The organism is Arthrobacter sp. efr-133-TYG-120 (genome assembly GCF_030209785.1).
GTDB lineage: Bacteria > Actinomycetota > Actinomycetes > Actinomycetales > Micrococcaceae > Arthrobacter.
Genome location: NZ_JARVRI010000010.1, coordinates 1 through 112,850, shown reverse-complemented (window position 1 = coordinate 112,850; position 112,850 = coordinate 1). Strand labels below are relative to the sequence as shown.

At 63.5% G+C, this 112,850-nt stretch carries 112 protein-coding genes (1 of these 112 running past the window's edge); 46 read left to right on the top strand and 66 right to left on the bottom strand.

Features of this window, described 5'->3' with window-relative positions; genetic code table 11:
• Positions 1-807 carry the 5' end (the start) of an ABC transporter permease subunit gene (locus tag QRN51_RS06240; protein WP_284989088.1) on the bottom strand. Its footprint begins 1,311 nt before the window's first position, so the window shows 807 of its 2,118 coding nt (coding positions 1-807); its start codon is at positions 805-807; its stop codon lies off the left edge, out of view.
• Between the two features lie 8 nt (positions 808-815).
• Positions 816-1,859, bottom strand: coding sequence for a sugar ABC transporter substrate-binding protein (locus tag QRN51_RS06235; protein WP_284989087.1), 1,044 nt, complete (start codon positions 1,857-1,859; stop codon positions 816-818).
• A gap of 16 nt (positions 1,860-1,875) precedes the next feature.
• Here QRN51_RS06235 and QRN51_RS06230 point away from each other — a divergent pair, with 16 nt between their 5' ends.
• Together QRN51_RS06230 and QRN51_RS06225 are read left to right on the top strand one after the other, a co-directional pair.
• A complete protein-coding gene (locus QRN51_RS06230) occupies positions 1,876-2,163 on the top strand; it encodes a hypothetical protein (RefSeq protein ID WP_284989086.1) in 288 nt (95 codons plus the stop codon).
• A gap of 290 nt (positions 2,164-2,453) precedes the next feature.
• Positions 2,454-2,816 carry an SPW repeat protein gene (locus QRN51_RS06225; protein WP_059389950.1) on the top strand — a complete coding sequence of 121 codons (363 nt, stop codon included), beginning with the start codon at positions 2,454-2,456 and terminating at the stop codon, positions 2,814-2,816.
• Positions 2,817-2,939: 123 nt separating this feature from the next.
• Here QRN51_RS06225 and QRN51_RS06220 read toward each other — a convergent pair whose 3' ends face one another.
• The 3 genes from QRN51_RS06220 to QRN51_RS06210 form a co-directional block, all read right to left on the bottom strand.
• The gene (locus QRN51_RS06220) at positions 2,940-3,938 is read right to left on the bottom strand and encodes a zinc-dependent alcohol dehydrogenase family protein (RefSeq protein WP_284989085.1); all 999 of its coding nucleotides are present in this window, start codon (positions 3,936-3,938) and stop codon (positions 2,940-2,942) included.
• Between the two features lie 18 nt (positions 3,939-3,956).
• Positions 3,957-5,825: a glycoside hydrolase family 15 protein gene (locus QRN51_RS06215; protein WP_284989084.1), complete on the bottom strand. Its 1,869-nt coding sequence runs from the start codon at positions 5,823-5,825 to the stop codon at positions 3,957-3,959.
• A gap of 114 nt (positions 5,826-5,939) precedes the next feature.
• Positions 5,940-6,995, bottom strand: a complete 1,056-nt coding sequence (locus QRN51_RS06210) for a zinc-dependent alcohol dehydrogenase family protein (RefSeq protein ID WP_284989083.1) — start codon at positions 6,993-6,995, stop codon at positions 5,940-5,942.
• 141 nt (positions 6,996-7,136) lie between these two features.
• On the opposite strand from QRN51_RS06210, the gene QRN51_RS06205 reads away from it, so the two are divergent.
• From QRN51_RS06205 to araA, 4 genes are all read left to right on the top strand, one after another.
• On the top strand, positions 7,137-8,147 hold the full coding sequence (locus tag QRN51_RS06205; RefSeq protein ID WP_284989082.1) for a LacI family DNA-binding transcriptional regulator: 1,011 nt from the start codon (positions 7,137-7,139) through the stop codon (positions 8,145-8,147).
• 103 nt (positions 8,148-8,250) lie between these two features.
• Positions 8,251-9,975 (top strand): ribulokinase, encoded by a 1,725-nt coding sequence (gene araB, locus QRN51_RS06200; RefSeq protein ID WP_284989081.1) that lies wholly within the window; start codon positions 8,251-8,253, stop codon positions 9,973-9,975.
• Positions 9,972-10,664, top strand: coding sequence for an L-ribulose-5-phosphate 4-epimerase (locus QRN51_RS06195; RefSeq protein WP_284989080.1), 693 nt, complete (start codon positions 9,972-9,974; stop codon positions 10,662-10,664). Before araB ends, QRN51_RS06195 begins: the two co-directional genes overlap by 4 nt.
• Positions 10,665-10,698: 34 nt before the next feature.
• The gene (gene araA, locus QRN51_RS06190) at positions 10,699-12,219 is read left to right on the top strand and encodes an L-arabinose isomerase (RefSeq protein WP_284989079.1); all 1,521 of its coding nucleotides are present in this window, start codon (positions 10,699-10,701) and stop codon (positions 12,217-12,219) included.
• Between the two features lie 75 nt (positions 12,220-12,294).
• Here the strand turns inward: araA and QRN51_RS06185 are convergent, their stop codons facing one another.
• From QRN51_RS06185 to QRN51_RS06160, 6 genes are all read right to left on the bottom strand, one after another.
• On the bottom strand, positions 12,295-12,489 hold the full coding sequence (locus QRN51_RS06185) for a hypothetical protein (RefSeq protein WP_148667707.1): 195 nt from the start codon (positions 12,487-12,489) through the stop codon (positions 12,295-12,297).
• A gap of 121 nt (positions 12,490-12,610) precedes the next feature.
• Positions 12,611-14,122, bottom strand: coding sequence for an arabinosylfuranosidase ArfA (gene arfA / locus QRN51_RS06180; RefSeq protein ID WP_059389955.1), 1,512 nt, complete (start codon positions 14,120-14,122; stop codon positions 12,611-12,613).
• 50 nt (positions 14,123-14,172) lie between these two features.
• Positions 14,173-15,072: a carbohydrate ABC transporter permease gene (locus QRN51_RS06175; RefSeq protein WP_284989078.1), complete on the bottom strand. Its 900-nt coding sequence runs from the start codon at positions 15,070-15,072 to the stop codon at positions 14,173-14,175.
• Positions 15,069-16,055 (bottom strand): carbohydrate ABC transporter permease, encoded by a 987-nt coding sequence (locus tag QRN51_RS06170; protein WP_284989077.1) that lies wholly within the window; start codon positions 16,053-16,055, stop codon positions 15,069-15,071. The genes QRN51_RS06175 and QRN51_RS06170 overlap by 4 nt, the downstream gene beginning before the upstream one ends.
• A 76-nt stretch (positions 16,056-16,131) precedes the next feature.
• Entirely contained in the window at positions 16,132-17,484 is a 1,353-nt protein-coding gene (locus tag QRN51_RS06165; RefSeq protein ID WP_284989076.1) for an ABC transporter substrate-binding protein, read from the bottom strand.
• Positions 17,485-17,707: 223 nt separating this feature from the next.
• Positions 17,708-18,718: a LacI family DNA-binding transcriptional regulator gene (locus tag QRN51_RS06160; RefSeq protein WP_059389958.1), complete on the bottom strand. Its 1,011-nt coding sequence runs from the start codon at positions 18,716-18,718 to the stop codon at positions 17,708-17,710.
• A 132-nt stretch (positions 18,719-18,850) separates the two neighbouring features.
• On the opposite strand from QRN51_RS06160, the gene QRN51_RS06155 reads away from it, so the two are divergent.
• Positions 18,851-19,228: a low affinity iron permease family protein gene (locus QRN51_RS06155; protein ID WP_059389959.1), complete on the top strand. Its 378-nt coding sequence runs from the start codon at positions 18,851-18,853 to the stop codon at positions 19,226-19,228.
• A 31-nt stretch (positions 19,229-19,259) separates the two neighbouring features.
• On the opposite strand, the gene QRN51_RS06150 is transcribed toward QRN51_RS06155, so the two are convergent.
• The gene (locus QRN51_RS06150) at positions 19,260-19,484 is read right to left on the bottom strand and encodes a hypothetical protein (protein WP_148667708.1); all 225 of its coding nucleotides are present in this window, start codon (positions 19,482-19,484) and stop codon (positions 19,260-19,262) included.
• Positions 19,485-19,618: 134 nt separating this feature from the next.
• Here QRN51_RS06150 and QRN51_RS06145 point away from each other — a divergent pair, with 134 nt between their 5' ends.
• Entirely contained in the window at positions 19,619-20,800 is a 1,182-nt protein-coding gene (locus tag QRN51_RS06145) for a low temperature requirement protein A (protein WP_284989075.1), read from the top strand.
• A 53-nt stretch (positions 20,801-20,853) separates the two neighbouring features.
• Here QRN51_RS06145 and QRN51_RS06140 read toward each other — a convergent pair whose 3' ends face one another.
• From QRN51_RS06140 to QRN51_RS06125, 4 genes are read right to left on the bottom strand one after another with little or no spacing between them, the layout of a single operon-like run.
• Entirely contained in the window at positions 20,854-22,263 is a 1,410-nt protein-coding gene (locus QRN51_RS06140) for an aldehyde dehydrogenase family protein (protein ID WP_284989074.1), read from the bottom strand.
• Between the two features lie 53 nt (positions 22,264-22,316).
• Positions 22,317-22,844, bottom strand: coding sequence for a hypothetical protein (locus QRN51_RS06135; protein WP_284989073.1), 528 nt, complete (start codon positions 22,842-22,844; stop codon positions 22,317-22,319).
• 27 nt (positions 22,845-22,871) lie between these two features.
• Positions 22,872-24,386 (bottom strand): APC family permease, encoded by a 1,515-nt coding sequence (locus QRN51_RS06130; protein ID WP_284989072.1) that lies wholly within the window; start codon positions 24,384-24,386, stop codon positions 22,872-22,874.
• Positions 24,383-26,314, bottom strand: a complete 1,932-nt coding sequence (locus QRN51_RS06125; RefSeq protein ID WP_284989245.1) for a primary-amine oxidase — start codon at positions 26,312-26,314, stop codon at positions 24,383-24,385. The genes QRN51_RS06130 and QRN51_RS06125 overlap by 4 nt, the downstream gene beginning before the upstream one ends.
• Positions 26,315-26,447: 133 nt before the next feature.
• Between QRN51_RS06125 and QRN51_RS06120 the strand changes: the two genes are divergently transcribed.
• A complete protein-coding gene (locus QRN51_RS06120) occupies positions 26,448-27,083 on the top strand; it encodes a TetR/AcrR family transcriptional regulator (RefSeq protein WP_059389965.1) in 636 nt (211 codons plus the stop codon).
• Here QRN51_RS06120 and QRN51_RS06115 read toward each other — a convergent pair.
• Positions 27,080-28,096, bottom strand: coding sequence for a LacI family DNA-binding transcriptional regulator (locus QRN51_RS06115; RefSeq protein ID WP_284989071.1), 1,017 nt, complete (start codon positions 28,094-28,096; stop codon positions 27,080-27,082). The two genes, QRN51_RS06120 and QRN51_RS06115, sit on opposite strands and share 4 nt — an antisense overlap.
• A gap of 210 nt (positions 28,097-28,306) precedes the next feature.
• Between QRN51_RS06115 and rhaI the strand changes: the two genes are divergently transcribed.
• The 4 genes from rhaI to QRN51_RS06095 all read left to right on the top strand — a co-directional run bounded on the left by rhaI (position 28,307) and on the right by QRN51_RS06095 (position 33,477).
• A complete protein-coding gene (rhaI, locus tag QRN51_RS06110; protein ID WP_284989070.1) occupies positions 28,307-29,473 on the top strand; it encodes an L-rhamnose isomerase in 1,167 nt (388 codons plus the stop codon).
• 8 nt (positions 29,474-29,481) lie between these two features.
• Positions 29,482-31,527: a bifunctional aldolase/short-chain dehydrogenase gene (locus QRN51_RS06105; protein WP_284989069.1), complete on the top strand. Its 2,046-nt coding sequence runs from the start codon at positions 29,482-29,484 to the stop codon at positions 31,525-31,527.
• Entirely contained in the window at positions 31,524-32,993 is a 1,470-nt protein-coding gene (locus QRN51_RS06100) for a rhamnulokinase (RefSeq protein WP_284989068.1), read from the top strand. The genes QRN51_RS06105 and QRN51_RS06100 overlap by 4 nt, the downstream gene beginning before the upstream one ends.
• Positions 32,994-33,081: 88 nt before the next feature.
• On the top strand, positions 33,082-33,477 hold the full coding sequence (locus tag QRN51_RS06095; protein WP_284989066.1) for a hypothetical protein: 396 nt from the start codon (positions 33,082-33,084) through the stop codon (positions 33,475-33,477).
• Between the two features lie 24 nt (positions 33,478-33,501).
• Here the strand turns inward: QRN51_RS06095 and QRN51_RS06090 are convergent, their stop codons facing one another.
• On the bottom strand, positions 33,502-33,729 hold the full coding sequence (locus QRN51_RS06090; RefSeq protein WP_253257550.1) for a hypothetical protein: 228 nt from the start codon (positions 33,727-33,729) through the stop codon (positions 33,502-33,504).
• A 123-nt stretch (positions 33,730-33,852) separates the two neighbouring features.
• Between QRN51_RS06090 and QRN51_RS06085 the strand changes: the two genes are divergently transcribed.
• Positions 33,853-35,337: an MFS transporter gene (locus tag QRN51_RS06085; protein ID WP_284989064.1), complete on the top strand. Its 1,485-nt coding sequence runs from the start codon at positions 33,853-33,855 to the stop codon at positions 35,335-35,337.
• Positions 35,338-35,356: 19 nt separating this feature from the next.
• Here the strand turns inward: QRN51_RS06085 and QRN51_RS06080 are convergent, their stop codons facing one another.
• The 3 genes from QRN51_RS06080 to QRN51_RS06070 form a co-directional block, all read right to left on the bottom strand.
• Positions 35,357-35,809 (bottom strand): Hsp20/alpha crystallin family protein, encoded by a 453-nt coding sequence (locus tag QRN51_RS06080; RefSeq protein ID WP_059389970.1) that lies wholly within the window; start codon positions 35,807-35,809, stop codon positions 35,357-35,359.
• Between the two features lie 391 nt (positions 35,810-36,200).
• Positions 36,201-36,884 (bottom strand): hypothetical protein, encoded by a 684-nt coding sequence (locus tag QRN51_RS06075; protein ID WP_059389971.1) that lies wholly within the window; start codon positions 36,882-36,884, stop codon positions 36,201-36,203.
• Between the two features lie 46 nt (positions 36,885-36,930).
• Complete coding sequence (locus QRN51_RS06070) at positions 36,931-37,782, bottom strand: alpha/beta hydrolase (protein WP_284989061.1); 852 nt, start codon at positions 37,780-37,782, stop codon at positions 36,931-36,933.
• Between the two features lie 175 nt (positions 37,783-37,957).
• Between QRN51_RS06070 and QRN51_RS06065 the strand changes: the two genes are divergently transcribed.
• The 5 genes from QRN51_RS06065 to QRN51_RS06045 all read left to right on the top strand — a co-directional run bounded on the left by QRN51_RS06065 (position 37,958) and on the right by QRN51_RS06045 (position 40,570).
• Positions 37,958-38,350 (top strand): nuclear transport factor 2 family protein, encoded by a 393-nt coding sequence (locus QRN51_RS06065; protein WP_284989059.1) that lies wholly within the window; start codon positions 37,958-37,960, stop codon positions 38,348-38,350.
• A 102-nt stretch (positions 38,351-38,452) separates the two neighbouring features.
• Positions 38,453-38,743: a hypothetical protein gene (locus QRN51_RS06060; RefSeq protein WP_059389972.1), complete on the top strand. Its 291-nt coding sequence runs from the start codon at positions 38,453-38,455 to the stop codon at positions 38,741-38,743.
• A gap of 75 nt (positions 38,744-38,818) precedes the next feature.
• Complete coding sequence (locus QRN51_RS06055; protein WP_059389973.1) at positions 38,819-39,166, top strand: VOC family protein; 348 nt, start codon at positions 38,819-38,821, stop codon at positions 39,164-39,166.
• A 53-nt stretch (positions 39,167-39,219) separates the two neighbouring features.
• A complete protein-coding gene (locus QRN51_RS06050) occupies positions 39,220-40,227 on the top strand; it encodes an isopenicillin N synthase family dioxygenase (RefSeq protein WP_284989056.1) in 1,008 nt (335 codons plus the stop codon).
• 31 nt (positions 40,228-40,258) lie between these two features.
• Positions 40,259-40,570, top strand: a complete 312-nt coding sequence (locus QRN51_RS06045) for a hypothetical protein (RefSeq protein ID WP_284989055.1) — start codon at positions 40,259-40,261, stop codon at positions 40,568-40,570.
• Between the two features lie 2 nt (positions 40,571-40,572).
• On the opposite strand, the gene fdxA is transcribed toward QRN51_RS06045, so the two are convergent.
• The 8 genes from fdxA to QRN51_RS06005 all read right to left on the bottom strand — a co-directional run bounded on the left by fdxA (position 40,573) and on the right by QRN51_RS06005 (position 48,494).
• Positions 40,573-40,890, bottom strand: coding sequence for a ferredoxin (fdxA, locus tag QRN51_RS06040; protein ID WP_059389976.1), 318 nt, complete (start codon positions 40,888-40,890; stop codon positions 40,573-40,575).
• 6 nt (positions 40,891-40,896) lie between these two features.
• The gene (locus QRN51_RS06035; RefSeq protein WP_284989054.1) at positions 40,897-42,372 is read right to left on the bottom strand and encodes an aldehyde dehydrogenase family protein; all 1,476 of its coding nucleotides are present in this window, start codon (positions 42,370-42,372) and stop codon (positions 40,897-40,899) included.
• A gap of 62 nt (positions 42,373-42,434) precedes the next feature.
• Complete coding sequence (locus tag QRN51_RS06030) at positions 42,435-43,220, bottom strand: SDR family oxidoreductase (RefSeq protein WP_284989052.1); 786 nt, start codon at positions 43,218-43,220, stop codon at positions 42,435-42,437.
• The gene (locus QRN51_RS06025; protein ID WP_284989051.1) at positions 43,220-44,152 is read right to left on the bottom strand and encodes a dihydrodipicolinate synthase family protein; all 933 of its coding nucleotides are present in this window, start codon (positions 44,150-44,152) and stop codon (positions 43,220-43,222) included. The genes QRN51_RS06030 and QRN51_RS06025 overlap by 1 nt, the downstream gene beginning before the upstream one ends.
• A 57-nt stretch (positions 44,153-44,209) precedes the next feature.
• Positions 44,210-45,010, bottom strand: coding sequence for an enoyl-CoA hydratase-related protein (locus QRN51_RS06020; protein ID WP_502870850.1), 801 nt, complete (start codon positions 45,008-45,010; stop codon positions 44,210-44,212).
• 8 nt (positions 45,011-45,018) lie between these two features.
• Positions 45,019-46,278 (bottom strand): CaiB/BaiF CoA transferase family protein, encoded by a 1,260-nt coding sequence (locus tag QRN51_RS06015; RefSeq protein ID WP_284989049.1) that lies wholly within the window; start codon positions 46,276-46,278, stop codon positions 45,019-45,021.
• The gene (locus tag QRN51_RS06010; protein ID WP_284989047.1) at positions 46,275-47,657 is read right to left on the bottom strand and encodes an FAD-dependent oxidoreductase; all 1,383 of its coding nucleotides are present in this window, start codon (positions 47,655-47,657) and stop codon (positions 46,275-46,277) included. The genes QRN51_RS06015 and QRN51_RS06010 overlap by 4 nt, the downstream gene beginning before the upstream one ends.
• 228 nt (positions 47,658-47,885) lie before the next feature.
• Positions 47,886-48,494 (bottom strand): helix-turn-helix domain-containing protein, encoded by a 609-nt coding sequence (locus QRN51_RS06005; protein ID WP_059389980.1) that lies wholly within the window; start codon positions 48,492-48,494, stop codon positions 47,886-47,888.
• Between the two features lie 551 nt (positions 48,495-49,045).
• On the opposite strand from QRN51_RS06005, the gene QRN51_RS06000 reads away from it, so the two are divergent.
• Positions 49,046-50,350, top strand: coding sequence for an MFS transporter (locus tag QRN51_RS06000; protein WP_284989045.1), 1,305 nt, complete (start codon positions 49,046-49,048; stop codon positions 50,348-50,350).
• Positions 50,351-50,354: 4 nt separating this feature from the next.
• Positions 50,355-50,807, top strand: a complete 453-nt coding sequence (locus QRN51_RS05995) for a cytidine/deoxycytidylate deaminase family protein (protein WP_059389982.1) — start codon at positions 50,355-50,357, stop codon at positions 50,805-50,807.
• A 116-nt stretch (positions 50,808-50,923) separates the two neighbouring features.
• Here the strand turns inward: QRN51_RS05995 and QRN51_RS05990 are convergent, their stop codons facing one another.
• The 4 genes from QRN51_RS05990 to QRN51_RS05975 all read right to left on the bottom strand — a co-directional run bounded on the left by QRN51_RS05990 (position 50,924) and on the right by QRN51_RS05975 (position 54,001).
• Complete coding sequence (locus tag QRN51_RS05990) at positions 50,924-51,271, bottom strand: RNA polymerase-binding protein RbpA (RefSeq protein WP_059389983.1); 348 nt, start codon at positions 51,269-51,271, stop codon at positions 50,924-50,926.
• 244 nt (positions 51,272-51,515) lie between these two features.
• Positions 51,516-52,457, bottom strand: coding sequence for an SPFH domain-containing protein (locus QRN51_RS05985; RefSeq protein ID WP_059389984.1), 942 nt, complete (start codon positions 52,455-52,457; stop codon positions 51,516-51,518).
• 118 nt (positions 52,458-52,575) lie between these two features.
• Entirely contained in the window at positions 52,576-53,037 is a 462-nt protein-coding gene (locus QRN51_RS05980) for an NfeD family protein (protein WP_059389985.1), read from the bottom strand.
• A gap of 121 nt (positions 53,038-53,158) precedes the next feature.
• A complete protein-coding gene (locus tag QRN51_RS05975) occupies positions 53,159-54,001 on the bottom strand; it encodes a methyltransferase domain-containing protein (protein ID WP_059389986.1) in 843 nt (280 codons plus the stop codon).
• Positions 54,002-54,069: 68 nt separating this feature from the next.
• On the opposite strand from QRN51_RS05975, the gene QRN51_RS05970 reads away from it, so the two are divergent.
• A complete protein-coding gene (locus tag QRN51_RS05970) occupies positions 54,070-56,097 on the top strand; it encodes a S9 family peptidase (RefSeq protein WP_284989041.1) in 2,028 nt (675 codons plus the stop codon).
• Here the strand turns inward: QRN51_RS05970 and QRN51_RS05965 are convergent.
• The 4 genes from QRN51_RS05965 to QRN51_RS05950 are packed head-to-tail and all read right to left on the bottom strand — an operon-like array spanning position 56,087 to position 59,793.
• On the bottom strand, positions 56,087-56,764 hold the full coding sequence (locus QRN51_RS05965; RefSeq protein WP_284989040.1) for a peptide deformylase: 678 nt from the start codon (positions 56,762-56,764) through the stop codon (positions 56,087-56,089). The two genes, QRN51_RS05970 and QRN51_RS05965, sit on opposite strands and share 11 nt — an antisense overlap.
• Before the next feature lie 15 nt (positions 56,765-56,779).
• On the bottom strand, positions 56,780-57,925 hold the full coding sequence (locus QRN51_RS05960; RefSeq protein ID WP_332602208.1) for an FAD-dependent oxidoreductase: 1,146 nt from the start codon (positions 57,923-57,925) through the stop codon (positions 56,780-56,782).
• Complete coding sequence (locus QRN51_RS05955) at positions 57,915-58,643, bottom strand: class I SAM-dependent methyltransferase (RefSeq protein WP_284989039.1); 729 nt, start codon at positions 58,641-58,643, stop codon at positions 57,915-57,917. Before QRN51_RS05955 ends, QRN51_RS05960 begins: the two co-directional genes overlap by 11 nt.
• A gap of 13 nt (positions 58,644-58,656) precedes the next feature.
• The gene (locus QRN51_RS05950) at positions 58,657-59,793 is read right to left on the bottom strand and encodes a type III polyketide synthase (protein ID WP_284989038.1); all 1,137 of its coding nucleotides are present in this window, start codon (positions 59,791-59,793) and stop codon (positions 58,657-58,659) included.
• 734 nt (positions 59,794-60,527) lie between these two features.
• Between QRN51_RS05950 and QRN51_RS05945 the strand changes: the two genes are divergently transcribed.
• On the top strand, positions 60,528-60,788 hold the full coding sequence (locus QRN51_RS05945) for an META domain-containing protein (RefSeq protein ID WP_059389990.1): 261 nt from the start codon (positions 60,528-60,530) through the stop codon (positions 60,786-60,788).
• Here the strand turns inward: QRN51_RS05945 and QRN51_RS05940 are convergent.
• Entirely contained in the window at positions 60,677-60,973 is a 297-nt protein-coding gene (locus QRN51_RS05940; protein ID WP_284989243.1) for a dihydrofolate reductase family protein, read from the bottom strand. The genes QRN51_RS05945 and QRN51_RS05940 overlap by 112 nt on opposite strands.
• On the opposite strand from QRN51_RS05940, the gene QRN51_RS05935 reads away from it, so the two are divergent.
• The 5 genes from QRN51_RS05935 (at position 60,914) to QRN51_RS05915 (ending at position 64,800) form a co-directional block, all read left to right on the top strand.
• Entirely contained in the window at positions 60,914-61,165 is a 252-nt protein-coding gene (locus QRN51_RS05935; protein ID WP_284989249.1) for a hypothetical protein, read from the top strand. The two genes, QRN51_RS05940 and QRN51_RS05935, sit on opposite strands and share 60 nt — an antisense overlap.
• Before the next feature lie 177 nt (positions 61,166-61,342).
• Positions 61,343-62,209: a PhzF family phenazine biosynthesis protein gene (locus QRN51_RS05930; protein WP_284989037.1), complete on the top strand. Its 867-nt coding sequence runs from the start codon at positions 61,343-61,345 to the stop codon at positions 62,207-62,209.
• Between the two features lie 76 nt (positions 62,210-62,285).
• Positions 62,286-62,753 (top strand): MarR family winged helix-turn-helix transcriptional regulator, encoded by a 468-nt coding sequence (locus tag QRN51_RS05925; protein ID WP_284989035.1) that lies wholly within the window; start codon positions 62,286-62,288, stop codon positions 62,751-62,753.
• Positions 62,754-62,758: 5 nt separating this feature from the next.
• On the top strand, positions 62,759-63,325 hold the full coding sequence (locus QRN51_RS05920; protein ID WP_059389994.1) for a cysteine hydrolase family protein: 567 nt from the start codon (positions 62,759-62,761) through the stop codon (positions 63,323-63,325).
• Positions 63,322-64,800, top strand: a complete 1,479-nt coding sequence (locus QRN51_RS05915) for an MFS transporter (RefSeq protein WP_284989032.1) — start codon at positions 63,322-63,324, stop codon at positions 64,798-64,800. Before QRN51_RS05920 ends, QRN51_RS05915 begins: the two co-directional genes overlap by 4 nt.
• 96 nt (positions 64,801-64,896) lie before the next feature.
• Here QRN51_RS05915 and QRN51_RS05910 read toward each other — a convergent pair whose 3' ends face one another.
• Entirely contained in the window at positions 64,897-65,529 is a 633-nt protein-coding gene (locus QRN51_RS05910) for a LysE family translocator (protein ID WP_284989031.1), read from the bottom strand.
• Between the two features lie 117 nt (positions 65,530-65,646).
• Between QRN51_RS05910 and QRN51_RS05905 the strand changes: the two genes are divergently transcribed.
• Positions 65,647-67,173: an LCP family protein gene (locus QRN51_RS05905; RefSeq protein WP_370872076.1), complete on the top strand. Its 1,527-nt coding sequence runs from the start codon at positions 65,647-65,649 to the stop codon at positions 67,171-67,173.
• A 64-nt stretch (positions 67,174-67,237) separates the two neighbouring features.
• Here the strand turns inward: QRN51_RS05905 and QRN51_RS05900 are convergent, their stop codons facing one another.
• Both QRN51_RS05900 and QRN51_RS05895 read right to left on the bottom strand, forming a co-directional pair.
• Positions 67,238-67,657: a VOC family protein gene (locus tag QRN51_RS05900; protein WP_284989030.1), complete on the bottom strand. Its 420-nt coding sequence runs from the start codon at positions 67,655-67,657 to the stop codon at positions 67,238-67,240.
• 133 nt (positions 67,658-67,790) lie between these two features.
• Positions 67,791-68,165, bottom strand: a complete 375-nt coding sequence (locus QRN51_RS05895) for a VOC family protein (RefSeq protein WP_284989029.1) — start codon at positions 68,163-68,165, stop codon at positions 67,791-67,793.
• Positions 68,166-68,349: 184 nt separating this feature from the next.
• Between QRN51_RS05895 and QRN51_RS05890 the strand changes: the two genes are divergently transcribed.
• Both QRN51_RS05890 and QRN51_RS05885 read left to right on the top strand, forming a co-directional pair.
• Positions 68,350-68,748 (top strand): DUF3054 domain-containing protein, encoded by a 399-nt coding sequence (locus QRN51_RS05890; RefSeq protein ID WP_284989028.1) that lies wholly within the window; start codon positions 68,350-68,352, stop codon positions 68,746-68,748.
• Between the two features lie 61 nt (positions 68,749-68,809).
• Entirely contained in the window at positions 68,810-69,091 is a 282-nt protein-coding gene (locus QRN51_RS05885; protein WP_078108932.1) for an Lrp/AsnC family transcriptional regulator, read from the top strand.
• Between the two features lie 23 nt (positions 69,092-69,114).
• On the opposite strand, the gene trpD is transcribed toward QRN51_RS05885, so the two are convergent.
• Entirely contained in the window at positions 69,115-70,173 is a 1,059-nt protein-coding gene (gene trpD / locus QRN51_RS05880) for an anthranilate phosphoribosyltransferase (RefSeq protein WP_284989027.1), read from the bottom strand.
• Between the two features lie 148 nt (positions 70,174-70,321).
• Here trpD and ctaE point away from each other — a divergent pair, with 148 nt between their 5' ends.
• The 4 genes from ctaE (at position 70,322) to qcrB (ending at position 74,657) form a co-directional block, all read left to right on the top strand.
• A complete protein-coding gene (ctaE, locus tag QRN51_RS05875; RefSeq protein ID WP_084784675.1) occupies positions 70,322-70,960 on the top strand; it encodes an aa3-type cytochrome oxidase subunit III in 639 nt (212 codons plus the stop codon).
• 88 nt (positions 70,961-71,048) lie between these two features.
• Entirely contained in the window at positions 71,049-71,837 is a 789-nt protein-coding gene (qcrC, locus tag QRN51_RS05870; protein WP_059389999.1) for a cytochrome bc1 complex diheme cytochrome c subunit, read from the top strand.
• Positions 71,838-71,935: 98 nt separating this feature from the next.
• Positions 71,936-73,006: a cytochrome bc1 complex Rieske iron-sulfur subunit gene (gene qcrA / locus QRN51_RS05865; RefSeq protein ID WP_284989026.1), complete on the top strand. Its 1,071-nt coding sequence runs from the start codon at positions 71,936-71,938 to the stop codon at positions 73,004-73,006.
• Positions 72,984-74,657 carry a cytochrome bc1 complex cytochrome b subunit gene (gene qcrB, locus QRN51_RS05860; RefSeq protein WP_059390000.1) on the top strand — a complete coding sequence of 558 codons (1,674 nt, stop codon included), beginning with the start codon at positions 72,984-72,986 and terminating at the stop codon, positions 74,655-74,657. The genes qcrA and qcrB overlap by 23 nt, the downstream gene beginning before the upstream one ends.
• Positions 74,658-74,747: 90 nt before the next feature.
• Here the strand turns inward: qcrB and QRN51_RS05855 are convergent, their stop codons facing one another.
• On the bottom strand, positions 74,748-75,539 hold the full coding sequence (locus QRN51_RS05855; protein ID WP_059390001.1) for a GntR family transcriptional regulator: 792 nt from the start codon (positions 75,537-75,539) through the stop codon (positions 74,748-74,750).
• Between the two features lie 164 nt (positions 75,540-75,703).
• Here QRN51_RS05855 and QRN51_RS05850 point away from each other — a divergent pair, with 164 nt between their 5' ends.
• Positions 75,704-75,997, top strand: a complete 294-nt coding sequence (locus tag QRN51_RS05850) for an HPr family phosphocarrier protein (RefSeq protein ID WP_284989025.1) — start codon at positions 75,704-75,706, stop codon at positions 75,995-75,997.
• Between the two features lie 99 nt (positions 75,998-76,096).
• Here QRN51_RS05850 and QRN51_RS05845 read toward each other — a convergent pair whose 3' ends face one another.
• From QRN51_RS05845 to QRN51_RS05825, 5 genes are all read right to left on the bottom strand, one after another.
• Positions 76,097-76,498 carry a cytochrome c oxidase subunit 4 gene (locus tag QRN51_RS05845; protein WP_284989024.1) on the bottom strand — a complete coding sequence of 134 codons (402 nt, stop codon included), beginning with the start codon at positions 76,496-76,498 and terminating at the stop codon, positions 76,097-76,099.
• Complete coding sequence (ctaD, locus tag QRN51_RS05840) at positions 76,495-78,213, bottom strand: aa3-type cytochrome oxidase subunit I (RefSeq protein ID WP_059390002.1); 1,719 nt, start codon at positions 78,211-78,213, stop codon at positions 76,495-76,497. Before ctaD ends, QRN51_RS05845 begins: the two co-directional genes overlap by 4 nt.
• A 10-nt stretch (positions 78,214-78,223) precedes the next feature.
• The gene (gene ctaC / locus QRN51_RS05835) at positions 78,224-79,096 is read right to left on the bottom strand and encodes an aa3-type cytochrome oxidase subunit II (protein ID WP_059390003.1); all 873 of its coding nucleotides are present in this window, start codon (positions 79,094-79,096) and stop codon (positions 78,224-78,226) included.
• 182 nt (positions 79,097-79,278) lie between these two features.
• Positions 79,279-79,665: a HesB/IscA family protein gene (locus QRN51_RS05830; protein ID WP_059390004.1), complete on the bottom strand. Its 387-nt coding sequence runs from the start codon at positions 79,663-79,665 to the stop codon at positions 79,279-79,281.
• A 168-nt stretch (positions 79,666-79,833) separates the two neighbouring features.
• The gene (locus QRN51_RS05825) at positions 79,834-81,261 is read right to left on the bottom strand and encodes a dipeptidase (RefSeq protein WP_284989023.1); all 1,428 of its coding nucleotides are present in this window, start codon (positions 81,259-81,261) and stop codon (positions 79,834-79,836) included.
• A 121-nt stretch (positions 81,262-81,382) separates the two neighbouring features.
• On the opposite strand from QRN51_RS05825, the gene QRN51_RS05820 reads away from it, so the two are divergent.
• Entirely contained in the window at positions 81,383-81,976 is a 594-nt protein-coding gene (locus tag QRN51_RS05820) for a DUF3043 domain-containing protein (RefSeq protein ID WP_059390007.1), read from the top strand.
• A gap of 142 nt (positions 81,977-82,118) precedes the next feature.
• Here the strand turns inward: QRN51_RS05820 and QRN51_RS05815 are convergent, their stop codons facing one another.
• Positions 82,119-83,186: a quinone-dependent dihydroorotate dehydrogenase gene (locus QRN51_RS05815; RefSeq protein ID WP_284989021.1), complete on the bottom strand. Its 1,068-nt coding sequence runs from the start codon at positions 83,184-83,186 to the stop codon at positions 82,119-82,121.
• Between the two features lie 68 nt (positions 83,187-83,254).
• Between QRN51_RS05815 and QRN51_RS05810 the strand changes: the two genes are divergently transcribed.
• The 3 genes from QRN51_RS05810 to QRN51_RS05800 are packed head-to-tail and all read left to right on the top strand — an operon-like array spanning position 83,255 to position 87,063.
• Positions 83,255-84,937: an FAD-binding dehydrogenase gene (locus QRN51_RS05810; protein WP_284989020.1), complete on the top strand. Its 1,683-nt coding sequence runs from the start codon at positions 83,255-83,257 to the stop codon at positions 84,935-84,937.
• Between the two features lie 9 nt (positions 84,938-84,946).
• Entirely contained in the window at positions 84,947-85,993 is a 1,047-nt protein-coding gene (locus QRN51_RS05805) for an alpha/beta hydrolase (RefSeq protein ID WP_284989018.1), read from the top strand.
• Positions 85,990-87,063 carry an alpha/beta hydrolase gene (locus QRN51_RS05800; RefSeq protein ID WP_284989017.1) on the top strand — a complete coding sequence of 358 codons (1,074 nt, stop codon included), beginning with the start codon at positions 85,990-85,992 and terminating at the stop codon, positions 87,061-87,063. The genes QRN51_RS05805 and QRN51_RS05800 overlap by 4 nt, the downstream gene beginning before the upstream one ends.
• Before the next feature lie 58 nt (positions 87,064-87,121).
• On the opposite strand, the gene QRN51_RS05795 is transcribed toward QRN51_RS05800, so the two are convergent.
• The 3 genes from QRN51_RS05795 to leuA all read right to left on the bottom strand — a co-directional run bounded on the left by QRN51_RS05795 (position 87,122) and on the right by leuA (position 90,521).
• The gene (locus QRN51_RS05795; protein ID WP_284989015.1) at positions 87,122-87,940 is read right to left on the bottom strand and encodes an isoprenyl transferase; all 819 of its coding nucleotides are present in this window, start codon (positions 87,938-87,940) and stop codon (positions 87,122-87,124) included.
• 2 nt (positions 87,941-87,942) lie between these two features.
• A complete protein-coding gene (gene recO, locus QRN51_RS05790; RefSeq protein ID WP_284989013.1) occupies positions 87,943-88,698 on the bottom strand; it encodes a DNA repair protein RecO in 756 nt (251 codons plus the stop codon).
• A gap of 83 nt (positions 88,699-88,781) precedes the next feature.
• Positions 88,782-90,521 (bottom strand): 2-isopropylmalate synthase, encoded by a 1,740-nt coding sequence (gene leuA / locus QRN51_RS05785; RefSeq protein ID WP_284989012.1) that lies wholly within the window; start codon positions 90,519-90,521, stop codon positions 88,782-88,784.
• Positions 90,522-90,772: 251 nt separating this feature from the next.
• Between leuA and QRN51_RS05780 the strand changes: the two genes are divergently transcribed.
• Positions 90,773-92,725 carry a M13 family metallopeptidase gene (locus QRN51_RS05780; RefSeq protein WP_284989010.1) on the top strand — a complete coding sequence of 651 codons (1,953 nt, stop codon included), beginning with the start codon at positions 90,773-90,775 and terminating at the stop codon, positions 92,723-92,725.
• A 10-nt stretch (positions 92,726-92,735) separates the two neighbouring features.
• Here QRN51_RS05780 and QRN51_RS05775 read toward each other — a convergent pair whose 3' ends face one another.
• From QRN51_RS05775 to QRN51_RS05755, 5 genes are all read right to left on the bottom strand, one after another.
• Entirely contained in the window at positions 92,736-94,313 is a 1,578-nt protein-coding gene (locus QRN51_RS05775; RefSeq protein ID WP_284989009.1) for an LCP family protein, read from the bottom strand.
• A 74-nt stretch (positions 94,314-94,387) separates the two neighbouring features.
• On the bottom strand, positions 94,388-95,350 hold the full coding sequence (gene era, locus QRN51_RS05770) for a GTPase Era (protein ID WP_059390009.1): 963 nt from the start codon (positions 95,348-95,350) through the stop codon (positions 94,388-94,390).
• Positions 95,334-96,665, bottom strand: a complete 1,332-nt coding sequence (locus QRN51_RS05765) for a hemolysin family protein (protein ID WP_284989006.1) — start codon at positions 96,663-96,665, stop codon at positions 95,334-95,336. The genes era and QRN51_RS05765 overlap by 17 nt, the downstream gene beginning before the upstream one ends.
• Positions 96,662-97,135, bottom strand: a complete 474-nt coding sequence (gene ybeY, locus QRN51_RS05760; protein ID WP_284989005.1) for an rRNA maturation RNase YbeY — start codon at positions 97,133-97,135, stop codon at positions 96,662-96,664. Before ybeY ends, QRN51_RS05765 begins: the two co-directional genes overlap by 4 nt.
• Positions 97,132-98,220, bottom strand: coding sequence for a PhoH family protein (locus tag QRN51_RS05755; RefSeq protein ID WP_059390011.1), 1,089 nt, complete (start codon positions 98,218-98,220; stop codon positions 97,132-97,134). The genes ybeY and QRN51_RS05755 overlap by 4 nt, the downstream gene beginning before the upstream one ends.
• Before the next feature lie 422 nt (positions 98,221-98,642).
• Here QRN51_RS05755 and QRN51_RS05750 point away from each other — a divergent pair, with 422 nt between their 5' ends.
• Positions 98,643-99,530, top strand: a complete 888-nt coding sequence (locus tag QRN51_RS05750) for a GerMN domain-containing protein (RefSeq protein ID WP_059390012.1) — start codon at positions 98,643-98,645, stop codon at positions 99,528-99,530.
• A gap of 31 nt (positions 99,531-99,561) precedes the next feature.
• On the opposite strand, the gene QRN51_RS05745 is transcribed toward QRN51_RS05750, so the two are convergent.
• The 3 genes from QRN51_RS05745 to hrcA all read right to left on the bottom strand — a co-directional run bounded on the left by QRN51_RS05745 (position 99,562) and on the right by hrcA (position 102,552).
• Positions 99,562-100,338: a 16S rRNA (uracil(1498)-N(3))-methyltransferase gene (locus QRN51_RS05745; protein ID WP_284989003.1), complete on the bottom strand. Its 777-nt coding sequence runs from the start codon at positions 100,336-100,338 to the stop codon at positions 99,562-99,564.
• 2 nt (positions 100,339-100,340) lie between these two features.
• On the bottom strand, positions 100,341-101,471 hold the full coding sequence (dnaJ, locus tag QRN51_RS05740; protein ID WP_059390014.1) for a molecular chaperone DnaJ: 1,131 nt from the start codon (positions 101,469-101,471) through the stop codon (positions 100,341-100,343).
• Positions 101,472-101,538: 67 nt separating this feature from the next.
• Entirely contained in the window at positions 101,539-102,552 is a 1,014-nt protein-coding gene (gene hrcA, locus QRN51_RS05735; protein ID WP_284989002.1) for a heat-inducible transcriptional repressor HrcA, read from the bottom strand.
• 180 nt (positions 102,553-102,732) lie between these two features.
• On the opposite strand from hrcA, the gene QRN51_RS05730 reads away from it, so the two are divergent.
• Positions 102,733-103,590: a DUF3097 family protein gene (locus QRN51_RS05730; protein WP_284989001.1), complete on the top strand. Its 858-nt coding sequence runs from the start codon at positions 102,733-102,735 to the stop codon at positions 103,588-103,590.
• 103 nt (positions 103,591-103,693) lie between these two features.
• The gene (locus QRN51_RS05725) at positions 103,694-104,107 is read left to right on the top strand and encodes a DUF4870 domain-containing protein (RefSeq protein ID WP_059390016.1); all 414 of its coding nucleotides are present in this window, start codon (positions 103,694-103,696) and stop codon (positions 104,105-104,107) included.
• A gap of 57 nt (positions 104,108-104,164) precedes the next feature.
• Here QRN51_RS05725 and hemW read toward each other — a convergent pair whose 3' ends face one another.
• Together hemW and lepA are read right to left on the bottom strand one after the other, a co-directional pair.
• A complete protein-coding gene (gene hemW / locus QRN51_RS05720) occupies positions 104,165-105,394 on the bottom strand; it encodes a radical SAM family heme chaperone HemW (protein WP_284989000.1) in 1,230 nt (409 codons plus the stop codon).
• A gap of 63 nt (positions 105,395-105,457) precedes the next feature.
• Positions 105,458-107,311, bottom strand: coding sequence for a translation elongation factor 4 (lepA, locus tag QRN51_RS05715; protein ID WP_284988999.1), 1,854 nt, complete (start codon positions 107,309-107,311; stop codon positions 105,458-105,460).
• Positions 107,312-107,528: 217 nt separating this feature from the next.
• Here lepA and QRN51_RS05710 point away from each other — a divergent pair, with 217 nt between their 5' ends.
• Both QRN51_RS05710 and rpsT read left to right on the top strand, forming a co-directional pair.
• On the top strand, positions 107,529-108,098 hold the full coding sequence (locus QRN51_RS05710) for a type II toxin-antitoxin system PemK/MazF family toxin (protein WP_284988998.1): 570 nt from the start codon (positions 107,529-107,531) through the stop codon (positions 108,096-108,098).
• A 171-nt stretch (positions 108,099-108,269) separates the two neighbouring features.
• Positions 108,270-108,530 (top strand): 30S ribosomal protein S20, encoded by a 261-nt coding sequence (gene rpsT / locus QRN51_RS05705; RefSeq protein WP_028267110.1) that lies wholly within the window; start codon positions 108,270-108,272, stop codon positions 108,528-108,530.
• Between the two features lie 193 nt (positions 108,531-108,723).
• Here the strand turns inward: rpsT and holA are convergent, their stop codons facing one another.
• The 4 genes from holA to QRN51_RS05685 form a co-directional block, all read right to left on the bottom strand.
• Positions 108,724-109,740, bottom strand: coding sequence for a DNA polymerase III subunit delta (gene holA / locus QRN51_RS05700; RefSeq protein WP_284988997.1), 1,017 nt, complete (start codon positions 109,738-109,740; stop codon positions 108,724-108,726).
• Between the two features lie 47 nt (positions 109,741-109,787).
• A complete protein-coding gene (locus QRN51_RS05695) occupies positions 109,788-111,197 on the bottom strand; it encodes a ComEC/Rec2 family competence protein (protein WP_284988995.1) in 1,410 nt (469 codons plus the stop codon).
• Between the two features lie 235 nt (positions 111,198-111,432).
• A complete protein-coding gene (locus tag QRN51_RS05690) occupies positions 111,433-111,912 on the bottom strand; it encodes a helix-hairpin-helix domain-containing protein (RefSeq protein WP_275937076.1) in 480 nt (159 codons plus the stop codon).
• 566 nt (positions 111,913-112,478) lie between these two features.
• Positions 112,479-112,850 (bottom strand): HNH endonuclease signature motif containing protein (locus QRN51_RS05685; RefSeq protein ID WP_284988993.1); only part of this gene is annotated, 372 nt, incomplete at its 5' end.

The window sequence follows — 112,850 nt, the reverse complement described above, 5'->3', positions numbered from 1 at the left end:
GCGGTTCGACGGCGGTGGAGGCGCGAGTTCCGGCCTTGCCCGATCGGAGAACCCCGTGGTCATCAGGTCAACCACGATCTGCCGGTCCATTTCCGTGACAGGCCGGATAGCCACCAGCTGCCCGAGCCTGAGCACGGCGATGCGGTCCGCGACTTCGAACACGTCGTTCATATTGTGTGAGACGACGATGACGGCCACTCCACGGTCGGCGAGCTGGCGGATCAGGTGAAGGACCACCTCCGTCTGGGCGACGCCGAGGGCAGCGGTGGGCTCGTCCATGATGACGAGCTTCGAGTTCCACAGCACCGATTTCGCGATCGCCACCGACTGGCGTTGCCCTCCGGACAGCGACGCGACGGGTTGCCGGATCGACCGCACTGTTGTCACGGCCAGGCTCGTCAGTGTCTCCCGGGCCGCGATCTCCATGCTCTCCTCGTCGAGGAGGAAATGTCGCAGGCGTTCGCGGCCGAGGAACAGGTTCTGCACGATGTCGAGGTTGTCGCAGAGTGCCAGGTCCTGGTACACGGTCTCGATGCCGAGCGCCGCGGCTTCGTGCGGCGAGTTCAACCGTACGGGCTGGTTTTCCCAAAACAGCTGCCCGTCGTCGGGGGTGTGAATGCCGGCAACGCATTTGATCAAGACCGATTTGCCCGCGCCGTTGTCGCCGGCAAGCGCAGTCACCTTGCCGATCGGCACCTCAAGGGTGATGTCGACCAGTGCCTGCACCGGCCCGAAGTTCTTGTCGATGCCCTCCAGCCGAAGCAAGGGCCCGACGTCGGCGGGGTCCGGGGCTGCCAACTCACTCATCGTTCGGACTACTGGATACCTGCCGCGGTGCACGCGTCCTTCACTTGCGAGATGCACAGCGAAGAACTCGTTACGGCGCCGTCTTTGACGACAGTGTCCGCCATGTTCTTCGTGGTCACCCACAGCGGGGTCAGCAGGACCGATGCGACATCGGACTTCGCGGTGTCGTCCGTGGTCTTGCCGTTGACGAGGGTTGACGGAACGGTGACGCCCGCCCGAAGGTAGAGCGCTGCCGCGGCCGCAGCCTGGGCCTCAAAGTAGATCGGCTTGTACACCGTTCCGCACTGGTAGCCCTTCAGGATGTTCTGGAGGCCGGACAAGGACGCATCCTGTCCCGTCGTCGGGAAGGTCTTGGCGGGAATCTGCTTGCTCTGCAGGTAGGCGATCACCGCGTTGGCATTGTCGTCGTTCGGCGTGACAACCGCGTTGATGTTCGGGTGGGCAGTGTATTGCTGGGCGAACGTCGTCTGAGCCACTGACGGTGTCCACGTGCCCGCCGGCTCTCCTACGTTGACGTACTCGCCATTGTCGAAGTGCGGCTTGAGTACGCCGTTGTAACCTTCGGCGAACAGCTTCGCGTTGTTGTCGGTCGGGTCGCCATCCATGACCAGGATGTTTGGCTTGGTGACTTTCCAGTCAGCGATGCACGTGATTTCGCCTTGGCCGATGAGCTGACCAACCTTGACGTTGTCGAAGCTGACATAGGTGCGATCTTTTGTCCCGCCTTTGACGAGCCGGTCATAGTCGATCACTTTGACGCCGCGCGCACTGGCGGCCGCCTCGATGGCCGCGCCCGAACCGGAGTCCAGGGCGTCCACAAGCAGCACCGATGCGCCGGCCGTGATATCAGCCTCGGCTTGGGTCTGCATCGTGCTTGCGCTGCCCTGCGCGTTGTCGATTTTGAACTTGGAGGAATCGAGTCCCGCGGCTTCGAATGCCTTCTTCAGGAACGGGGCGTCGAAAGTCACGTATCGCGCCGAGGTTGTGGTGTCCGGCAGCAGTACGCCCACCATGCCCTTGCCTTGTGAAGCGAGCGACGTGAGCTGTTTCATTGCCGAGAAATCGGCCGTGAACGCATCCGCAGATATCTGCGGTACAGCTCCTCCGGAACTTGCGGTGCTCGACGACGACGAAGATGTGCCCGTGCTCGAACACGCGGCGAGTGCCGTGATAGCGATGGTTGCAATGAAGGCGGTTCCGGCGCCTCGTGCCGGGACCTTCATGTTTAGCATTTCTTTCCTTCTGTTGGTTGCGACTGCAGGCGACCTGGCGGGGTCGGGCCGGAACCTGGGCGTTGGCGGCGGACGCAAGTCCACGCCGGAGGCCACGGCGGTTCGCACCAACGGACGTCGCTGAGTCAGCACCGGGCTGACTGCGACTTTACGACCAGCGACTCGATATCACGGGGTCCTCTCCGGACGGACGTGCCGGGCGACGCCGGGCACGTCCGTCGATGTTGCTCTATGACTACGTTCTAGACCGGAAGTCCCCTCTTAGCAAGGCTTCGCGCGCGGCAGGATTCGACGACGGCGGTCCAATACCGCACGCGTCTGTCGGGAAGTAGCTGCGCGCGGATTTTGTTACACCAATACCGGAGCACTTGCTTGGTGCCCCGGAATGCAGTCCACATCACAGAGGTGGGTTCAATGAAGAAATGGACGCGATGGCAGGATTGGGTCACGGTTGTCGCCGGTCTCTATGCTGCTTTATCGGTCATCTGGACCACGGCCGCCGGCTCGTCGGCTGCCTTGATGGTCGTATTCGGCGCTTTGCTGATCGTTAGCGGTGTGATCAATCTGGCCATGCCCGGAACGCCGGTCATGGAGTGGGTGCAGGCGGCCTTTGGTGCCTTGCTGTTCCTTTCGCCGTGGCTAGGCTCGTACTCCATGCAAGCCGGAGTCGCTTGGACATCGTGGATCGCTGGCCTGGTGGCGCTCGTCGTCACCGCGATGGCGATCAAGCCCAGCACCGAGGAACATCGGCATCACATGGTCAGCCCTTCGCACTGAAGTCTTCAACGCGATGTGCTGAAACGCTGAACAGCGGAATACCGACCGGCGGGCCGTTATCGGACCCGCCGATCGCCGTTTATGATCCCGTCTGCTTGTCTGCGATGCGGGGACATCCGCTGTTCAGACTGTCAGGACGGCAGCTCCGGTAACACGGCTAGCGGCCAAATCCCGGAGCGCCTGGTCGGCCTGAGCCAACGGATACGCCGTCGTGGTGGGAGCCAGCGGGATTTCCGCGGCCAGGGACCAGAATTCTTCGCCGTCTGCCCGGGTGTTGGCAGTGACGCTGCGGAGCTGCCGCTCATAGAAGAGGTCGGCGGAATAGTTCAAGGGCGGTATGTCGCTGAGGTGGATGCCGGCAATGGCGAGGGTCCCGCCCCGGCCCAATGCCTTGAGGGCGACAGGGACGAGGTCCCCGGCAGGGGCAAACAGTATCGCCGAGTCGAGTGGGTCTGGCGGGGATTCGTACGCGTCGCCCACAAACACCGCACCCAGCTTCCGCGCCAGTTCACGGGCAGACTCCGAACGCGTCATCACGTACACCTGCGCCCCTTGGTGGCGCGCCATCTGCGCCGTGAGATGGGCGGATCCTCCGAAACCATAGATGCCCAGTCGGCCGCCCTCCGGAACAGCGGCCCGTTTGAGCGCCCGGTACCCGATGATGCCGGAGCACAACAGAGGGGCTGCCTGTTCGTCCGAAAACCGGGGCGGGATGGCATAGGCAAAATCCTCGGACACCGTGAGTTGTTCGGCATAGCCACCGTCCCTGTCCCAACCCGTGAAGACGGGGGAGAGGCAAAGGTTCTCGTCACCGCGGCGGCAAAACCCGCAGCTCCCGCAGGTTCCACCCAGCCAGGCCACTCCGACCCGGTCACCGCGCCGGAACCTCACGCACCCTTCGCCCGCCTCGCTGACTATTCCTACCGCTTCGTGGCCGGGGACTACATTCGGCATCCGAGGGGTGAGGTCGCCCTCTGCCAGATGCAGATCCGTGCGGCAGACACCACAGGTCCGGACTCTGACCAGAAGCTCATGCACTCCTGGTTGAGGATCGGGGCGTTCGCCCCAGACAAGCGGCCCGGATTCAATCGGAGCTGGTTCCCGGACCCACCACGCACGCATCGGCTTCGCCCCTCGCCGCTAGCCCTGATTCCGCGTGGTAGCGCCAGCCTTTGCGGCCCGCCGCTCCGCTTTCAGCAGGCGCAGGCCGCTGGCCAGCACGCCCACATGGCTGAACGCCTGCGGGAAGTTGCCGAGGAACTCTCCGGTGTCCGGGTGGATCTGCTCCGGTAGCAGCCCCAGTGAATTCGCACGGCTGCAGAGGGACTCATAGAGTTCATGGGCTTCATCCACGCGCCCTTGTCCTGCCAGGTTGTCCACCAGCCAGAAGCTGCAGAGGAGGAACGCCCCTTCGTTTCCGGGCAGACCGTCGGGAGAAACCGATGGCAGGTAGCGGAACAAAAGTCCGTTGCCGGCGTCGAGCTCCGCCGCGATCGCTTTCGTCGTGGAAACCATCCGGGGATCGTCGAAATCAATGACGTTGCGGACGGGAAGGGTCAAGAGCGACGCGTCGAGACCGCCGTTGCCACCTAGGTTCTCGGTAAAGGTGCGCCGCCGGGGATCCCATGATTGTGTCAGGGCAGCCTGCCGGATTTGACGGGCAGTGGCCTCCCACCGGCGTTTGGGATAGGGAAGCCCGTCCCTGCGCGCGATCTGGATGGCGCGGTCGATCGCGACGTAACATAACGCCGCCGAGTAGGTGAAGGGCCTGCTCTTGTCCCGGATTTCCCAAGGCCCCGAGTCGGGAACCCTCCAGCTCCTGATGGCCATTTCCACAATGGGTACCAATGCGGCCCAGAGCCGCTCATCCACTCGCTTGCCGCTGCCCGACCACTGGTAGGCGATATCGACGATTTCACCGTACACATCGTGCTGGAGTTGGTGGCGGGCGCCGTTTCCCCACCGGACCGGGGCCGAGCCGCGGTATCCGCGCAAGTGCGGGTCCTCGACCTCATCGGGCGGCTGGGAACCGTCCAGGGCGTACATGACGTGCGGGGCACCGTCCCGCTCGACGTTGGTCAGGACCCAGGCAAGGAAGACGTCCGCATCACTGGGATCGCCAATGCGCCTGAACACATAGTTGGAGAACGAGGCGTCGCGCACCCATGTGTACCGGTAATCCCAATTCCGGGACGTTCCCGGCCACTCCGGCAACGAAGAGGTAGCGGCGGCCAAGATGGCCCCCGTCTCGGCGTGGTCCAGCATCTTCAGCGTCAGGGCCGAACGCTTCATCAACTCCGCCTGGGAGCCTTCGCAATCCAGGTTTGATGCCCACCGGCGCCACGCATACACGGTCTGGTCAATGAGCTTCTTGCTCTCCGGATGCTGACGGAGCCGGAACCGCCCGGACCAGTGCAGGACCATGGTCAGGGTCTCTCCCGCGCGAAGCGTCAACTCGGCGGACAGGCCACGGCCGTCGGGGATGAGTTCAACGGAAGACCATAGGTAGACCTCGTGGACTCCGTCCTGCCGCCAATCAAACCTCCAGCCGGTAGCCAGGGTGTCAAAAGTGACACCGGTCTTCGGTATCAGGCTGATGCGCAGCGGGACGTCGCCGCCCACGGCTCGAGCGTGCCGCAGGAGTTCGGAACGGCCGGCCGGCACCGGCTCCGACAAGTCGGCACCCGCACGCAACGTCAGCCCGTCCGTCACCTGCAGCACGCCACGATCGGACACAAGGGACGTGACCAGCACGCAGGAATCCTCGGTGTAGCGCTGGGAGGATGCCAGGGTGCGAACAGGAGCTATTTCAAAACGGCCGCCTGATTCCGCGTCGAGGATCCCGGCAAGGAACGGTGGACTGTCGAATTCCGGCAAGCAAAGCCAGGTAATGGCGCCGTCCCGTCCCACCAAAGCGCAGGTGGACCCGTCTCCAATGAGTCCGTGATCCTCGATGGGCAAATACCCGTCCTGGTTAACCACCGGGCGCGCAGGGGCACCAGTGATCATTTTGTTCGCTCCTTTGGGTTCAGGCGAGGCTTCCTATATGGATTCTCTCGCCGTTCCCGCGTGCACGCCACAGTCCACCTATCCCGCAAGAAGCTGCGGGTTCCGCCCATGGCCTCAGGGAGTGAGCAGGACCTTGATGGAGCGCCGTTCGTCCATGGCGCGGTAGGCCTCGGGCGCTTCCTCGAGCGGCATCACGGTGTCGAAGACCCTGCCCGGGTTGATCTTTCCGTCAAGCACGTCGGCGAGCAGTTCCGGGATGTAGGTGCGGGCCGGGGCCATGCCGCCGGCAATCGAAATGTTCGTGTCGAACAAGTAGCGCAAGGGGGCCTCAGCTCCGCCTGTCGGGACACCGACAAAGCCGAGGGCGCCGCCCGGGCGGACACTGTGCAGTGCCTGTTCCATGGACTCCTTGGTCCCGACGCACTCCAACACGGAGTCGGCCAAAACGCCTCCCAGCAATTCGCGGACCTTGGCTACGCCATCTTCGCCACGTTCAGCGACGATGTCTGTTGCGCCGAATTCAAGGGCAATAGCCTGGCGGTCGGCATGCCGCGACATCGCGATGATTCGTTCTGCTCCGAGCCGCTTTGCTGCGAGCACGCCGCAGAGCCCGACTGCGCCGTCGCCGACGACGACGACGGTCCTGCCGGGGCCGACCTTCGCCGCGAGGGCGGCGTGGTGGCCGGTGGCCATCACATCCGAGAGCGTCAGCAAGCTCGCGCGGAGGGCGTCGTCGGGTTCCGTGATGCCGGGAACCTTGACGAGCGTGGACTCGGCGAGCGGCACGCGCACGGCCTGGCCTTGGCCGCCGTCGATCGCGTGACCGCTGTCATCCTTGCCGCCCCAACCTGCCAAATGATCGCAGGCAACTGTGACGCCGTTCAAGCATTGCGGGCAGGCCCCGCAGCTGACCACGAACGGAGCGATCACGAAATCGCCGGGCGCCAGGGCGGTGACGTCGTCGCCAATGCTTTCCACCGTGCCGATGAATTCATGTCCGATGGCCGAAGGCTGGTGGGTGGGCTTTACGCCGCGGTAGGGCCAAAGGTCCGATCCGCAGACGCAGGAGGCAGTGACTTTGACGACGACGTCGGTGGGCAGCTGGACCGTCGGGTAGTTACGGTCTTCAACGCGGATGTCGCCGGGACCGTGGATGATGGTGGCGCGCATGGGGCTCCTCAAATGGTGGTTGTTGGGCTTGAATCGAGTCTATCCCCGGCATGCCCGTGGTCTTGTACTGGCCGGTAGCTCAGCGTGGACTCGCTGCGGTCCTGTTCGTCGCTTGGCCTCCAGGTCACGCAGAATAGCTCCATGACAAAAAGCAGCGGGCGCTTACCACGGCTTGAAGACGTAGCGGAATTGGCGGGAGTCTCGCACCAGACCGTTTCACGGGTGATCAATGATCACCCCAACGTCAGCAAGGGCACCCGGGAGCGTGTCGAGGCCGCCATCGCCGAGCTGGGATACCGGCGCAATACTGCTGCGCGGAGCCTGGTCACCCGCCGTTCCCAGACCATCGGGGTCCTGGCCAGCGAGCTGGCGCAGTACGGCCCGGCGAACACCCTGCTGGGCGTCGAGCAGGCTGCGAGGGATGCCGGCTATTTCGTCAGCATCGCAGCCTTGAGGGCGGTCAACCGGGAGGCGATCCTTGATGCGGTCCGGCATTTCCTGGACCAGTCCGTGGACGGAATCGTGGTGATCGTTCCCCATTCGGACACCCTGCTGGCGTTGGCGGAAGTGAAGGCCGGGGTTCCCGTAGTGGCCGTGGGGTCGCTGGGCGACGCGTCGGTCGGCGGAGCCATGGTGGACCAGAAGCGCGGCGCGGAATTGGCCGTGAGGCATCTGGTGGAGCAGGGGCACCGCCGGATCGGGCACGTGGCCGGCCCGCAGGACTGGATCGACGGCGTCGCCCGGGCCGAAGGGTGGAGCGAGGCCTTGCAGGCGGCTGGCCTTCAGGACGATTTGCTGGTGGTGGGGGACTGGAGCGCCGGCAGCGGTTATGACATTGGCAGGAAGCTTGCCGGCGAAAGGACCGCCACGGCGCTTTTTGTGGGAAATGACCAGATGGCCCTGGGCCTGCTGCGTGCGTTCAACGAAGCCGGTGTCCGGGTGCCCGAGGATGTTTCGGTGGTGGGTTTCGACGACCAGCCCGAATCAGGCTATTTCACGCCGCCTTTGACCACGGTACGCCAGGACTTCGAAGAGCTCGGGCGGCGCTGCATGGACCTCATGCTGAGCGGTATCGAGGGCGGGGAAAGCGTCGGCGCCACGGTGGTGGAGCCAGAGTTGGTGGTGCGCCAAAGTACGTCGGCTCCCGCCTGATCGTATTCATGTTCATGTGGGAAGGACGGCTTGACGTGAATTTTGTTAGCGCTCACAATGGAACCAATCCGCAAGGCTGCGGGCTGGCTTATTGGAGGACTTCATGGACGTCACAGCGGACGGCAACGAACATTACGTCATCGGCGTGGACTACGGCACGCTTTCCGGCAGGGCCGTGGTGGTGCGGGTCAGGGATGGCAAGGAACTGGGAAGCGGAGTGTTTGAGTACCCCCACGCGGTCATCACGGAGGCCTTGCCGGCCGATCTGGCGGGCGAGCCTGCTGGCCCGGCTGTCCGCCTTCCCGGCGAATGGGCGCTGCAGGTGCCGCAAGACTACCGCGACGTGTTGCGCCACGCGGTTCCCGCAGCGGTGCGCGACGCCGGGATCGATCCGGCCGCCGTCGTCGGGATTGCCACGGACTTCACGGCGTGCACGATGGTGCCGGTGAAGGCTGACGGCACTCCACTGAACGAGCTGACCGCCTTCGCCCGCAGGCCGCATGCGTATGTGAAGTTGTGGCGCCACCATGCGGCCCAGGAGCAGGCGGACCGCATCAATGCACTCGCCGCCGAGCGGGGCGAGGCCTGGCTGCCGCGCTACGGCGGGCTCATTTCCTCGGAATGGGAGTTCGCCAAGGGACTCCAGCTCCTGGAGGAGGACCCGGGCGCGTATGCGGCGATGGACCACTGGGTGGAAGCCGCCGACTGGATCGTCTGGCAACTGTGCGGGAACTACGTGCGGAATGCCTGCACCGCTGGGTACAAGGGCATCTACCAGGACGGCGCCTACCCGTCCGGGGAATTCCTGGCCTCCCTGAACCCGGGCTTCAAGGACTTCGTCGACACCAAACTGGCCCACACCATTGGCCGCCTGGGTGACGCCGCGGGTTACCTGACTGCCGAAGCCGCCGGCTGGACCGGCCTCCCGGCCGGGATCGCCGTCGCGGTCGGGAATGTTGACGCCCACGTCACCGCGCCCGCCGCGCGGGCCGTGGAACCGGGACAGCTCGTCGCGATCATGGGCACCTCCACGTGCCACGTCATGAACGGCTCCGAGCTTCGTGAGGTGCCGGGCATGTGCGGAGTGGTCGACGGCGGGATCGTGGACGGGCTCTGGGGTTACGAGGCCGGCCAGTCCGGGGTGGGCGACATCTTCGGCTGGTTCACCAAGTACGGCGTGCCGCCCGAATATCATGCAGCTGCCGAAGCCGCGGGCCTGGGCATCCACGAATACCTCACCGAACTCGCCTCCACCCAGGAGATCGGTGAACACGGACTCATATCCCTGGACTGGCACTCGGGGAACCGGTCCGTCCTGGTGGACCACGAACTCTCCGGAGTGATCGTGGGCCAGACCTTGGCAACCCGCCCGGAAGACATCTACCGGGCGCTGCTGGAGGCCACGGCCTTCGGCACCCGCACCATTGTGGATGCCTTCCGGGACGCGGGGGTGCCGGTGAAGGAATTCATCGTGGCTGGAGGGCTGCTGAAAAACACGCTATTGATGCAGATCTACGCCGATATCACGGGGCTGCCCCTCTCCACGATCGGCTCCACCCAGGGTCCCGCGCTGGGTTCGGCGATCCACGCCGCCGTCGCTGCGGGGGAGTACCAGGACATCCGGGAAGCTGCGGCTGCCATGGGATCCGAGCCCGGCGCCGTCTACACCCCGATCCCGGAAAATGTCGCCGCCTACGAGGAATTGTTCCGCGAATACCGGACCCTGCATGACTACTTCGGCCGCGGAGCGAACGAGGTCATGCACCGGCTCAAGAAGATCCAGCGGAACGCGAGCAAAACGCTCCTCACCGCGGGGGTCTCCGCATGAGCGCCCTGCTGGACACCATTGCCACGATCCGCCGCGAGGTCTGCGCGCTGCACGCCGAACTGACCCGGTACGAGCTGGTGGTCTGGACCGCGGGCAATGTCTCCGCCCGCGTCCCGGGGCATGACTTGATGGTCATCAAGCCGTCCGGGGTCTCCTACGATGCGCTGACGCCCGAACTCATGGTGGTCACGGACCTCCACGGGGTTCCCGTGGCCGGCGATGGCGACGGGGCGTGGGGCAATCCGGACCTTTCGCCGTCGTCGGACACCGCAGCGCACGCCTACGTCTACCGGAACATGCCCGACGTCGGCGGGGTCGTCCACACGCACTCCACCTACGCGACGGCGTGGGCTGCGCGCGGGGAGCCTATCCCGTGCGTACTGACCATGATGGGCGACGAATTCGGCGGCACCATCCCGGTGGGCCCGTTCGCGCTGATCGGGGACGACTCGATCGGCCGCGGGATCGTGGACACGCTGCGGGCGTCCCATTCACCGGCTGTCCTGATGCAGAACCACGGACCGTTCACTATCGGCAAGGACGCCCGCTCCGCCGTCAAGGCTGCCGTGATGTGCGAGGAAGTGGCCCGCACGGTCCACATTTCCCGGCAGCTCGGTGAACCGCTGCCCATCGACGCCGGCCAGATCGAGTCCCTCTACAGCCGCTACCAGAACGTCTACGGCCGCTGACGCGCGCCACCCACGAACCTCCAAGGAGAAACGCATGCCCATCGCCCACAACACGTCCCTCGAACACTACGAAGTGTGGTTCCTCACCGGCAGCCAGCACCTTTACGGCGAGGACGTCCTCAAGCAGGTCGCCGCGCAGTCCCAGGAGATCGCCGCAGCACTGAACGCGTCCTCCGATGTTCCGGTCAAGCTGGTCTGGAAGCCCGTGCTGACGGACGCGGACGCGATCCGCCGCACCGCTCTGGAAGCGAACTCGGACGACGCCGTGATCGGCGTGACCGCGTGGATGCACACGTTCAGCCCGGCCAAGATGTGGATCCAGGGACTGGACCTGCTCCGCAAGCCGCTCCTGCACCTGCACACCCAGGCGAACGTGGCCCTGCCTTGGGCGGACATCGACTTCGACTTCATGAACCTGAACCAGGCAGCCCACGGCGACCGCGAATTCGGGTACATCCAGTCCCGCCTCGGCGTGCCGCGGAAGACCGTCGTCGGGCACGTCTCCAACCCCGAGGTCACGCGCCAGGTGGGCGCGTGGCAACGCGCCTCCGCCGGCTGGGCCGCGGTGCGCACCCTCAAGCTGACCCGCTTCGGGGACAACATGCGCAACGTTGCCGTCACAGAAGGGGACAAGACCGAAGCCGAGCTGCGCTTCGGCGTCTCGGTCAACACGTGGTCCGTCAACGAACTCGCCGACGCCGTGCACGGCGCGCCGGAGTACGACGTCGACGCCCTCGTCGCGGAGTACGAGCGCCTCTACGAGGTGGCGCCGGAGCTGCGTGCCGGCGGTGCCCGGCACGAGTCGCTGCGCTACAGCGCCCGGATCGAACTGGGTCTGCGGTCCTTCCTGGAGGCGAACGGCTCCGCCGCATTCACGACGTCGTTCGAGGACCTGGGCGCGTTGCGCCAGCTTCCCGGCATGGCCGTGCAGCGGCTCATGGCCGACGGCTACGGCTTCGGTGCCGAGGGCGACTGGAAGACCGCGATCCTGGTCCGGGCTGCGAAGGTCATGGGCGCCGGACTGCCCGGTGGCGCCTCGCTCATGGAGGACTACACCTATCACCTGACGCCGGGGGAGGAGAAGATCCTCGGCGCGCACATGCTCGAGGTCTGCCCCTCCCTGACCGCAGCCAAGCCGCGCGTGGAGATCCACCCGCTGGGCATCGGCGGCAAGGAAGATCCCGTCCGCATGGTCTTCGACACCGATGCGGGGCCCGGCGTCGTGGTCGCGCTCTCGGACATGCGCGACCGGTTCCGCCTCGTCGCGAACGCCGTCGACGTCGTCGACCTCGAGGAACCGCTCCCCAACCTCCCGGTCGCGCGTGCACTGTGGGAGCCGAAGCCCGACTTCGCCACCTCCGCCGCCGCGTGGCTCACCGCAGGCGCCGCGCACCACACCGTGCTCTCCACCCAGGTGGGCATGGACGTGTTCGAGGACTTCGCCGAAATCGCCCGCACCGAACTGCTCACCATCGACGACGGCACCACCATCAAACAGTTCAAGAAGGAACTCGCGTGGAACGCCGCCTACTACAAACTCGCCGGCGGGCTGTGAACGGCGAGGGCTTTTAACAAGAAGAAGCCCGGGCTAACGGCGCGTTGCCGTTAACCCGGGTTTTTCCGTATCTCTTTATTCGTGGAACTTCTCACGCGCCTCGCGCTGTTGGCGTTCGAGCTTGGCTTCCGCTTCGGTCCTCCGCTGGCCGACGATGCGCATCTGGTGGGTGGTCGGGTGTTCGTATTCCTCCACGAAAGCGCCCTTTTCCCTCGGAAGGTAATGGCCGGGAGCCGGGGACGCGAGCTTTTGGTCTTCGTTTTCGCTCATGTCAAAATCGTCCCACCGGGCGGCGGCGGGCAAAAGGGGTTCGGCCCATAGTGCCGCAAGTGGAAGCGACATCCCGGTCTTCGGACCGGGAAGTCGCTTGCCTTCTCACGAATTCACAAAGTCAGCCGAGGTTCAGGGCCGTCCAGGAGACGGGTGGCAGGGTGATTTCGACGACGCCGTCACGTACTACGGCACTCTTATTCGGGTGCAGCCCGACGCGGTTCGGATCGTTGAGCGTGTTCTTGGCGTATACATCCGCGTCCGAGAGCGTCTGCGCATCCAGGACGATCGCGCTGTCAAGAGCCGTGAGGTCGATGGTGACCGTTGCCTCTTCAGTCCGTGATCGGTTGACCAGGAAGACCGACGTCGCAGCGGCGTCCGCGTCGTAGGTCGCGACCGCGTCGATGAGCGGGACGGCACCGTAAGCGTCAGTGCTGTACTTGTCCGCATCCAGCCTCACGTCCAGGGCGACGCCCTTGGCCAGTTTGGAGGTCAACGCGAACGGGAAGAACGTGGTCTGTTTCCACGCGGGACCGCCGGGTTCGGTCATGATGGGAGCGATCACGTTGACGAGCTGCGCCAGGGAGGCGGACGTGACACGGTCGGCGTGCTTAAGCAGTGAGATCAGGAGGTTGCCGAAGACGACGGCGTCGGCTACTGAGTACGTGTCCTCAAGCAGTCGCGGCGCCTTGGGCCAGTTGTCCAGCCCTTCGATTTTGTCCACGTTATGGAACCGTTCGAGGTACCACACATTCCATTCGTCGAAGGAAATGTTGATGGTTTTGGCGCTCCCGTTGACAGCTTTGACGTGGTCCGCCGTCGCCACAACGGATTCAATGAAGTGGTCCATGTCGGTGGCGGAAGCAAGGAACGAGTCCAGGTCACCGTTCTTTTCTTCGTAGTAGGCGTGGCAGGAGATGTAATCAACGTCCTCGTAGGCGTGGGTGAGTACCACGCGCTCCCATTCTCCGAAGGTGGGCATATGGGCGCTCGATGAGCCGCAGACCACAAGTTCAACGGAAGGATCAAGCTGGCGCATTGCCTTCGCGGTCTGCGATGCGATTTTGCCGTAGTCGTCGGCAGAGCGATGGCCCAACTGCCACGGGCCATCCATCTCATTGCCGAGGCACCACATTTTGACGCCAAAGGGCTCCACCCGGCCATGAGCGGCCCGGCGGTCCGACAACTCCGTCCCGGAGCGGATGTTGGAGTACTCCAACAAGTCCAAAGCTTCCAGCGTGCCCCGGGTGCCGAGGTTGACGGCCAGCATGAGTTCGCTGCCCACCTTCTCAAGCCAGGTGCTGAACTCGTGCATGCCGATCTCGTTGGTTTCGGTGGAGTGCCACGCGAGGTCGAGGCGGTGGGGGCGCTGTTCCTTGGGCCCAACGCTGTCCTCCCAGCGGAACCCGGAGACGAAGTTGCCGCCCGGATAGCGGATGGTGGAAACACCGAGTTCTTTGACGAGCTCGATCACGTCAGTGCGGAAACCGTCGGCGTCGGCGCTGGGGTGACCGGGTTCGTAGATGCCGTCGTAGACACAGCGTCCAAGGTGTTCAACAAACGAACCGAAGAGGCGGGGATTGACTGCGCCCACTGCGAATTGTGGGTCGATCGTAAGGCGTGCGGAAACCATGGTCTGCTTTCGGTGAGAAGGAGCGGGAAATGAAGAGGTGCTTCAAGGGGCTATTTGAGGCTGCCGAGTGACAGGCCGCCCTGCCAGTACTTCTGCAGGGTGAGGAATGCCACCACGAGGGGAATGATGGAAATGAACGAACCGACGACGATCAGGCTCCAGAGCGAGTGGCCGCCCCCGTTGTTGGACGAAGCCAGCTGCTCCCAGAGCCCTATGCCCACGGTGAGCGGATAGAGCCTCTCCGTGGACAACATGGCCAAGGGCAGGAAGTAGTTGTTCCAGGTCCCAACGACGGAAAGCAGCAGGACGGTCACCAGCGCCGGCCGAAGCAAGGGCAACGAGACTTGGAAGAAGGTGCGGAGTTCACCGGCTCCGTCCACCCTGGCCGCGTCGAGCAGCTCGTCTGGAACCGCTTCTGCCGTGTAAACCCGCATCAGGTAGACGCCGAAGGGGCTAAGCAGCGACGGCAGGATGACCGCCCACACGGTATCGGTCATCCTGAGGTTGGACATCAGGATGAATGTCGGGATGACCAGCGCCGTCATGGGGACCATCACGGCACCGAGCAACAGTGCGAACGTAAGGTTCCGGCCCCGGAACTTGTACTTGGCAAACCCATAACCGGCCAGGACCGAGATTGCGGTCGCTCCCAGACCGCCGCTGACAGCGTAGAGAAGGGAATTGCCCATCCACTGTACGTACTCCCCGCCGTTGTAGGCGAAAAGCTCCTGAATGTTCGCGATCAGGTTGAAATTCTTGTCGAACCACATAGCGCCGGACGAGCCGGCGAAAAGTCCTTGGGCGTCTTTCGTGCTGGCGACGAAAAGCCACCAAATGGGAGCCAGGAAATATAGGACCAGGACACCCAGAAAGGCATGAGCCACCACGTTGCGCCGCCGGGGCCGCGACAGCCGGGTTGCGGCCGGGAGATGTGTTGTCAGCGCACTCATGAGAGGTTGCTCCCTTTCTTGCGGGTGGCGAACATGAAGATGTACACCGCGATGAAGACGACGATGCCGAGGGAGAAGGATATGGCCGAGGCGTAGTTGAACTGGGCGTATCCAAAGGCCAAATTGAACGCGTAGATGTTCGGGGTGAAATCCGGGGTGATGCTGCCGTTGGCTACCGGCCCGAGGATTTGCGGCTCGGAGAAGAACTGCAGCGTCCCGATCAGCGCGAAGATGAGAATGAGCACAAGTGCCGAAGAAACCAGGGGGATCTTGATGCGGAACGCAACCTGCCTTTCGGAGGCCCCATCAATCTTGGCGGCCTCGTAGAGGGTCGGATCGATTCCCTGTAATGCCGCGTAGATGATGATCATGTAATAGCCGGCCCATTGCCACGTCACAACATTGAGAAGGCCGTAGAAGACGTTGTCCTGGCTGAGCAGGAAGGGCGCGGAGGCGTGGAACAGGGAGAAAAACTGCTCGAGGGGGCCGAATGTCGGACTGTAAAGAAAGCCCCACATCAGGGCACCAATGACGGCCGGCACTGCGTACGGCAGGAAGATCATGAGCCGGGAGAACCTTGCGAGCCGGGTGGTGAGGTGGTCGAGCACGAGGGCGGCTGCCAGGGAGACGGCCATCTGGACCGGGATGAGGACCAGGGAGAAGCGGACCACGAACCACACACCCTTGAGGAACTGTGGATCCGAGAAGGCGCGGAGATAGTTCTCCAAACCGCTGAACCGCGTCCCTGTCGCCAGGCCCTTGGTGAACAGGCTGAGGTAGAGGGCGTAGGCAAGCGGAGCAAGAAGGAACGCCACGAAAACTATTCCGAACGGTGCGATGAAGAGCCATCCGGTCCTGGCCCGCCGCGCATTCATCTTGTCGCTGCGGGAGCGGGTCCTGCGTTCGGGCGGGAGCGCGGAATTCACTTTGTCCGGGGTGGAAGTGTGTGGCAACGACGTCACCGTTGACCCGTGAACTGCCATGAGCTGTCCTGCAACTTTCTCTTGATCGATTCCGCCCCGTTCCGCCCACCCGGGGCCGGCGGAACGGGAGGAGCTGTCAGTTGACTGTGAACCCTTGGCTCTTCGCGTAGTTCACCATGATGCCCTGCAGCTCGGTGGCTGCTTCGTCCCCGCTGACTTTGCCGGCATTGATCTTGACCGTCTCTGCCTGCAGTTGCGCGTAGTAGTAGACGCTGAACGGGCTGTAACTGAATCCCTTGTAGGCATTTTCGGCCGGTATGTAGATGTCCTTGTTCGCGGTCTGTCCGCCAAAGAAGTCGACGGCGTTGTTGGTGAACGCGTCCGACTTCAACACATTCTGGTTGAGCGGGAAGATCGTTTGGGTCTTCCAGCCGTCCGTCAGCGAGGCGTCGTCGGCGTAGAGGCCCTTGGCGACTTCGGCGGCGAGCTTCTGGTCACCGGCCTGTGAGGTGACGGCAAAGGTGGATCCTCCCCAGTTCACGGAGACTGGGTTGCTTGCATCCCATTGGGGGAGGGGGGCCGCAGCGAATGTTCCCTTCTCGTTGCCCTTACCCACTCCGGACCCGGTGAGGTAGCCGGGAGCCCATGCGGCCGAGATGTACGTAGCGTACTTGCCGCCGATCATTCCTGAAATGTAGTCGGTGGTGAACTGGTCCTGGGTGGCGACCAGGCCCTTCTTCACGAGTCCCGCCCAGTAGTTCAGCACGTCCTTGGCCGGCTGGCTGTCGAGGTGGATGGAGATGTTCTTCTGGTCCGCCAGGTCATAGGTGAAGGGAACGGCGCCCTTTTGGGCCATGAGGGCGGTCAGGGCGGCGGGGACATTGCTGCCAAGGTCTCCGAAAGCAGGCCCGCCGGCGTCCTTGACCTTCTGCGCGGCCGTTTCGTACTCGGCCCACGTCGTCGGCGGCTTGATGCCGTACTTGTCCAGGATGTCCTTACGGTAGATCATGGCCATCGGCCCGCCGTCGACCGGGATGGCGTAGACCGAATCGCCCTGCGAGACGTCCTTCCAGGAACCCGCGCTGAAGTTCTTCTTGACGTCTGCGGCGCCATACTTGCTCAGGTCCACAAGCGCGTTCTGCAATTCAAAACCCGTCAGCTGGTCAGCCTCGAGCATGATCACGTCAGGGGCTCCCTTGCCGGCCTGGATGGCTGTTTGGAACTTCGCGTACTCCGGGCCACCCTGGCCGGCCACGGTCCAGCAGACCTGGACATCGGTGTGGGAGTTGTTGAAGTTGTCGACGACCTTGGCCATGTTGGGGTACCACGCCCACACGGAGACCTTCGGAGCATCGGAATGGACAATCTTGTTCGTGCAATTGCTGGTATTGGAGCCCGCACTGGCGGCATCCGCGCCACCACTGCACCCTGCCAATGTGGCGGCAAGGGCAGCGGTTGACACTGCTGCGGCGATTGCTTTCTTGTTCACGTAGTTTCCCTTCGGTCGTGCATGGACGTCGTCGTCGGAGGTGGAGCAACGAGGGCAGGCCGTCTTCCAGCCAATGGATGGTGGTGGGACTTGGACGGACTCGGCGGATGGGGGACAAGAGACATTTCCGAGCTTTTACATCGATGTAAGTAATCGTTGTAAATCCATGATGATGTGACTGGACTTACATGTCAAGAAGAAATCGGACGGCGTCTTCGGCAGGCTAGATCGCCGTGGATTCCCGGCTGATGACCTTGAACCCGGCTTCAAACTCGCGGGCAGGCGTCGCTTCGGCCGCGCCGTCGATCCGTTCCAGGAGCATCGCGACGGCGGTCTCGGCGATCTCCCGACGGCCCGGATCTATGGTTGACAACGTCGGGAGTGAATACCGGGTTTCGTCGATGTCGTCAAAGCCGATGATCGCCACATCCTCAGGGATTCTCAGTCCAGCATCCTGCATGACACGCATCGCCCCTAGGGCGATGGAGTCGTTGAAGGCCACGACGCCGTCGAACTCCAGCCCGGACTCCAGGACGTGCCGCATTGCCTGGGCGCCGTCGGAACGGTGCCACGACTGGACGTCGATTGCCAGTTCGTCCCGGTAATCCAGCCCCGCCTTCTGCAAGGCGCGGCGGTAACCTTCCAAGCGAAGCCCGGCTGAACCGATGACTTCATTTCGGTGGGCACCAAAAGCGAGTAGTTTCGTTCGTCCGCGTTGGAGGAGGTGGTCGGTAGCTGCCTGCGAAGCCTCGATGTTTTGCATGGTCACGTGGTCCGTGGGGCCGTGAAAGATCCGCTCACCCAGGAGGACCATGGGAGTCGGAATCTCGATGAGGCCTGCGTCTTCCTGGCTCAGGCCGAGCACGCTGTACAGGACGCCATCGACCATTCGCATCCGGGGGCCATGCAGGATCTCCAGCTCGCGCGTCCGGGAGCCTCCGCTTTGCTCGATGATCACCACTTTCCCGCGTTTTGAGGCGGCCGTCATGACGGCATCGGCGAGCTCGGCAAAATAGGCATTCTTCAGATCCGGGATGATGAGGCTGATGACATCCGTGCGTCCGGACCGCAAGCCCCGGGCCGAGAGATTCGGCTGATAGCCGAGTTTCTCGATGGCCAGCAAAACCCGCTCGCGGGTCTCGGCTTTGATGTTTGGATGGTCATTGATGACGTTCGATACGGTTTTGATAGACACATCGGCCGCCTGGGCCACATCCCGCATGGTAATTGCCACTTTTCCTTCTTCCGCGCACGTCAGCGACCGTCCTTAGCTGAAGATTACAACGTTGGAAAGCGTTTGGGCCGAAACGGCACCGAGCTGCAGGATGGGTAGGTGCCAACCCGGTAGTGGGTGGATGATGGCTGGATGAGCGAAGACAGCGGTTCCCGTCCGGATTTTTTCACCCGGTTCACCACCAAGGTGGCCAAAGTTCTCGGCCACGCCTGGGTGTTCAGCGCGGCAGTAATCATCCTCATTGTTTGGGCGTTTACGGGACCACTCCTGGGATTTTCGGATACCTGGCAGTTGGTCATCAATACCGGCACGACCATCGTGACTTTCTTGATGGTCTTCATCATCCAAAACACCCAGAATAGAGACAGCGCCGCCCTCCACGTGAAGCTCGACGCCGTGATGCGTGAACTCCGGATCACCAACTCGAAGCTTTATCAAGCTGAAGACGAAGGCGAGAAGGAGCTCGAGGAGCAGCGCCGACGCATCGAGCAGGAGGCCGAGTCCGATTAACCGGATCGGGGTCGTGGAGTGCTGGCGGTTCCTACATGAGCCACTGGACCGAGACGTTCATCGCGAGCAGGGCATTCGTCAGCGGCGCAAGTATCGACTCGTCGGCCTCCATGCGGTGCAGCGTCTCGAGGAATTCATCCACCTGGATGTTCGTGAACCCGCCGTCCCGGAGTTGCTGGACGGCAAGCTCGGTATTCTGCTTCCGGGTGTTGCTGAATCGAGGGGTTACCTCTGGCTGTACCGGTTCCGAATCCATTGACTTTGCTTGCCCCCGCAACCTATCCCTGTCGGTATGACGCTCGCGCACAGCGTATTCCTGCATTACGAATGCTACTATCTCGCGGGCCGAACTGGAGCAACGGCAAGTCCGGCAACCAATAGCATGGGTCAATGATGGATAAGTCGTCGGTTCCTGGCGCGTTGAAACACGAGGTGGCCCGTGACCCTCGCCGCGTCCACTGGATGGAATTGTTCTTCGACCTCGTCTTTGTGGCTTTCGTCGGGCAGCTTGCGCGCGGGATCCACGGCGACCCCGGATGGGCTGAGTTCGGCACCTTCGTCCTGCTTTTCTTTCCGGCGTGGTGGGCTTGGGTGAACATTGTCTCCGTAGTCAACCTCCTGCCAGGTTTGTCATCCCGGGCTCTGGGCGTCGCGATGCTCGCGGCGATGGCGGCGGCGAGCATCATGGCCGCCGCCGCGCCCGGTGCCTTTGGCGAACGTGCTTGGGCCTTTTCGCTGGCCAATGCCGCCATTCGCGTGGTTCTGCTGATCTTGTGGCTGTACCAGCACCGTGAAAATTCGGCCGAATTTCCGTGGCGGATCTGGATCTACAACGGCGGCACGGCCGTCCTCTGGCTCATCTCCGCCTCCTTGCCTCTCCACATTGCCGTCGTTCTGTGGGCCACCGCGATCGTTGTCGAGATTGGCATGATGGCTCTTAGCGCCCGACTTTGGCCTGACCGCGGCATCGCTGGCATCAACATCGAGCACGCATCCGAGCGGCTTGGCTTGTTCGTCATCATTGTGCTCGGCGAGTCCATCTTCACGATCGTCACCGAGGTGTCTGACGATTGGGGCCCGGGCGCAGGCCTGCTCGGTGCGCTCGGATTCCTCGTGGTTGCCCTGCTCGGCTGGGCATTCTTCCAATACGGCACGGGGACAGTCACGGCAGGGCTCGAGCGGCTGCAGGCCCGGTCCGATTTCGCCGGGATCCTTCAGACCACGTTGTTCATGCCGTTTCTTCTGGTTTTGGGGGTAACTGCAATCGCCGGGGCCATTGCGACGGCCATTCCAGCCCCCTATGAGCACTTGCCCTTCGGTTCCGGGATTTCTCTCGGGGGAGGTCTGGCCCTCTTCTATGGTTGCAATGCGATCGTGTCGCTTCGCTACGGTCAGCCTCCGCGCGCGGTGCTGCCGTGGGCGGTGCCGACCGTGGTGATCGCCGTGTTGCTCATACCGGTGAGCGCTGTGGTTCCCGCCGCCGTCGCGTTGGCCCTCGCAGTGCTTGTCCTGCTCCTTGTCACCGTCTACGTCGAGATTCAGAGGCGACGGCGGCACGCCCCAACTAGCTGACAGTTGTTGTCGTTCTAGGGCCTCAAAACGACAACAACTGCTAGTCAGTTGGGTCAGCCGTTGATCACCTGGGGGACCCCGAGGGCTTTGAGGCCTTCGACGCCGAATTCCAGGCCATAGCCGGATTGCTTGGCGCCGCCGAAGGGGACCCGCGGGTCGACGTTGCCATGTTTGTTGATCCATACGGTTCCGGCCTCAAGGCGGGCGGCAACGTCACGGGCAGCGTCCAGGTCGGAGGACCAGACGGAGGCGCCGAGTCCGACGTCGAGCGCGTTCGCCATGGCGACGGCCTCGTCCACGGTGCCGTAGCGGATGATGGGCAGGGCCGGGCCGAACTGTTCCTCGGCGACGAGGGGGTTGCTGTTGTCGATGTCGGCTACGAGGGTGGTGGGGTAGAAGTTGCCGGGCTGGCCGTCGTCGGGGTTGCCGCCGAGCAGGATGCGGGCGCCGGAATCGCGGGCGGCATCCACGAGCTCCGCGACGATGTCGTACTGCTGCCGGTTCTGCAGCGGTCCCAGCACGTTCGCCTCGTCTAAGCCAACCCCCATGGGCATCGCGGCGGCAATGGCAGCAAGCTCGGTGCACACTGCTTCATAGAGGGAGTCGTGGACGTAGAGGCGCTTGAGTGCGGCGCAGGTCTGGCCGGTGTTGATGAAGGCACCCCAGAAGAGTCCTTCGGCGATGGCTTTGGGGTCTGCATCGGGCAGGACGATGCCGGCGTCGTTGCCGCCGAGTTCGAGGGTGAGGCGCTTTACCGTGTCCGCGCTGGAGCGGATGATGGCTTTGCCGGTGGCGGTGGATCCGGTGAACATGACCTTGCCGATCGCCGGGTGTTCGGCGAGCCGGGCGCCGACGTCCCGGCCGCCGGAGACCACCGTGAGGAGGCCTTCGGGGAGTTCTTCGTTGATCACGGCGGCCAGGGCCAGCACGGACAGGGGTGTGTATTCGGAGGGTTTGACGACGACGGCGTTGCCCATCCGGAGGGCGGGGGCGATCTGCCAGATGGTGATCATCATGGGCCAGTTCCAGGGGCCGATCGCGCCGACGACGCCGATGGGCCGGTAGTGGAGTTCGGCGCGGGTTTCGCCGTCGTCGACGACGGTTTCCACCTCGAGCGGGGTGGCGGCGGTGGCGCGGAGCCAGGCCGCGCAGGCGCCGACTTCGAAGCGGGCGTTGGGGCCGTTGAGCGGTTTGCCTTGCTCGCGGGAGAGCAGGCGGGCAAGTTCCTCGGCGGAGCGTTCGACGGCGTCTGCCGCCCTGAGGAGCGCGGCGGAGCGGACGTCGTGGCCCAGAGCGGCCCACGCTGGTTGGGCCGCCTGGGCGGCGGCGACCGCGCGTTCGAGGTCGTCGACCGTGTGAACCGGGGCCTCGCCGACAACGGTGCCCGTGGCGGGGTCGATAATGGTCCGGCTTTCGCCGGTGGTCGGGGTGATTGAAGCGAGGAGGGCGTCGTAGCTTTCCAAGGGTTTACTCCACTCTGAGTTGGTAATGGTTTCTATGGACAAGGCACTTGCGGTCAGACGGCCATCAGGATCATGGCGCCCAAGGCGCCCGCCGAAGAGATCGCCTCAAGCGATGCAGACGCGTGACGACGGTGTCCGCGGCCATTTGGTCGAAGGGTTCGGGCGGCCAGGGCGATTGAGTAGGCGATGACCGCTGCCGCGAGGGCAACTGCCAGGGCCGGATTCGCTCCACCGAGTCCTGAATGCGCATGTGCTTGGTGTACAGAACTTGACGGGACAGTGGGAAGGGTTGTGACGAAAATGGCGAACATGGCCACCATGGACAAGGAGCGGTGTATTTCCATGCCGCCCCGGCGATCCTTGGGCAAGAGCACCAGCGGAAGAGGGGACGTGAGGAGCAGGAGAAGGCCCCACACGACGCCCGGCACAATGCCTGGCCCGACGGTTGTGTCCGCCATCGCAATGAGCATGAGTGCCATCGGCCCCCACTGGCTAAGGTTCCTGACCAATCCTTCACGCATCGGGCTCCAGATTCCGAGGGCACAGCAAGCGAGCATGACGATCGAAAGGGTTGTGTGCATGTTGTTCACAAGTCGTCAGTCCCGGCGCTACACGTCGTCTTCGTCGCCGAGATGGACGGCCGCCGGCCCCTCCTCGCCGTGACCGATCCGCCGATACACGGCCGGGTTGCTCCGGCGGAGGCGGAACGCCCAGGCGATCCCCACCAGCCCGGGCACGATGATCGTGGCAGGCAGGACGAGCGTCAGCGCATTGGTCTCGTTTTGGCCGAGCAGTACGTTGAAGTTGACCACGATCAGCACGAAGATCGCCGCAAGGAGCACGAACCCCAGGGCAGGGGCGATCAGGCGGGTCCAGATTCCAGCGTCATGCCTGTTCTTGCGGAAGAACCCAATGACCGCCAGCGAGACAACGGTCATCAAGAGGACAAGTCCCATGGCGCCGTCGTTCGTCAGCCACGTGAACATGGTCAGGACAGGGTAGAGGTCGCCCAGCGATGATCCGGTCCCCGCGATGGCGAAAGCCACCGTGACCACGACGGCGATCACCGTCTGGGCGATCGACCCGGCGTAGGGGGCGCCGCTGTGCCGCCGTACTGCGCCCAGCTTGCGCGGCAGGACTTGTTCCCGGCCCAGGGAGAAGAAATAGCGGGCTGCGGCATTGTGGAAGCTGACGAGAGCTGCGAAGAGGCTGGTGACGAAGAGCAGGCGGGCCAGGTCAGCGAGAAGTACGCCGGCATGGTCACTGAGGAAACCGAACATCAGGTCCGGTCCTTGTTTCGCGGAAGCGTCCACCACTGCGGACGGTCCGGTTCCGACCGCCATGGCCCACGAGGAAACGGCGTAGAACAAGGCGATGATGGCCACCGCGGTATACGTAGCCCGGGCTACGGTGTGCTTGGGGTCCTTGCTTTCCTCGCCGTAGATCGCGGCCGATTCGAATCCCATGAACGCCGCGATGCCGAAGGAGAGGACCGCCCCGACGCCCGGCACAAAAAGGCTCTGCGTGCTGAGCGGCGCTCCGCTGACTCCCTCGGGGGCCACGGCAAAGGAGACGACGTCGTAGACAATCACCACGAGGAACTCCAGGCCGACGAGCACCCCGAGGACCTTCGCTGACAGGTCCACGCGGTTCACGCCGAGGAATGCAACGACGGCGATGCAGACAAGCACCGGAATCCACCACGGGACGGTGATGCCGAAGCGTTCGTTGATCAGGCTTGAGACGGTGAAGCCGAAGAGGCCGTAGATGCCGACTTGCATCAAGTTGTAGGCCATCAGGGCCACCATGGAAACCCCGACGCCGACCGGCCGGGAGATGCCCTGCGCCACGTAGGAATAGAAGGCGCCGGCGTTGACGACGTACCGGCTCATGGCCGCGTAGCCGACGGCGAACACGGCGAGGGTTCCGCCGAGCAGCAGGAAGGACAGCGGCACGCCAGTGACTCCGGTGACGGCAAACGTCGTCGTCACGCCGCCGGCGAGGACAGTGAGCGGAGCCGAGGCGGCGATGATCATGAAGGTCACCGCAGGGACGCCGAGACGACGTCGATGATGATGAGGTTGGCCCACCTCAGTGGTCTCTTTCCCGGTTGTTAAACTCATTTCTGGGCCTCCATGTGGCAGTGGCCGCCTGAGGCGGGTTTCGACGGCGGAACGTCGAGTACGGGGCTCCGGTCGAAGAAACCTTCGGGGCGGAGTTTGAATCCCACCGTGTCGACGGGCATGATCGGCCAGTCCTCGGGGCGGGGGAAGTGGGTCAGCCCGAAGGTGTGCCATACGACGATGTCTTGTCCGTCGATGTCCCTATCGCGGGCGATGTAGGCCGGCAGTCCGGCTCCTCCGGAGTGCTGGTTGACGAAGTCGCCGCTGGGGTAGCGCTCGTTCGCGTCATAGCGGGTCACCCATAGGTCCTTCGTGGCGAAGGCTGCGCGTTGGGCGATGGACGATTGGGGATCGGCGAGGAGCATGGGATGGCCTTGTCCGTGGAGCTTGTATCCCACGGGGTCGCCCAGGCGGTTGAGTGAGTCGGGATTGGAGATGATCCAGGCCCGTCCCGCCGCCATGTCAGACTCGCGCACGGCCTCCGACTCGCTCTTAAGCACCGTCCGACGGCGGGCGAAGGCGTTGCCCCGTTCGTTGCCTTCTCCCATCGGTACCCGGACGGCGTCCTCTTCCTCGACCCTGTTGCTCAAGCCGTCGATGGCGAAGTCCAGCCGGGCGCTGAAGAGGTGCTGGTGGAAGGGCGCCCCAAGGCCCGGGGCGAGCTCCGAGGCGTACGGGTAGCCCTTTCCGGGGTGGGCGCTCGTGAAGACGACGCCGGTGGCCTTGGCTTCGAACTCGATGGTGCCGTCAAGGTAGAGGTACCAGTAGAAGCCGTAGTCGTAGTTGCCGATAGTCGTGAAGAAGCTGATGACGAGCCTGCGGTTCCGGCGGGTGTAGTTCACGCCGCTCCAGAGGTCGCTGTGCTTGGCGAGGATGCTCCAATCCTCTTCGTGCATGCATATTCCGTTTCGGATTTCCCGTGGCCGGCCGAACGCGTCACTGACTACCGGGCTGAGGTAGGTGATTTCGCCGAGGCAATCGCAGCCGAGCTCGAGCGAGTTAGCGTATTGGCCCACGAGGTATTCGCCGGTATCGAAGTAGTTCTGCCAGGAGCGCACGGGTGAGGGGTCGCCGTATGGCACCACCATTTCGGCGATGGAAGCCCGCTTGAGGATGCTGCGACGGCGATCGACGTCGTCGAACGCTACATTGTGCAGAACGACGCCTTCCCGGACATCGAAGCCGATGTCCAGGCTCCACTTCTCCCACTCGACGTGGTTTCCATTGTGGACGGTGAAGCTCGGACCTTCCGGCTGGGTGATGTGGATCGGCTTCTGCGTGGTGCGCATCGGTCCGGTCAGCTCCGGGTCCGTAAAGTTGCCATGTTCTGCCGGCACCGGGACGGCGCCGAAATCCAGGACCTGGTCCACCGTCTTGCTGACGACATCAACGTAGGCAACCAGCCCATCCACGGGGTGGGCCCAGGCGCTGTCCTCGGGGAACTCCTGGACGAATGCCAAGCCGCGCAGAATCCGGCGGCCTTTCTCCTCGGGGTACTCGAAGACGCCGGCCGAAAGGGGAGCGACCCTGACTTTGCTGACGTCGAGGTTCCGGTCAGCCAAGGCCTTGAGCCACCGCTCGTCCTGGGCGAGGATCTCTTCGACCACCTCGAATTCTTCTTCGATGACCGGAAGCTCGCCCGTCACCGAGGTGTCAAGATCTACCTTCGAGACGACTTCCTGGTGTGTCACGGAGACCACGACGTCCTTCGCCGCACCGCTCAAGACGTTGTGCAGGAACGCCCTGAACCTGCGGTCCGGAGTCTCCGTTTCGCCCGCTCCTGAATCGCGAGGGGGGTCAAGGAGGCCAAGGTAGGCGATCCGGATGGATCCGTCGAAGAGCCCGGCGTCGGCCAAAATGCCCCTGACGGCAGTGATGTCTTCGGCACTGGTCAAGGCATACGGAGACAGTCCGGCAATCTCAGCCATGTCGGCGATTTCTGGAGAGGAGGTTGTGCTCATGGAAGGCCTTTGTGAGTGGCGGTTTATTTTCTATGTGTGTAGAGAATAGCATCGCGTAATCTGAGTCACAACGGTTGTAGAAAAAAGATTTGGGGAAATAGTGCCGAAGATCGTAGACCACGACAAGCGCCGGGTGGAGCTGGTCGAAGCCACGTGGCGGATCATCGCAAGCCGGGGGATCGAGGGTGCCACGATGCGCGAGATAGCAACGGAAGCGGGCTTTGCCAACGGCGCGCTCAAGCCGTACTTCCCCACGAAAGACGATCTCTTGACGTTTGCTTTCGGCCACGTCTTCAACCAGACGAATAGCCGCATGAGCGACTCCACCGCCGGCCTGCGGGGACTGTCGGCGTTGCGCAGCTACTGCCATGAAATATTGCCGCTCGACGCCGAGCGGCTAAACGAAGCGCGAATCGCGATCGCCTTCTGGCAGCGCGCACTGACGGACCCGGCGAAGGCCGCCTTGCATGATTCCTCGATGGAGCAATGGCGTGACGCCCTGTTCGACAAGCTCCGTGAAGCCAGGGAACTCGGCGAACTGAAAGAAGGTCTCAACGACGACGACATCGTCGGCGGGATCATGACGTTTGCGCTCGGTGCCCAGATCACGGCCACGCTGACGCCGGAACATCACTCGGCGGATCAGCTTCGGTCCCAACTGGAGACTTACATATCGCTCATTTCATCCGAAAAGGGCGATCTGGTGCCGACGGCCGGATCGAAGGGTTCCGCTTAGCGGCGCAGGGTGCTCTGCCGCGCCACGAGCTCCGGCGTGAACACCACTTGGCTGTGCACGTGGCCGGGTTCGGCGTCGATTTCGTCGAACAGGAGTTGGGCGGCACGCTCGCCGATCAGCTGCCTCGGTTGACTGATGGAGCTGAGTGGGATGCTCGACTGGGAGGCGAAATCGATGTCGTCGAACCCGACGATGGCGATGTCCTCGGGCACGCGGAGCCCGTTCGCGGCGAAGGATTGCAAAAGCCCTAGGGCTAATTGATCGTTGGCGGCAAACACGGCGTCCGGGCGCTTGTCAGGTTGGAGATTCCCGATAAGATCTCCAATCCGGCGTCCGCGTTCGAATTTCAGATCGGGCGTTTCGAATAGTTGAAGCGGGACTCCGGCACGTGCGGCCGCGTCGGCGGCACCCCGGTATCGGTCCTCGACCTGCTGCAGGGTGAAGGGGCCGCCGACGAATGCAGGGCGTACCGAGCCGACACTGACGAGATGCTCCAGGGCAGTGGCGCCGCCGGCGACGTCGTCCACCGAAACCGAGCAGAACTGATCCGTGCTTGCGAGCCTGTCGACGAGTACAGAAGGGATACCCCGGTCGCGCATTCTTTCCAGCCGTTGAAGAACTTGTCCGAACGGCGTGATGAGGACGCCTTGGACCCGCTGCTGCTCGAAGAGGTCCAGATAGGCCTCCTCGCGGCCGGCGTCTTCGGCGCTGTTGGCCAGTATCAGGGAGTGCTTGTGGTCTTCGGCGACGTTTTCAGCGCCCAAAGCGACATCGGTGAAGAAGGGGTTTCGCACGTCCAGCACTAACATGCCGAGGCTCCTGGTGGAGCCGGACCGCAGTGAGCGGGCTGATTCGTTCCGCACGAATCCCAGCTCTTCGATGGCGGCAAGAACGCGGGTCCTCTTGTCGAACGAGACTTGGTCCGGCCGGTTGAGGACATTCGAAACTGTTCCGACCGAAACTCTGGCAAGGGCGGCGACGTCAGTCAGCTTTGCTCCCGGGCCGCTTGGCACGCTCTACCTCCCAATTGATGAATCGAATCAAACCGCTTGATCAATATTACGTGGTTCGATCGGCGATCTCCGGGATTGACTGTTGACACGCCATGGAAGCAGGCCCTACCGTGTGAGTAGGTTCTTGAATGAAACGATTCAAGACGGAATTGATTCAAAAGAAACGCACTGCTGTTCGAAGACGACGCACAGGCAACAGAAGGAAAAACCATGAACACGACGGAAGCGGCCCTCGGCCGCCTCGGCGAATTGGCCATCGAGGTCCCGTCCTGGGCCTACGGCAACTCGGGCACGCGATTCAAGGTGTTCGGTACGCCCGGCACCCCGCGGACCATCCAGGAGAAGCTGGCTGACGCCGCGAAAGTCCACGAGCTGACGGGGCTTGCACCGACTGTGGCACTGCACATCCCGTGGGACAAGGTGGACGATTACTCCGCCCTCCGCGGGTACGCGGCGGACCTTGGCGTCGGGCTGGGGACCATCAACTCCAACACGTTCCAGGAGGACGAATACAAGTACGGTTCCCTGACGTCCTCCGACGCCGGGGTGCGCCGCCGGGCGATCGATCATCACCTGGAGTGCATCGAGATCATGCACGCCACGGGTTCCCGGGACCTGAAGGTCTGGCTGGCGGACGGCACCAACTACCCGGGCCAGGATGACATGCGCGGCCGGCAGGACCGCCTCGCGGAATCCCTCCAGGAGATCTACGCGGGACTGGGCGGAAACCAGCGCCTGGTGCTGGAGTACAAGTTCTTCGAGCCGGCTTTCTACCACACGGACGTTCCGGACTGGGGTACCTCCTATGCCCAGACGCTGGCTCTGGGGGAGAAGGCCTTCGTGTGCCTGGATACCGGCCACCATGCCCCGGGAACCAACATCGAGTTCATCGTGATGCAGTTGTTGCGCCTGGGCAAGCTGGGCTCCTTCGACTTCAACTCGCGCTTCTATGCCGACGACGACCTGATCGTTGGTGCCGCGGATCCTTTCCAGTTGTTCCGCATCATGCACGAAGTCATCCGGGGCGGGGGCTTCGGACAGGATTCGGGCGTGGCCTTGATGCTGGACCAGTGCCACAACCTGGAGGAGAAGATTCCGGGCCAGATCCGCTCCGTGCTCAACGTCCAGGAAATGACGGCCCGGGCACTGCTCATCGACACGGACGCGCTCACCGAGGCGCAGCGTGAAGGCGACGTCCTTGCCGCGAACGGCATTTTCAACGACGCCTTCTACACGGATGTCCGGCCGGTCCTGGCTGAGTGGCGTGAATCGCGCGGCCTGCCCGCGGACCCGATGACCGCGTTCAAGGCGAGCGGCTACCAGAAGAAGATCAACGAGGACCGCGTGGGCGGCCAGCAAGCCGGATGGGGCGCTTAGGCATGAATATGCAGAACACAACCAACAAGACTGTTGAAGAACTGATCGCCCGTTCCAACCGCTTGGGCGCGGACAAAAGGAACACCAACTTCGCCGGAGGGAACACCTCGGCGAAGGGCACGGAGAAGGACCCGGTGACCGGGGAGGACGTCGAGCTGTTGTGGGTCAAGGGTTCCGGCGGTGACCTGGGCACGCTGAAGGCGGACAACCTGGCGGTTTTGCGGCTGGACCGGCTGCAGGCCCTCAAGGCCGTTTACCCCGGCGTCGAGCGCGAAGACGACATGGTGGCCGCCTTCGATTACTGCCTGCACGGCAAGGGCGGCGCCGCGCCGTCGATCGACACCGCGATGCACGGGCTCGTGGACGCCGCGCACGTGGACCACCTGCACCCGGACTCCGGCATCGCGATCGCGACGGCGGTGGACGGCGAAGCCCTGACCTCGAAGGTCTTCGGCGAGAAGGTCGTGTGGGTGCCCTGGCGCCGCCCCGGTTTCCAACTGGGACTGGACATCGCCGCGATCAAGGAAGCCAACCCGCAGGCCATCGGCACCATCCTGGGCGGCCACGGCATCACCGCCTGGGGCGCCACCAGCGAGGAAGCCGAAGCCAACTCCCTCTGGATCATCGAACAGGCCGAACGCTACATCGCCCAGAACGGCAAAGCCGAGCCTTTCGGCGCCACGCTCCCCGGCTACGGTGCGCTCCCGGAAGCCGAAAGGAAAGCCAAGGCGGCCGCGTTGGCCCCGGTGATCCGCGGCCTCGCCTCGGCCGACAAACCGCAGGTGGGCCACTTCAGCGACGACCCGCGGGTCCTGGAATTCCTCGAAGGCGCCGAGCATCCGCGCCTCGGGGCGCTGGGCACCTCCTGCCCGGACCACTTCCTGCGGACCAAGGTCAAGCCGCTCGTCCTGGATCTTCCCGCCGGCGCCGGCATCGGGGAGAGCATCGCGCGCCTGACGGAACTGCACGCCGCGTACCGCGAGGACTACCAGGCCTACTACGACCGCCACGCGGACGAAGAGAGCCCCGCCTTGCGCGGCGCGGACCCGGCCATCGTCCTGGTCCCCGGCGTCGGAATGTTCTCCTACGGCAAGGACAAGCAGACCGCACGGGTCGCCGGGGAGTTCTACCTCAACGCGATCAACGTGATGCGCGGAGCCGAGGCCATCTCCTCCTACGCCCCGATCGAGGAATCCGAGAAGTTCCGGATCGAATACTGGGCCCTCGAGGAAGCCAAGCTCGCCCGGATGCCCAAGCCCAAGTCCCACGCCACGCGCATCGCTTTGGTGACCGGCGGGGCGTCGGGCATCGGCAAGGCGATCGCCACCCGTCTTGTCGCGGAAGGCGCCTGCGTGGTCATCGCGGACCTCAACCTGGACAACGCCCAGGCCGTCGCGGCCGAACTCGGCGGCGCGGACGTCGCCATCGGCGTGCAGGCAGACGTCACCGACGAAACCCAGGTGCAGGGAGCCATCCAGGAAGCCGTCCTGGCCTTCGGCGGGCTGGACCTGGTGGTCAACAACGCCGGCCTGTCGATCTCCAAACCCCTGCTGGAAACCACGGAGAAGGACTGGGACCTGCAGCACAACGTCATGGCCAAGGGCTCGTTCCTGGTCTCCAAGGCCGCGGCGAAGGTCATGATCGACCAAGGCCTCGGCGGGGACATCGTCTACATTTCCTCCAAGAACTCAGTGTTCGCCGGCCCGAACAACATCGCCTACTCCGCCACCAAGGCAGACCAGGCCCACCAAGTCCGGCTCCTCGCCGCGGAACTGGGTGAATACGGCATCCGCGTCAACGGCATCAACCCCGACGGCGTCGTCCGCGGCTCCGGGATCTTCGCCGGCGGCTGGGGCGCCAAACGCGCCGCCGTCTACGGCGTCGACGAGCAGGAACTGGGCAAGTACTACGCCCAACGCACCCTGCTCAAACGCGAAGTCCTCCCCGAGCACGTCGCCAACGCGGCCGCCGTGCTCACCAGCAACGAACTCTCGCACACCACCGGCCTGCACATCCCGGTCGACGCGGGCGTCGCAGCAGCCTTCCTCCGATGAGCGGGAAGGAGGCCGGCGCCGGCGTTTTCGCCGCCGTCGATATCGGAGCGTCCTCGGGGCGCGTCATGCTCGGCCGGGTCACCGGCGGGCCCGCGTCCGGAAAAACGGTCTCGCTGGAAACGGTGCACCGTTTCCCCAACGGCGTCGTGGAGCTCGACGGCGGACTCCACTGGGACTTCGACGCCCTGTTCGGTGAGGTGCTCACGGGACTTGCGGCGGCCGCCGAAACGGCCGCCGCAAGCGGGGATCGGATTGCCAGTATCGGGATCGACACGTGGGCCGTCGACTACGGACTCGTGGATGCCTCCGGTGTCCTGCGGACCCAGCCGTTCAGCTACCGCGACGAGCGCGGCCGCACCGCCGTCGCGGACGTCCACAAGGTCCTGGACCCGGCGCGGCTCTATGCCACCACGGGTCTGCAGTTCCTGCAGTTCAATACCATCTACCAGCTCGCCACGGAGCGTGAACTGCGCGGCGTCCAGGCTCTGTTGATTCCGGACCTTATTGCGTTCAAACTGACGGGGCAACGCCGTACCGAGGCCACGAATGCTTCCACCACCGGGCTTTTCGACGCCGTCACGGGGGAGTGGGCCACCGAATTCTTCAGGGCACTCGGCCTGCCCAAAAACCTGTTCCCGGCCATCATCCAGCCGGGCGAAACCGTAGGCACGCTGCTGCCGGAGATCGCGGCCCGGACAGGGTTGCCCGCGGAGACTGCGGTGGTTGCCGTGGGATCGCACGACACCGCCTCGGCCGTGGCGGCCGTTCCGGCCCGGCAGGAAGACTTCGCCTACATTTCCTCCGGCACCTGGTCCCTCGTGGGCGTTGAGCTGGACAGCCCGGTCCTGGACGAGTCAAGCCGTTTGGCCAACTTCACCAACGAACGCGGCGTCGACGGAACCGTCCGGTACCTGCGCAACGTGGGCGGCCTGTGGCTGCTCAGCGAATGCCAACGCACGTGGGCGGCCGAAGGGCACCGACAGGAACTCGCCGCGCTCCTGGAGTCCGCGGCGGCACTTCCCGCCGCCGGTCCCCAAATCAACGCCGACGATCCCGCGTTCATCGCCCCGGACAACATGCCCGAGCGCATCCGGGCCGCGGTCCGCGCCGGCGGTGCCGTCCTCCCGGACCGGCCGGCCGCCGTCGTGCGCTGCATCCTGGACAGCCTCGCGGCCGCCTACGCCAGGACCCTGGCGCGCGCCGAAGAACTGTCCGGCAAGCAGACGTCCGTGGTCCACATCGTGGGCGGGGGCTCGCAAAACAGGCTGTTGTGCCAGCTCACCGCCGATGCCACCGGCAAGACGGTTGTCGCCGGCCCCGTGGAAGCCACGGCCCTCGGAAACGTCCTGATCCAGGCCCGGGCGGCAGGAGCCATCAACGGAAGATTGGCGGAACTGCGGGCACTCGTGAGGGCAAGCGTCGGGCTCGAAAGCTACGAACCAAAACTGGCACTTCAGAGTCCCTAGGTCCAGCGCCCTGTTGTGCCGCAAAACCCCTCGATAAACTTAAGGGGCGCCGAAGAGACGCAAGGTTGGTTGCGGGAAAGGCAAGATCATGTCCGACAGCAGCGGCGTCGAAGAACCCACTGAAGATGAGACAAGCGGAGCTCGCGAGGAACCGGAACTCAGGGGCCGTTACGTCGAGGGGGAGTACGGCAAGACGGGAACGGAACCCGGGCGGCACTCCGAAGACGAAGAAGGCCAATACAGCGAAGGAGACTACGGAGCGGCGGGCAGCCAAGGCGGCTTGCCCGAACCCTTGGGTGGGAAAGCCAAGGAATCCGGGCGCTACGCAAAAGCCGACCTCGGTGACGCAGGAACAGTTCCGGGGCGCACAGCAGAGTCGGAAATCGGCCAGTACGCGGAGGGGGACTACGGCGCGGACGGCGCAGTGGGACCGCTACGCGAGGCGGCCAAACCACCGGTGCCAGCGGATGACGACGACGACTGACGCAGTCGAGTGCCCTGGCATCGATTACGTCGGCCGGACCGTGTTTTCTTCAGACTTGGCCCGGAGGAACCTCAGATCCTCGGGGGAGAGGCTGACCTGGCTGTGCTGGTCGGCATCCGGGGTGATGCCGGTTTCCTTATGGAGTATCTCCGTGAGGGTCCGCGGCAAGACCACGCATCCAGGGTTGTCGATTAGCCAATGCCGCGTTTCGGGGCTGAGCATGTCCCAGTGGTCCCTGATGTTCATCTCCATGGATGGCGCCTAACTAAGTGGGTGCAGGGAAAAATGGTGGGTGCAGACAAGAATGCCGGCCGAGGCCGGTGCCGGGAACGTAATTAGGATACGCCGCGGCATAGGGGAAAGACAGGCCCGGAGATGGCAACTGAAAGCGACGGCGTAGGCTTCCGATCCAAGCGGGGCCCGATACTCATAGCCCTGATGCTCTCGAGCGGCCTTGTCGCGATCGATGCCACCATTGTGGCGACTGCGGTGCCTTCGATTGTGCATGAAATCGGCGGGTTTGCCTCGTTCCCGTGGCTTTTCTCCGCCTACCTGCTCGCACAGGCCGTTTCCGTTCCGGTGTACGCGAAACTTTCCGACATGGCAGGTCGCAAGCCGATCATTCTCACCGGGATTGGACTCTTCCTGATCGGATCGATCCTCTGCGGCTTGGCGTGGAGCATGCCTGCGCTCATTGCCTTCCGCGTGGTTCAGGGCTTGGGTGCCGGCGCGGTCCTCCCGGTGGCCATTACCATCGCCGGCGATATCTACACCCTCGCCGAGCGTGCAAAGGTGCAAGGCTACCTGGCCAGCGTGTGGGCCACCTCGTCGGTTGTCGGCCCAACACTGGGCGGCGTGTTCGCTTCGCTTGGAGTGTGGCGCGGAATCTTCCTGGTCAACATTCCGCTGTGCCTCGTGGCGGCGTGGATGCTGGTTCAAAAATTCCAGGAGAACATCGAACGGGTAAAGCACCACGTCGACTATCTGGGAGCCGTCCTTCTCACGGTCACGTTGACCTTGACCATCCTCGGGGCTTTGGAGGGTGGACAGGCATGGGCCTGGGATTCTCCGATCAGCATCGCGGTGTTCGCCCTTGGTGCAGTGTTACTCGTTGCCTTCGTCCTGGTCGAGCGACGAGCAGCTGAGCCCGTCCTTCCGCCGTGGGTGGTTTCGAGGCGCCTTCTCGCCACGACCGCCCTGATCTCCTTCGGGGCCGGAGCAATCGTGCTTGGCCTCACTTCTTACGTTCCGACCTTCCTTCAAGGTGCGCTTTCGGTGTCGCCATTGGCTGCGGGCCTGTCATTGGCAGCCTTGACCATCGGCTGGCCCATCAGTGCTTCTCAGTCGGGCCGTTTCTATCTACGGATCGGCTTCCGGGCAACAGCGTTGATCGGGATCACCGTCACCCTCATCGGTTCGGCGGCCCTCGCCGTGACGGCCTACACACCGAACCTGGTGCTCGTCGCGGGCAGCTGCTTTGTCGCGGGACTCGGACTTGGGCTTCTGGCAACCCCGAGCCTGATCGCCGCCCAGTCCAGCGTCGAATGGCACGAGCGCGGAGTGGTGACGGGCACCAACCTTTTTGCGCGATCCATCGGCAGTTCTCTTGGCGTCGCGGTTTTCGGCGCCGTGGCTAATGCGATCTACGCCGGCAGCCCCGGTGGCGGGAAGAATTCGCAGGCGGTTGTCTTGGCGTCTGCTGCAGTGTTTCTCGCCGTGCTTGTGAGCGCCGCGCTCACAGTCATCGCTGTCCTCGCGATGCCCGATACGGCCCCGGAGGCGCCTGCGCCCCAAGGCAAAGGACCGGCCCGCCTGCTTCAGAAAGTGCGGAGACTCAACGGGCGGGACGGAGGCCCTTAGGCCCGCGTCCTCGGCTGGGCTAGTTCCCCGGCTCCTCCGGAGACTGACTGGCTTCGTGGCCAGCCGTACGGACAACGCGGATCTTCGTGGTCTGCGGCTCTGACTGTTCGGGGAGCTGGATGCGGATTTCCAGGACGCCATCCTCATACGTCGCGACGATGCCGTCTTGGCTCACTCCGCGGGGCAGCGGGATGCTTCGGGACCGTTCGCCGTAACGGAGCTCGGTGCGGTAGCCCTTCTTGTCAACGTGTTCGGCATCCTCCTCGCGCCGCGCCTCGATATGCAGGGTGTCGTCGGCAATGCTGATGTCGACGTCGGTCTCGGGGTCGATTCCAGGCAGATCCACCCTGACAACGAGCGTGTCCCCCTCTTGGTACTGCTCGATGCGGAGCGAAGGGTCGGATTCGCCTTGAAGGAAGCGTCGGAGCGGCTCCGGTACTCCAAGTCCGCCGCGTCCGAATAGGTTGTCCATGATGACCTCCTGGTAGGTACCGGCTGCGGGCCAAGTTAGACGTGCCGGGATGAGAAAAAAGCTACGCCTAGCATGGTCCCGTGGATAGCCCTTTGTCTCAGCCGACGCGGCGTCCACCACTTAATAGCGCAATCTTGACGACGGCTGTGCCGGGTCGGAGACTGAGCATAGGAGGCGCGCCGTGGGCAATTTACCGTGGATATTCGTGCTGCTCATCCCATCGCTGGGCTTCATCTTCTTCCTGATTTACGCAAATATTCGGCTCTCAGCCAGGCGGAAAGCCCTTGGGTTACCCCCTCTAGGTCTGACTCCACGTCGTTCCAAGACTCGACACCGGAAGCACCACAAGTATGTGATCATCCATCGCTTGAAACACTGAGATCGGTTCCTCTCAGCTTTGATGGAAGTCCGGAGCCTTTGGGGCGTCGAGTATTCCAGCGATCTTCTCTTCCAGGGCGGCGATGGTCGCTTCGGGCAGGACAATCAGCCCATCCAATTCGCGCCGGGCGCGCTTGTAGGCGGTCTGTCGCTCCGCCGGCGTCGCTGCACTGTCAGAAGCGATCCTCAGCAGCTTCCTGGCGGTCGCCAGCCGCTGGCGCTCGGGCTCGGTGAAGTTGCTGTCCTTGATGCGCTTGGCTTCCCGTTCCGCCACATCGAACGCCAGCTCGAAGCTCCGGACGGCCGCGCGATACTCAGCCAGCCGGGCCGCCGTCGTGATTTCTCCCGGAGTTGCCGGACGCAGACCGTCAGCATCCCGCTTGGCCCGAAGAAATTCCACGGTGAGCGGTTCGCGGACATCGGACATGACCGGAAAATCGATGAGCTTAGCGATGTCGAGTTCGTATTCGAGCCATCGCCTGTTCACGGCGTCGTGTGCTTCTTGCAGCCGCACCACCTCGGCCTGGCTGGCGTGCTCCGCTTCCGCCGCGCGGTTCTTGAGCTGATAGAGCTCCACCCGACGGCGGTGCCGCCTTTCGCTGGCCCTGGACCAGGACCGCGCCCACCCGCCAGCCAATCCGCTCAGCGGAAAGATCAGCCACCAGTTGTGGCTGACGAATTCGAGGAAGGGATTCACCGCTTCATCGTCCCACCGGCCCGGACCTGTCTCAAGAGGGCGCAGCCTAGCCGACCTTCCGGAGCCAGTCCGTCAGGAGCGGCAAGACGACGGAGCTACGCATCGCTCCGATGTGATCAAGGCCAGGAAGCACGTGGACATCCCACCCGGAGTCAATGAGTTCTTGCTTGTGTGTCGTCAGGGGCTCGCCGATCTTTACATGAACGTTGCCCCATGCCGGGCCGTAATCGATCAGATCGTCCGATCCTGCGAAGGCAAGGCGGGGCAAACCCGGCTGGACTTCGGCGGCGGAATCGTCGAAGTCTTGAAGGGCCTCGTAGAGAGTGACGAATTGTCGGGTTTGTGCTTTGTTCGTTTGAACGGGCACCGAATCCCAATCTCCAGGCTCAACGTCGGCGGTCGGTGAAGGAACGACGTCGGCAGATTGTGTGGACATGGAATGTGCTGCTCGCGTGACCGCCAACATGCTCTCGTAGGGTCCATCGAGGGGTGGGAAGCCGCCCATCACTAGCGCCCAGAGCCGGTCAGTGCGGATTGCTAGTTGCAAGCCACAAAGTGCCAGCCAGGAGTAGCCGTAATAGGCGAAGCTGCCGGCATCAGCGGCATCGGCGATGGCAAGGAGATCAGCCGTGACATTCCGTGGAGTAAGGGTGTCCGGTGCGGGGTGGGCCATCCGGTGGCTTTCATAATCGGCGACGATGACGCGGTGGGATCGCGCGAGTCCGTTCACAAGATTGGGTCCCAGATCCGGATCTGCGCCCCACCGGCGCATCGTTTCGGCTTCCTCCGGCGGATAAGGGGCGAAACGGGCCGGAACCATCAGGGCGCGTCCGTTTCCGTGGATGGCGATGGGAATCGTCGTGCCGTCGTGAAGAACGGCTTCAGCGGTATCAATCACGGCTTACCCTCCATCCAGGTGCGGCCCCTTGTGGTCAAGCTTGCCACCGAATCGCCGGCGGCGGGCGTTCGCGTGGTCGCCCAACTCAAGCTCTTTCCCATCGACAGGCACCCTGCCCAGGAATAGCCTTAAGCCGTCCCATTGACCTACGAGGATGACGGAGAGGTATCCGAACATGGGAGCTACAGAAAACGCCGAATTGGTCCGGCGGGGATATGAGGCCTTTAACACGGGTGATCTGGCGGCACTCAGCGAGTTGTTCGCTGAGGACGCAGTCTGGTACGCAGCTGGGAATGGCGTGCTGTCCGGCACTAAGCAAGGACGCGACGCCATTCTGGCCTATTTCGGCGAGCTGGGAGCACGTTCCCAGGGTACCTTCCAAGCCGCGGTCCAGGACATCGTCGGTGGAGAAAGCCACACCATCGGGCTCCAGCAAAGCCGCGCAGAAAACGATGGAAAAACCCTGGATATTGCAACTGCCATTTCCTTTGTTCTCCGCGACGGAAAGGTCGTAGAGGGCCGGGAATTCTTCGAGGACACGGCCAAGGCAGACGAATTCTGGACCTGAATCCCGGAGGTGGATCCCGCTTTTGAAAACTCATTGACATCCCGGGCGGCGGGGTCTATTGCTTGGCATGTCCACACCCATCCACACCAGCAAGGAGCAGATATGGAGCCGTACGGAGTGGTGCACTTCTTCCCGGGAGGCACCAAGGACCAATACGAGGCGTCAATAGCCGCTGTTCACCCAGGAGAGGGGCTCTTGCCCGAGGGCCAGACTTTCCACGCAGCAGGCCCGTCGGCGGGCGGTTGGACGATCATGGCCGTCCACGAGTCGAAAGAAAGTTGGGAGAAATTCCGCGACAGCATTCTCATGCCCCGCATGCAGGCGGGCATCGCGGGTGGATTCGAGTCACCCCCGGAAGAGACCGTCGTCGATCTCTACAAGGTCATGCCCTAACCATTCGAAAAGGCCGCCCCCAGGTCTCGCGGGCGGCTTCCGACTTTCAGCGAGGGAAGTGGAAAGGAAACAGTTTTGGCCTCCATAGTGAACTACTTCGAAGTCGGTTCCCCCGATCCGGAGGGCACGCAGGCCTTCTACGGCTCGCTCTTCGACTGGAGTTTCGGTGAGTCCTCTCCTGCCAGCTACCAGATGGTGAATGGCGACAAGGGCGGGCTGTGGGACACGACCTCGCTCGAGGGAACGTCGTGGGCGATCTTCTACGTCCAGGTTGACGACGTCAAAGCCGCGATCGCCAGGGCCGAGTCTCTCGGTGCAAGCGTAGCCATTCCGTTCGTTGACAACGGCGCGATCGAGTTCGCGCACCTCCTGGACCCGCATGGCAACCGTTTCGGCGTGTGGCGTCCCAAACAGCCGAACTGAAGCGTAGGGATCATCCGCACGACGGCGACACTCGATGAAAAGGACGAAGTGCATTGACTCTCGATACATTGCCCGTGATCGATTTCTCACGTCTGGATGCAGGCCCGGAAGAAGCCGCACGATTCCGTGACGAACTGCGAGATGCCATGCATGAGGTTGGCTTCCTCTACCTAGCCGGCCACGGCATCCCGCAGGAGTTGACGGACGCGATTCTCGACGTGTCGCGCCGCTCTTTCGAGCTGCCGGAAGAGGAAAAGCTCGCGATCGAGAATGTCCACAGCCCCCAGTTCCGCGGTTACACCCGCGTTGGTGGCGAGCTCACCGACGGCGGGATCGACTGGCGCGAGCAGATCGACATCGGCGTCGAGCGCGATGCTGTTGAGCCGGGCCCTGGCATTGCCGAATATTGGCGTCTGGAGGGGCCCAACCTGTGGCCGGAGGCGTTGCCCGAGATGCGGGACATTGTCTCGGAATGGACCGAACGGCTGAGTACCATCTCGCTTGCGTTGCTACGGGCACTGGCAGTTTCGCTCGGAGCACCCGAGGACACTTTTGATGCGGCATTCGCCGAGCGCGCTTTCCCTGTCCTCAAAATTGTGAGATATCCGGGGGAGTCGAACCCGGAACCCAAGCAGGGCGTAGGATCCCACCGTGACGGGGGAGTGCTCACGCTTCTCCTGGTTGAGCCCGGGAAAGGCGGTCTCCAGGTCGAGTACCAGGGGAAATGGATCGACGCCCCACAAGTGCCGGGGACTTTCGTGGTCAATATCGGCGAAATGCTGGAACTGGCCACCAATGGCTACCTCAAGGCCACCCTGCACCGGGTCATCTCACCCCTTCGAGGCACGGACCGGATTTCGCTTCCCTTCTTCTACAACCCCGCACTGGACGCGACCATGCCACAGCTTGCCGTGAGCCCTGAGTTCCAGGCAAAAGCCCGTGGCTTGTCCGTTGACCCGACAAACAGTCCGATTCTGGAAACCTACGGGGACAACGCCCTCCGGTACCGGCTTCGGGCCCATCCGAACGTCGTCGCAGAGCATCACGCCGACCTGCTGTGAGCCGGACAGGTCAAAGCCGGATAATGGGGTCATGGATTTCGAATTGCTCACCATCCAGGACTGTCCCCACAGCTCGGCGGCCCGCGAACTTTTCTCCCGGGCCGTGGAGCTGGAAGGGAACAACCCGGCCTTGATTTCGGTCAGGGAGATTGTGAGCGACGAAGAGGCGGAAATGGCCGGATTCCACGGATCCCCGACGTTCATGGTGGACGGAACTGACCTCTACCCGTCCACCGCGGAACCGGCTATGGCGTGTCGCGTCTACCGTACGGCCGATGGCTTAAGGGGCCTGCCCAGCCTGGAGTCGCTTCGACGGGCGATCCAGGCCAGGCTGGCCGCCTAACGTCAGCCCGGGACGTGTGCCGCTGAAACCACCGGGTGGTCCCGGCCCAGGTTTCCCAGCGCCGAGGCTCCTTGCGGGGATCCGAGTTCCTCGAAGAACTCGACGTTGGCCCGGACATAATCTGCCCACTCATCCGGGACATCGTCTGAATAGTAGATCGCCTCCACCGGGCAGACGGGATCGCAGGCGCCGCAGTCCACACATTCGGAGGGGTGGATGTAGAGCGAGCGTTCGCCTTCGTAGATGCAATCCACAGGGCATTCGTCGATGCAGGCTTTATCCTTGACGTCCACGCAGGGCTGCGCGATCACATAGGTCATGACGCGCTACACACCGGTGTAAACGGTCTTGCCCCACGTGAAGAAGTCCAGTGCGGACTTGCCCTGCTCGCGGAAGGTGTTGGTGGAGGAGTCCTTCACGCCACCGAACGGCACGTTCAAGTCCAGGCCGGCCGTGGGACGGTTGACCTTGATCACGCCCGCCTGCGCGCGTGCGGCGAAATCCGTGGCCAAGGCCAGGGAGTCGGTGCAAATGCCTGCGGTGAGGCCATAGCGGGAATCATTGATGGCGGCGAGTCCGGCCTCGTAATCGGGGACCTGCAGGACCGCGACTACCGGACCGAAGATTTCCTCGGTCACGGCAGCGTCGTCAAACGCAATATCGGTGAGCACCGCGGCAGGGAAGAGCAGCGCTCCGGAGGGGTCGCCGTCGTACTCTCCGTGAAGGAGGGTGGCGCCGCGTTCGACGGCGGTGCGCACCGCTGCCTGGTCCTGTTCGAACTGCTGGCTGCTCACCACAGCGCCCATCTTGGCGCCGTCGAGCCCGTCACCGGCGGTGTAGCCCGCGGCCTCGGCAACAAGGGCTTCGAGGAACGCGTCGCGGACACCCGGGGTGACATACACGCGGGACGTCGCGGTGCACGCCTGGCCCGTGAGTCCGAACGCACCGGCTGCGACTACCGCGGCGGCCTTCTGCGGATCGGCGTCGTCGAGCACTAGGACGCCGTTCTTGCCGCCCATTTCAAGCTGGACGCGGGCGCGGCGGGCGTTCAGGATTTCCTGGAGCCCAAGCCCCACTTTGGTGGATCCGGTGAAGGACAGCCCGGCGATGCGGGGATCGCGTGCCAAAGCGTCTCCCACCACGCGGCCCTTTCCGTGGACCACGTTGAAGACTCCTGCGGGTACACCGGCGTCGTGGAGGGCGCGGGCAAGGTGCGTCGCGGAGAGCGGGGTGAGTTCGGCCGGCTTGATGACCACGGCGTTACCGCTGATGAGTGCGGGGGCGGCCTTCCATGCCGGGATGGCGATGGGGAAGTTCCACGGGGTGATGAGCCCGACGACGCCGAGCGGCTCGCGCCGGGTGGTAATGGTGGTATCCGGGAGCCCACTGGGAAGTACTTCGCCCGTGGCGCCCCAGCCGAGGGAGCCGAAGAAGCGCAGGACGTCCGAGGCGCGCTTGACCTCTCCCTTGGCTTCGGCGAGGGTTTTGCCTTCTTCGCGGACGAGGTCCTCGGCGATCGCGCTTTGGCGCTCGAGGAGCAGGTTGCCGGCGGTCATGAGGATGGCGCCGCGGGCGGGGGCGGGCAGGGCTGCCCAGGCCGGCTGGGCGGCGGCAGCGGCGGTGATGGCCGCGTCGACGTCGTCGGCGGTGCCTCGCGGGGAGAGGGCAGCGAGTTCATCCGGGCGGGCCGGGTTGATTCGCTGGATTTCGGGTTCTCCGGTCCATTCGCCGTTGATCAGGTGCTGCGCGGCGGCAACATCCTGTCGGGCGGACGTTGCCGATTCGGTGGCGGTGGAAGTCATGGTCATCCTTTGGCTTAGCGGTTGGGATTGGGTGTTGGGGCTGTTCGGGAGGACGGCCGGACCTAGAGGGTCCGGATCAGGCCCCCGTCGCAGCGAAGCGCGACGCCGGTGATGTAGGAAGCGGGGGCGCTGCAGAGGAAAGAAGCGGCGGCGCCGAACTCCTCCGGTTCGCCGTAGCGTCTGGCCGGAATGGTCTTGCGGGATTCGAGTTGGATTTCCTCGGGCGTGGTGCCGCGGCGCTTGGCCGCCGCCCGGTCCAGTTCGGCGACGCGATCGGTGGCGATGCGTCCCGGCAAGATCATGTTGACCGTGACGGCGTCGAGAGCCACTTCCGCCGCAAGGGTTTTGAGGTAGCCCGCCAATGCTGCGCGGCCCGTGTTGGAGACGGCAAGGTTGGGCAGGGGTGCCACAACGCCGCTGGATCCGATGGCAAGGATCCGTCCCCAGCGCCGCTCCCGCATCCCCGGCAGGATCTTCGAGACAAGCGCGTGGTGCGGCTTCACGAGCAGCTCGAACGCGGCGGTGATGTCGTCGGCGCCAAGGCTCGCGGCCGCCCCCGGCTTGGGACCGGGGCCGTTGAGGACAAGGATGTCGATGGGACCGAGTAGTTCCACTGCGCGTTCGACGGCGGCGGTCACTCCGTCCGCTGTGCTCAGGTCGGCCTCGACAGCCACGGCGCTGTGGCCGTCAGCCTGCAGCTCTGCTGCGATCTTCTCGGCCAGCTCGCCGCGGCGGCCGGTGATGGCAACCCGGACGCCTTCGGCCGCGAGCCCGCGGGCGACGGACAGTCCCAGCCCTCCTGTGGAGGCGGCGACGAAGGCGGTCTTGCCGCTGATTCCGAAATCCATTAGAGCCTTCCTGCTGTGTGCTCGGCGGGGGTAAGGGAGAGATCCAAAGCGTGGGCCGCTTCAGCCAGATGCGTCAGCATTCCGTTCCTGAGGACCTCCGGGAAAGGAGTCGCCGGCGGCCGGACGCCGGAGTCCTTGATGAAGCCCCGCTCACGGAAGCACTCCTTCCGGACCGCCAATGCGATCCGGGCCTGCTGCTCGAAGTTGATGAGCGGCAAGTACGGGAGCAGCGCGTCCCGGGCATCGTCGTAACCGCCCGATTGCCACGCGCGGACGCAGGCAACGAGGGCTTCCGGGTAGGAGAACCCCGTCATGGCGCCGGCGGCGCCGGCCACCAGCTCGTCCAGCAGCCCTTGACCTCCCAGCCCGCCGAACACCGAGACGTCGACGGCGGCCGACAGTTGAGCGATGGCCACACTGGTCGGCGGGGCCTCGGCCTTGACCGCGACAACAAACTTGCACGCCTGGACCACGTAAATGAGTGCTTCGGTGCTGATGCTGACGCCGCTGGCCACTGGGTAGTCCTGCAGGACGACCTTGGCCCCGGTGGACTGGTGGATGGCGTTCAGGTGCGCGATCACAACTTCCGGCCGGGCCGAATTGGCCTGCACCATGACGGCTGCGAGCCGGTCGCCAGCCACGGCCTGGGCGGCGCGGATTTCTTCGACTGCCGTGCCCGTGAAGAGCGAGGTCACACCCACCACGAGGGGCAATCGGGTTTCTTCGACCACCACTTCCAGCGCCAGGCTGCGCTCCGCTGCGGTCAGGGCGGCCGCCTCGCCGAAGACACCCAGGACAGTCAGCCCTGTCGCGCCGATGGATTCATAGTGCTCCACCAACCGGGCCAGGCTGTCGGTGTCCAGATCGAGGGTGCTGCCCTGGAATGGAGTGGCGACGACGCCCCACACTCCGGGTGCTAGTGCTTCCCGCATTGGTTTGTCCTTCCGTTCGTGCTGAAGTTCGGTGTCTTGCATCTGTTCATGCTGCATTCAGCGGCCCGGCCACACAGGCGGGCGTTTTTCCTGGAAGGCGAGCACGCCTTCGGCGGAGTCTTCACTGTCGAGTGCGGCCATGAGTGCCGGCAGCCTGAGGCCGCGGGCTTCCGCCGCGCTCAAGTGGCTCGTCCTGCTGACCATTTGCTTGACGGCCCGGACGGAGCTGGGCGCGCAGGCGAGGATCTGGTCCACCCAGCGCTGCACCGCGGCGTCGAGCTCCTCCGCGGGGACCACTTCGTTGACCAGGCCCATCGATTGCATTTCCGCGGCCTCGGCCTTGCGGCCCGTGAGGAGCATGCCCATCGCTTGCGTGTAGGGGACGCGGCGCACCAATTGGTGGATGCCGCCGTCGAGCGCCAAGCGCCCGACCCGCGGTTCGGTGAGGCCGAAGCGGGCCGAGTCCGCGGCGACCACAATGTCGGCGCCGAGCACCATCTCCATGCCGCCGCCCAGCGCATAGCCGTTCACCCGGGCAATCACCGGAATGTCCAGGCTCGTGCGCAGGCTCAGTCCGCCGAAACCGTTGGGGTCAAGCTCCGCCCAATACTGCAGGCCGGTCTTGTCCACGGCAGAGGCGGACATGTCCGCCCCGACGCAAAACGCCCGCGTGCCGGCCCCGGTGATGACGACGGCGCGCACGTCAGGATCGGCTTCGATCTGGCTCCAGATCTCGTTGAGCCGGGCTTGTGCAGTCCCGTCGACGGCGTTGAGCACGTGCTGGCGGTCGATGACCACCGTGGCCACGTGGTTCTCGATGGTCAGCGTGACCTGGTCGACGATCGTCGTCTCTTCCATCGACACGGTCACCGGAGCACTCCCAACTTCTGCAGGCGCTCGATGGTTTCAGCGTCGAAGCCGTTCTCCAGGAGGACCTCCACATTGTGCTCACCGAGCCGCGGCGCCACGCGCCGGACGGAAGGCGGGGTAGCAGACAAGCGAATGGGGGCGTTGAGCATCTTCACGGTGCCAACGCCCGGGTGCTCGGCTTCCACGATCATGCCGTTGGCCTCCGTCTGGGCATCGGCCAGTGCTTGTTCCAGGGTGTGGACAGGCGCGTTGAGCAGGCCTTGGCTTTCCAGTTGGTTGGTCCAGTACTCGGTAGTGTTCGTGGCTATCCGCTCCCGGAAGATCGCCTGCAAGGCCGGCTTGTGCTTGAACTGCTGCTCCAGGTTGGCGAACTCCGGCCGCTGGGTGAGGTCCTCGTCCAGGCCCAGCGCTTCGGAAATCCGAGCGAGCGGATCAGGCGTGAAGCCGCCCACCATGCAGACGGCGCCGTCGGTGGTTTCGAAGACACCGCTCAGCGGCATGGCGCCCCAATTGACTTCGTAGCCGCGGTTGAGCTGCATGCACGCCTCCTGCATCTGCAGGTGGAGCATGGAGTCGTACATCGTCACCTCGACTTTTTGCCCGACGCCGGACGCCTCCCGGGTGCGTAGTGCCAGCAGGATGCCCTGCATGAGGTGCATGCCCGTGATGTAGTCGCACAACGTGGTGGGGTAGATGGCCGGCTTCTGGTCGTCCGACTCGCGCCGCCACATCACGCCGGAGTACGCCTGTGCGATCGCATCCTGGCCGCCCTTGTGCGAGTAGGGTCCCACCGGGCCGAAGCCCGTGCCGGAGGCCCAGATGATTCCGGGGTTCTCCGCCTTGAGTTCCTCGTAGCCGAAGCCCATCCGCTCCATCACGCCGGAACGGAAATTGCTGACGACGACGTCGGCGTCGGCCATGACCCGGCGGAGGACGGCTTTGCCCTCGTCGGTGCGGGTATCCACGGAAACGCTGCGCTTGTTCCGGTTGATGGACAGGAAGATGGGGTTGTCCTGGCCGTCCTTGTCCGGGAACGAATTGCGCGAAATGTCGCCGGCGCCCGGACGTTCCACCTTGATGATGTCCGCGCCGTAGTCGCCCAGGAGCTGGGTGCAGGACGGTCCCATGAACACTTGGGTGAAGTCCACGATCTTGATGCCTTCGAGCGGAAGCGGGATGCCGTTGGACTTGGCGGCGCCGGCGGGCGCCGCCGTCGTGGTTTCCTCAAACTCATCGAGAAGCGTGTCGGTGCTCATGCCCCCACCACCGCTTCGCTGTCGAGTGTAGCGTTCGACGACGGGATGTCGCCCGGGTCCGCACCGTGCCGGCGCATGCCCTGCTGTATGTCCAGCGCGGAAACGTCGCGGACGAGGGTGCCGTTTTCGACCGCGAGAGCCGCGGCGACGCCGACTGCCTGGCCCATGGCCATGCAGGGCGGGATCTCGCGGGACATCTTCTGCGCTTCCGGGGTGGCGGAGTAGTGGCGGCCGGCGACGAGGAGTTGGTCCACTTCCTTGGGAAGCAGCGAGCGGTACGGGTAGTAGTAATCGCGGCCGCGGGCCACGGTGTCCGCGAAGTGGCGGCGGGAGGTGACATCGTCCTTGGTCATGACGTATTCGCCCTCGAGCAGGCGGGTCTGCCGTACGCCCATTTGGGAGGCGACGTCCAGCATGTAGCAGTTCTCGAAGCCGGGCAGGTGGGCACGGACGTACTCCACGGCCTCGGTGATACGGTCGCGCGCGGCAAACTCTGCGGCGGTCATGTCCGCCGGATCCACGCCGTCGTACCCGGTCATGTGGGGAGCGTTGCACCAGACGACGCCGTCGATGGGCGTCTTGAGCCACCACAGTTCCCAAGCGCCGCCAAGGAGGCGCTTGATGGTGCGGTTGATGGCACGGGCCTCCTTCGGGTTGGCCTGCTCGAAAGCTTCTGCGGCGGCCGTGTCCACGTTGCCCAGGCGGAAGACGAGGGTGGTGAGATAGCTGTCCTTGATGTGGCTGGCGCCGGCACGGGAGGCGACGTCGATGTCACCGGTCGTGTCGATGACGATGTCCGCCATGAACGCCTGCGGGCCGGACTTGGTCTCGCAGATGACGCCCTTGATCACGCCGTTGTCCACGATCGGGCGGGAGAACCACGAGTGCAGGCGGAGGTTGACTCCGGCTTCGCGGACAAGGTCGTTGGAGACGCGCTTCCAGCCGTCCGGATCGAAGGCTGCGGCGTAGCAAATCGGCTTGGGGTTGGTGTGGGAGTGGAAGTCGAAGGTGCCGTAGCGGCCCCACTTGTTCCAGAGTTCCTCGGAGGTCTTGCGGTCATCGGCAGGCGGGACGATAGCCAGGCCGAGTTTCTGCAGCCGTTCCACGTACTCCGAAACGATGCCGGTCACCGTGATTTCCTGGCCGTTGATCATGTCGTCGAGCACCAGGACCATGCCTCCGGAGGCAAGTCCACCGAGCGAGGAGTAGCGCTCCAGGAGCGTGACGGATGCGCCGGACCGTGCTGCGGTGACTGCGGCGGCCACGCCGGCGGGCCCACCGCCGACCACGAGGACGTTGGAGCGGGAGATGACGGGTGCGGTGAGGTCCGCCGTCGTCGTACTGAGTTCCAGTGACGATGTGGTGGCAAAGGAGTTCATGGTGGAGGATCCTTACTTCCCGGCGGGCATTCCGTTGGAACGGTTGCCGGGGTATAGACGGGGTGCTCAGGAGGAGCCCGCGGCGATGTACGCAGCAGACCAGGCCTGGCGGAGGGCATGCCGAGTAGAGGTCCCGGGGGACCTGGACACGGAAGATTGAGATGTTTGCGAACGGACGTCCAAGGGTCCGTACGTGTATGGGAGCGAGCGGCGGCTAGCGCCGGCTGGTCACCATACGTGAGGGGCGTTGACCCAGATAGCTACGCATACCTCTTCGTAGCTGTTTTTGTACCAGTGAGGCGTATCCGAGGAGAAGGTGATCGAATCGCCCGCCTCAAGCGTGTAGCACTCGCCGTCGAGGAAGATGTCTTTCTTTCCCGACAAGATGATGCCGAACTCCTCGCCGCTGTGGCGGAAAGGGGTGGCGCTGGTGTCGTGGCCTGGCGGACTCACGATCCATTGGGCCTCCAAGGCGCCATTGAGGTCCGGGGTCAAGAGTTCATAGACTGCCTCTCCCACGGACTTCTTGGTGACGCCTTTGAGGTTTCGCCGCTCGGACTTGCGGACAACCGGCGACCTGGTTTCTTCCTGGCCGAGGAAGAACTTCCCCACAGGAATGTCCAGACCGTGCGCCAGCTGCGCCAAGGTGGTGAATGATGGGTTGGCCAGCCCGCGTTCGATCTGGCTGACGATCGCCGGGCTGAGACCGGTGATTTCCGAGAGTTTGGACAGGGTCATCCCCTTGTCCTTGCGCATCGTGCGGACCTTGTTGCCGACAGTTGCCAGAAGCGCGCTCGTGCCGGCAGGTGAGGATGCCGTGATGATCTCGTTGGTCATGATCCAGCTTTCTCTCGGTGAGCTGACTCACATAACTATAGTGAAAAATTTTAGCGAATCAATGGTTTGGTGAAATTTTCTCGTTCTCCGGGTTCACTGACGCCGCTGCCGCGGCAGACTCTTCAATACACGCGGGGCAACGAAGGCTATTTACCAAAAAGCATTGACCTGGTGAATATCTTCAATATAGTTAAGTGAGTCGCATCACTTGGGGAAGTTTGCAACACGATCAGAGACGTTGGCGCTTCAGCCTTCTGGCGGAAGGCCCAGCCCGGCCCCACGTCCACCCTCGTGTTTCCCTTTCTGATCCTGCGGCACCCAGGCAAGCCATCCACACTCCCTCTTACGGGACTGGGTGTCCCCGTTTGCTTCAAAGCGCTACGAAGAGGCACGCGTAGCTATCTGGGCTAACTCGCTTCCCATGAGGTGAGCTGGTTCGGCCTTGCCGGACCAAGCCAAAATGATAGTTTCGATCACCGTCCATTCCCCCTGGATGTCAACGGTGATCCGTACCCTCACGCACCGCGAAGGTGCGGAGGAAGGAAAGAATCATGACTGACACTGTCGTCAAGAATGGCCCGGAAAGCGCCCGGAAATCCCGGCTCTCTCCGGAAATCCGCCGTGGGCTGCTGGGCCTCGGACTCGGGAACACCCTTGAGTGGTACGACTGGATGGTCTTCGGACTCCTGTCGGCCTTCATCGGGCCAAAGTTCTTCCCGTCGCAGGACCCCACCGCCGCAACGCTTAACGCCCTGGCCGTCTTCGCCGTCGGGTTCGCCTTCCGTCCCTTGGGCGGCGTCCTGCTCGGTACTTTCGCCGACAGAATCGGCCGTCGAAAAGTGATGCTCTGGTCCATCATGATGATGGCAATCACCACGCTGATCATCGCCCTGTGTCCGACGTACCAGCAGATCGGCGGCGCCGCCGGCGTCATCCTCTTGGTCTGCCGCATCGTGCAGGGCATCTCCACCGGTGTTGAAGCTCCGCTTTCCACCGCGCACGCCGTCGAACTGGTTCCCGTGGGACGCGAGGGGTTCGTCGCGGGCATCATCTCCTTCTTCGTCAACTCCGGCATTCTCCTCGCCTCGCTGGTCAGCTACCTGTGCAGCCTGATGCTGAGCGGGGCTGTCATGGCCGACTGGGGCTGGCGTGTTCCCTTCATCGTGGGAGCGATCTTCGGCTTCATCGTGGTCTACCTTCGGCGCACTCTTCCGGAAACCATGCGGCCCGAGGAGCTCGCGGAGAACTCCTCCAGAGCTGTTTGGGGCGGCGTGCGCAAGCATTGGCTGAGCGTGCTGGCCATAACCTTCGTGGTTGGAGCAGCGCAAGCCTACAACTACGCCTGGAACACCGGCCTGCCCACTGCGGCCCGCAGCGGCTTCAAAGAAGACGCCACCGCTGTCTTCGCCCTCACCACCATTCTTGGAGCCGTGCTGGTTGTCGGCAGCCTGGTAGTCGGCAAGTTCGCAGACGGCAAGTCGATTTCGAAGTGGTTCCTGATCACCCGCGCACTGTCGATTCCGTCGGTCTTCCTGATGCTGATGTACGTCCGTCCGGGCATCGGCGGGTTCGCCGCGGTCCTCCTGGGCGGCTCGGTTGTCCTTGTCCTGAACATGACCCTGTACAACGTCGTCACCAGTTCCCTGATGCCCAAATCATGCCGAGGCGCCGGAACTTCCCTTGGTTACGGGATTGGTGTGGCCGTCTTCGGTGGTACGGCTTCCTATCTCCTGGTCTGGCTCCAGTCCATGAATGCATCGTGGATCTTCCCGGTTTACGTCGCGGTGCTGTCCGTGCTGAGCATTGTCTTCTACCTGCTGGCACGCAGGAAGAGCGGCATCTTCATTGGAAGCTAGGAACGTGATCTCGTTTGACCTCAGTCAGTCCGACGTAGAGCTCTACACCGCGGCCCGCCAACTGCTCCTCACGGCTCATCACAGCGAGAACCATCGTGTCGCTGCCGCGATGCGGGGCGCGTCAGGGGCGATCTATCTGGGTCTTCACATCGGTTCCAAACGAATCAACGTGTGTGCCGAATCCAGCGCCCTCGCCAATGCCCGCATTGCGCAGGAAGCCTCCATCGAGTCCTCCGTCGCAGTCAGCATGGACGAACACGGAGAACCGCAGGTCACGAATCCTTGTGGCGTCTGCCGGGAGCTGCTGCGGAACTACGGAGCCGGGGCAACGGTCCTGGTTGATGCCGGGGGAGAGGTTGGAACTGTCGGTCTAGCCGAACTCCTGCCATATCCCTGGATGCGGGCCACCGAGACCGAATGGGCCACCCAACCACCGGAAGCCACGAAGATGCACTAAATGCAACGGAAAAGTCCGGGTCCGCACTCTGAAGAGTGCGGACCCGGACTTTTATCGTGAAACTGTTCCCTCGGCAACTGTCCGCTGAGGAACGGCGCCCTTTGGGAATTGCGGCGTTATGCCGAGCGGCGTTCCCCGCGACGTTCGCGCAGGATGTTCAGGCGGTCTTCGAGGATCTGCTCGAGCTCGGGAAGGCTGCGACGTTCCAGCAGCATGTCCCAGTGGGTGCGGACGGCCTTCTCGTTGGTGTCAACGGGGCGTTCACCATCAACCAGGAGCGCTTCCTTGCCGGTCTTGGAAACCCAGACAGGAGGGATCTCGGCTTCGGAGGAGAAGGTAACGAAGACCTGCTCTCCGTCCGCGCAGCGGTATTCAACCCTCTGACGCGGCGCCGGCTCCACGCCGGATTCGGTTTCCATGCTCTGGGCGCCAAGACGCATGCCCCGCAGGCTGCGATCGCTCATGATTACTCCCTCTGTCTGTTCGCGGAACCATGCTCCGCGCTAGCCGGACGCCGCGAGGCGTCGCCCGGACTACTGTCTGCACACGTTGCATCACTAGATGAAACGCCTGACCAAGCGTTAATGTTCCGTTCGGATTGAACCGGCCGGACAAATACACCATTATACGCGGATCGAAGCTGACAGGACAAAGCGAAGAGGACCGGCCAGAGAGATTGTGGCCGGTCCCCGTTCAAACTGTCGGTAGTTACGCGGAGGGTTCTTGTTTGGAATCGCTGAACAGGTCAGCGACACCGGATCCACCGTTGGCGCCACCGAGCGCTCCGCCGATGCCCTTGAGGGCCTCACCGACCTCGCTCGGGATGATCCACAGCTTGTTGGATGAGCCCTCCGCAATCTTCGGCAAGGTCTGGAGGTACTGGTAGGCAAGCAGCTTTTGATCCGGGTTGCCCTTATGGATGGCGTCGAAGACCTTCTGAATGGCCTGCGCTTCGCCATCTGCGCGGAGGATGGCTGCCTTCGCGTCACCCTCTGCAGCCAGGATTGCCGCTTGCCGCTGGCCTTCGGCCGTGAGGATCGCCGATTGCTTGGTGCCTTCGGCCGTCAGAATCGCAGCACGCCGGTCGCGCTCGGCCCGCATCTGCTTCTCCATTGAGTCCTGAATGGAGTGCGGCGGGTCGATTGCCTTGAGCTCCACGCGGGAAACGCGGATTCCCCAGCGTCCCGTGGCTTCGTCCAGGACCCCGCGCAACTGGCCGTTGATCTGGTCGCGCGAAGTGAGTGCTTCTTCAAGATTCAAGCCGCCCACGACGTTACGGAGCGTCGTGGTGGTCAGCTGTTCAACAGCCTGGATGTAGTTGGCGATCTCGTAGGTCGCTGCCCGGGGATCCGTGACCTGGAAATAGACCACGGTGTCGATCGATACAACCAGGTTGTCTTCGGTAATCACCGGCTGCGGCGGGAAGGAAACCACTTGTTCGCGAAGATCCAACAGCGGCAGCAAGCGGTCGACAAACGGGATCAGGATGGTGAGCCCGGGGTTGAGCGTGCGCTGGTATTTACCAAGGCGTTCCACGACGCCGGCGCGCGCTTGCGGGATGATCCTGATCGAGCGGACCAAAACGATAATCACGAATATGACGAGAACTAGCAGCACGATCGCGGCTGCAGTTCCTCCCAAGCTGTCCATACATCTCCTTCATTCCCCAGTTACGTTTTTGATGCGGTATGTGTGCGGCAAAATGCCGGTCGCCAGTCGCCGAACGCTCGTCGTCGAACGTCGTGGCATAAGCCATGGCGGGACGCTGCTAGTGCGGGCTGTTTTCCGCTGTCGGGGCGACTACCGCCGTCGCGCCATCAATCCTGGTGACCTGCACGGTCTGGCCGGCGTCGATGATTTCCGCCGCGCTGCGGGCGCTCCACACATCGCCACCGATTTTGACGAGTCCCGCCGTCGCGCTGACGGGCTCCATGACGAGCGCCGATTGGCCGATCAAGCGGTCCACGTTGGTGCGTTGCTCGGCGGGCCCTTTGTGCAGATGCTTGAGTGCGATAGGACGGACGAACGCGATCATCAGCAGGGACACGATGCAGAGGACCACAATCTGCAACCACAGATCGGCTCCGGCAAGGTCAGCGACGAGTGCAGCCAGCGCGCCGGCCCCGAGCATGATGAAGAAGAAGCTGAGCGTCAGCATCTCCACCACGGCGAAAGCGAGAAACACCGTGAGCCAGAGGGCCCACCAGTTGCTGCCAAGCCATTCAAACATCGTTCCCCCTGTTTCCGGACTTGCGGCGGCAGCCGGCCTGATCCGGACTGCAGCGTCGGCAAGATCACAGTCGCTATTTTTCCATCCTAGCCCGGCGCGAAGGTTCCCGTTAGGCGCCTTGCTACGGCGCTGTGAAAACGCTGAGGGTGAACTTCGCGGTGGCTTGAACGGACGTTTCCGAGGCCGTTGACGCCAGAAGGGCGGCGCGTTCCAGGTGATGACCCGCCGGTCCCATGAAGGCGACATCGGCGATGTCCCGCCCACCGAGCTTGAGGTCCACGTCGAGGTGAATGGTGTCCGCGAGAGTGAAGAACTCCTGCATGGACTCGGTAAGTCGTTCTTCTTTTCCCGGCTCAATGTTGAGCATTCCGGTGCGTTCCGCAATCTCCCCAAGGTGTCCGTTGCGCGGAGTCACCACGATCACCCGGCCGCCTGGACGCAGGACGCGGGCGAATTCCGGGGGGTTCCGCGGCGCGAAGACCACGATGATGGCATCCACGGAGTGGTCGGCGATGGGCAGTGGTCGCCAGATATCCCACACCAGATTGACGGCGCCGGGATTCAGCCGTGCGGCCCGGCGGAGGGCGAACTTCGAGATATCGATGCCAATGGCTGCCGCAGGAGTGCGTTCCAGCACTGTCCGCAGGTAGTGGCCGGTGCCTGTCCCCGAATCGAGGACCAGGGAGCCCGGCACCGACAGGACCGGAGCCGCCTCCTCCGCGATGGCTTCGGCGAGCGGAGCGTAGTGGCCCGCGCCCAGGAAATCGTCGCGGGCCGCGACCATCTCTGCCGTGTCCGCCTCGAAGACGGTGCCCTTTCCCGTGAGCAGGTTGAAATAGCCTTGTTTGGCGGCGTCGAAACTGTGGCCGGCGACGCAAACCAGGGAAAGCGGCGCCGCCCCGCTTAGTCCAAAAGGACCCCTGCAGACCGGGCAGCGCAGGGAAGGGACGGCGTCGGAAAGCATAGGGACAATCCTACGGCGGCCGGAGTGGCAGATATCGTCACGCCGTGGCGGCCGCTAGGCTCACCAGCGTGAAAGCCGAACAACTCCCGCTGCTGAATTCCGTCTCTGCTCCCGCCGCCCATCCCGATGGGACCCGCGCCGTTGTGTCCGTAACGCGGCCCGATTTCGATGCTGATGCGTACGTCGGGCAGCTTTGGAGCGTTCCTTTTGACCCTGCGATCCCGCCCCGTCGGATAACCCGTGGGTTCCGGGACACCGCACCGGCATTCTCGCCCGACGGTACGGTATTGGCATTCCTCAGGGCGACGCCGGACGGCAAGCCGCAACTGCACGTGGTGGAGGCCGACGGCGGGGAACCGCAAGCGATCACTGAGCAGAAACTGGGTGTCTCGGACTTTTCCTGGGCACCCGATTCTCACAGGATTGTTTTCTCTTCGCGGGTTCCCGAGGAAGGCCGTTACGGAACGGTTGACGGCGTCGGGCCGGGCAGCGAAGACCCCCGATTGATCACCGACAACCAATACAGGCTCAATGGACTGGGTTACACCGCCGACAAGCCCGCGCAACTGTTCGTCGTCGACGTTCCCGAGCCCGGAGCGGAACCGCCGGTGGCCCCCGCCGGGAGGGCCGCTAAAGCCCTCGGGCCAGAGGCCGCGAGGCTGGTGCCGCGGGCCATGCAGTTGACCTCCGGCGACGTCGACCACACCTCGCCGTCGTTCAGCCGCAACGGCGAGAGCGTTTACTTCGTCGCCTCGCTTCACGAAGGCCACGACGCCGATCTCGCCTCGGGTATCTATCGTGTCCCCGCCGCGGGAGGGGACATCACCGCGCTGCGTCCGGACGCTGCACCGCAGTCCGTCCTGGAAGTCTGCGAGTCCGTGGACGGCGAATGGCTGTTCTTTACGGCACAGGACCTCGGCGATGACGGCCTGGATTTCGTCGCGAGGAACACAGCGCTATATGTCATGCCGGTCCGGGGTGGCAAGGCGACGATGCTGAGCGATGTCGAAAACCAGGACGTTGGCGGCCCCCTCGAAACCGTCGGAGCGGATGGGGTGCTGGCGCTCAACACGACTCGTGGGAACGTGCAACTGATCCGCTGGACGGCCGACGGCGGGACCGAGGTCCTCGTCGAGGGGCCCCGGGTGGTGATCGGCGCTTCCGCGGTGCGAGACATCGTGTCTGTCTCTTGCGGTGACGCGTTCAGCAACGGTGAGCTCGGCGTTCTGGAGAACGGTGAATTCCGGGTGCTCACCGATTTCGCCAGGGCGCTCCGAGGCAAAGCAACCATTCTTGAACCGCACGAGTTCACAGCCACCGGCCCTGACGGCTACCCGGTCCATGGCTGGGCGGTCCTGCCGGAGGGGCCAGGCCCGCACCCCGTGCTGCTCACCATCCACGGCGGCCCTTTCGCGCAGTACACGGGAGCCTTCTTCGACGAAGCCCAGGTTTACGCCGAGGCGGGATACGCCGTGCTGATGTGCAACCCGCGTGGTTCCGCCGGGTACGGCCAGGCGCACGGCGGGGCCATCAAGGAAAAGATGGGCACCGTGGACATGGCGGATGTACTCACCTTCCTGGATGGTGCCGTGGAAGCCTTCCCCGCGATGGACAAGGAATCGATCGGCATCATGGGCGGGTCCTACGGCGGATACCTGACGGCCTGGGTCATCGGCCACGAACACCGCTTCAAGGCAGCCATCGTGGAGCGCGGATTCCTTGACCCCGTCAGCTTTGCCGGATCATCGGATATTGGATGGTTCTTCGGTGGCCAATACACGGGCGGCTCGCTGGAACAGATGGCGGCCCAAAGCCCCATGGCCGTGGTGACCGCAGTCCGGACACCCACGCTGGTAGTCCACAGCGAAAACGATCTCCGATGCCCGGTTGAACAGGGCCAGCGCTACTTTGCCGCCCTCAAGGCGCAAGGCGTGGAGACGGCGTTGCTCCTCTTCCCGGGCGAAGATCACGAACTATCGCGCTCGGGCACGCCACACCACAGGCGACGGCGTTTCGAGCAGATCCTCGCGTGGTGGGCAAGGCACCTGCCTTCAGCAGCAAACCGGCCCCGCGAGGCCGGCTCAGCTACGGATTGAGGAAACCAAGCCCGCGGCGTGCCTCGTCGATACCGGGGTACGCCCAATGTGCTGAGTATTCTGCATCGTTCGCCAGGGACCGCAGCTCGGCGCGGTCCACATAGAGTCCGCCTTGCAGGTGGTCGGTCTCGTGCTGGACTATCCGGGCCTGCCATCCGGAGAATCCAGCCGAGGCTGCACTGCCGTCGGGACGCTGATAATGCACGCGGACATCGCGGTGCCGTGTGACCACGGCCTGGAATCCGCGCATCGACAAACAGCCTTCGTAGAACGACGCCGTTGCAGTCCCCTCGGGTTCGTAGCCGGGGTTCAGTATCGCGAAGAAGCCCAGCGGTGTCCTTTGGCGGATCTCCGAGGCCACAGGGTCAACATCGAAATGGTCTTCGAGCACGGCCAGCTGCAAGGGGATGCCGAGCTGCGGTGCGGCGAGGCCCACACCGGGAGCGGCGTGCATGACATCCCGCATCCGCTCGACCAGTTGCGCCAGTTCGGTGTCGTCGAGCTGGCCGTCATAGGGCGCGGCGCGCTGGCGCAGCACGGGATGGCCGACCTGCACGATGGGCGGGAGGCCTTCGAGGCCGAGCAAGTCCTGGACTGCGCTGCGGATTTCCGAGGCAGTAAACGTGGTGTCCGGGCCGGCAGCCAGAGGGCGGGTCTCAAAGTCCATGGATTGAGCTTAGTGTCAATGCATCGTGAATCTACGGGCAACAAGCTCCGAGAACATCGGCAAGGTGATGGCTCGGCCGATCACCGCGTTCCTTGCGTTGAGGACCTTCGGGGGCAAGGGGCGGCCCAGCGCCATGTTGAGGCTGGCCTGCCAGATGGCTTTCTTCGCTGCACGGTGCCGGTCCCGCTCGAATCCAGCGAGTTCCTTGGTGGCAGGGCCTCCCGCGGATGTTCGCAATGCTTCGCTGATGATCGGCGCCAAGGCAACGGCGTCCAACCAGCCCAGGTTCATCCCTTGGCCGCCGATCGGGCTGATCTCATGGGCGGCGTCTCCAATCAGGGCGACCCGTCCGTGGATCATGCGGGAGACCATCCGGGAGGTGACGCCGAACGCGCTGATCATCGTATTGCTTGCGGAATCCACCGCGCTGCCGGTCCGCTTCTTGATAAGTGCGGCGAGCGCATGGGGAGTGGGTTCCTGGCACGGCGCGCCAAGCCGGACCACCCACCGGCGGATGCCGTCGGGCAGGGGGAAGGACTCCACGATTCCTCCGGGCTCAAGGAAGAGGACGGCGTTGTCGCCGTACGTCGATTCATCCCGGAAATCGCCCATGACGTAGTAGTCGGGATAGGTGCGGAGACGCGGCTCCAAACCCAGTCCCTCACGGACGGCGGAATGGACACCGTCGGCGGCCACTACGAAGCGGCCTAGAAATTCCACCGGAGCCCCCGATTGCTGTCCCCGCAGACGCAGGTGTCCGCCGTCGTCGACGACTTCCTCAACCTGCACCCCGCGGTGGAGGGCTCCCGGATCGAGGTCGATCACCCTGGACTCGAGGGCGTGGGTGGTGAGGTATTGCGGAACGGAAAGGATGAAGGGGTACTCGGCGGAGGGGCGGGCGAAGTCCATGTCGGCAACTTTCCTGCCACCGCTGTAAGCCGCACCGTGGGTGATGCGGACCCCGGAAGAGACCAAGGGATGTGCGGCACCTACTGCGTCCAAGGCCGCCAGGGCGGGAGGATGGATTCCTATGGCGCGCGTCTGGCGGCCCGACGTCGCGCGCCTTTCGAGAACCGCGACGCGGTGCCCGTTTTGCAGCAGCAGGGCTGCCATATATAGCCCGACAGGTCCGGCTCCAACCACCACGACGTCAAACATCATGGACCTCGCCGGGCCGGTAGACCAGCAGGTTGTGCCACAAGCCGCTCGGTTCAACCGTCCAGGCCGGGGGAGTGGCGGCCTGGAGTTCCGTTGCCGTGTAGCTGCGCCTGATGGACGTGAGGCCGTCGCCGTGGATGTAGGAACCGATGCCGAGGGGCCAGGATCCTGCCCAGAAAAGTGCGTAGGCCATGCGGCTGCGTTTGAGGTCGTTGTGCAGGGCGATCCGGCCGCTAAGCTGTTCGGAATCGTGAAGGAAGGCGGCGAGTTCCGGGGTGGTCAGGTGGTGCAGGACATGGTTGGAAATAACGACGTCGAATGTGCGACCTTCTGACACGAGCTCCGAGCTGAGGGCCTTCCGGTAGCTCACGCCCTCCACCGGCGGAGCGGAGTTGGCGAACTGGAAGGCGCGCTCGTCCGGGTCGATTCCGGTGATTTCCAGCTGATAGCCGTCCGCCGCGGCACGACGAGCGAGGTTACGGGCGACGTCTCCACCGCCGCAGCCGATGTCAAGGACCGTGGTGGGCACCGCCGTCGTGAGCAAAGGCTTGATCCGTGAGCTGTAGGTGGCCCGCCAGCCGGAAACTACGGCGTTGACGATCGGAAACCGCGCGTAACTCCGGTTGAGCCGGTCAAGCTCGCAATCGGGACGGTCCATGTCTTCCACCGCGGTCACATCCCGTTCGCCGAGAAAGCCGCCAGTGCGGGGGTGGGCGAGCATCAGAAACCCGGCATCACAGAGTCGGGGAAACCCTGGTGAACAGTCCCGTCTCCACCGTGAGGCCGGGGCCGAATGCCATGGAACAGATGCGTTCCTCCCGCTCTGCCGGAGTTTGTCCCAGGATGTGTTTCAAGACGAAGAGCACAGTGGCGCTGCTCATGTTGCCGTAGTCGCGAAGGACGTCGCGGGCGGGAATCATCTGCTCTTCGGTGAGTTCAAGCTTCGATTCGACTTTGTCGAGGATGCTGCGGCCGCCGGGATGGATGGCCCAATGTGTAATGTCCCGGTAGGGGAGTCCGGCCAGGGAGGGGTCCCGGGCAAGCAGCGGTTCGAGCGCGCCTGTGATGTGTTCCTCGATGATGTGGGGCACGTACGTGCCGAGAACCATTTCGAATCCTTCGTCTCCGATGTTCCAGGCCATGGCTTCTTCGCCGACTGGCGTCAGGACAGTCTCGAAGTGATCGAGCCTGATCACCGGGTCCGGCCCTTCGGGTTCGCGGGAAGTCACGACGGCGGCTGCCGCGCCGTCCGCAAAGATCGCCGAGCCCATGATGGTGTCCGGATCGTTTGAGGTCCGGACGTGGAGCGAGCAAAGCTCCACGCAGATGACGAGGACAACGGCAGAGGGGTCGGCCTGGCAGAACTGCCGGGCTGCGCGGAGGGCGGGGAACGCGGCGTAGCAACCCATGAAGCCGAGGTGATAGCGCTGTACCGCCGGGCTGAGTCCGAGGGCCCGGACTACTTTGTAGTCGGGGCCGGGATTGAAAAATCCGGTACAGGAAACAGTGATGACATGGGTTATGTCAAGTAAATCGATATCGGGACATTTCCCGACGGCGGCCTTGGCGGCCTCGATGAACAATTTGGTGGCTTCGACGGCAAAGATTTCGTTGCGGACTTTGGTGCTGGGGCTAAGTACACGGCCCGTGGCGGGGTCGAAGAACGAGGGATTCTCGGAGTGGTTATCAAGGGACAATTCGGCGACGGCGGTGAATCGGGTATCGATTGCTGCTGAATCAAAACAGGTTCGCACCAGCCGGGATCCAAGCCGTGTCAGGCCGGGTTGAGATGCAAAAACGTCGCGCGCCTGTGGTTGCACAAGCACTGTGGGCGGTACGGCAGTTTCCAGAGACCTCACGTAGACCGGCATGCTTCATTGTTGGCGACGAAGATGCCGTTGACAATGGCAGGGCGTGGAAATGTGGACGTTTTGAGGGGCGTCGGCTGTTTTCCGGGGAGCTGCTCCTCGACCGGTTTCCGGGTTTTCAAAGCTTCTGCGTCACAAATTGAGGCGATGGGCTACTAGTTCTAGTAGGAGCCCATTTGTCCGTTTCGCTGAGCTCGCCGAGCGGCTGGACGGTTGGCAATCGACAATGGAACGGGTTCTCACAGCTACTCCCACTCTCGTGGTTTTAACGCCGATAATCTACATTATGTAAAGTAGCGAAAGACCGTTCGCCCGTTTCTACGAATACATTCGCTTCTTCCGACGGACACACAGGTGCCGAAATCGGTCCTGCCAGACCCCCGCTTCTCCCCGGGGCGCAGTGGCAACCAAACCGGCGAACGAAGCCCAGTGACAAAGCCGCCGACCACGTATACGCTCCGATCAGCTTCCATCTTCAGGGGGATTCGATGAAGCATTCACGATGGTGGCAAAACACTTTTCGCCTGCTATTTTTCGTCCTGTTAATGACTTCTTGTGCATCGGGCCCGGTAGGCGAAACAAGGCCGGACGTCCCAGCGCTTTCCCCGACCGTTTCCACGCCTCCAGTGGTTCCGTGCACGTCGTTCCTGCCGTCCGCCCCATGTTCGCAATACGTCAGCATTTCGGGGACATCCGACGGCGTCACCCTGCCTTGGGTGGCGGCAGGCGGGCTGAGAGTGGAACTGTATTCCGTCAACGGGGTGCTTCAGTTCGCGGCGAAAACCCCGTGCAATCCGATCAGTGGACCGGCGACCATCACAGCGAACACCCTCACACTCGGCAAACTCGCGGCTGGAGCAATGGGCTGCGCCGGCGAGTCTTCTGCTCAGGAGCAATGGGTCACGCAATTCCTCAGTCGCCCCATAGAAATGTCGTTCGTGAAGGACACTCTGACCTGGACGGCTGGAGCGGACACGCTCAGCTTCAAAAGCAAATAGCAGGCGCTCGTTGTGGCGTTACGCTGCCCACCAGACGGAATTCCCGGCGGGGCTCCGCTGGTCCAGCATGGGGCTCCTCCCCCAGTGCCCTGGCCGACGATCACGGGATAGGTGAGCAAATCGAGTTGGTCGACGAGGTCGTTGGCGAGCAGCCATCGGACCAGGACGCCGCTGCCCGGGACCAGCAGCTCGACGTCGTGATCTGCCTTCAGCTCGGCGATTGCTGTGGCGAGGTCGCCGGACGCACCGCCGTAGACCTCGCTGAGATAGTCACCCGTTTCGGCGTCGAGAAGAGGTATGGCCCATCCCCCGCGCTCAAAGCCGCCTCTGCGATCTTCGTCGGCTCCGCCCAATCCCTGCATCACGCCGTCCACTGAGACGTTGGTCGTTGTCGTCAACCTCATGTCGTTTCACCGCGTCGAACAACGGCCGCGGACCCCTTCTGGATCCACGCTACGTGCCCACATTCTCCCAAGCCTTTACGCCCTTTGCCCGGTAGCGCCGTCGAACGCTGAATTCGATCATGGCGCCGCGTTCCGTGCGACGATATCCGGATGGAACAGACCCCGGATGTGCTGCGCTATGCCGCCTTTACCGATACCCCCGAAGGAGGAAATCCGGCAGGAGTGGTCCTGGATGCAAGCGGCCTGGACGACTCACGGATGCAGGCAATCGCGGCTGACATCGGGTACGCGGAAACGGTCTTTGTCACCGAGATGGCCGTTGACGGGGACGCCCGCCGGAACCGTGTGCGGTACTTCTCCCCCATCGCCGAGGTACCGTTTTGCGGCCACGCGACTATCGCTTTGGCTGTCGCGCTCTCAGAACGCGACGGTGCGGGAACCTTTGTATTCGACACCGAGGTAGGGCCCGTGGTGATTGAGACGGCGGGCCGCGGCACTGAGGTCACGGCAAGCTTCACGAGCGTGGAACCCCAAATTGCCGAGTTCTCCGACGGCGTCCTGGATTCCCTGCTCGGATTGCTCGGCATGGGCCAAAGCGAACTGCACCCGGGCTACCCTCCGAAGGTCGCTTTCGCCGGAAACTGGCACCCCATCCTGGTCTTCGCCGAACGGAGCACCTTCGACTCCTACGTGTTCAACCCGGATGCCATGCGCGCGCTGATGGATGCCCAGGGCTGGGCCGGCACCGTCACGACGCTCTGCGAGATTGCTGGCGGCGAGTTCGACTCGCGCAACCTTTTCCCCGTGGGAACCATCACTGAAGATCCGGCGACAGGTTCAGCCGCCGCGGCTTTCGGCGCATACCTCCGGCTGCTTTCGCTCGTGGAGACCCCAACCCGAGTGATTGTGCACCAAGGCAGCCACGTCGGCCGCCCGAGTGTCCTCATGGTCGACATTCCCCCGCAAGGCGGAATTGTCGTGAGTGGCGAAGCTGTGGAGATCGCCGAGCCCACATAACCAGTCCAGGCCCCACAAAACCAGGATAGTAAGGCAACCTTTTCAGTTTGCCTTACTAACTGCTAGCGTCGTTGTTATGAACCCCCACCCGGATACAGACGCGACGGGCATGCTCGAAGCTGCCGCGGAGCTTCGTGTCCTCATTGGCCAGTTGACCAGGCGGCTGCGTGAGCAGTCCCAAGTGGACAACCCGACCCAAGTGGACAACCTGACGAATGCGCAAAAGGCCGTGTTGATCCATTTGGATCGTGACGGTCAGGCCACCCTGTCCGCGCTGGCCCGCGCAGAGGGAATGCGTCCCCAGTCCATGGGCGCCATCATTTCCGCCCTTTCCAGCGCAGGACTCGTTGAGAGCGGCCCTGATCCGGCAGACGGCCGCCAGCGGATCTTGTCCCTCACAACCGAAGCCCGGAGGAGCATCAGCGCCAGCCGGGCGGCCAAAGCTGATTGGCTCTACCGCACCATCCAGTCCAAACTCACGCCGGACGAGCAGGAACGCTTGCCCGGCGCTATCCACCTACTCAAACGCCTTCTGGAGCCGTGATACCCATGCCCATCACCACGTTGGACCCACAGACCGCCCTCATCATCGTTGACCTTCAGCGGGGAATCGTTGCGTCCCCGAAGGCTCATCCCCTTGAGCCAATCGTGCGGAACTCCGCTGCACTGGCTGACGCCTTCCGCAGCCACGGACTGCCCGTGGTACTGGTGAACGTCACCGGCGGCGCGCCGGGCCGGACAGATCAAGGCAGCACTGCAGGAAGGGAGTTCCCCGCCGATTTCGCCGAACTCCTGCCCGAACTGAACCAGCAACCGAGCGATCACCTTGTCACGAAGAAGACCTGGGGCGCCTTCACCAACACCGGTCTTGGCACGCTCTTGGAAGACCTCGGAGTAACGCAAGTTGTCCTGACGGGTGTCGCCACGAGCATTGGCGTGGAATCCACTGCGCGGAGCGCCCACGAATCCGGCTTTAACGTCACCCTCGCACTCGACGCGATGACTGATTTGACCATGAACGCCCACGAAAACTCCGTCAGCACGATTTTTCCCCGGCTGGGCGAGACCGGCACGACGCAGGAAATCCTGGACGTGCTCAAAGCCACCCGGTCGTGACCGCGCGGGACGCCGCCCAACCATCGAGCCCCTCAGCTGACACGGGCAGCCGAGGGCTGACTCCCCCACGGAACGCGGCCGGCGCTCCGGCTGCAGGCCACGGGAACCCGCCGTCAAACCCGCTCGGCTGGAGGTTCACGGCACCGCTGCTGCTTGGCTCCACCCTGAACCCGATCAACAGTTCGATGATGGCCACCGCGCTGGTGGGCATCGGGGCTGACTTCCGGTCGAGTCCGGGCGCCACCGCCGGGCTCATTTCCGTCCTGTATCTATGCAGCGCAGTGGCCCAACCGACCATGGGGAAACTCTCCGTTCTCTTCGGGCCCAGGCGGGTGTTCCTTTCCGGCGTCGCTATCCTTCTGCTGGCCGGAGTCGTCGGAGTGCTGGCGCCCAACCTGGGCGTGCTGCTCATTTCGCGGGCACTCATCGGCATCGGAACCTCAGCGTGCTACCCGACGGCGATGGCGCTGGTCCGCCGGCGGGCCGACGAGTCCGGCATTGGCGTACCGGGCCGCGTCTTGGGCAACTTTTCGATCGCGGCCCAGGTGACCGCCGTCGTCGGCTTGCCGCTCGGCGGAGTGCTGGCCGGCGCGCTCGGCTGGCGGGCCCTTTTCGCACTCAACATTCCGTTGGCCCTGCTGGCCTTCACCTTCACTTTGCTTGGAGTAGCGAAAGACGCGCCGGTGCGCAAACAGGGCCTGGTTAGCCTGCTCACCATGCTGGACCTGCCGGGGATCGCCCTCTTCGCCGGTGCGATTGTCTCGCTGCTGGTGTTCCTCTCGGCGCTCACGACGCCGGCCTGGTGGCTTGCGGTGCTGGCCGTGGTGCTCGCGGGGGTGCTGCTGTTGCGGGAGCGGCGTGCGGGCAGTCCACTGATCGACGTCCGGATGCTGGGCAGGAACGGACCGCTGCAGCGTACCTACCTGCGTACGATCCTGGCCGCCCTGGCCACGTATGCCTCGATGTACGGGACCAGCCAGTGGATGGAACAAAGTATGGGGCTCAACCCCGCGGCGGTGGGGCTGATTCTGATTCCGTTAAGCCTGCTGAGCATTGTCGTGGCACGGGTCGTCTCCAGCCGGGCGTGGGTCCGCTGGCCGTTGATCCTTGCAGGCGTCGCATTGACGCTGTCCGCAGGCGTGATGCTGCTCGTGAACCACAGCTCCGGCGTCGGGCTGCTCATTGGAATGACCTTGCTGCTGGGCCTGACCAACGGTTTCAGCAGTTTCGCGAATCAGGCGGCGCTGTACCTGCAAACGACTGCCGCGGAGATCGCGGTGGCCTCCGGGTTGCTGCGGACGTCAATGTACTTGGGCGCGATCGGCTCCTCCAGCCTCATCGGCATCGCCTTCGGGCCGTCCGCCACCGACGCCGGTTTCCACACTTTGGCGTGGATCCTGGTCGCAATCGGCGCCTCGATGGTTCTCCTGACGGCGTGTGACCGCAGCGTTCCGGCCGTCGCCGCGGAGCATTGAGCCCGACGGCGGAAGCACTGGACGGCAACGGGTGCGCCCCTCGAGAAACGCCGCGATGATCAGAAGGGATGACGCAAAGGCGCGCGTCATCCCCGCTCAGCTGTTTGCCGAAACCGCAGTCCCCAGGCCAAGTGCCGTGAGGATCGCGGCAGACGTCCGTTCGAGTGCTTTCGTCACAGATGGCCTCTTCAGCCAGAGAACCGCTTTGGTCGCCACCAGGGACAGGACGCCGAGGTAGAGCATCGAAATGACGAAATCGATGACTCCTAGCAACATCGTCAGTCCAAGAGACGCTTCCCCCGGAGGAAGGAACTGGGGCACCACAGCGAGGAAAAACAGGCCCACTTTGGGGTTCAGCATGCACGAAACAAGTCCCGCCAGGAAAGTCGAACGCAGTTTGGGGCCCGCCTCGACAGAGTCCTGTTCCTGGTGGGCTGGCTGTCCTCGCCGGCTGTGGATAAAGGCGCTGATCCCTAGGTAAAACAGATACAGGCCACCGATGATTTTCACTACCCTGTATGCCTCGGCCGACTGCTCCAGAAGGGCCGCCAATCCTATGCCGACAAGCCCTGCCCAGAAGATGCTGCCGAGCGAGGACCCGAGGCCCGCCGAGAGGCCGGCCTTGACGTTCGACAGGCTGTACCTCAGGACGAGGAACGAGTCGGGGCCCGGTGTGAGGGCCAAAATCACGCACAATCCGACGAACGCCGCAAGTGAACTCAGAGTCATGTTCCCATTGAATCATTGCGCGGCATCTGCCCTGCTGCCGCGGGCCTCACGGAAGCTTCCCAGAGCCCCCGGCTACAATAGGGCCGTCCGTATTTCCCCTGGAGAGGTAGTTCCCTTTTGGTCACTCGCCACGATGCACCCAGCCCGGAGCCGGGTCAGTCACCCCCTGTTGCCTACCCGGGCCAGGGAAAACTGGCTGCCCGCAGCCGGCGGTTCAGCTTTCGCCGTTCGCCCCGCTGGTTCAAAATCACCAGCGCCGCAGTGGCCGTCTTGCTGATCGCAGTCATCGCGTTTGGAGGGTACTGGGTATGGCGCCTTCAGTCCAACATCTCATCGTCCGCACTCGGTGCCGGTGGCGTCAGGACGGAAGGACCGGTGGACGACAGCAAGGACCGTCTCCAAATCCTCGTTCTGGGTACCGATACCAGGAGCGGTAAGAACGGGCAGTTCGGCACCACCGACCAATCCTCAGGCTACGGCCAATCGGACGTCATGATGTTGCTGGATATTTCCGCGGACAACAACCATGTCAACGTGATCAGCTTCCCGCGCGACTTGTTGGTCGACGTGCCGGCCTGTACTGACAACAAAACCGGCAAGCAATACCCCGAACGGCAAAATGCGATGATCAACAGCGCGATGGCCGAGGCAGGCATCGGCTGCGCTGTTGACACCGTCAACAAGCTCACGGGTTTGGAAGTTGACCACTTCATGATGGCCGACTTCAACGCCGTGACCGAACTATCCAAAGCCGTCGGCGGCGTCGACGTCTGTGTGAGCACCGCCGTCAACGACCCTGACTCCGGATTGCATTTACCCAAGGGCACCTCACAGGTGGAAGGTGACCAGGCACTTGCCTTCCTGCGCACCCGCCATGCATTTTCCGACGGCGGAGACCTCGGACGGATCAAGGCCCAGCAATCGTTCCTTGGTTCCCTCGTGCGGAAGCTCAAAGCTGACGGCACGCTCGGAAACCCCCAAAAGATGCTGGGCATCGCCGATACGGTCACCAAGAACCTCACGGTCGACAACGGTCTCGCCTCGGTCCCGGCCCTCTTGACCATTGCGGGCAGGCTGAAAAACATTGACCCGGCCAAGGTCAACTTCATCACCGTGCCCAATGTCCCTGCCGCGTCCGATCCCAACCGGCTCGACCTCGACCAACCGGCTGCGGGCAACTTCTTTGCTGCCCTGACCAAGAGCCCCGACCTCAGCCAGCCCGCACCAAGCGCCGCGGCGTCCCCTGCTCCCTCCACGGAAACGTCGAAGGCCGGATACGACAAGGCGCTTCAACCGATCACCGTTGCCAATGGAACGGGCGTGACCGGCAGAAGCCAGGAGATCGGAGCGCTTCTCTCCGCCGGAGGCTTCACGAAGCTGGCCAGGATCCAAGCCGACTCCCGGCCGCAGACCATGGTCTACTACGGTGCGGGCTTTGCCGACGTTGCCGCGGACGTCGCCGCAATGTTCGGGTTGCCGGCGACGAGCGTGCAGCAGGTCGCCAGCGTCCAGGGAGTCCAGCTCTACGCCGGGCAAGATTTCGCCGCAGGCAACAAGCCGACGCTTCCGGCCCCTAAGCCCAATGACGTGGTTGCCCAGACTGCCCAAGACCAGACGTGCCAGACGACCAACCCGGTCGGATAGCCCGATAAGACAGAAAGCGCCCTCCGTCCCGCATTGCGCGGCGGAGGGCGCTTCTGTTCTTGGCTTACTGAGGCTGCTCCCCCGACACGTTGACCAGCCAGGCAATGCCGAACTTATCGGTCAGCATCCCGAAGATGTCTCCCCACGGCGCCTTCTCCATCGGCACGGTGACCGTCCCGCCGTCGACCAGCCCGTCCCAATAGCCGCGAAGTTCTGCTTCGTCGTCGCCGCTGAGCGACACCGAGATGTTGTTTCCCGGGCTGTAGTCCATGCTATTGGGGGTGTCTGCGGCCATGAGCAGCAATCCCTTGTCTGTTTTGAGCGCCGAGTGCATGATCTTGTCGCTCTCGGCGGGGTCTTCGCTCGCGTGGAACTCCGCGAAGGTGCTTTGGGTCAACTCGCCTCCAAAGACCGACTGGTAGAAGGCCATGGCCTCCTTGGCGTTGTCCCGAAAGCTGATGTAGGGGTTGAGGTTCGTGGTCATTACATGGCTCCTCGGTGTTTGGGGGCAGCACGATCAGCTACCTTTTCGTCATGCTAACAGCGCCCGCCGGGACCATCTACAGGCAAACTTTTTCCTGCCCGACGGCGGCTGTCAGCTCCCGGGGCCCCGCTTCCTAGCTGCCGCTTGCCTGCCGGCCGACCAGCCCGACTGTGTTGCCCTCGCTGTCCTTGATAAAGGCCATCCACTCATCGCTTCCAACTGGCCCGAGGCTTCCATCGACATGGCTGTAGACCAATTGTGGCTCCTGGACAATCTTCGTTCCCGAGGCGCGTAGGTCTTCAACAGAGAGCCGGAGATCCGGGACGTCGAGGTAGATCAGCGACGACGGAGCGCCGCGATCCAGGAGAAGCCTGACGCCGTCGAGATCGAAGAAGAGCAGGCCGGGCGGATCGAATCTCCCGCTCGGCGCACTGCCCAGCAACCGGGAGTAGAACGCCGATGCCCGGTCGAGGTCCACCGCCCGCTGGGCAACCTGGATCAACTTCATGTTGCACCTCCGGTGGTTGGCGTCGCTTCACGTGTCGTAGCCACATCTTCCGCGGTACTCGATCCTGGTTCAAGAGGTGCTGGTTCAAGGGTGCGGGTTCAAGAGGTGCCGGTTTAAGAGCCTAGTGGCATGCGCAGGACTTTCGGTTCGAGTTCGGGCATCAGTGCGGGATAGTGTCGTTTCCATGCCTGCTGCAAAATCCGCCCTGCCCCGCACCGCCCTCATCGCCGGCCTGGCCGACGCCATTCTCGTTCTTGTTTTCGCGGCCATCGGCCGCGACGCACACCAGCGCGCCGATGTGGTGACCGGGGTCTTTTCCACGGCATGGCCGTTTCTTGCCGGTGCCGCGATCGGATGGCTTGCCGTGCGGGCCTGGCGGGCACCCCTGCAGATCTGGCCGGCCGGCGTTGGCGTATGGATTGGAACCGTGGCCGGGGGCATGCTTTTGCGTGCGGCTACCGGACAGACCGTGGTGCTCGCGTTCATCATTGTCGCCTTGATCAGCTTGGCGATTCTGCTCCTCGGCTACCGCGCCGTGATCGCCCTCGTGGTGCGTGCCCGTCGACGGAGCCGCCGGTCCTAGGCACCGGCCGATGGACTAGGCTTGCTACGTCCACTGCTGCACTTCGGAAAGGCCGCCCCCAGTGATCACCGCTTTTGTCCTGATCAAGACCGACGCTTCACGCATCCCGGAGACGGCCGAGGAGATCTCCGCCATCCAAGGAATCAGCGAGGTCTACTCCGTCACAGGGGAATGGGACCTTATTGCCGTGGCGCGCGTGGCGAAGCATGAGGAGTTGGCGGACGTCATCGCCGACAAGCTCTCCAAGGTTCCCGCGGTGGTGCACACCACCACCCATATCGCCTTCAGGGCCTACTCGCAGCATGATCTGGACGCGGCGTTTTCACTGGGCTTCGAGCAGTAACCGCCTGAAGCCGGGCGCCTTGCCTACCTTTGGGTGAGTCCCACCCACGTGTCGAGGACCCGGATGGCTGCTCCGGAATCGATGGATTCCGCAGCCCGCAGCAAGGCCGACTTCATGCGGTCCAGGAACGGTCCGTCGGCTGCAGTGTCAAAGGCCACCAGGCCTGCGGCGGCGTTGAGCAACACCGCGTCCCGGACCGGGCCCGGCTTCCCGTCAAGCACTTCGCGTACGACGGCGGCATTCGCCTTGGCGTCGCCGCCTCGAAGATCGGCGACGGTCGCCGCAGCGATCCCCAGATCCGCGGGCGAGAACCGCTGCTCGCTCACTTGCCCGTTCCTGATTTCCCATACCGTGGATGGACCCGTAGTGGTGAGTTCATCTAGTCCGTCTTCCCCGCGGAATACCAATCCGCGGCTCCCCCGCCGTGCAAGGACCCCTGCGATCAAGGGAGCCATGGTGGCGTTGGCAACACCCACGGCTGAAGCCTGGACATGGGCCGGGTTGGTCATGGGTCCCAGGAAGTTGAAGGCCGTGGGAATGCCAAGCTCCGCCCGCACCACACCGGTATGGCGGAACGACGGGTGGAACACCTGGGCGAAACAGAAGGTGATTCCCGCCTCTTCGGCGTTGCGGGCTACGCGTTCGATCGGCAAGTCGAGCCTCACGCCCAAGGCTTCCAGGACATCGGCAGAGCCCGACGACGACGATGCCGCCCGGTTCCCGTGCTTTACGACACGCGCTCCCGCGCCGGCCGCCACGAGGGCAGCCATGGTCGAGATGTTGACCGTGTTGAGTCGATCGCCGCCGGTGCCTACGATGTCGAGCTTTTCACCCGGAATGCTCACGGGCTTGGCGTTGGAGAGCATTGCCTCCACCAGTCCTGTGACCTCTTCCACCGTTTCCCCCTTGGCGCGCAGGGCCACCAGGAAACCGGCAATCTGGGAAGGGGCGGCTTCTCCCGACATGATCGTGTTCATGGCCCATGCCGTGTTCCCGACCGAGAGGTCATGCCCGTTGATCAATGCGGAGATGAGTCCGGGCCACGAGTTGCTTGCCTGCTCTGCAGATGCCTGTGAAGTCACCACTTGATGCTAGCGATCCACCCTGCTCCGTGACCAATGCTAAGGACGCCGGGAACTTTTCCGCGCGAATTCGCGTGTTTGTAGAAAAAGTCTCCCCAAATGGCGGTTCGCATTGGGAAGTCCGGACTTTTACAGACATAATGTCCTTGTGACATCTGCGACCCATGCCCCCAGTACCCCGGCGCACCCGACGCTGAATCGCCCCAATTTGGTTTCCGTTGGAACCGTTGTGTGGCTTTCCAGTGAGTTGATGTTCTTCGCCGGTCTCTTCGCCATGTACTTCACGCTGCGCTCCACGTCGGGCGCCTTGTGGGCGGAAGAAACCGGCAAGCTCAACTTCCCGTTTGCGCTTGTAAACACCATCGTCCTTGTGTCGAGTTCCTTCACTTGCCAGATGGGTGTCTTCGCCGCCGAGCGACTTGAGCCGCGCCGTCGAGGTGGTGTGCTGCAGTTCACCCGCTGGGGCATGAACGAATGGTTCATCCTGACGTTCATCATGGGCTCCTTCTTCGTTGCCGGGCAGACCACCGAATACGCGATGCTTGTGTCCGAGCATGTGACGCTCTCGGCCAATGCCTATGGTTCCTCGTTCTACATCACAACCGGCTTCCACGGCCTCCACGTCATCGGCGGCCTCATCGCCTTCCTGTTCATTATTGGCCGTGCCTACGCCGCCAAGAAGTTCGGGCACTTCGAAGCGACCTCGGCAATCGTCACCTCGTACTATTGGCACTTCGTGGATGTTGTGTGGATCGGCCTCTTCCTGGTCATCTACGTACTGAAGTAGCCCGGCACCCACTCTTGTTCCACAAGAGGATGAATTTTAAAGAAGCGGCTCTTGGAGCCGACGCAGGATCGAATAAAGGAACCACCACGTGAAGGCACTCTCGCAGAAGCGACGTCATCCACTGGCAGCCATTGCGCTGCTGCTGATGGGACTCCTCGTCACTGGTGGGCTCTACGCCGTTGCCACAACGGTCAACCAGGCGAAGGCAGATACCACTACCTTCAGCGCAAGCGACGCCCAGGAGGGCGGCAAGCTTTTCGCCGCCAACTGCGCCACCTGCCACGGCATGGGCGCCAGCGGAACCAAGGACGGCCCCTCGCTGGTCGGCGTGGGTGCTGCTGCGGTTGACTTCCAGGTTGGCACCGGCCGTATGCCCATGCAGATGAACGGACCCCAGGCCCAGGAAAAGCCGCGGCAGTTCAACGACCAGCAGACCCAGCAGCTTGCGGCCTACGTCGCTTCGCTCGGCGCTGGCCCGTCAATTCCCGACGCATCGCTGCTCGACGAAAAGGGAGATGCCGCCAAGGGTGGCGAACTCTTCCGCGTGAACTGCGCGATGTGCCACAACGCCGCAGCCGCCGGCGGTGCTTTGACCCGTGGAAAGTTCGCTCCGGCACTGGCTGGCGTCTCCGGCCAGCACATCTATGAAGCCATGGCCACTGGTCCGCAGAACATGCCCGTCTTCAACGACGCGAACATCTCTCCTGAAGGCAAGCGCGACATCATCACCTTCCTGAAGAAGATCGAAACCAACGGCTCGCCTGGTGGAAACGATCTCGGAGGATTGGGTCCGGTATCCGAAGGCCTCTTCGTCTGGGTTGCAGGCCTCGGCGTCATCATCGCCTTCACCATCTGGCTGACGTCGCGTACGTCCTAGGCCAGCGCACTAAAGAACTTCTGCTGTCCCCACAGCAGTTTTGAATTGAACATTAACCCGGTTACGGCCGGGACAACGAGAGAAGGATGAGGCGAATTATGGGCAACCATAGTGACGGCAGTCCGAACCACTCGGGCACCGTAGCTACGGCTGGTCAGAATGTTGTGGAGAAGTTCCAGGATCCTGGGCTTCCTCCGCACCGTTTGCGCCTGGCTGACACGGACCCGAGAGCCGCTAAGCGAGCCGAGCGACAGGTGGCCATACTGTTTGGCATCTCCGTCATCGGCACGGTGATCTTCCTGGTGTCGTACTTTGCTATTGATCTTGGGCAAGACTCCACGATCGCAACAATCCGCACCCAAAACCTGTTGCTCGGCCTTGGCACCGCATTTGCGATGCTGGGCATCGGCACCGGCATCGTGCACTGGGCCAAGGCCCTCATGCCGGACCACGAGGTTTCGGAAGAGCGCCACGCCATCCGCACCGAGGATGACCGGCAGGCAGCCGTGCGAATCGTCGAGGACATCGTCGAGGAAACCGGCATCAAGCGTCGCCCGCTGATCCGCAACACCCTTCTGGGTGCCGTGGCACTGGCGCCCCTCCCTGCCTTGGCAGTGTTCGGTGACCTGGGTCCCCGCCCGGACAACACGCTCGCGCACACCATGTGGGCTCCCCAGGACGGCAAGCTCAAGCGCCTCACCCGCGACCCCGACGGAACTCCGATCAAGGCATCGGACGTGACCATCGGTTCCGCATTCCACGTGATCCCGGAGGGCCTCAACGAACTCCAGGAGGGCAAGCTCAACGCGAAGGCCAAGGCCGTCGTTTTGCTCATGCGCCTCAACCCGGACGACTTGACGATCTCCAAGGGACGCGAAACCTGGAGCTACAACGGAATCGTTGCCTACTCCAAGATCTGCACCCACGTTGGTTGCCCCGTTGCCCTTTATGAGCAGCAAACGCACCACCTGCTGTGCCCGTGCCACCAGTCAACCTTCGACCTCACCAAGGAATGCAAGGTTATCTTCGGCCCCGCCAGCCGTCCGCTCCCCCAGCTGCCCATCGCGGTTGACGCTGAAGGCTACCTCGTAGCCACGAGCGATTTCAAAGAACCTGTAGGACCGAGTTACTGGGAGCGTGACGAGCATGAGCGCCTCATCAACAGCTGAAGTCCCCTTCGTACCCAAAACCAAGGTTGGCCGGATCACGGACTTCGTTGACGAGCGCGTCGGCGGATCCGGAATCCTGCGTGAATTCGGCCGGAAGGTCTTCCCCGACCACTGGTCCTTCATGTTCGGTGAGGTGGCGCTGTATTCCTTCGTCATTCTCCTGATGTCGGGTACCTTCCTGACCTTCTTCTTCGACCCGTCCATGGCAGAGACCCATTACTCGGGTTCGTACACCCCTCTGACGAATGTCGAAATGTCCGTCGCGTACAACTCGTCGCTGAACATTTCCTTCGACATTCGCGGTGGCTTGTTCTTCCGCCAGGTCCACCACTGGGCGGCTTTGCTGTTCGTGGCATCGCTTGGTGTACACATGCTGCGCGTTTTCTTCACGGGCGCTTTCCGCAAGCCGCGTGAAATGAACTGGGTAGTGGGCGGCGTCCTGCTCATCCTGGCCATGGCTGAAGGCTTCACCGGATACTCTCTTCCCGATGACCTGCTCTCCGGTAACGGCCTGCGAATCATCGACGGTGTCATCAAGTCCATCCCGGTAATCGGAACGTACATCTCGTTCTTCCTCTTCGGAGGCGAGTTCCCGGGTACGGCCATCATCGGCCGCCTGTACGTGCTGCACATCCTCCTCGTGCCAGCCATGATCCTGCTGATGATCGTCATCCACCTGTTCATGGTGGTTGTGCACAAGCACACCCAGTACCCCGGCCCGGGCCGCAACGACGGCAACGTCGTTGGTTACCCTCTCGGACCGGTTTACGCTGCCAAGGCCGGCGGCTTCTTCTTCATCGTGTTCGGTGTCGTCGCGCTCATGGCTGCGATGTTCACCATCAACCCGATCTGGAACTACGGGCCGTACGACCCCTCCCCCGTGTCTGCAGGTACCCAGCCTGACTGGTACATCGGCTTCGTCGATGGTGCCCTGCGACTCATGCCTGGTGTGGTCAACGACTTCCACTTCGAATACATCATCTTCGGCCACGTGTTGACGCTGAATGTGCTGCTGCCCGCGTTGGTTCCTGCCGGCATCATTTTCACGGTGCTGTTCATGTACCCGTGGATCGAACGCTGGATCACCAAGGACAACCGCGAGCACCACGTTCTGGACCGTCCGCGTAACGCTCCTACCCGCACTGCCATTGGCGTCGCAGGCTTCACCTGGTACTGCGTCATGTGGGCCGCTGCCGGCTCGGACCTCATCGCAACGCATTTCCACGTTGCCCTGAACGACGTCACGTACTGGCTGCGCACGCTGTTCTTCATCGGCCCGATCATTGCGTTCATGGTCACGAAGCGTGTGGCGCTTGCGCTGCAGCGCAAGGACCGCGAGATTGCCCTGCACGGCCGGGAAACGGGCCGCATCGTGCGCCTGCCGCATGGTGAGTTCATCGAGGTACACGCACCGCTGGACGACTACAAGCATTACAAGCTTGTGGGCTTCGAGTCGCCTTCCCCGTTGCCGGCCGAACCGAACGAGCACGGCGTGGTCACCCCGAAGGAGAAGCGCCGCGCGGCGTTGTCCAAGTGGTTCTTCGAAGACCGTGTTGCCCCGGCAACCCCGGCCGAGCTTGAAGCCGCTCACGGACACGGCCACCATGAGGCCATCGAGTCCGCCGAAGAGCACAAGAGCCTTAGCCACTAGCTCCCGCAGATAGCACAAAGAAGGCCCCGTCCATGTGGACGGGGCCTTCTTTCGTTTGCGGGCTCAAGCGGCCGGTTCCCGGGCTTTGAGCTAGTGGGTACGGTACCCCGTGGATTGGCTTCGGGTGGACCGGACGCCCGGCCGCTGCAACGGGACCCACAACTTGTACCGGTCGGCACGGTAGTAGGACACAGAGTAGTCCACCATGGCACGGGCAACGAATGCGTGGCGCTGAATCTTGAGCAACGGAGTACCGACGTCTACGTTCAACAGCCGCGCCGTTGATGGGGAAGCTGCCGTCGCTTCGATCATGTCCTCTCCCCACTCCATCACCAACCCGTATTTCTCACTCAGCACGTTGTATAGCGAAGTGGGGGGCGCATCGTCCAGGAGGCCTGGCACGCGATGGGCCGGGATGAAGTTCTCATCCACGCTCATGGGTTCGTTGTCCGCGAGGAGGAGCCGGCGGAAGCGGACCAACGGCGTGCCTTCCTCCAGCTGGAGTTCCCTCGCCAGGAAGGCGCTGGCTGCGATCTGTTCAAAGCTCAGGACCTTCGCTGCCGGAACCATGCCGCGGCGTTGCATTTCCTCGCTGTAGGACGTGAGCTTCACCTGGAGGTCCAGCTTCGGTTTGCGGACGAAGGTTCCCAATCCAACCACGCGTTCAATGACTTCTTCGCCGACCAGGGCGTCGATGGCCTGCCGCACCGTCATGCGGGCAAGTCCGAATCTTTCGGAAAGGTCCCGCTCCGAAGGCAACGCCGCACCGGGTTTGCACGACGCGGAGATATAGCTGCGCAGGATCTCGCGCAACTGAACGTAGATGGGAGTGCCGCTCTTGCGGTCGATCTCCCCCGCGATGCGGGATGCCTCAGCGGGCACAGCGGCCCCCGGCCACGAAATCTGTCATGAAATAAGCGTAGGCCAATCCACCGGCAGGTCTAGACCAGCTCGGCACTGTAAACGCGGGCGCCGTGTGGCGGCGCTACGCTTGTAGGGATCAAAATCGCAGTCGGCATCTGGCCGTCCGAGTCAAAGGAGCCGGTTTGCCCGAGCACAAAGCCATCGTCGCCGCAGAGATCGGCCTCCATGCACGGGCCGCCGCCGTGTTCGTACGGACTGTGACGGCCACGGGCCTTCCGGTGACGATCCGTAAGCCCGGGCAGCAAGCGGTGGATGCCCGGTCTTTGCTCGAGGTCATGACCGAGGATTTCGGCCACGGGTGCGAAGTGGTTCTGTCCGTCTCCCGAGAAGCGCTGCAAGCCGGCCGCACGCTCAATGAGGTCAACGATGCCTTGGCCGCTCTTTCGGCCGTCCTGGAGGCCGTAGAAGGGCAGTGAGCGGGCCAGTGCGCTACGACGCACCGGCATGCAACATCCAGATACAACGACGGCGGGCCCCACCAAGTGGTGGGGCCCGCCGTCGTTGTTCAAGTGCTTCTAGTGCGCGTGGTCTCCACGGCTGTATTCGAAGACCCAACCGACCAAGGCCACGAGGGCCAGGCCAGCGGCGACAAACGTGATCCAGAAACCTACGGCGAGGCCAAGGAAGCCACCGGCACAGGCCAGGCCGAGGACCAACGGCCACCAGCTCCAGGGGCTGAAGTGTCCCTGCTCGCCGGCGCCCTCGTGGATCTCAGCGTCCGGACGGTCTTCCGGGCGCATGCCCACTCGCTTGCCTGTGAAACCGAGGTAGCCGCCGATCATGCCTGCCAGGCCGCCGACCAGGAGAATGCCGAGGGTTCCGACCCACTCGGACCAGTGGGTCAGGAAGCCGTAGGCCACCGCGACAGGGACGAAGAAGAAGGTCCCGGCTCCGAAGATCCATGATTCGATTTTCACTTGGCGTCCTTCTGATCAGCGTTGCCGAGTACCTTTGCTGCCGGCTCGGGGCTCTGTGCAGTGTGGTGCTGGGCGAGTTCCGGGTGGTGGAGGTCCAAAGCAGGACGTTCGGAACGAATACGGGGCAACGAGGTGAAGTTGTGCCGCGGCGGCGGGCAGGATGTGGCCCACTCGAGCGAAGCGCCGAAGCCCCAGGGATCGTCAACTTCTACCTTCTTGTTGCTGCGCCACGTGATGTAGACGTTCCAGAAGAACGGCAGGAGCGAGGCGCCAAGCACGAAGGACGAAATGGTGGAGAACTGGTTCATCCAGGTGAAGCCGTCCTGCGGCATGTAGTCCGCGTAGCGGCGGGGCATGCCCTCGACGCCGAGCCAATGCTGGATCAGGAACGTGCCGTGGAAGCCCAGGAAGAGGAGCCAGAAGTGGATCTTGCCGAGGCGTTCGTTGAGCATCTTGCCGGTCCACTTGGGCCACCAGAAGTAGAAGCCTGCGAACATGGCGAACACGACGGTTCCGAAGACGACGTAGTGGAAGTGCGCTACGACGAAGTAGGAGTCCGAGACGTGGAAGTCAAGCGGCGGGGAGGCCAGGATGATGCCGGTCAGGCCACCGAAGAGGAAGGTGACCAGGAAGCCGATGCTCCAGAGCATGGGGGTCTCGAAGGTGATCGAGCCTTGCCACAGTGTTCCGATCCAGTTGAAGAACTTCACGCCGGTGGGTACCGCGATCAGCATCGTCATGAAGGAGAAGAACGGCAGCAGCACCGATCCGGTGACGTACATGTGGTGGGCCCAAACGGTAACCGACAGGGCGGCAATGGCGATGGTCGCGTAGACCAGGCCCTTGTAACCGAAGATCGGTTTGCGGCTGAACACCGGGAAGATCTCGGACACGATGCCGAAGAACGGCAGCGCAATGATGTAAACCTCCGGGTGGCCGAAGAACCAGAACAGGTGCTGCCACAAGACAGCTCCGCCGTTCTCCGGGTCGAAGATGTGGGCGCCGAAGCGGCGGTCGGCACCGAGCGCGAAGAGCGCGGCGGCGAGCGGCGGGAAGGCCATGAGAACCAGGATTGCCGTCACAAGGGTGTTCCAGGTGAAGATCGGCATGCGCCACATCGTCATGCCGGGAGCGCGCATGCAGATGATGGTGGTAATGAAGTTCACGGCACCCAGGATGGTTCCGAAACCGGACAATGCCAGGCCGAAGACCCAAAGGTCTCCGCCCACGCCCGGGGTGAACGTCGTGTCCGACAAAGGCGCGTAGGCGAACCAGCCGAACGAGGCGGCACCTTGCGGGGTGATGAAGCCGGACACCGCGATGGTGGATCCGAACAGGAAGAACCAGAAAGCCAGCGCGTTCAGTCGCGGGAAGGCGACATCGGGGGCGCCGATCTGAAGCGGCATGATGACGTTTGCGAAGCCTGCGAACAGCGGCGTCGCAAACATCAGCAGCATCACGGTGCCGTGCATCGTGAAGAGCTGGTTGTACTGTTCCTTGGTCTGCAGGATCTGCATGCCGGGCTCGAAGAGCTCGGCACGGATCAGCAGCGCCATGACGCCACCCAGGCAGAAGAACACAAAGGACGCGATCAGGTACATGTACCCGATGGTCTTGTGGTCAGTGGAGGTGATCCAGTTGACGACGATGCGTCCCTTGGACTTCGGTACTACCGGAGCGTCAAGGACTCCGGCGGATTGAGTGTAAGTAGCCACGTCGCTTCCCTTAATTCTTTGCGTTCAGGTTCGGGTTGCGGTCGTACTTCGAATCGAGAAGACCGGTGTTGCCGCTCTGGCGAAGCTGGTCCATGTGAGCCTGGAACTCAGCCTCGGAAACGACCTTCACGCGGAACAGCATCTCTGAGTGGTATTCACCGCAAAGTTCGGCGCACTTGCCGTCATAGGTGCCCTCCTTGGTGGGGGTCAACCTGATGTAGTTGGTCTTGCCCGGGATCATGTCGCGCTTCTGAAGGAAGGCGGGTACCCAGAAAGAGTGAATGACGTCGCGGGAGTTCAATTCAAGGTCAACGGACTTGTTGACCGGCAGGTACAAGGTGGGGAGCTTGTCCTTGTCCACGTTGTTGCCCGTGAGGTGCGCCTGGACGCCGGCCTCGTGAAGGTCTTCGGTGATGACCGGGCCCTTCACGTAGTTGAAGTCCCAAGCCCACTGCTTGCCGCGCACGTCAATCGTGACGTCGGCCGCCTGGGAGCGGTCATCGATTGCACGCTGGTCCTGGTCGGTGAAGTAGAAGAACACCAGCACCATGAACAGCGGAATGGTCAAATAAAAGACCTCCAGAGGGAGGTTGTAGCTAAGCTGCTTCGGGAAACCCGTGGTGCCCTTGCGGCGGCGGTAGGCGATGATGCACCAGACCAGCAGGCCCCAAGTAATAATGCCGACGGCGAGGGCGGCGATCCATGAGTTGACCCAGAGGTCCATGATCCGATCGGTGTTGCTGGTGGTTCCACGTTCCGTGGGCAACCAGCCTTTTTCTACCTCTGGTGAACATCCGGTCAAAACCAACGCGCCGGCTAGTGCCAAGCCAGTGATCGAGGTGATCTTTATGCGTCGGCTGCCGGTTCGGTTCTGCGAACTCACAGACGGCCCTTCCTCTTGTTGCTGCAGCCCGGCCGGCCGGAAGCCCACCGGGCACACTAAAGTTTTACTACCCGATGTAGAGCTTACCGCTACCGAGCGGTTTTCGCCGACATGCTGGCCCAGTGCGTCGGACCGGGTTCAACCCGTTCCTGAACTGGGCCAACAGCCTGCGAATGCCCGGGTTAGTGGAACGAATCGCCGCAGGCGCAAGACCCGCCGGCGTTGGGGTTGTCGATGGTGAAGCCCTGCTTCGAGATCGTGTCCTCGAAGTCGATGCTGGCACCGCTCAAGTAAGGCACGCTCATCTTGTCGACAACCACTTCGACGCCGTCGTAATCGCGGACGGCATCGCCGTCGAGCAGGCGCTCGTCGAAGTAGAGCTGGTAGATCAGGCCCGAGCAGCCGCCCGGCTGAACAGCGACGCGGAGCCGCAAGTCCGTGCGGCCTTCTTGTTCGAGAAGGCTCCGGACTTTACCTGCGGCGACATCGGTCAACTTGACCTCGTGCTCAGGAAGCTCGCCGCCCGCGAGCTGCGCTCCGGTGCTGTTTTCGTTGGTTGCAGTGCTCATTGGCCTACCTTCTTATGAAGCTCTTGGCGGCTGCGCCTTCGCGCGGCCTGCCCTTACCCAAATACGTGCGGGCTATAGCTACATGCTACGTCGAGCCGACGCATAGCTATAACTCCTAACGTAACCGGCCGGACCCTTACGTTGTTCCCGGTCGATGCAGGCGCGGGCTCAGAGGCCTTCCGTGTTCAACCGGGCGAGCATCAGCGCCTCAGCGAGCACAGCGTTGCGGAAATCGCCGATGTGGAGCGATTCGTTGGCGCTGTGGGCCCGTGAGTCGGGGTCCTCGACACCAGTCACCAGGATCTGGACATCCGGATAGGTTTCCGTCAGATCCGCGATGAACGGTATGGATCCACCGATCCCCATTTCAACGGCGGGCACGCCCCATGCTTCACCGAGTGCCCACATCGCGATCCGGGCTGCAGCTGACGTTGTATCGGTGGAGAAGGCGTTGCCCCGCTCCCCCGGCACAAATGTCACCTTCGCACCGAAGGGCGCGTTCGCCTCCAGGTGCCTGCCGACTGCGTCCATGGCGGCATCGGGATCCTGCCCGGGAGCCAGGCGCAGGCTGAACTTTGCCCGCGCGGCGGGGAGCAGCGTGTTGGATGCGACGTCGACGGCGGGTGCGTCGATGCCGATGATGGACAACGCGGGCTTGGTCCAGAGCCTCGAAGCGATGCTCCCGTTGCCTGCGAGCCGTACGCCGTCGAGCACTGAGGCGTCAGCGCGGTACTGTTCCTCGTCCACGTCCTCTACGACGTCATCCTTGGCAACCAGGCCCTCGATGGCCACGTTGCCCTCGTCGTCGTGCAGGGTCGCGATGAGTCGGGACAGAAGGGTCGGCGCATCCAGTACGGGACCACCGAACATGCCGGAGTGCACGGCGTGATCCAGCACCCGCACTTCGAAGGTGCCGTCCACCAAGCCGCGGAGACTCGTTGTCAGCGCGGGAACACCGACTTTCCAGTTGCTTGAATCCGCCACAACAATGACGTTCGCCTCGAGGAGCTCGCGGTGGGTTTCGAGGAAAGTGCGGAACGTCGGCGAGCCCGCTTCTTCTTCGCCCTCGAAGAACAAGGTGACCCCAAGGCCGAAATCGTCTCCCAGCACCTGGGTTACGGCGGCGTAAGACGCCAGGTGGGCCATGATTCCCGCTTTGTCGTCGGCTGCGCCACGGCCATAAAGGCGGCCATCGCGTTCCTCTGCGACGAAGGGCTCGCTGTCCCACAAGGTCACATCGCCCGGCGGCTGCACGTCGTGGTGCGCGTAAAGCAGGATCGTTGCTTTGCCCGGCGCGGCGACGCGGCGCGCAACTATGGCAGGTCCACCGGGATTCCCGTCGGCCTTGTCGCAGCGCAGGATCTGGACGTCCTGGAAGCCCGACTCGCGGACCAACGCAGCAACAGCCTCGGCACTCCGCTCCAGCTCCGCCGGGTCAAAGCTGGGCCAGGCGATCCCAGGGATAGCGACCAGGGCTTTCAAACGGGTCATGGTCTCGTCGAAGGAAGCATCGATCGAGGACTTGAGCGCATCAACATTGATTGTGCCGGAGCCGCTGGAAAAGGTCTGCGGGATCTCCGCATTCATTGAAGTCATGGCGAAAAGACTACCTCCGCGAGTGGTGCCGGGGAACCGGACCGGGCGGCGTGGCGGGCCCATTCGGGGGGCGGCACGTCACGGCGACTTTGGCGCGGTTCCTGCGGGGTATTCTGTAGTGGTGTTTGGACGTAAAAAGGATGAGCCGAGCGCTCAAGACCAAGTAGACCAGCTTGCCGCCGACGCTGCCGTGAAAGGCGTTGGCAAGGGCGCTCCCACGCCCAAGCGCAAGGAACAGGAAGCGGCCCGTAAGCGCCCCCTCGTCCCGACGGACCGCAAGGCTTCGAAGGAAGCCGAGCGCATTGCCGTGCAGGATCAGCGCCAGAAAATGCGCCAGGCCCTGGACACCGGGGACGAAAAGTACCTGCCGCTGCGGGACAAGGGACCCCAGAAGCGTTTTGCGCGCGACTATGTCGACGCCCGTTTCAGCCTAGGTGAGTACCTGATGTTCGGTGCCCTGCTTTTCGTGGTCATCTCCTTCATCATTCCGTCAGGAAGCGACGCCCTGAGCTATATCCTGATCGGCTTCTGGGTCATGTTCCTCGCGGTGTTCGCGGATGTGTTCATCCTTTCCCGCAAGTTGCGCAAGGGCTTGACGCAGAAGTTCGGCGACGTCGAGCGGGGCACCGTCTGGTACGGCAGCATGCGTTCCCTGCAATTCCGTCGCTTGCGCCTGCCGAAGCCGCAGGTACAGCGAGGCCAGTACCCCGCTTAAGGCCCCCGATCCCCGAGGACAAGCGTCCGACGAAGCAGAAGGACCCTGGAACAGTTGTTCCAGGGTCCTTCTGCTTGACCGCACTTGGCTGTTCAGGAATGGTCCAGGTGTCTGGTTATCGGTTCCCTGCCTGGCGGCACGCTTAACTGCGCCGTTTGGCCAAGGCCCTGTTGATGCCGGCGGCCCAGAATGGACCTTCGTAAAGGAATGCCGTGTAACCCTGCACGAGGGTTGCTCCGGCGTCGAGCCGCTCCTGGACGTCGGCCGCGGACTGCACTCCGCCGACCGCGATGAGCACAAGGCCCTCCCCCACCGCGGCCTTCAGCCGGCGCAGAACCTCAAGCGAACGCGCCTTGAGCGGCGCACCGGAGAGTCCGCCGGCACCGCACGCATCCACTTTGCCCGGGTCGGTTACCAGGCCTTCCCGGCCGATGGTGGTGTTTGTGGCAATGATCCCGTCGAGCTTGAGGTCCAAGGCGAGGCGGGCGACGTCGTCAATGTCTTCGTCACTCAGGTCCGGTGCGATCTTGACGAGTAGCGGCACGTGGCGGCCGGCCGATTCGTCTGCGGCGTCGCCGACGGCGCGAAGGAGCGGGCGAAGCGTTTCGACGTTCTGGAGCAGGCGCAGTCCCGGAGTGTTGGGCGAGCTGACATTGACTACGAGGTAGTCGGCGGCGGGTGCCAGGCCGCGGGCACTGACCAGATAGTCCTCGACTGCGTCGTCGAGCTCGACAACCTTGGTCTTGCCGATATTGACTCCGATCACGGGACGAACCCCTGAATGGGTCCGCTGCAATGCCGCCCGAGCGGCCTTGAGCCGTGGGGCCACGGCCGCCGCGCCGTCGTTGTTGAAGCCCATGCGGTTGATGACGGCCTTGTCCTCGATCAAACGGAAAAGCCGTGGCTTCTCATTGCCGGGCTGCGCCTGGCCGGTGATTGTTCCCACTTCGACGTGGCCGAACCCCAGTTCAGCGAGGGCCTCGATTCCGTGGCCCTCTTTGTCGAAGCCAGCCGCAAGGCCAAAGGGCGACGGGAACGTCAGCCCGAAAGCCTCCGTACGCAATGAGGGGTGCGGGGCCGTCATTTTGGCCAAAACGCGTCCTGCGCCTGAGCGGTGTGCGAAGCGGATCGCCTGGAAGCCGATCTTGTGGGCTCTTTCGGCATCCATCCAGGAGAAGGCCAGCTTGAAGAATGTGGGGTAAACGCGCATGCTCCTAGTTTTCCGGTTTACGGGTCGCGCACCAAACCAAGCGGGTTACCGGGCGGTAGCATGTACGAATGCCGAGCAATCCACGTGATGGAGTTCACTCCCAGGCAATCATCGAAGCCGATGTCATCGTTATTGGCGCAGGATTGTCGGGACTGGTCGCCGCTGCCCAAGCCTACGCCGACGGCAAACGGGTTGCCGTCCTGGACCAGGAACCGTCCGCGTCCGTCGGCGGCCAGGCTCACTGGTCCTTCGGTGGCTTGTTCCTGGTCAACTCTCCCGAGCAGCGGAGGCTGGGCGTCAAGGACAGTGCCGAACTCGCCTTGGGCGACTGGCTGGCGTCCGCGGCCTTTGACCGGCCGGAGGACTCGTGGGCCAGGTTGTGGGCGGAGGCCTACGTGGATTTTGCCGCCGGCGAGAAACGCCGCTGGCTGAGATCGCTCGGCGTGCGGCTCTTTCCGTTGGTGCAGTGGGCTGAGCGCGGCGGCTACGGTCCCCAAGGCCACGGCAACACGGTCCCGCGGTTCCACGTCACCTGGGGCACGGGACCCGGCGTCGTGCAGCCTTTCCTGGCAAAAGTGAACGAAGGCGTGGCCCGCGGAAGGATATCCCTCCACTTCCGGCATCGCGCCACGGAAATGACGACGACGGCGGGCGGCGTCACCGGGGTCGGCGGCGAGATCCTTGGGGCGTCCGGCGCCGGACGCGGCGAAGCATCGTCCCGGACCGTCGTCGAGCGCTTTGAGGCGACCGCCGGAGCCATCATCGTGACGACCGGCGGCATCGGCGGGAACCACACTTTAGTGCGGAGGCAATGGCCCGACGGCGGTGCGCCGGAACATATGCTGAGCGGTGTACCCGCCTCCGTTGACGGCGCGTTTCTGGCCGCCGCCGCAGCCGCAGGCGGCAGGCTCATCAATGGCGACCGCATGTGGCACTACCCCGAAGGTATCCACAACCACTCCCCAGTGTGGCCTTCGCACGGTATCCGCATACTCCCCGGTCCGTCGGCGCTGTGGATTGACGCGACGGGCCGGCAGTTGCCCGCCCCGCTGTTTCCAGGCTTCGATTCACTGGGCGCCCTCCGGCACATCCTTGCGGGCGGACACGGACATTCATGGTTCGTGTGCAACCGCACCATCGCGCTGAAGGAGTTCGCCCTGTCAGGCTCCGAACAGAACCCGGACCTGACTGACAAGGACATCAGGCTTCTTGTTTCCAGGCTCAACCCAGGCAGCGATTCACCATTGCGCCTCTTCCTGGACCGTGGCGTGGACTTCCTGCACGCCGCGACGGCCACCGAGCTCGCCGCGAAAATGAACGCGCTCACGGGTTCAGCGCTGATAGATCCCGCCCAGCTCGATTCACTCATCCACGATCGGGACGTGCAAGTGGCAAGCGGACTGGGCAAGGACCCGCAGCTCGCCGCGATCCGCGCGGCGCGGCGTTTCGCCACCGACAAGATCATGCGAGTGGCGCCTCCGCACCGGCTCACCGACCCGGAGCACGGCCCGCTCCTGGCTGTCCGGCTCTCCGTCCTGACCCGTAAGAGCCTCGGCGGACTTCAAACGGACCTCCATTCGCGCGTGCTTGACGATTCCGGAGTTCCTGTCCCCGGCCTGTATGCGGCGGGTGAGGCCGCCGGTTTCGGCGGAGGAGGAATCCATGGCTACCGGGCATTGGAAGGGACGTTCCTTGGCGGCTGCCTGTTCTCCGGACGTGCAGCCGGGCGCGATGCCGCGGCGAGTGTCTAAGCTGTTCCCATGGAGTGGCAGACCGATATCCTCGGTGCGGACTTCGAGAGTTGCGCCTTCGAGGCGGCCGGACCTGATGGCGTCGTCCGGCGCGCAACGCTGGTCCGGCATGTCCCGCGCCAGGGCGCGGACAGCCCGGGTGGCTTTCCCCCGTCCGCCAACCGTTCGGTCCTGTTCCTGCACGGATGGAGCGACTATTTTTTCAACGTCGCCTTGGCGGAGTTCTGGACGGGACAAGGCTTCCATTTCTACGCGTTGGACATGCACAACCATGGCCGCAGCCTGCAAGCGGACAGGCCTGGCGGTTACGTTGAGCACCTGAACGATTACGACGCCGAAATCAGCAAAGCCATCGATATGATCCGCTCTTCGGATGGGCATGGGCAGGAGCCCGGCTCGTTGACCCTGATGGGGCATTCCACCGGAGGCCTCGTGGCCGCTTTGTGGGTCAGCAGCCACCCCGGCTCCGTCCAGTACCTCGTCCTCAATAGCCCGTGGCTTGAAATGCACGGAAGTTCCGTGGTCCGCCGCGCCGCCCAGACCATGGTGAAGCCGCTGGCACGCTTCCGGCCCACGACCATCCTGCGCTTGCCCGAACGCGGCTTCTATTACCGCAGCATCAGCAGCTCGGCCGAAGGCGAGTGGCTCCTCGACGATAAATACCGCCCGCCTTTGGCTTTCCCCATGCGCGCCGGTTGGCTCAGCGCGGTCCTCAGCGGCCACACGAGGGTAGCCCGGGGGCTGAGAATAGACATCCCGATCCTGGTCTTGATTTCCGGAGCGAGCGCCAACGGCATGGTCTGGCAGGAGTCCATGCGGCATTCGGACGCCGTGCTGGACGTCAACACCATGGCCGTCCGAGCCATGACCCTTGGCCGGACCGTCACCCTGGAACGGGTGGACGGCGGCCTCCATGATGTTTTCCTGTCGGCCGGCCCGGTGCGCGCCGATGCCTACGACAGGCTAGCGCGTTGGATTCACGGGTACATCACCAACGAGCCGCGGACGGAACCTCCGGCAGGCTACGAACTTGGACAAGCGGGGGAAACGCCATGACCACTGAACTGGGGGTGCCGGTCTGGCAACATGACTTCCTGGGCGGTGGTTTCGAGGCCTTGGAGCTGGAACTTCCACCGGACGAGGAGGGTCCGGTCTGCGCCACCCTCGTCCGGCACGTCCGCCCGCTCGCTACGCAGACGGCGCCGCACGGACTCTTGGATGCCTTGACGGCATTCACTCGACGACGGCGCCGGCGCGACGTGCCCGTCACCCCCGGGCCGCCGAGGGTGGTGCTGTACCTCCACGGCTGGGCAGACTACTTCATGCAGACAGAACTGGCCGAGTTCCTCGGCGCCTCGGGTTTCCATTTCTATGCCCTTGACCTGCGCAAGTTCGGGCGGAGCCTGCGGCCGGGCCAGACTCCCGGCTACACCACCGATCTCTCGGTCTATGACGAAGACCTTGACGCCGCCCTTCGTGCCATCCAGCAGGATGTTGCCGAACTGACGGGTAGCGCGGAGGTACCCACCGTCCACCTCCTGGCCCACTCTCTGGGCGGACTGATCGCGGCGCTGTGGGCTGACCGGAATCCTGGCCGTATTGCCACCCTGACGTTGAATTCGCCGTGGCTGGAACTCCAGGGCAGCAGCCTGATCCGCAGCATGGCGATGCGTCTGGTGGAACCGTTTGCGCGTACCGATCCCAAACGGCCCTTCCGTTTCCCTGAGATGCCGGCCTACTGGGAAAGCGTCAGCAATCTGGCCCACGGCGAATGGACCCTGGATCCGGAATGGAGGCCCCGGGCTTCCTTCCCGATCCGTGCAGGGTGGACAAAGGCAGTCCTGGCCGGGCACGCCGCCGTCGAACGCAAACTCAATATCGACGCTCCGGTGCTCGTGCTGCTTTCCGGCCGGACTCGGATCCAGGCCGAGTGGACCGCGGAGCTCATGCGCGTCGACGCCGTGATCGACGTCGAGCAGACTGCCCGCCGGGCGCTGGGCCTCGGGCGCCGGACGGCGGTTTTCCGCTATCCAGGCGCCCTTCACGATGTATTCCTGTCACGGCGTACCGTCCGGCAGCAGGCCTACCGGGACGTGGCCATCTGGTTGGCATCCTATCCGGACTGAGCGGTTTCACGGCGCGCTCGTGTTAACACGGTGCGCTCGCGCTAAGTCGGTGCCGCGTTCAGCGGGGTGCCGCAGCGTCGACCGCGCCTCCGTAGCGGCGGTCCCTTTTGGCATAGATCTCGACGGCGTCCCACAAAGTCCTGCGGTCGACGTCGGGCCACAGGGTGTCCATGAAGACGAATTCCGCATAGGCGGATTGCCACAAGAGGAAGTTCGAGAGGCGCTGCTCGCCGGAGCTTCGCAGGAACAAGTCCACATCCGGAAGATCCGGCTCATCGAGGTATTTCTGGATGGTCTTCTCGGTGACGGAGCCGGGCTTGAGGCGGCCATCAGCGACATCCTGGGCAATCGCGGCCACGGCGTCGGCGATTTCAGCGCGGCCGCCGTAGTTCACACACATGGTCAGGGTGCACGTGTCGTTGCCGCGCGTGTACTCCTCGGCTTCTTCCAGCTCCTTGATGACCGAGCCCCAGAGCCTGGGCCGCCGTCCCGCCCAGCGGATCCGCACGCCCCATTCATCAAGCTGATTGCGCTGCCGACGTAGCACATCCTTGTTAAATCCCATGAGGAAGCGCACTTCTTCAGGAGAACGGCGCCAGTTTTCGGTGGAGAAAGCGTAGACGCTGACGTACTTGATGCCCAGTTCGATCGCGCCCGCCATCACATCCAGCAGGGCCGGCTCCCCGGCTTTGTGACCCTCGATGCGCGGGAGTCCACGTTGGTTCGCCCAGCGGCCGTTGCCGTCCATGACAATGGCCACGTGCTGCGGTATCAGTTCTGCAGGTATGGCCGGCGGCCTGGCGCCCGAAGGGTGGTGGTAGGGGGCCCTCACCGGGGTGGTCCGCGCCGTTGCCGTCTTCTTTTTTCCCAGTGCCACTTTCAGCTTCGCTCCACATGTTTGAGGGACTTCAATGCTCGTTCAAGGTGCCATTGGAGGTAACTCGCCACCAATCCGGCGGCCTCGCGGCGATGCAAGGATTCGGACACATCCGCCGTGGCCCAGTCCCCCGTCAGCAGCGCACCCAACAGGACGACGGTCTCGGGAGCGGGTGCCGGCGAGCCTGGCGGCCGGCAATCGTTGCAGATCATTCCGCCCAAGGGAGCGGAGAAGGCTGTGTGCGGACCCCTCGCCCCGCAGCGGGCGCAATCCGTGAAACTGGGCGCCCAGCCGCCGGTCGCCAAAGCGCGGAGCAAGTAGGAGTCCAGAATGAGCTCCGGCGGGTGGTCGGAACGGCTCAACGCGGCAAGTGCCCCGACAAGCAGGTTGTACTGGGCGGTTCCCGAATCGGCGTCGGCGTCGGTCAGCTTTTCTGCCGTTTCCGTCATGGCGGCGGCAACGGTGTACCGGGAGTAGTCGGCAGCGATCGAGCTCCCATAGGCGCCCTTCGCGACAGCCTGGGTGACGATGTCAAGAGTGCGGCCGGAAACGAGTTGCAGGTCGGCAACCATGAACGGCTCCAGCCGGGCACCGAACCGGCTGCTGGTCCGCCGTACGCCCTTGGCAACTGCCCTTACTTGTCCGTGGTGCTTTGTCAGCAAAGTGATGATGCGGTCCGCTTCGCCCAACTTGTGGGTGCGCAGCACTACGGCATCGTCCCGATAGGACCGCGCTGCAAACGACGAAGGATTGGCCACAGTTAATCTTCGCACCACACCGGACCTTCTCGGGGCCGGCGAAGCCGTGCGGCGCCGTGTTGACGACGCCGCACGGCAAATGGCTATGCCCGGACGGCCCTGATGGCCCGGTTGACGGCAGAGATGACTGCCTTGAGTGCCGCGGTGCTCGTGTTGGGATCGATACCGACTCCCCAGAGGACCCGCTCGCCCACGGCGCATTCAACGTATGCTGCGGCAGTGGCGCTGCCACCTTCGGAAAGGGCATGTTCGGAGTAGTCCAGGACGCGGACGTCCACGCCGTCTTGACGCAGGATGTCCAGCATGGCCGCGATCGGGCCGTTGCCCGTGCCGGTCCGCTGGACCACCGTGCCGTCAATGCGCAGGGCCGCATGCAGGGTCAATTCGCCGGACTCATCGGTCTCGGTGCGGATGGAACCCAGCGAGTAGCGTCCCCACTGGCCATCGGCCGTGCTGGCCGGCAGGTACTCGTCCTGGAACATGGCCCACAACTGGGCACCGCTGACCTCGCCGCCCACAGTGTCGGTGCGGTGCTGGATGACGCCGGAGAATTCGATTTGTGCGCGGCGCGGCAGGTCGAGGCTGTGCTCGTTCTTGAGCAGGTACGCCACCCCGCCCTTGCCGGACTGCGAGTTGACGCGGATGACGGCCTCGTAGCTACGGCCCAGGTCCTTGGGATCGATCGGCAGGTACGGAACCTGCCAGGTGAAGTCATCCACGGCCTTGCCAGCGGCGGCGGCGTCCTTCTCGAGGGCTTCGAAGCCCTTCTTGATGGCGTCCTGGTGCGAACCGGAGAATGCCGTGAACACCAGGTCGCCACCGTACGGGGAACGCTCGGGAACGGGCAACTGGTTGCAGTACTCGACCGTCCGGCGGACTTCGTCAATGTCCGAGAAATCGATCATCGGATCCACGCCTTGGACGAACATGTTCAGGCCTAGGGTGACCAGGTCCACGTTGCCGGTACGCTCGCCGTTGCCGAACAAGCAGCCTTCGATGCGGTCGGCGCCGGCCAGGTAGCCCAACTCAGCGGCGGCAACACCCGTGCCGCGATCGTTGTGCGGGTGGAGGGAGATGATGATGCCTTCACGCGGGTGCAGATTCCGGTGCATCCATTCGATGGAGTCGGCGTAGACATTGGGCGTGGCCATTTCCACGGTGGCGGGCAGGTTGATGATGACCTGCTTGTCCGCGGACGCTTCGAAAACGTCGGCGATCGCGTTGCAAACACGTGCTGCGTACTCGAGCTCGGTTCCGGTGAAGGACTCCGGCGAGTACTCGTACGTGATGTGTGTGTCCGTGAGGGTTTCCTCGTATTTCTTGCACAAGCGGGCACCCTGGAGGGCGATGTCCAGGATCCCGTCCTCGTCCTGGTTGAACACGACGCGCCGTTGCAGGACCGACGTGGAGTTGTACAGGTGGACGATGGCCTGCTTGGCGCCGACGAGGGATTCGTAGGTGCGTTCGATCAGGTGCTCGCGCGCCTGGGTCAGGACCTGGATGGAAACGTCATCCGGGATGTGGCCGCCTTCGATGAGCTGCCGCACGAAGTCGAAGTCTGTCTGCGAAGCGGACGGGAAGCCGACTTCGATTTCCTTGTAGCCCATCTTGACCAGCAGTTGGAACATTTTCAGCTTGCGGGCCGGGCTCATGGGGTCGATCAGTGCCTGGTTGCCGTCACGGAGGTCCACTGCGCACCAGCGGGGAGCTTTGGTGATGACCTTGTCCGGCCAGGTGCGGTCCGGCAGCTCGACATTGATCTGTTCCTGGAAAGGCAGGTACCGATGAATGGGCATTCCGGAGGGCTTTTGTGCGTTGCGCATGACTTGGGGCCTTTTCTCTTAATCTTTGATGGAAGATTGGCCGGGCATAGCTAACTCCGCAGCGAGGGTTGGCCTAGCGAATGATCGCCTACGAGGCCCCGCCGCGGCAGCTAAGGAGAAGCATTCCTGCACGCACCATTTCACAGTAACACGGGTGCGTATGATGACAATGCAATACCAGAAGCAACGTCCACTATGCAGACGCGTGAACGGTAGTGAGCCGGTTCCGCTCGTCGTCCGAAGGAGTTCTTGTGCCACAGTCGGGGATCACACTGTCCAACATCGATGAAAGCGTCAGGCCGCAGGACGACCTTTACCAGCACGTCAACGGGGCGTGGCTGAAGTCGACGGTCATCCCGGACGACCGACCGCTCGAGGGAACCTTCACCGCGCTCCGCGACGGCGCGGAACTAGCAGTCAAAGCGATCATCGAGGAAGCTGCAGCAAAGGGCGAAGACGCCAGCGGCATCGAGCGCAAAGTAGGCGGGCTCTACAACAGCTTCATGGACGAGGAAGCCACCGAGGCCAAGGGCATGGAGCCTATCCGCGCCCGGCTCGCGGAGGTCTTTGCCACGGCGTCGCCGGCCGAAGTGGTGGCCCTGACGGGGCGCCTGTTCCGCTCGGATGTTTCCGGCCTCTTCTCGATCTATCCCGCTCCCGACGCCGGGAACCCGGACCGGATCCTGTTGTACATCGGCCAGGGCGGCCTGGGCCTTCCCGACGAATCGTATTACCGGGACGAGAAGTTCGAAGGCATCGTCAGCGCCTATGCCAAATACGTCGCCAAACTCTTCGGCCTGGCGGGCATTCCCGACGCCGACACTGCCGCGGCGCGCGTCGTCGCCCTTGAAAAGGCCCTTGCTTCGCACCACTGGGACAACGTCACCCTGCGCGATCCGCAGAAGACCTACAACCTCAAGACCGCGGAAGAGGGCCGCGAACTGTTTCCACACCTTGACGCATGGTTCGATTCGGCCCGCATTGAAGCGGACAAGTACACCGAGCTGGTGGTCAGCACCCCGGACTTCTTCACCGGTGCGTCCGCCCTTGTCGAGTCCGAGTCCCTTGCCACGTGGCAGGAGTGGCTGGCCCTGCGCGTGCTCAATGCCGCCGCCCCTTATCTTTCGTCGGCGTTCGTGGACGCAAACTTCGATTTCTACGGCACCACCCTGAGCGGCACTCCACAGAACAAGGACCGGTGGAAGCGGGGCGTCGCCGTCGTCGAAGCCGCCCTTGGGGAGGCGGTAGGCCAGATCTACGTGGAACGCCACTTCCCCGAAGGCTACAAGGCCAGGATGCAGACGCTGGTTGCCAAGCTGATCGAGGCCTACCGCGAGAGCATCACGGCCCTCGACTGGATGGGCGAAGACACCAAGGCGGAAGCGCTGAAAAAACTTGAGGCCTTCCGGCCCAAGATCGGTTTTCCGGACAAGTGGATCGACTATTCCGCCGTCGAGATTGACCCGAGCGACCTTTTGGGCAACGTCGAGCGGGCACACAACGCCGACGTCGACCGTCACCTCGATGAGGTCGGCAAGCCGGTCGATCTCGACAAGTGGCTCATGACCCCGCAGACCGTCAACGCGTACTACCACCCGATGCTGAATGAGATTGTCTTCCCCGCCGCGATCCTGCAGCCACCCTTCTTCACGGCGGAAGCTGACGACGCGGTCAACTATGGAGGCATCGGCGCCATCATCGGTCATGAAATCGGCCACGGCTTCGACGACCAGGGCTCCCAGTTCGATGGAAGCGGAGCGCTGCGGAATTGGTGGAGCGAGGAGGACAGAAAGGCGTTCGAAGGACTGGCGGCAAAGCTCGTAGCCCAATTCGACGCCCTTGCCCCCTACGCCGCCCCTGAGCACAAGGTCAACGGGAAGCTCACGCTCGGCGAAAACATCGGCGATCTCGGCGGCCTGACCATAGCCTACAAGGCCTACCTCTTGAGCCTTGACGGTGCTGAGCCGCCGGTCCTTGAAGGCCTGACCGGACAGCAGCGCTTCTTCATGTCCTGGGCTGCCGGCTGGCGCCAAGTCATCCGTCCCGAGGAGGCCATCCGGCGCGTCGCTACGGACCCGCACTCCCCCAACGAGTTCCGAACGAATGCCATCGCCAAGAACCTGGATTCGTTCCATGAGGCGTTCGCGGTGGAAGCCGGGGATGGAATGTGGCTGTCGCCTGAGGACCGCGTCAGCATCTGGTAGGCAGCAGCAGCTACCTCGCGACGAGTGCCGGGTTGACCGCCTGGCATTTCACGTCGCCTGCGGTCTGCTTGACGACGTCGGCCGGAACGGAGGCAACTCCGTACTTGGTTCCCGAATCGAAGTCACTGCCGATATAGACCTGGACTCCCACGATGCCGTTGGATGGTTCGACTTGCGAGGCCGGGATCCCCAGGAGATTCGCGACATCCGGCGCAACGTCGGCATAGCCTGCCCCGTAATACACAACGGTCTTGGGAACGGCAGCCGCGAGGAAGTGTGCGGCTTTCGTGAATCCGCCGCCAACCAGGGCGGCTGCGATCTCCTGGCCGCGGGATGCGATGCCTGTTCCGTCGGCAACGGTCACTGTCTGAAGGGCCTTGTCATAGGCGGGAACAGGCGGAGCGCTCGGCGCTGGCGCCGCGCTGCCGGACGGTGCCCCCGAGGCCGCAGGCGAGGGACTGGCCGAGGGAGCGGCCGTAGCCCCCGGGGTGGTCAGGTCGAGGTTCGCGCGCATGGCTGCGAACAGCTGGGTGGCCTGCGGTTGAACCAATTCGAGCCTGTTGGGATCGACGGCGGCGGGCTGGGTGGGAATCGACACGAACGCGACCTTGGACAAGTCAACGTCCTTGAGGCGGCTCCCGATGGTCAGGAGCGACTGGACGGACGCCAGGCCTTCGTCCACGGTCAGGTTCTTTGTCACGGCATCGGCAATGGACAGCAAGCTCTGCGGATTGCCCAGCGTGCCATCAGACTTGATCTTCCGGGTCAGCGAGGAGAGGAAACCCTGCTGCGCCTGGATACGGCCGAGGTCGCTTCCATCGCCAAAACCGTGGCGGGTACGGAGGAAGGCCAGGGCTTGTTCCCCTTGGACGCTCGATGTTCCCTTGGGGAGCCGGAGTCCGGAATCGGGGTCGTAGACGGCGTCGCTCACGCACACATTGACTCCGCCTACGGCGTTGGACAGCTCCTTGACGGCGTTGAAGTCAGCCATCATGAAGTGGTCGATTTGCAGTCCCGTGAGCTTGTTGACTGTGTCCACGGCGCAACCGATCCCGGCTTCTGCCATGGCCGAGTTGATCATGACGTTCGAGTGGGGTTGATACACGGTATTGGTCTTGGGATCAGTGCATGACGGGACATTCACCAGGAGGTCACGGGGAAAGCTCGTGAGGCTCACTCTCTTGTTGTCCGCTGAAATGTCCAGCAGCATCATGACGTCTGACTGGCCGTAACCGGTGGAATCCTGCGTTGAACCGTATTGCGAGTTCTTGCCATCCCTCGTGTCGGACCCGAGGATGAGGATCTGCAGGCGGTCCGTTGCATCGTTGGCCGCGGCTTCGGTTCTCGTGGCGCCCGCCGACAACGGTGCTTTGCTGATGTTCGATTGCAAGCGGATGACCCAGTAGGCGGCGAAAGCGATACCGGCAACCAACAGCACTGACACCGTCACGGCAGTGACCTTGAGCCAGAGCGGGAGGCCCTTCGGAGCATTCATGTGGCGGGGGGTGCCGGGAGCTTCCCCGTGGCGTGCAGCGCCGCGGGCACCAAGGGTGCCGGGCTCTTGTACGCGTGCATCGCGACGTCGCACGACTCGCTCAACCTTTCCTCGGAAAATGGGATTCGGACCATTTTACGGGCCCAAACTGGGAAATTCCCCAGCGGTTAGAACCCCAGCTTCACGAGTTGCTTCGGGTCGCGCTGCCAGTCCTTGGCCACTTTCACGTGCAGGTCGAGGTAGATCTTGGTTCCCAGGAGGGCCTCAATGCCCTTGCGGGCGTTCGTTCCGACTTCGCGCAGCCGGCTTCCGGCCTTGCCGATGATGATGGCCTTCTGGGACGGGCGCTCAACGTACAAATTGACCCGCACGTCGAGGAGCGGGTTGTCTTCGGAGCGGCCCTCGCGGGGCAGGATTTCCTCCACCACCACGGCCAGGGAGTGCGGAAGCTCGTCGCGGACGCCTTCCAGCGCTGCTTCCCGGATAAGTTCGGCGACCATGACGGCCTCCGGTTCATCGGTGAGTTCACCGTCCGGGTAGAGCGGCGGAGAAGGCGGCATGTGGCCGATGAGGACGTCGGCGACCGTATTGACCTGGAAACCGTCGGTTGCTGAAACCGGAACGATATCGGCCCAGCCTTGCTCGCCGAGGACTTCGCGGCCCAATGCGGCTACAGCCAGGAGTTGCTCGGTCAGGGCCTGGCGGTCAACAAGGTCGGTCTTGGTGACCAGGGCGATGATGGGCTTGCGTCCCACCGCGGCGAGCTGGGCTGCGATGTACTTGTCGCCCGGTCCGATCTTCTCGTTGGCGGGCAAGCAAAAGCCAATGGCGTCCACCTCGGAGAGGGTGTCCGCGACGAGATCGTTGAGCCTCTTGCCAAGGAGGGTGCGCGGGCGGTGGAGTCCCGGGGTGTCGACAAGGATCAGCTGCGCGTCGTCCCGATGGACAATGCCGCGGATCGTGTGCCTCGTGGTCTGCGGTTTTGCCGAGGTGATGGCCACCTTCTGGCCGACCAAAGCGTTGGTGAGGGTGGACTTGCCGGCGTTGGGACGCCCCACAAGAACCGAGAATCCTGCGTGGAAGCCGCCGAAGTCCTGATCGGCGTCGAACTTCTTATTGTGCTTGCTCACGTGGAACTCCCTGTTGCGTTGTGTCGGCCTCGTCGAGAAGGTCTTCAAGGTCAGTGTCTTCTTTTGGAATGGCTGCCGCAATGATATGGCTGACCCGGTTTCGCCGGCCTTCCAGCCTATCGGCTTTCAAGGAGATCCCATCCACGTGCACCGCGCTGCCGACGATGGGCACCTTGCCCAGGGTCTTGGCCAGGAGGCCGCCTACGGTGTCCACTTCGTCGTCGTCGAGGTCAATGTGGAAAAGTTCGCCGAGGTCGTCGATGCTCATCCGCGAACTGACGCGGTACGTGCCGTCACCAAGGTCAGTGACCTCGGCATCGTTCGAATCGTACTCATCGACGATCTCCCCGACAATTTCCTCAATCAGGTCCTCCAGCGTCACCAGTCCGGCCGTGCCGCCGTATTCGTCAATGACGACGGCGACGTGCGTGGACTCTTGCTGAAGCTCGCTCAGGAGGTCGCTGACAGGCTTCGATTCGGGAACGAAGCGTGCCTCGCGGGCTATGGCGTCAACGTCCTGGCGTACTGATGGTTGTTCGGGGCGATGCAATGCGGCAGCGACGTCCTTCAAATAGAGAATGCCGCGGATCTGGTCCGCGTTCTCGCCGATGACGGGGATCCTTGAGTACCCGGAACGGAGGAACAAGGCCATGGCCTGCTCCAGGCTGGATCCGGACTCGATGCTCACAATGTCCGTTCGAGGAACCATCACCGAGCGCACCAAGGTGTCGCCGAAGTCGAAGACCGATTGGATCAGTTCGGCCTCGCTGTCCTCGATCATGTCGGATTCCGTGGCCCTGTCCACGAGTTCACGGAATTCTTCCTCGCTGAAGAATGCTTCGTCGCCGCTGGGCGCGCCGGGCGCTACCGTACTGCCGATCGCCACGAGCCAACCAGGGATGGGACCCAGGATCCAGCACAGGAACCTGATGAGTGGTGCCGAGTAGCGAACCACCCCGCCCGAGTGGGCGCGTCCGAGTTGACGGGGCGAGACGCCCACCAGAACGAATCCAATGACGGCCATGATGCCTGTAGCCGCCAATCCGGCAAGCCAAACGTTCTCTAGGAGGCTGTGCATGACGACGGCGACGGCCACTGCTGCCGCCATCTCGAACCAGACACGCCAGAACCGCAGTGCGCGAATGTGCGCAACGGGCTGGGCGAGGATACTGCGAAGTGAATTTCCCCTGCTCTTGACGATGGCTTGCTCCGCGTCGTGCCGCGGCAGGAAGGTGAAGGCAGCTTCAGCCGCGGTCAGCAGGGCGACGAAACTGAGGAATACCAACGCCATCCCGACCAGGATGAGCGAGGTCACAGCATGGTCTCCATGGGGGCGTCCTTGCCGAGGAACGCGGACAGCAGCTCACGCTGCAGGCCGAACATCTCTTCCTTTTCCTCCGGCTCCGCGTGGTCGAAACCGAGGAGGTGAAGGATTCCGTGCGTGCAGAGCAGGAGCATTTCATCCTGCGTTGAATGACCGGCGTTGCGCGCTTGAGCCTCGGCTACCTGCGGGCAGATGGCGATGTCGCCCAGCATGCCCTGTGGAGCCGGCTTGCCGGGAGTACCTGGAGTCAGCTCATCCATCGGAACAGACAGGACGTCCGTGGCGCCGGGTTCGTCCATGAGCTCGATGTGGAGCTTTTCCATGGCGGGCTCATCCACCAGGAGGATGGAAAGTTCGGCCTGCGGGTGAATGTAGAGCCGCTCGAAGATGAAGCGCGAAAGCGTCACCAATTGTGCCTCGTCCACCTGGACGCCGGACTCGTTGTTGACCTCGATGCTCATCGGTGTTCTCCCCGTTTGTCATGGATGGGCGTGTGCTGGGCACGCACCCGGTGCTTTTCGTCCCACTTGCTGTAGGCGGACACAATGTCAGCGACGAGCCGGTGCCTGACGACGTCGGAAGCGTCCAGCATCGTGAAGTTCACGCCGTCGATCCCGCTGAGGATCTCCTGGACGATGCGCAGCCCGGAAGTGGCGCCGAAGGGCAAATCCACCTGGGTGATATCCCCCGTGACAACCATCTTGGATCCGAAGCCCAAACGGGTCAGGAACATCTTCATCTGTTCCGCCGTGGTGTTTTGCGCCTCATCGAGGATGATGAACGCGTCGTTGAGCGTGCGGCCGCGCATGTACGCAAGCGGTGCTACCTCAATGGTCCCGGCAGCCATGAGCCGCGGAATCGATTCCGGATCCATCATGTCGTGCAAAGCATCGTACAAAGGACGCAGGTAGGGGTCGATCTTGTCGCTCAACGTTCCCGGCAGGAACCCGAGGCGCTCACCTGCTTCAACGGCGGGCCTCGTGAGGATGATGCGGCTGACTTCCTTGAGCTGCAGTGCCTGGACGGCTTTGGCCATCGCCAGGTACGTCTTGCCGGTGCCCGCAGGGCCGATCCCGAAGATGACGGTGTTGTCATCTATGGCATCGACATAGTTCTTCTGATTGAGCGTCTTGGGCCGAATGGTGCGCCCGCGGCTCGAAAGGATGTTGTGGGTCAGGATTTCCACGGGGTTTTGCAGCGATTGGCTCCGCAACAAGGAAACAAGCTGCTGGAGCACGTCCGGGGTGATGACTGTCCCCTTGCCGACCAGGCCACGGACTTCCTCCAGAAGGCGCATGATCCTGGGAACGTCGCTTGACGGTCCGCTGAAGGAGAGCTCGTTGCCGCGCACGTGGAAGTCGACGCCGGGGAACTGGGCTTCGATGTAGCGCAAGGCCTCGTCATGGCTGCCAAGGGTCTGAACCATCTGATCCGAGTTGTCGAAGATGACAACTTCCGTCCGGGCGCCCGGGACAGAGTGGGGAAACTCGGCCGGACCTGTCTCAACGCTGCCGGCCTTGGGCCGCCCGTTCAATGATTCTGTCATAGTGCTGGCCTCGCGGCCTGTGCTCCTCGGGCTTGGTGATGTCCATCGATTTTCTCCGATGTCCGTCTGCTGGATGGGCGCAGGATCGTGGGCCTCGGATTGCTTTCAATCCTACGCCAGCCAGTCTCCGGGATGGGTCCGGACCGTGCCCGGCGGGGCTGCGGACGGCGGATTCGTGCCGCTTTGGTATCAACTCGGCATCGACCTCGTATCAATCGGATTGCAGTTGTCCGCCCGGGTATCGAAACGCCAGCCGGGGCCCCGGAGACTATGACAAGCTGATTCATGGGCAAAAATGCCCCTGTGCCCGGCCGCCGGGCGCATGACTCCCCCGCGCTACAGCGGCCGAACACGATCAGGAATCCAAAATCACCAGGCCAGCCGTCACCCCTCACGGCACACGCATCCGGAAACGTTCCGCGATGCTTGTGACCGCCTTGACGGCTGCCTTGTTCCTGTCGGGATGCATTGCCGATCGCACTGGACAGGGATCCACGACGCCGGTCCCCACCCCGACCGCTGCCCTGCAGACGGCCCCCGACAGCAATGCTCCGCTCGAAACGACCCAGGCCTCCAACAAGATCCCCGTGTACTGGATCGGGCGCAGCGACACGGACACCTTCCTGTACCGCGAATTCCGTGACAACCCAGGCAACGAGAACCCCATCACCACGGCGCTGCGGATCATGATGTCCCAGAAGCCTCTGGATCACGATTTCTTCACTCCCTGGCAGAACCCTGGCAGCCTGGCGACCTCGATTTCCGGTAAGAACGTGGTCACGGTCGATGTTTCCCGCGACGCGTTCAACTCCAATCTCGATGCCGGGATGGCACAGCGGGCGGTCCAGGAACTCGTCTATACCGCTACCGCTGCGGCCGCAAGTTCGGGCCTGATCGATTCAGGACAGCAGATCAAGGTGACCATCCTGGTTGACGGGCACACGGACTACATGGCATTCGGCCAGGTCAAACTCGGCGATCCGATGGTGCGCGACGCCTCCATGGTGGCGCCGGTGTGGATCATCGACCCGCAGGAGGACCTGACCTTGCCTTCCGGTCCGGTCAAGTTCAACGGCCGAAGCACGGACCCCTCGAAGAAGCTGCATTGGCAAATCCTTCGCGAGAACTCAAACGGCGACAAGTCCTCGTACCTCGCCGGGCAGGTCACTGCCTCGACCGTTCCGGGACAGGGTGGAACCTTCAGCTTCACAGTGGGGCTCGGAGCGGGCCGCTACGAATTGCGGGTCTCCTTGATGGGACCCAACGACGCGGACATCGCGACTGATACCCGTACTTTCACCGTTCGCTGAGGACGTCCGCTGATCTAGGACGTGCTGCGGGCTACCAGCGCCCCAGGATGTCACTGGCGAGCACGACGGCGGCAGGACCCGCCGTCGACGAGCGAAGCACGTGGTGGCCCAAGAGCGCGGTGACGGCGCCGACGTCGCTGAGTTTCGTCACTTCGCGCGGTGAAATGCCGCCCTCTGGGCCGACAATGAGCAGCACTTCCCGCCCAGCCCCGGCATCGGCGTCGGAAACCCCGCCGTGCCACTTCTCCAGGACCTCCCGCAGCGGACGTTTCGCGTCCTCGTGCAGGATGATCGCCAGATCGGCGGCGGCAACGGCCGCAGCCAGGCCGGAGCCGTCGACGGCGGCACGCACCTCGGGAATCCACGCGCGCCGCGCCTGCTTGGCGGCTGCCGTGGCGACAGATTGCCATTTCGCGTGGGCTTTTGCCGCCCGGTCACCCTTCCAGCGCACGATGGAACGTTCCGCCTGCCAGGGCACGACGGCGTCGATCCCGAGTTCCGTTGCCGTTTCGACGGCGAGCTCGTCCCGGTCGCCCTTCGCGAGGGCCTGGACCAACACGAGCCGTACGGCTGGCTGGTGTTCCTCCTGGACGGCGGAGGCAAGGACCGTCAGGGTTCCCTGCCCGGATTCGGCCACGGTGCCCGTGAGCCGTTTGCCGGCACCGTCGGCGATATCGACGGCTTCGCCGATTTCCAGGCGCTTGACGGTGACTGCATGCCTGGCTTCGGCGCCGTCAAGCATGAAAGAGTCGCCAGGGCCGAGCCCATCAAGCGATCCGGCAGCTGTGAAGAATACGGGGTTGCTCACCGCTACAGGTTACCGAGCTTGTCCCGCAGCTTCGCGAACATACCTCCACTGGCCACAAGCTTGCCTTCGGTGAACTGCTCCCCGCGCAACTTGGCCAGTTGGCGAAGCAGGTCTTCCTGTGCGGCGTCGAGCTTGCCGGGCGTCTCAACGTGAAGGTGCACCTTGAGGTCTCCCCTGCCGTAGCCGCGGAGATGGGTGACGCCCAGCCCGCGCAGGGTGATGACTTCGCCGGACTGCGTGCCGGACTTGACGTCGATTTCCTGGGGACCGTCGAAAGTCTCAAGCTGGAGCTCGGTACCCAGCGCCGCGGCGGTCATGGGGACGCTCAGCGTGGCGTGGAGGTCGTCGCCTTCGCGGATGTAGGTGGAGTCGCTGTTGACCCGGATCTCCACGTAGAGGTCGCCGGGAGGCCCGCCTGCGGGGCCTGCTTCGCCTTGCGACGACAGCTGGATGCGGGTCCCGGTAGCGACGCCGCCAGGCACCTTGACGGTCAGTGAACGGCGGCTGCGGATGCGGCCCTGGCCGTTGCACTCATTACAGGGATCCTTGATGATCGAGCCGAAACCTTCGCATGATCCACACGGCGCGGCGGTCATGACCTGGCCGAGGATCGAGCGCACGGCCCGCTGGACCTGGCCCGAGCCGCCACAGATGTCGCAGCGTTCCGGGTGGGTGCCCGGTCGGCAGCATGAGCCTTCGCACGTGGGACAGATGACTGCAGTGTCCACTTCGAGCTTTTTGTTGACACCGAAGACGGCTTCGCGCAAGTCGATGCGGACACTGATCAAGGCGTCCTGCCCGCGGCGCATGCGTGATGCGGGGCCTTGCATGCCGCCACCTCCTCCGCCGAAGAAGGTGTCGAAGATGTCCTGGAAGGCGAATCCCTGGCCCGCGTAGCCGCCGCCGAAACCGTTGTCGGTCCCGTTCTCGTTGCCGGTGGCGTCGTAGACGCGGCGCTTCTGTGGGTCGGAGAGGACCTCGTAAGCGTGGGTCACCGCCTTGAATTCCTCTGCAGCGCCGGCCCCGGGGTTCACATCGGGGTGCAGCTTACGTGCGAGTTTGCGGTAGGCCTTCTTGATCTCCTCGCCGGTTGCTTCCGGCGAGACGCCCAGAACGTCATAGTGACTGCTCAAAGTCGGTATCTCTTCCTTGTTTACGGTTCCACTGCGTTTCTTGCGGGGCGGTTTCCAGCCGAGGCCGTCAGCCGCCCAGAATGCGGGAAAGGTAGCGTGCGACGGCACGGACGGCCGCCATGGTGTTGGGATAGTCCATGCGGGTGGGTCCAAGAATGCCGATCTTGGCACTGCTGCCCGGACCGTAGCCCGTGGCAACCACCGAAGCCTCGGAGAGGCCGTCGTAGGGGTTTTCGCGGCCGATACTCACCGTGACGCCCCGGGGGTCTTCCGCCATGTCGGACAAAAGCCGCAACATGACCACCTGTTCCTCAAGCGCTTCGAGGACCGGACCGATGCTCAGCGGGAAGTCCACGTTGGAGCGGGCCAGGTTTGCCGTGCCTGCCATGACCATGCGTTCGTCGCGGCTCCGCTCGGCAAGCCTTTCCAGGCCGTGGGCAAGGGCGCCGGCAAGGTTCCGAAGCGCCGGCGGGCACAGGGCAACCACCGATGGCAGCACTTGCGGCATGAGGTCGAGCTGGGAGCCGGCGATGCTTCCAAGGAATCGCGCCCGCAAGGCCATGAGTTCGTCGTCAGCGGTGTCCGTCGCTGCGTGCACAACGCCCTGTTCCACCTTGCCCGAATCGGCGATCAACACCACCAGGACCTGGCGCGGTGCCAAAAGGACAAACTCAATGTGCCGGACGCGCGCGCGGCTCAGGTGCGGATACTGCACGACGGCGACCTGGTTGGTCAGTTGCGAGAGGAGCCGGACGGTGCGCTCAAGGATGTCCTCGACGTCGTCAGGTCCCTCAAGCAAGGAGTGGATGGCCCGGCGCTCGGCGGCCGAAAGTGGTTTGACCTCGGAAATACGGTCGACGAACAGGCGATAACCTTTGTCCGTGGGAATGCGGCCGGCGCTCGTGTGCGGTGCGGCAATGAGGCCTTCTTCTTCCAAGAGGGCCATGTCATTGCGGATGGTTGCGCTCGACACTCCCAGATGGTGCCGTTCAACCAAGGCTTTGGAACCGACCGGCTCGCGGGAGTGAACGTAGTCCTCCACGATGGCGCGTAACACTTCAAGCTTGCGTGGTTCGCTCACTGCCCACCTCCAATCAACATTTCAACAGTTAGCACTCAACATGCCCAAGTGCTAACAAGTCTAGTATGAGCCACCTCGTTGTTAGCATTGGTACCGCTCGCGGCGAACATGATTCCCGCGCGGTCCTGCGCAACGCCACGGACCGTGACCGATCCCCTAGCGCAAAGTGGTGTGAAGACCGTGTCTTACGACAATTGGGGCCCGCAAGACCTCTCCTCGCCTGCCAAACGGCAACTGCCTGAGGTTCCTGTTGAACGCGGAATGGTTCTCGAAGACGTCCAGTCCGGCTGGGTCGGGGCCGTGACCAGGGTGGAGAAGTCCGGAGGCATGCACATTGTGGTGCTGGAGGATCGGCGGGGAAAAGCCAAGTCGTTCCGGCTTGGCTTCGGATTCCTGCTGGAGGGACAAGCAGTGAAGCTCCTGCCGCCTGCCCCACGCCCGGCCGCCGCCAAGGGGGCGGCGCCAGCAGGCAGGACAGCATCAGGATCCGTCCGAGTCGCCGGCCAGCGGGCCCAAGTCGCCAAGGCGAGCCGGATATGGGTGGAAGGTAAGCACGACGCCGAACTTGTGGAAAAGGTGTGGGGAGATGACCTCCGGGTGGAGGGTATCGTCGTCGAGCCGTTGCATGGCGTGGACGATCTCAAGGCGGCAATAGCCGCATTCTCCCCGGGCCCGGGCCGCCGTCTCGGGATCCTTGTGGACCACTTGGTCCCGGATTCGAAGGAGTCGCGGATTGCTGCCGACGCCATGATGCTGCCGGGCGCCGCGGGAAACGTCTTGATCGTGGGACACCCCTACGTGGACGTCTGGCAGGCAATCCGGCCCAAGGTGTTGGGGATCGAGCAATGGCCGACCATCGCGCGGGGCACGGATTGGAAGACCGGGATCCTGAAGGCGTTCGGCTGGCCGCATGAAACGGCCGAGGACATCGGACTGGGTTGGCAGAAGCTGCTGGGCGCCGTCCACAGCTACGCCGATTTGGAGGCGTCTCTGCTGGGTCGCGTGGAGGAAGTGATCGATTTCCTGACCGTTCCGTGATGAATTACCTGCGTAGGGGACAGCAGTTGGTCGGCTGACCGCGTGCCAAGCAAGTATTCTGGGACAGCAACACTGCACCGATAGACACTCGAAGGAAGAAACTGTGGCAGACAACGCTCCTGACGATCGGGACGGCACCTCGGGCCAGTCCCAGTACCACGGCGTTCCTGCCAACGCGCTGCCCTTGACTGCCTCGGAAGACCGGCAGTGGGCAACCCTGGCGCACTTTGGAGGAATCCTCGGCTGCGTGCCTTCGCTCCTGATCTACCTGATCTTCCGCGAGCGTGGCCCGTTCACGGCCCAGGAATCCAAGGAAGCGCTCAACTTCACTTTGCCTCCGACGATTGCCGCAGTACTCGCAAACATCCTGGTCCTGCTCCCGGTGGTGGGAAACCTGTTCGCGGTTTTGGCCACGGCGATTTGGGTCGCAGTGACCTGCTTCTCGGTGTCGGCCGGAATCCGCGTCAACCACGGTCAGCCGCACCGCTACCGCTTCAACCTGCGCTGGATCAAGTAGCCGGTCCTCGCGGCGGATGCCTATGTAGCCTCCCGCTCCGGGCGCTGACGCCTGCCGCTAGTCCGGAAGGATCCGGCGGACCACGGCATCGGCGAGTAGCCGGCCCTTGAGGGTCAGGACCAGCCGTCCCTGGAAGGCCGCTGCGGGTTCAACCAGGCCGTCGGCAATGAGGCCTGCAACGGCGTGGCGGCCCACCTTGTCGAGCGCGTCGACTTGAAGCCCGGTGCCGAGGCGCGCCTCCAGCATGATGCGTTCCACTTCCCGGGTTCCGGCGTCGAGCGTTTCCCGTCCAGCGGCCGGCGAGGCCCCGCTACCGAGTCTGTTGGCATAGGCGGTGGGGTGCTTGACGTTCCACCAGCGGACGCCGCCCATGTGGGAATGCGCACCGGGTCCGATGCCCCACCAGTCGTCTCCCCGCCAGTAGGCAAGGTTGTGTTTGCACGCCTGTTCGGGCGTACGGGACCAATTGCTGACCTCGTACCAGTCCAGACCGGCGGCGCTGATCAGCTGATCGGCGAGTTCGTACTTCGCGGCGTGGTCGTCGTCGTCGATCCCGGGAACCTCGCCGCGCCGGATCTGTGCCGCCAGCTTGGTGCCTTCTTCCACAATCAGCGCGTAGGCGCTGATGTGGTCCGGACTGTAGGACAAGGCAGTCTCCAGGGAGATCTGCCAATCAGCCATCGACTCGCCGGGAGTGCCGTAGATGAGGTCGAGGCTCACGGCAAGACCGGCGTCGCGCGCCCATTGGACCACCAAGGGGACGCGGCTGGGTGTGTGTGTACGGTCCAGGACCTTGAGCACGTGAGGGACTGCCGACTGCATGCCGAAGGAAATCCGCGTAAAGCCGGCATCCGCGAGCAGCTGGAGGGACTCCGGCGTCACGGAGTCCGGATTCGCTTCAGTGGTGACTTCGGCTCCGGCTTCCAGTCCCCAGTGCCCGACGGCGGCCGTCAGGATGCGTGCGAGATCTTCAGCAGGCAGGAGGGTCGGCGTGCCGCCGCCGAAGAACACCGTGCTCAGGGGCCGCTGCGGCAGCCCGGAGGCTTCCATGGCCCGGACGGCGAACTCCACTTCCGAAATGGCAGTGGACGCGTAGGCGTCCTGGGAGGCGCCGCCGCCAAGCTCAGTGGCGGTGTAGGTGTTGAAATCGCAGTATCCGCAACGCACGGCACAGAAAGGTATGTGGACGTACAGTCCAAACTTGCGCGAAACGACGCCGTCGAGCACCTGCGGAGGCAAGATGCCGTCCGCAGGTGCCGGATCCCCAAGGGGAAGAACGCTAGGCACGGAACTCCCTCCGGGGCCGTTCTGTGCCCGCCTGTACCGCAGTGTTCCGGGCGGACAGCCGCATTACTTCTTGGCCTTGTCCTTGGATTCGTCGGTGGTCAGCGCTGCGATGAATGCTTCCTGTGGAACTTCCACGCGGCCCACCATCTTCATGCGCTTCTTGCCTTCCTTCTGCTTTTCCAGAAGTTTGCGCTTACGGGTGATGTCACCGCCGTAGCACTTCGCAAGGACGTCCTTGCGGATGGCGCGGATACTCTCGCGGGCGATGATCCGGGAGCCGATGGCGGCCTGGATGGGGACCTCGAACTGCTGGCGGGGAATGAGCTCGCGCAGCTTGCCTGTCATCATGACGCCGTAGGCGTAGGCCTTGTCCCGGTGGGTGATAGCGCTGAAAGCGTCAACCTGCTCACCCTGGAGCATGATGTCCACCTTGACCAGGTCGGCAACCTGCTCGCCGTCGGCCTTCCAGTCCAGCGATCCATAGCCGCGGGTCTTGGACTTGAGGATGTCGAAGAAGTCGAAGACAATCTCGGCCAGCGGCAGGCGATACCGGATTTCCACCCGGTCTTCCGAGAGGTAGTCCATGCCGCCCATGACCCCGCGGCGGCTCTGGCACAGCTCCATGATGGCGCCCACAAACTCATTGGGAGCCAGGATGGTGGCAGACACCATTGGTTCGCGCACCTCGGCGATTTTGCCCGTGGGGTATTCGCTGGGGTTGGTGACGTGCAGGACGCGTTTGTCCTCAAGCGTGACCTCGTACTCAACGTTGGGAGCGGTGGAGATGAGGTCGAGGTTGTATTCTCGCTCGAGGCGTTCACGGGTGATTTCCAAGTGCAGCAGGCCCAGGAAGCCCACGCGGAAACCGAAGCCCAGGGCGGCGGACGTCTCCGGCTCGTAGACGAGCGCGGCGTCGTTGAGCATCAGCTTCTCGAGGGCATCCCGCAGAACGGGATAGTCCGTGCCGTCCAAGGGGTACAAGCCGGAGAAGACCATGGGCTTGGCATCGGCGTAACCGGCCAGGGATTCCGAAGCGGGCTTGGCCAGGTTGGTCACGGTGTCGCCGACCTTCGACTGGCGGACGTCCTTCACGCCGGTGATGAGGTAGCCTACCTCGCCGACGCCCAGCCCTTTGGAGGGTGTGGGTTCCGGAGAGCTGACACCGATTTCCAGGAGCTCGTGGGTGGCGCGGGTGGACATCATCTGGATCCGCTCGCGTGGGTGCAGCATGCCGTCCACGACACGGACGTAGGTGACCACGCCGCGGTAGGTGTCATACACGGAGTCGAAGATCATGGCGCGGGCCGGAGCGTCCGGGTCGCCGACAGGGGCTGGAAGATCGCGGACGATCTTGTCCAGGAGGGCCTCCACGCCGACGCCGGTCTTGCCGGACACGCGCAGCACGTCCTCGGGATCGCCGCCGATCAGGTTGGCGAGTTCCGCGGCATACTTTTCGGGCTGGGCGGCCGGGAGGTCGATCTTGTTGAGCACCGGAATGATGGTGAGGTTGTTTTCCATCGCCAGGTAGAGGTTGGCCAGGGTCTGGGCCTCGATGCCCTGGGCGGCATCCACCAAGAGGACCGCGCCTTCACAGGCCGCAAGGGAACGGGAAACCTCATAGGTGAAGTCAACGTGGCCGGGGGTATCGATCATGTTCAGGGCGTAGCTGGTGCCGTCGAGTTCCCAAGGCATGCGCACAGCCTGGGACTTGATGGTGATGCCACGTTCGCGTTCGATATCCATGCGGTCCAGATACTGGGCCTTCATGTCGCGGGACTTAACGACGCCGGTGTACTGCAACATGCGGTCGGCCAGGGTGGATTTACCGTGGTCGATGTGGGCGATGATGCAGAAGTTCCGGATGATGGCCGGATCTGTCGCGGCGGGCACCGGTGCGGTGCGGGCCATGGGAGACACGCAGGGTCCTTACTGTCGATACTCACACGGCCGGACTCCGGACTGGTCTGGACCATTCCGGCCGAAGCCGCATATCTGAACTAATAGTCTCCCATGAACATGACGCGGCTTGTGCACTGTGATCGGGCGCCGTCGCAATATGGGAGACGTATGTGCACGACTTATGTGCGAGGCATTTTGTGCGACCCGGCACGGCAAGGGAAAGTACGGTGGTTCCATGGCACCGGATACACATTTGCTTGGCAGACTACTCAGAGGCTCCCTGGGCTACCTCCGACGGATCATCGGATCCCCGGCTGGCACACCCCCTCACCGATCCCCGAAGGCCGGGGCCCCGGCGAAGGCGGGCCAAGCCCGGAGCGCAAGCACCGGCGTCGGGCAGCTCTCCCGCCCCTACCCGGGCGACTTCCGCGGCGCCGTGGCTCCGCGGTACTCCCCCAATCCGGACGGCAAACCGGACCCCGGAGAGATCGTGTGGTCCTGGGTTCCGTACGAAGAGGATTATTCCCAAGGCAAGGATCGCCCGGTCCTGTTGATAGGGCACGACGGCGCGTGGCTGCTCGGGCTGATGCTGACCAGCAAAGACCACGACAACGGCCGCCGTTCAGATGACTACGTCGACATCGGAACTGGGTCCTGGGACCCCCAAGGCCGGCCCAGCGAGGTCAAGGTAGACCGGGTGGTTCGCATCAATCCGGCGGACGTCCGGCGCGAGGGTGCTGTCCTCGACAAGCGCGCTTTCCAAGTTGTGGCGCGTCGGCTCAACGGGCAACACGATTCGGCGTAGACCCGAAATCCCCGGAAAAGGGCCGAGTCTGATAATATTTATGGCTGTGTGTCCGTGCAGGTCGACGGCCACTCATGGTTGGCTGCCATAGGCATCCCCACGCCGCTCAGTCGATGGCCAACCTGAAAACCCTCTAGACCATTTTCCGCATTAAAAAGAGAGTTCACACACGTGGCTAATATCAAGTCCCAGAAGAAGCGCATCCTCACCAACGAGAAGGCTCGCCTGCGTAACAACGCCGTCAAGTCTGAGCTGAAGACGGCCATCCGCGCCGTTGCCACCGCCGTTGAGTCCACGGACAAGGATGCCGCTGCAAAGGCTCTTGTTGCTGCTAGCCGTAAGCTGGATAAGGCTGTCAGCAAGGGCGTTATTCACAAGAACAACGCTGCAAACCGCAAGTCGGCGATCTCCAAAAAGGTCAACGCACTCTAAGGTTTATCCAGTTCGACTGAGCTGAACGTGAGGCCGGCACCCATTTGGGTGCCGGCCTCGCGTCTTTAAGATTCGAGGCACGCCGGCGGACGGGCGGGGCTTACTGACGACGCGGAAAATGCCTATCGACCCAGGTATTCGGGCGTCGCCAAGCATTGCGCGTAGCGCCCGACAGTCTGGGTGTCGCGCGGACCTAGCGTCCGCGGGCCGAGGTGGCAATGACGGTGACAGCGTGCTCCACCGCGTACACAGGATCCCGCGAGAGGCCCTTCACTTGGGCGTCCGCTTCAGCGGTGACCTGGATGGAACGGATCAGGCCCTCGGGAGTCCAACGGCGAACGTCGCGTTGGGCCTGTTCCACGAGCCATGGCTGCATGCCAAGCTGCTTGGCGATCTGTGCCGACGATCCCTGGGCGCCGGCTACCTTGGCCAGGGTGCGGAGCTTCGCGGCGAGGGCGGCTACCAGTGGCACCGGGTCAACCCCGGTGGCGAGGGCATGCCTGAGGCTGGACAGCGCTTGCGGCCCGTTGCCGGCCATGGCGGCGTCAGCAACCTTGAATGCCGTGGCTTCCACGCGGCCACCGTAGTAGCGTTCGACGGTGGCTGCGTCCACCGTGGTGGTGGCGTCCGCGATGAGCTGGTTGCATGCCGCAGCGAGTTCGGAGAGGCTGGCTCCGACTGCATTGACGAGGGCTTGGACGGCTTCCGCTTCGATGCGCCGGCCGCCTGCCTTGAATTCCGAGACGACGAATGCTGTTTTCTCGGCGTCCTTTTTCAAGGGTTGGCAGTCCACCACCGGCCATCCGGAGGACTTGATGGCGTCCAGGAGTTTCTTTCCGCGCACCCCGCCACCGTGGCGAAGGACCAACACGACGTCGTTCTCCGGTTGGGCTACGTATTTCAAGGCATCGGCAAGGAAGGCATCGGTCATGGACTCGAGGCCCTCGATCTCGATGAGTTTTGCCTCATCGAACAGTGACGGCGTGACCGCCATTGCGAGGGAGCCGGACTCGTAGCTTCCGGCATTGAGCTTGCTGATTTCCACTTCCGGTGCTGCGGCACGCACTTGCGATCGGATCCGATCCATGGCCCGGATTCCGAGGTATTCCTCAGGGCCGGTGATGAGCACTACCGCGGATGGGGTAACGTCCCGCCAGCTGGCGGTGTTCGCCGCGGAAGTTTTAGCCTTGGAGACCTGGGCAGCAGCCAATGTTGCTTCCTTCCAGAAGGGTTTTGCAGAATTCCAGTCTCCCACGTTCAGCGGGTCCATCGGCGACGAAGAGACGACTCCCCTGCGGCTATGAGGAGCACCAAGCGGCCGTGCAACCACAGTACGGCGGAGACCACCCGCGTCGGATGCAAGACCAGCCACACAAGCAGGACTGTCCCAACAGACCAGAGACTCATGGTGGCGATTCCAGCGGGACCTTCCGGCCACGGCAAGGACGCTCCGGGAAGCCCGGCGAAGAACCTGGCGATTGCCGCCACCATTCCCGCGCTGGCCCCGGCAACGGCTATCGGAACAATTGCAAGCCAGGGAAGCAGCGGGACAAGGGGGACAGCAATGGTTCCCAGGATCGTCACGGGTGCGACAAACGGAGCAACTGCGATATTCGTCAGCAATGAGTAACTGGAGAACTGCGGTTGCAAGGCTACGATGACCGGGCTGCACAGAAGCTGCGCCGCCAAGGGGACGGCGACGGCGGACGCTAGCCAGGAAGGTACCCAAGACGGAGCCCAGGAAGCGATAGGCCGTGCCAACAGGACAATTCCCAGGGTAGCGAGGACGGACAAGAGGAACCCCACACTCGTACCAAGTGAGGGATCCAGGGTGAGCAGCCCAGTGACCGCGAGGCACAGAAAGCCCAGGCTCCTGCCCTGCCGGCCGCCACTTAGCGCGGTGAGGCCGATAGCACCCATGACCGCTGCCCTCAGGACGCTTGCGTCCGGCCCCACCATCATGACAAAGGCCGCCAGGCCACCAAGGGCCACGATTGCCGCGACTCCCCTAGCAAGCCTAAAGCTCCTTGCCAGTAGCACCAGGCCGCCAAGAATGAGGCTGCAATTTGCGCCACTGACCGCGGTGAGATGGGTGGTGCCGGTGGTTTTCATCGCCGTCTCCAGGCTTTCGTCCAAGCCAGTGGTGTCGCCCGTGACCATTCCAGGCAGGAGACCGGCGGCGTCGCCCTGCAACCACTCGGCGGCGGAACTGAATTGCCTTTTCAATTGGGCGGGACCGCGGGGAATGTCGGCAGGTCCTTGCGTCGGGTGCCTTGCTTCTGGCTTGTTCTGTGTGTCTGGCTTCCGCTGTGAGTCCGGCCGCATGGGTGGGGTGGCGGCGACAAGAACACCAGCCTCGACTTGTCCTGGCTTTGCAGGCTTCAGTTTTCCCGCTGTTCTTACCTCCTGTCCCGTGACAACCTGCCCCCAGCCTTCGCCTCCGGTCAGCAGAATTCTGGTGCGGGAGCGGATCAGCATGCCGTCGGCCGCAATATCAATCACTTCGGCCGGCACGGCCCACCGTCCCGATCCACGGGAATCCGTGCCTAACTCGCGAGGATCACCCACGATCAACACATGAATGACCACCGAATCGCGCGCCGCTGCAACGTCGGCAACCGGTCCGTCGTCGCGCTGTCCCGCTTGCATTGCGGCGTGGGCGGCCACGGCCGCGCCGAACAAACACGCAACGGCCAACGTGGCAGGAAACGTCCTCAGGCTACGAGGAGCCCTGGCCCGAGTGGCGAGAAGAAGACACGCGGCGAGGGCCAAAGCCACGCACACAACTCCCGTCCAGAGGGAAGGTAGATAGGCGGCCGCAAGGGAGACAGTCCACGTGAGAACGGCAGACGGGGCCAGCCGAAGGTCTACGCGGCCGGGCCTCAGCTTGACTCCGCTCACCCTAGACCGTCACCAAGGGCAGAAGCGATTCCATCATCTTGGGACCAACACCATCCACGGCATCGAGGTCCTCCACGGCAGCGAACGGGCCGTGCTGCTGCCGCCATTCGACAATGCGTTTGGCCAGGACGGGGCCGACCTTGGGCAAGGCGTCGAGCTCCTCGGCCGTCGCGGTATTGAGGTTGACTTTTCCACCGCCAGAAGTCCCGGTTCCCGCGCCACCGGCTGTGGGCGCACCGCCAATTGGCCCCGCAAGCTGTGACGGAACAGCCTCACCCAGCCGCGGAACATGAATCTTCGCCGAGTCCTCCACGATGGCGGCAAGGTTGAGGCTGTCAAGCTGGGCAGTTGTATCCGCACCACCAGCTGCGGCGATCGCGTCGAATACCCGCGCACCGGCGGGCACCCTGACAATCCCGGGGTTCTTAACGGCACCCGCAACGTGGACTATGAGGAGCTGGGCTCCATCGGGTGATTCCAAGCCCCCGTCGACACCGCCATTTCTACTTCCCGCGCCCGCTTCGGGATTTCCTCCCGCATGTGAACTTCGAACGAGAGGCTCAACCATCGGCTGCCCGGACCAGGACTGCCAGAAGAACCAAATCACCAGCAACAAACAAGGCAAAGCCAACAACACGGCTACCCGCCATGGAGTGCGCCACCGAAGCCTCGATGAAGGTCCTGCCTCCTCGGACACCCCTTCGGTGCCTGACTGCTCCCCCACATCGGCCATACCAGGTCCGGATGTCATCAAGGCCTGCAATGGAAGCAGAGGCTCCGTTTTGTTGACGTGGCCAGGCTGAGCCTCGGCCTTGTGGTCCGTCGGTGACGCAAGACGAGCAACGAATCGGAGCCGGGCGGCACTCGCAGCATCATCCGCGGGTGAGGCTCGGTTCCTACGTGGCATATCCACGAGACTAGAAGGTCCGAGCCCGCAGCAGCAGCCCGGACCGGTGCTATGTGGACAGGGCAACCGCAGAGCGCCTGTGGAGGACCAGTGGCCGCAGGGAAGGCCCATCCGCAGGAGAACGCCCATCGCGGGGCTCATCACTGGAAGTAGTGGTTTCTGCGGGGTTTGCGGTGGGGGTCGATGTGCGGTGGCGGGATGAACCAGGGCACGCCCGCTTGGACCTGGATGTGCCAGTCTTCCTTGTGGATCAGATGATGGTGATGGCTGCAGAGCAACGTCCCGTTCGCGGCGCTCGTGACTCCGCCGCGGGACCAGTACTCGATATGGTGGGCCTCGCACCAAGGGGCCGGCATGGTGCACCCGGGGAAAGCGCAGCCCTTGTCCCGCGCGGTGATGGCCTTGCGGATGTGCGGCGGGAAGATCCGTGAGGCCCGTCCGATGTCCAGGACCTGGCCCTCGCCGCCCAGGACCACGGGGATGATGTCGGCGTCGCAGGCCAGTTTGCGCAC

What these genes read in the sequence shown, in the direction of transcription:
- QRN51_RS06235 (WP_284989087.1), bottom strand. Translation starts at nt 1,859, where the DNA reads ATGAAACAGCTCACGTCGCTCGCTTCACAAGGCAAGGGCATGGTGGGC.
- QRN51_RS06225 (WP_059389950.1), top strand. Translation starts at nt 2,454, where the DNA reads ATGAAGAAATGGACGCGATGGCAGGATTGGGTCACGGTTGTCGCCGGT.
- QRN51_RS06220 (WP_284989085.1), bottom strand. Translation starts at nt 3,938, where the DNA reads ATGCGTGCGTGGTGGGTCCGGGAACCAGCTCCGATTGAATCCGGGCCG.
- QRN51_RS06215 (WP_284989084.1), bottom strand. Translation starts at nt 5,825, where the DNA reads ATGATCACTGGTGCCCCTGCGCGCCCGGTGGTTAACCAGGACGGGTAT.
- QRN51_RS06210 (WP_284989083.1), bottom strand. Translation starts at nt 6,995, where the DNA reads ATGCGCGCCACCATCATCCACGGTCCCGGCGACATCCGCGTTGAAGAC.
- QRN51_RS06205 (WP_284989082.1), top strand. Translation starts at nt 7,137, where the DNA reads ATGACAAAAAGCAGCGGGCGCTTACCACGGCTTGAAGACGTAGCGGAA.
- araB (WP_284989081.1), top strand. Translation starts at nt 8,251, where the DNA reads ATGGACGTCACAGCGGACGGCAACGAACATTACGTCATCGGCGTGGAC.
- QRN51_RS06195 (WP_284989080.1), top strand. Translation starts at nt 9,972, where the DNA reads ATGAGCGCCCTGCTGGACACCATTGCCACGATCCGCCGCGAGGTCTGC.
- araA (WP_284989079.1), top strand. Translation starts at nt 10,699, where the DNA reads ATGCCCATCGCCCACAACACGTCCCTCGAACACTACGAAGTGTGGTTC.
- QRN51_RS06185 (WP_148667707.1), bottom strand. Translation starts at nt 12,489, where the DNA reads ATGAGCGAAAACGAAGACCAAAAGCTCGCGTCCCCGGCTCCCGGCCAT.
- arfA (WP_059389955.1), bottom strand. Translation starts at nt 14,122, where the DNA reads ATGGTTTCCGCACGCCTTACGATCGACCCACAATTCGCAGTGGGCGCA.
- QRN51_RS06175 (WP_284989078.1), bottom strand. Translation starts at nt 15,072, where the DNA reads ATGAGTGCGCTGACAACACATCTCCCGGCCGCAACCCGGCTGTCGCGG.
- QRN51_RS06170 (WP_284989077.1), bottom strand. Translation starts at nt 16,055, where the DNA reads ATGGCAGTTCACGGGTCAACGGTGACGTCGTTGCCACACACTTCCACC.
- QRN51_RS06155 (WP_059389959.1), top strand. Translation starts at nt 18,851, where the DNA reads ATGAGCGAAGACAGCGGTTCCCGTCCGGATTTTTTCACCCGGTTCACC.
- QRN51_RS06150 (WP_148667708.1), bottom strand. Translation starts at nt 19,484, where the DNA reads ATGGATTCGGAACCGGTACAGCCAGAGGTAACCCCTCGATTCAGCAAC.
- QRN51_RS06145 (WP_284989075.1), top strand. Translation starts at nt 19,619, where the DNA reads ATGATGGATAAGTCGTCGGTTCCTGGCGCGTTGAAACACGAGGTGGCC.
- QRN51_RS06135 (WP_284989073.1), bottom strand. Translation starts at nt 22,844, where the DNA reads ATGCACACAACCCTTTCGATCGTCATGCTCGCTTGCTGTGCCCTCGGA.
- QRN51_RS06130 (WP_284989072.1), bottom strand. Translation starts at nt 24,386, where the DNA reads ATGAGTTTAACAACCGGGAAAGAGACCACTGAGGTGGGCCAACCTCAT.
- QRN51_RS06125 (WP_284989245.1), bottom strand. Translation starts at nt 26,314, where the DNA reads ATGGCTGAGATTGCCGGACTGTCTCCGTATGCCTTGACCAGTGCCGAA.
- rhaI (WP_284989070.1), top strand. Translation starts at nt 28,307, where the DNA reads ATGAACACGACGGAAGCGGCCCTCGGCCGCCTCGGCGAATTGGCCATC.
- QRN51_RS06105 (WP_284989069.1), top strand. Translation starts at nt 29,482, where the DNA reads ATGCAGAACACAACCAACAAGACTGTTGAAGAACTGATCGCCCGTTCC.
- QRN51_RS06100 (WP_284989068.1), top strand. Translation starts at nt 31,524, where the DNA reads ATGAGCGGGAAGGAGGCCGGCGCCGGCGTTTTCGCCGCCGTCGATATC.
- QRN51_RS06095 (WP_284989066.1), top strand. Translation starts at nt 33,082, where the DNA reads ATGTCCGACAGCAGCGGCGTCGAAGAACCCACTGAAGATGAGACAAGC.
- QRN51_RS06090 (WP_253257550.1), bottom strand. Translation starts at nt 33,729, where the DNA reads ATGGAGATGAACATCAGGGACCACTGGGACATGCTCAGCCCCGAAACG.
- QRN51_RS06085 (WP_284989064.1), top strand. Translation starts at nt 33,853, where the DNA reads ATGGCAACTGAAAGCGACGGCGTAGGCTTCCGATCCAAGCGGGGCCCG.
- QRN51_RS06080 (WP_059389970.1), bottom strand. Translation starts at nt 35,809, where the DNA reads ATGGACAACCTATTCGGACGCGGCGGACTTGGAGTACCGGAGCCGCTC.
- QRN51_RS06065 (WP_284989059.1), top strand. Translation starts at nt 37,958, where the DNA reads ATGGGAGCTACAGAAAACGCCGAATTGGTCCGGCGGGGATATGAGGCC.
- QRN51_RS06060 (WP_059389972.1), top strand. Translation starts at nt 38,453, where the DNA reads ATGGAGCCGTACGGAGTGGTGCACTTCTTCCCGGGAGGCACCAAGGAC.
- QRN51_RS06045 (WP_284989055.1), top strand. Translation starts at nt 40,259, where the DNA reads ATGGATTTCGAATTGCTCACCATCCAGGACTGTCCCCACAGCTCGGCG.
- fdxA (WP_059389976.1), bottom strand. Translation starts at nt 40,890, where the DNA reads ATGACCTATGTGATCGCGCAGCCCTGCGTGGACGTCAAGGATAAAGCC.
- QRN51_RS06035 (WP_284989054.1), bottom strand. Translation starts at nt 42,372, where the DNA reads ATGACTTCCACCGCCACCGAATCGGCAACGTCCGCCCGACAGGATGTT.
- QRN51_RS06030 (WP_284989052.1), bottom strand. Translation starts at nt 43,220, where the DNA reads ATGGATTTCGGAATCAGCGGCAAGACCGCCTTCGTCGCCGCCTCCACA.
- QRN51_RS06025 (WP_284989051.1), bottom strand. Translation starts at nt 44,152, where the DNA reads ATGCGGGAAGCACTAGCACCCGGAGTGTGGGGCGTCGTCGCCACTCCA.
- QRN51_RS06020 (WP_502870850.1), bottom strand. Translation starts at nt 45,010, where the DNA reads ATGGAAGAGACGACGATCGTCGACCAGGTCACGCTGACCATCGAGAAC.
- QRN51_RS06015 (WP_284989049.1), bottom strand. Translation starts at nt 46,278, where the DNA reads ATGAGCACCGACACGCTTCTCGATGAGTTTGAGGAAACCACGACGGCG.
- QRN51_RS06010 (WP_284989047.1), bottom strand. Translation starts at nt 47,657, where the DNA reads ATGAACTCCTTTGCCACCACATCGTCACTGGAACTCAGTACGACGACG.
- QRN51_RS06005 (WP_059389980.1), bottom strand. Translation starts at nt 48,494, where the DNA reads ATGACCAACGAGATCATCACGGCATCCTCACCTGCCGGCACGAGCGCG.
- QRN51_RS06000 (WP_284989045.1), top strand. Translation starts at nt 49,046, where the DNA reads ATGACTGACACTGTCGTCAAGAATGGCCCGGAAAGCGCCCGGAAATCC.
- QRN51_RS05990 (WP_059389983.1), bottom strand. Translation starts at nt 51,271, where the DNA reads ATGAGCGATCGCAGCCTGCGGGGCATGCGTCTTGGCGCCCAGAGCATG.
- QRN51_RS05985 (WP_059389984.1), bottom strand. Translation starts at nt 52,457, where the DNA reads ATGGACAGCTTGGGAGGAACTGCAGCCGCGATCGTGCTGCTAGTTCTC.
- QRN51_RS05980 (WP_059389985.1), bottom strand. Translation starts at nt 53,037, where the DNA reads ATGTTTGAATGGCTTGGCAGCAACTGGTGGGCCCTCTGGCTCACGGTG.
- QRN51_RS05975 (WP_059389986.1), bottom strand. Translation starts at nt 54,001, where the DNA reads ATGCTTTCCGACGCCGTCCCTTCCCTGCGCTGCCCGGTCTGCAGGGGT.
- QRN51_RS05965 (WP_284989040.1), bottom strand. Translation starts at nt 56,764, where the DNA reads ATGGACTTTGAGACCCGCCCTCTGGCTGCCGGCCCGGACACCACGTTT.
- QRN51_RS05960 (WP_332602208.1), bottom strand. Translation starts at nt 57,925, where the DNA reads ATGATGTTTGACGTCGTGGTGGTTGGAGCCGGACCTGTCGGGCTATAT.
- QRN51_RS05955 (WP_284989039.1), bottom strand. Translation starts at nt 58,643, where the DNA reads ATGCTCGCCCACCCCCGCACTGGCGGCTTTCTCGGCGAACGGGATGTG.
- QRN51_RS05950 (WP_284989038.1), bottom strand. Translation starts at nt 59,793, where the DNA reads ATGCCGGTCTACGTGAGGTCTCTGGAAACTGCCGTACCGCCCACAGTG.
- QRN51_RS05930 (WP_284989037.1), top strand. Translation starts at nt 61,343, where the DNA reads ATGGAACAGACCCCGGATGTGCTGCGCTATGCCGCCTTTACCGATACC.
- QRN51_RS05925 (WP_284989035.1), top strand. Translation starts at nt 62,286, where the DNA reads ATGAACCCCCACCCGGATACAGACGCGACGGGCATGCTCGAAGCTGCC.
- QRN51_RS05920 (WP_059389994.1), top strand. Translation starts at nt 62,759, where the DNA reads ATGCCCATCACCACGTTGGACCCACAGACCGCCCTCATCATCGTTGAC.
- QRN51_RS05910 (WP_284989031.1), bottom strand. Translation starts at nt 65,529, where the DNA reads ATGACTCTGAGTTCACTTGCGGCGTTCGTCGGATTGTGCGTGATTTTG.
- QRN51_RS05900 (WP_284989030.1), bottom strand. Translation starts at nt 67,657, where the DNA reads ATGACCACGAACCTCAACCCCTACATCAGCTTTCGGGACAACGCCAAG.
- QRN51_RS05895 (WP_284989029.1), bottom strand. Translation starts at nt 68,165, where the DNA reads ATGAAGTTGATCCAGGTTGCCCAGCGGGCGGTGGACCTCGACCGGGCA.
- QRN51_RS05890 (WP_284989028.1), top strand. Translation starts at nt 68,350, where the DNA reads ATGCCTGCTGCAAAATCCGCCCTGCCCCGCACCGCCCTCATCGCCGGC.
- qcrA (WP_284989026.1), top strand. Translation starts at nt 71,936, where the DNA reads ATGGGCAACCATAGTGACGGCAGTCCGAACCACTCGGGCACCGTAGCT.
- qcrB (WP_059390000.1), top strand. Translation starts at nt 72,984, where the DNA reads ATGAGCGCCTCATCAACAGCTGAAGTCCCCTTCGTACCCAAAACCAAG.
- QRN51_RS05830 (WP_059390004.1), bottom strand. Translation starts at nt 79,665, where the DNA reads ATGAGCACTGCAACCAACGAAAACAGCACCGGAGCGCAGCTCGCGGGC.
- QRN51_RS05825 (WP_284989023.1), bottom strand. Translation starts at nt 81,261, where the DNA reads ATGACTTCAATGAATGCGGAGATCCCGCAGACCTTTTCCAGCGGCTCC.
- QRN51_RS05815 (WP_284989021.1), bottom strand. Translation starts at nt 83,186, where the DNA reads ATGCGCGTTTACCCCACATTCTTCAAGCTGGCCTTCTCCTGGATGGAT.
- QRN51_RS05810 (WP_284989020.1), top strand. Translation starts at nt 83,255, where the DNA reads ATGCCGAGCAATCCACGTGATGGAGTTCACTCCCAGGCAATCATCGAA.
- QRN51_RS05805 (WP_284989018.1), top strand. Translation starts at nt 84,947, where the DNA reads ATGGAGTGGCAGACCGATATCCTCGGTGCGGACTTCGAGAGTTGCGCC.
- QRN51_RS05800 (WP_284989017.1), top strand. Translation starts at nt 85,990, where the DNA reads ATGACCACTGAACTGGGGGTGCCGGTCTGGCAACATGACTTCCTGGGC.
- leuA (WP_284989012.1), bottom strand. Translation starts at nt 90,521, where the DNA reads ATGCGCAACGCACAAAAGCCCTCCGGAATGCCCATTCATCGGTACCTG.
- ybeY (WP_284989005.1), bottom strand. Translation starts at nt 97,135, where the DNA reads ATGAGCATCGAGGTCAACAACGAGTCCGGCGTCCAGGTGGACGAGGCA.
- QRN51_RS05755 (WP_059390011.1), bottom strand. Translation starts at nt 98,220, where the DNA reads ATGACAGAATCATTGAACGGGCGGCCCAAGGCCGGCAGCGTTGAGACA.
- QRN51_RS05750 (WP_059390012.1), top strand. Translation starts at nt 98,643, where the DNA reads ATGCTTGTGACCGCCTTGACGGCTGCCTTGTTCCTGTCGGGATGCATT.
- QRN51_RS05710 (WP_284988998.1), top strand. Translation starts at nt 107,529, where the DNA reads ATGGCACCGGATACACATTTGCTTGGCAGACTACTCAGAGGCTCCCTG.